Annotated in this window: 83 protein-coding genes, 5 tRNA genes and 2 pseudogenes (2 of these 90 only partly in view); 57 read left to right on the top strand and 33 right to left on the bottom strand. The window is 68.0% G+C overall.

What is annotated here, in order from left to right:
* The 4 genes from M5D76_RS06355 to M5D76_RS06340 form a co-directional block, all read right to left on the bottom strand.
* Positions 1-874, bottom strand: the start of a protein-coding gene (locus M5D76_RS06355; RefSeq protein WP_248922548.1) for an InlB B-repeat-containing protein. The gene continues 2,069 nt to the left of window position 1, outside the view; the window shows 874 of its 2,943 coding nt (coding positions 1-874); its start codon is at positions 872-874; its stop codon lies beyond the left edge, outside the window.
* 148 nt (positions 875-1,022) lie between these two features.
* On the bottom strand, positions 1,023-3,911 hold the full coding sequence (locus tag M5D76_RS06350; RefSeq protein WP_248922547.1) for an InlB B-repeat-containing protein: 2,889 nt from the start codon (positions 3,909-3,911) through the stop codon (positions 1,023-1,025).
* Positions 3,912-3,949: 38 nt separating this feature from the next.
* A complete protein-coding gene (locus M5D76_RS06345; RefSeq protein WP_248923064.1) occupies positions 3,950-6,403 on the bottom strand; it encodes a glycine-rich protein in 2,454 nt (817 codons plus the stop codon).
* A 269-nt stretch (positions 6,404-6,672) separates the two neighbouring features.
* On the bottom strand, positions 6,673-9,669 hold the full coding sequence (locus M5D76_RS06340; protein WP_248922546.1) for an InlB B-repeat-containing protein: 2,997 nt from the start codon (positions 9,667-9,669) through the stop codon (positions 6,673-6,675).
* 320 nt (positions 9,670-9,989) lie between these two features.
* Here M5D76_RS06340 and M5D76_RS06335 point away from each other — a divergent pair, with 320 nt between their 5' ends.
* From M5D76_RS06335 to M5D76_RS06305, 7 genes are all read left to right on the top strand, one after another.
* A complete protein-coding gene (locus M5D76_RS06335) occupies positions 9,990-10,970 on the top strand; it encodes a sugar isomerase (RefSeq protein ID WP_248922545.1) in 981 nt (326 codons plus the stop codon).
* Between the two features lie 208 nt (positions 10,971-11,178).
* The gene (locus M5D76_RS06330; protein WP_248922544.1) at positions 11,179-12,093 is read left to right on the top strand and encodes a PTS sugar transporter subunit IIAB; all 915 of its coding nucleotides are present in this window, start codon (positions 11,179-11,181) and stop codon (positions 12,091-12,093) included.
* Positions 12,094-12,165: 72 nt separating this feature from the next.
* Positions 12,166-12,969, top strand: coding sequence for a PTS mannose/fructose/sorbose/N-acetylgalactosamine transporter subunit IIC (locus tag M5D76_RS06325; protein WP_248922543.1), 804 nt, complete (start codon positions 12,166-12,168; stop codon positions 12,967-12,969).
* A 12-nt stretch (positions 12,970-12,981) separates the two neighbouring features.
* Positions 12,982-13,860 (top strand): PTS system mannose/fructose/sorbose family transporter subunit IID, encoded by an 879-nt coding sequence (locus tag M5D76_RS06320; protein ID WP_248922542.1) that lies wholly within the window; start codon positions 12,982-12,984, stop codon positions 13,858-13,860.
* Positions 13,861-13,920: 60 nt separating this feature from the next.
* The gene (locus tag M5D76_RS06315) at positions 13,921-14,904 is read left to right on the top strand and encodes an SIS domain-containing protein (RefSeq protein WP_248922541.1); all 984 of its coding nucleotides are present in this window, start codon (positions 13,921-13,923) and stop codon (positions 14,902-14,904) included.
* A gap of 71 nt (positions 14,905-14,975) precedes the next feature.
* Positions 14,976-15,626, top strand: coding sequence for an HAD family hydrolase (locus M5D76_RS06310; protein ID WP_248922540.1), 651 nt, complete (start codon positions 14,976-14,978; stop codon positions 15,624-15,626).
* A gap of 75 nt (positions 15,627-15,701) precedes the next feature.
* Positions 15,702-16,427, top strand: a complete 726-nt coding sequence (locus M5D76_RS06305) for a GntR family transcriptional regulator (RefSeq protein WP_248922539.1) — start codon at positions 15,702-15,704, stop codon at positions 16,425-16,427.
* 27 nt (positions 16,428-16,454) lie between these two features.
* Here the strand turns inward: M5D76_RS06305 and M5D76_RS06300 are convergent, their stop codons facing one another.
* From M5D76_RS06300 to M5D76_RS06290, 3 genes are all read right to left on the bottom strand, one after another.
* Entirely contained in the window at positions 16,455-16,862 is a 408-nt protein-coding gene (locus tag M5D76_RS06300; protein ID WP_248922538.1) for a TipAS antibiotic-recognition domain-containing protein, read from the bottom strand.
* 55 nt (positions 16,863-16,917) lie between these two features.
* A tRNA-Ala gene (locus M5D76_RS06295) sits at positions 16,918-16,993 on the bottom strand.
* A 6-nt stretch (positions 16,994-16,999) separates the two neighbouring features.
* Positions 17,000-17,074, bottom strand: a tRNA-Val gene (locus tag M5D76_RS06290).
* A gap of 143 nt (positions 17,075-17,217) precedes the next feature.
* Here M5D76_RS06290 and M5D76_RS06285 point away from each other — a divergent pair.
* A complete protein-coding gene (locus M5D76_RS06285) occupies positions 17,218-17,610 on the top strand; it encodes a cytidine deaminase family protein (protein ID WP_248922537.1) in 393 nt (130 codons plus the stop codon).
* A 116-nt stretch (positions 17,611-17,726) separates the two neighbouring features.
* Here the strand turns inward: M5D76_RS06285 and M5D76_RS06280 are convergent, their stop codons facing one another.
* Positions 17,727-18,104 carry a hypothetical protein gene (locus M5D76_RS06280; RefSeq protein WP_248922536.1) on the bottom strand — a complete coding sequence of 126 codons (378 nt, stop codon included), beginning with the start codon at positions 18,102-18,104 and terminating at the stop codon, positions 17,727-17,729.
* A gap of 220 nt (positions 18,105-18,324) precedes the next feature.
* On the opposite strand from M5D76_RS06280, the gene M5D76_RS06275 reads away from it, so the two are divergent.
* From M5D76_RS06275 to M5D76_RS06125, 31 genes and pseudogenes are all read left to right on the top strand, one after another.
* Positions 18,325-18,400, top strand: a tRNA-Ala gene (locus M5D76_RS06275).
* A 47-nt stretch (positions 18,401-18,447) separates the two neighbouring features.
* Positions 18,448-18,523 (top strand) — tRNA-Ile (locus M5D76_RS06270).
* A 235-nt stretch (positions 18,524-18,758) separates the two neighbouring features.
* Entirely contained in the window at positions 18,759-19,607 is an 849-nt protein-coding gene (locus M5D76_RS06265; protein WP_248922535.1) for a DUF45 domain-containing protein, read from the top strand.
* Positions 19,608-20,096: 489 nt separating this feature from the next.
* The gene (locus M5D76_RS06260) at positions 20,097-22,136 is read left to right on the top strand and encodes an ABC-F family ATP-binding cassette domain-containing protein (protein ID WP_248922534.1); all 2,040 of its coding nucleotides are present in this window, start codon (positions 20,097-20,099) and stop codon (positions 22,134-22,136) included.
* Entirely contained in the window at positions 22,129-23,007 is an 879-nt protein-coding gene (locus M5D76_RS06255) for a hypothetical protein (RefSeq protein ID WP_248922533.1), read from the top strand. The genes M5D76_RS06260 and M5D76_RS06255 overlap by 8 nt, the downstream gene beginning before the upstream one ends.
* A gap of 6 nt (positions 23,008-23,013) precedes the next feature.
* Positions 23,014-23,676: a site-2 protease family protein gene (locus tag M5D76_RS06250; RefSeq protein ID WP_248922532.1), complete on the top strand. Its 663-nt coding sequence runs from the start codon at positions 23,014-23,016 to the stop codon at positions 23,674-23,676.
* Complete coding sequence (locus tag M5D76_RS06245) at positions 23,677-24,492, top strand: segregation and condensation protein A (protein WP_248922531.1); 816 nt, start codon at positions 23,677-23,679, stop codon at positions 24,490-24,492. It begins immediately after the preceding gene.
* Positions 24,492-25,196 (top strand): annotated as a pseudogene (scpB, locus tag M5D76_RS06240) (SMC-Scp complex subunit ScpB); the annotation flags it as partial. The gene M5D76_RS06245 and the pseudogene scpB, both read left to right, overlap by 1 nt.
* A gap of 196 nt (positions 25,197-25,392) precedes the next feature.
* The gene (locus tag M5D76_RS06235; protein WP_248922530.1) at positions 25,393-26,229 is read left to right on the top strand and encodes a pseudouridine synthase; all 837 of its coding nucleotides are present in this window, start codon (positions 25,393-25,395) and stop codon (positions 26,227-26,229) included.
* Positions 26,222-26,902, top strand: coding sequence for a histidine phosphatase family protein (locus M5D76_RS06230; RefSeq protein ID WP_248922529.1), 681 nt, complete (start codon positions 26,222-26,224; stop codon positions 26,900-26,902). Before M5D76_RS06235 ends, M5D76_RS06230 begins: the two co-directional genes overlap by 8 nt.
* Entirely contained in the window at positions 26,903-28,456 is a 1,554-nt protein-coding gene (gene cmk, locus M5D76_RS09280; protein WP_248922528.1) for a (d)CMP kinase, read from the top strand.
* A 24-nt stretch (positions 28,457-28,480) separates the two neighbouring features.
* Positions 28,481-29,356: a 4-hydroxy-3-methylbut-2-enyl diphosphate reductase gene (gene ispH / locus M5D76_RS06220; RefSeq protein WP_248922527.1), complete on the top strand. Its 876-nt coding sequence runs from the start codon at positions 28,481-28,483 to the stop codon at positions 29,354-29,356.
* Positions 29,356-30,819: a DUF512 domain-containing protein gene (locus M5D76_RS06215; RefSeq protein WP_248922526.1), complete on the top strand. Its 1,464-nt coding sequence runs from the start codon at positions 29,356-29,358 to the stop codon at positions 30,817-30,819. The genes ispH and M5D76_RS06215 overlap by 1 nt, the downstream gene beginning before the upstream one ends.
* Positions 30,820-31,220: 401 nt before the next feature.
* Complete coding sequence (gene der, locus M5D76_RS06210; protein ID WP_248922525.1) at positions 31,221-32,543, top strand: ribosome biogenesis GTPase Der; 1,323 nt, start codon at positions 31,221-31,223, stop codon at positions 32,541-32,543.
* A complete protein-coding gene (locus M5D76_RS06205) occupies positions 32,543-33,283 on the top strand; it encodes a glycerol-3-phosphate acyltransferase (RefSeq protein WP_248922524.1) in 741 nt (246 codons plus the stop codon). Before der ends, M5D76_RS06205 begins: the two co-directional genes overlap by 1 nt.
* On the top strand, positions 33,283-34,329 hold the full coding sequence (locus M5D76_RS06200) for an NAD(P)H-dependent glycerol-3-phosphate dehydrogenase (protein ID WP_248922523.1): 1,047 nt from the start codon (positions 33,283-33,285) through the stop codon (positions 34,327-34,329). Before M5D76_RS06205 ends, M5D76_RS06200 begins: the two co-directional genes overlap by 1 nt.
* 61 nt (positions 34,330-34,390) lie before the next feature.
* Positions 34,391-35,071 (top strand): ribulose-phosphate 3-epimerase, encoded by a 681-nt coding sequence (gene rpe / locus M5D76_RS06195; RefSeq protein ID WP_248922522.1) that lies wholly within the window; start codon positions 34,391-34,393, stop codon positions 35,069-35,071.
* Position 35,072: 1 nt separating this feature from the next.
* The gene (locus M5D76_RS06190) at positions 35,073-36,278 is read left to right on the top strand and encodes a cysteine desulfurase family protein (protein ID WP_248922521.1); all 1,206 of its coding nucleotides are present in this window, start codon (positions 35,073-35,075) and stop codon (positions 36,276-36,278) included.
* Positions 36,279-36,407: 129 nt separating this feature from the next.
* Positions 36,408-37,127, top strand: coding sequence for a zinc ribbon domain-containing protein (locus M5D76_RS06185; RefSeq protein WP_248922520.1), 720 nt, complete (start codon positions 36,408-36,410; stop codon positions 37,125-37,127).
* Positions 37,127-38,326 (top strand): bifunctional phosphopantothenoylcysteine decarboxylase/phosphopantothenate--cysteine ligase CoaBC, encoded by a 1,200-nt coding sequence (gene coaBC / locus M5D76_RS06180; RefSeq protein WP_248922519.1) that lies wholly within the window; start codon positions 37,127-37,129, stop codon positions 38,324-38,326. The genes M5D76_RS06185 and coaBC overlap by 1 nt, the downstream gene beginning before the upstream one ends.
* The gene (locus M5D76_RS06175; RefSeq protein ID WP_248922518.1) at positions 38,319-39,179 is read left to right on the top strand and encodes a deoxyribonuclease IV; all 861 of its coding nucleotides are present in this window, start codon (positions 38,319-38,321) and stop codon (positions 39,177-39,179) included. The genes coaBC and M5D76_RS06175 overlap by 8 nt, the downstream gene beginning before the upstream one ends.
* Position 39,180: 1 nt before the next feature.
* A complete protein-coding gene (locus tag M5D76_RS06170) occupies positions 39,181-41,007 on the top strand; it encodes an ABC-F family ATP-binding cassette domain-containing protein (protein ID WP_248922517.1) in 1,827 nt (608 codons plus the stop codon).
* A gap of 21 nt (positions 41,008-41,028) precedes the next feature.
* The gene (locus M5D76_RS06165; RefSeq protein WP_248922516.1) at positions 41,029-42,816 is read left to right on the top strand and encodes an ABC transporter ATP-binding protein; all 1,788 of its coding nucleotides are present in this window, start codon (positions 41,029-41,031) and stop codon (positions 42,814-42,816) included.
* Positions 42,817-44,676, top strand: a complete 1,860-nt coding sequence (locus M5D76_RS06160; protein ID WP_248922515.1) for an ABC transporter ATP-binding protein — start codon at positions 42,817-42,819, stop codon at positions 44,674-44,676.
* A 202-nt stretch (positions 44,677-44,878) separates the two neighbouring features.
* Positions 44,879-61,906 carry an InlB B-repeat-containing protein gene (locus M5D76_RS06155; protein WP_248922514.1) on the top strand — a complete coding sequence of 5,676 codons (17,028 nt, stop codon included), beginning with the start codon at positions 44,879-44,881 and terminating at the stop codon, positions 61,904-61,906.
* A 156-nt stretch (positions 61,907-62,062) separates the two neighbouring features.
* A complete protein-coding gene (locus tag M5D76_RS06150; protein WP_248922513.1) occupies positions 62,063-63,544 on the top strand; it encodes an NAD(P)/FAD-dependent oxidoreductase in 1,482 nt (493 codons plus the stop codon).
* The gene (locus tag M5D76_RS06145; protein ID WP_248922512.1) at positions 63,537-64,928 is read left to right on the top strand and encodes an NAD(P)/FAD-dependent oxidoreductase; all 1,392 of its coding nucleotides are present in this window, start codon (positions 63,537-63,539) and stop codon (positions 64,926-64,928) included. The genes M5D76_RS06150 and M5D76_RS06145 overlap by 8 nt, the downstream gene beginning before the upstream one ends.
* Positions 64,929-64,930: 2 nt before the next feature.
* Positions 64,931-65,308 carry a DUF1667 domain-containing protein gene (locus M5D76_RS06140; protein WP_248922511.1) on the top strand — a complete coding sequence of 126 codons (378 nt, stop codon included), beginning with the start codon at positions 64,931-64,933 and terminating at the stop codon, positions 65,306-65,308.
* A 109-nt stretch (positions 65,309-65,417) separates the two neighbouring features.
* Positions 65,418-65,494, top strand: a tRNA-Pro gene (locus tag M5D76_RS06135).
* 396 nt (positions 65,495-65,890) lie between these two features.
* A complete protein-coding gene (locus M5D76_RS06130; protein ID WP_248922510.1) occupies positions 65,891-71,944 on the top strand; it encodes an InlB B-repeat-containing protein in 6,054 nt (2,017 codons plus the stop codon).
* A gap of 641 nt (positions 71,945-72,585) precedes the next feature.
* On the top strand, positions 72,586-72,759 hold the full coding sequence (locus M5D76_RS06125; RefSeq protein WP_248922509.1) for an eL43 family ribosomal protein: 174 nt from the start codon (positions 72,586-72,588) through the stop codon (positions 72,757-72,759).
* A 49-nt stretch (positions 72,760-72,808) separates the two neighbouring features.
* On the opposite strand, the gene M5D76_RS06120 is transcribed toward M5D76_RS06125, so the two are convergent.
* Positions 72,809-73,315: an acyl-CoA thioesterase gene (locus tag M5D76_RS06120; RefSeq protein ID WP_248922508.1), complete on the bottom strand. Its 507-nt coding sequence runs from the start codon at positions 73,313-73,315 to the stop codon at positions 72,809-72,811.
* A gap of 161 nt (positions 73,316-73,476) precedes the next feature.
* Here M5D76_RS06120 and M5D76_RS06115 point away from each other — a divergent pair, with 161 nt between their 5' ends.
* From M5D76_RS06115 to M5D76_RS06055, 13 genes and pseudogenes are all read left to right on the top strand, one after another.
* Positions 73,477-73,818, top strand: a complete 342-nt coding sequence (locus M5D76_RS06115) for an MGMT family protein (protein ID WP_248922507.1) — start codon at positions 73,477-73,479, stop codon at positions 73,816-73,818.
* Positions 73,819-74,012: 194 nt separating this feature from the next.
* Positions 74,013-75,101 (top strand): tartrate dehydrogenase, encoded by a 1,089-nt coding sequence (locus tag M5D76_RS06110; RefSeq protein ID WP_248922506.1) that lies wholly within the window; start codon positions 74,013-74,015, stop codon positions 75,099-75,101.
* Positions 75,102-75,137: 36 nt separating this feature from the next.
* On the top strand, positions 75,138-75,875 hold the full coding sequence (locus tag M5D76_RS06105; protein WP_248922505.1) for a CDP-alcohol phosphatidyltransferase family protein: 738 nt from the start codon (positions 75,138-75,140) through the stop codon (positions 75,873-75,875).
* An 18-nt stretch (positions 75,876-75,893) separates the two neighbouring features.
* Complete coding sequence (locus M5D76_RS06100; RefSeq protein ID WP_248922504.1) at positions 75,894-77,057, top strand: D-alanyl-D-alanine carboxypeptidase family protein; 1,164 nt, start codon at positions 75,894-75,896, stop codon at positions 77,055-77,057.
* A complete protein-coding gene (locus M5D76_RS06095) occupies positions 77,054-77,884 on the top strand; it encodes a hypothetical protein (protein ID WP_248922503.1) in 831 nt (276 codons plus the stop codon). The genes M5D76_RS06100 and M5D76_RS06095 overlap by 4 nt, the downstream gene beginning before the upstream one ends.
* Before the next feature lie 205 nt (positions 77,885-78,089).
* Positions 78,090-78,242, top strand: a pseudogene (locus M5D76_RS09165) (DUF2442 domain-containing protein); the annotation flags it as partial.
* Between the two features lie 42 nt (positions 78,243-78,284).
* Positions 78,285-78,455 (top strand): helix-turn-helix domain-containing protein, encoded by a 171-nt coding sequence (locus M5D76_RS06085; protein ID WP_248922502.1) that lies wholly within the window; start codon positions 78,285-78,287, stop codon positions 78,453-78,455.
* A gap of 503 nt (positions 78,456-78,958) precedes the next feature.
* Positions 78,959-80,191 carry a MalY/PatB family protein gene (locus M5D76_RS06080; RefSeq protein ID WP_248922501.1) on the top strand — a complete coding sequence of 411 codons (1,233 nt, stop codon included), beginning with the start codon at positions 78,959-78,961 and terminating at the stop codon, positions 80,189-80,191.
* Positions 80,188-80,568, top strand: coding sequence for a RidA family protein (locus M5D76_RS06075; protein ID WP_248922500.1), 381 nt, complete (start codon positions 80,188-80,190; stop codon positions 80,566-80,568). The genes M5D76_RS06080 and M5D76_RS06075 overlap by 4 nt, the downstream gene beginning before the upstream one ends.
* A gap of 45 nt (positions 80,569-80,613) precedes the next feature.
* Entirely contained in the window at positions 80,614-81,048 is a 435-nt protein-coding gene (locus tag M5D76_RS06070) for an FHA domain-containing protein (RefSeq protein ID WP_248922499.1), read from the top strand.
* Between the two features lie 3 nt (positions 81,049-81,051).
* Complete coding sequence (gene ftsR, locus M5D76_RS06065; RefSeq protein ID WP_248922498.1) at positions 81,052-81,774, top strand: transcriptional regulator FtsR; 723 nt, start codon at positions 81,052-81,054, stop codon at positions 81,772-81,774.
* 134 nt (positions 81,775-81,908) lie between these two features.
* Positions 81,909-82,442: an adenine phosphoribosyltransferase gene (locus M5D76_RS06060; RefSeq protein ID WP_248922497.1), complete on the top strand. Its 534-nt coding sequence runs from the start codon at positions 81,909-81,911 to the stop codon at positions 82,440-82,442.
* 81 nt (positions 82,443-82,523) lie between these two features.
* Entirely contained in the window at positions 82,524-84,278 is a 1,755-nt protein-coding gene (locus M5D76_RS06055) for a ClC family H(+)/Cl(-) exchange transporter (protein ID WP_248922496.1), read from the top strand.
* Positions 84,279-85,499: 1,221 nt separating this feature from the next.
* On the opposite strand, the gene trxB is transcribed toward M5D76_RS06055, so the two are convergent.
* A complete protein-coding gene (gene trxB / locus M5D76_RS06050) occupies positions 85,500-86,450 on the bottom strand; it encodes a thioredoxin-disulfide reductase (RefSeq protein ID WP_248922495.1) in 951 nt (316 codons plus the stop codon).
* 214 nt (positions 86,451-86,664) lie between these two features.
* Here trxB and M5D76_RS06045 point away from each other — a divergent pair, with 214 nt between their 5' ends.
* Complete coding sequence (locus M5D76_RS06045; protein WP_248922494.1) at positions 86,665-86,880, top strand: PF20097 family protein; 216 nt, start codon at positions 86,665-86,667, stop codon at positions 86,878-86,880.
* A gap of 45 nt (positions 86,881-86,925) precedes the next feature.
* Complete coding sequence (locus M5D76_RS06040; protein WP_248922493.1) at positions 86,926-89,985, top strand: MFS transporter; 3,060 nt, start codon at positions 86,926-86,928, stop codon at positions 89,983-89,985.
* Between the two features lie 24 nt (positions 89,986-90,009).
* Here the strand turns inward: M5D76_RS06040 and M5D76_RS06035 are convergent, their stop codons facing one another.
* The 4 genes from M5D76_RS06035 to argJ all read right to left on the bottom strand — a co-directional run bounded on the left by M5D76_RS06035 (position 90,010) and on the right by argJ (position 94,245).
* Complete coding sequence (locus tag M5D76_RS06035) at positions 90,010-90,645, bottom strand: GyrI-like domain-containing protein (protein WP_248922492.1); 636 nt, start codon at positions 90,643-90,645, stop codon at positions 90,010-90,012.
* Between the two features lie 141 nt (positions 90,646-90,786).
* Positions 90,787-92,028: an aminotransferase class III-fold pyridoxal phosphate-dependent enzyme gene (locus M5D76_RS06030; RefSeq protein ID WP_248922491.1), complete on the bottom strand. Its 1,242-nt coding sequence runs from the start codon at positions 92,026-92,028 to the stop codon at positions 90,787-90,789.
* 2 nt (positions 92,029-92,030) lie between these two features.
* The gene (gene argB / locus M5D76_RS06025; RefSeq protein ID WP_248922490.1) at positions 92,031-92,912 is read right to left on the bottom strand and encodes an acetylglutamate kinase; all 882 of its coding nucleotides are present in this window, start codon (positions 92,910-92,912) and stop codon (positions 92,031-92,033) included.
* Between the two features lie 46 nt (positions 92,913-92,958).
* A complete protein-coding gene (gene argJ / locus M5D76_RS06020) occupies positions 92,959-94,245 on the bottom strand; it encodes a bifunctional glutamate N-acetyltransferase/amino-acid acetyltransferase ArgJ (protein ID WP_248922489.1) in 1,287 nt (428 codons plus the stop codon).
* 222 nt (positions 94,246-94,467) lie between these two features.
* Between argJ and argC the strand changes: the two genes are divergently transcribed.
* Positions 94,468-95,412, top strand: coding sequence for an N-acetyl-gamma-glutamyl-phosphate reductase (argC, locus tag M5D76_RS06015; protein ID WP_248922488.1), 945 nt, complete (start codon positions 94,468-94,470; stop codon positions 95,410-95,412).
* A gap of 117 nt (positions 95,413-95,529) precedes the next feature.
* Here the strand turns inward: argC and M5D76_RS06010 are convergent, their stop codons facing one another.
* From M5D76_RS06010 to M5D76_RS05990, 5 genes are all read right to left on the bottom strand, one after another.
* Entirely contained in the window at positions 95,530-96,807 is a 1,278-nt protein-coding gene (locus tag M5D76_RS06010) for a uracil-xanthine permease family protein (protein ID WP_248922487.1), read from the bottom strand.
* A 69-nt stretch (positions 96,808-96,876) separates the two neighbouring features.
* Positions 96,877-98,190, bottom strand: coding sequence for an NCS2 family permease (locus M5D76_RS06005; RefSeq protein WP_248922486.1), 1,314 nt, complete (start codon positions 98,188-98,190; stop codon positions 96,877-96,879).
* 77 nt (positions 98,191-98,267) lie between these two features.
* Positions 98,268-98,714 carry a dUTP diphosphatase gene (gene dut / locus M5D76_RS06000; RefSeq protein WP_248922485.1) on the bottom strand — a complete coding sequence of 149 codons (447 nt, stop codon included), beginning with the start codon at positions 98,712-98,714 and terminating at the stop codon, positions 98,268-98,270.
* A complete protein-coding gene (nrdR, locus tag M5D76_RS05995; RefSeq protein ID WP_248922484.1) occupies positions 98,704-99,159 on the bottom strand; it encodes a transcriptional regulator NrdR in 456 nt (151 codons plus the stop codon). Before nrdR ends, dut begins: the two co-directional genes overlap by 11 nt.
* Positions 99,160-99,297: 138 nt before the next feature.
* Positions 99,298-99,756 carry a LysM peptidoglycan-binding domain-containing protein gene (locus M5D76_RS05990; RefSeq protein ID WP_248922483.1) on the bottom strand — a complete coding sequence of 153 codons (459 nt, stop codon included), beginning with the start codon at positions 99,754-99,756 and terminating at the stop codon, positions 99,298-99,300.
* A 190-nt stretch (positions 99,757-99,946) separates the two neighbouring features.
* Between M5D76_RS05990 and lexA the strand changes: the two genes are divergently transcribed.
* Positions 99,947-100,591: a transcriptional repressor LexA gene (gene lexA / locus M5D76_RS05985; protein ID WP_248922482.1), complete on the top strand. Its 645-nt coding sequence runs from the start codon at positions 99,947-99,949 to the stop codon at positions 100,589-100,591.
* A 1-nt stretch (position 100,592) separates the two neighbouring features.
* Positions 100,593-101,396, top strand: a complete 804-nt coding sequence (locus M5D76_RS05980; protein ID WP_248922481.1) for a heparan-alpha-glucosaminide N-acetyltransferase — start codon at positions 100,593-100,595, stop codon at positions 101,394-101,396.
* A 36-nt stretch (positions 101,397-101,432) separates the two neighbouring features.
* Here M5D76_RS05980 and hflX read toward each other — a convergent pair whose 3' ends face one another.
* From hflX to M5D76_RS05910, 14 genes are all read right to left on the bottom strand, one after another.
* Positions 101,433-102,755 carry a GTPase HflX gene (gene hflX, locus M5D76_RS05975; RefSeq protein ID WP_248922480.1) on the bottom strand — a complete coding sequence of 441 codons (1,323 nt, stop codon included), beginning with the start codon at positions 102,753-102,755 and terminating at the stop codon, positions 101,433-101,435.
* Between the two features lie 6 nt (positions 102,756-102,761).
* On the bottom strand, positions 102,762-103,697 hold the full coding sequence (gene miaA, locus M5D76_RS05970; protein ID WP_248922479.1) for a tRNA (adenosine(37)-N6)-dimethylallyltransferase MiaA: 936 nt from the start codon (positions 103,695-103,697) through the stop codon (positions 102,762-102,764).
* Positions 103,694-105,061 carry a tRNA (N6-isopentenyl adenosine(37)-C2)-methylthiotransferase MiaB gene (gene miaB / locus M5D76_RS05965; RefSeq protein ID WP_248922478.1) on the bottom strand — a complete coding sequence of 456 codons (1,368 nt, stop codon included), beginning with the start codon at positions 105,059-105,061 and terminating at the stop codon, positions 103,694-103,696. Before miaB ends, miaA begins: the two co-directional genes overlap by 4 nt.
* A complete protein-coding gene (locus tag M5D76_RS05960) occupies positions 105,061-105,378 on the bottom strand; it encodes a stage V sporulation protein S (RefSeq protein WP_248922477.1) in 318 nt (105 codons plus the stop codon). The genes miaB and M5D76_RS05960 overlap by 1 nt, the downstream gene beginning before the upstream one ends.
* 113 nt (positions 105,379-105,491) lie before the next feature.
* A complete protein-coding gene (locus M5D76_RS05955) occupies positions 105,492-106,577 on the bottom strand; it encodes an ATP-binding protein (RefSeq protein ID WP_248922476.1) in 1,086 nt (361 codons plus the stop codon).
* Between the two features lie 3 nt (positions 106,578-106,580).
* Positions 106,581-108,131, bottom strand: a complete 1,551-nt coding sequence (gene rny, locus M5D76_RS05950) for a ribonuclease Y (protein WP_248922475.1) — start codon at positions 108,129-108,131, stop codon at positions 106,581-106,583.
* Between the two features lie 279 nt (positions 108,132-108,410).
* Positions 108,411-109,082, bottom strand: a complete 672-nt coding sequence (locus M5D76_RS05945) for a regulatory protein RecX (protein ID WP_248922474.1) — start codon at positions 109,080-109,082, stop codon at positions 108,411-108,413.
* 5 nt (positions 109,083-109,087) lie between these two features.
* Positions 109,088-110,173, bottom strand: a complete 1,086-nt coding sequence (gene recA / locus M5D76_RS05940; RefSeq protein ID WP_248922473.1) for a recombinase RecA — start codon at positions 110,171-110,173, stop codon at positions 109,088-109,090.
* Positions 110,174-110,337: 164 nt separating this feature from the next.
* Positions 110,338-110,883, bottom strand: a complete 546-nt coding sequence (locus M5D76_RS05935; protein WP_248922472.1) for a CinA family protein — start codon at positions 110,881-110,883, stop codon at positions 110,338-110,340.
* 1 nt (position 110,884) lies between these two features.
* A complete protein-coding gene (pgsA, locus tag M5D76_RS05930) occupies positions 110,885-111,478 on the bottom strand; it encodes a CDP-diacylglycerol--glycerol-3-phosphate 3-phosphatidyltransferase (protein ID WP_248922471.1) in 594 nt (197 codons plus the stop codon).
* On the bottom strand, positions 111,478-112,884 hold the full coding sequence (gene rimO, locus M5D76_RS05925) for a 30S ribosomal protein S12 methylthiotransferase RimO (RefSeq protein WP_248922470.1): 1,407 nt from the start codon (positions 112,882-112,884) through the stop codon (positions 111,478-111,480). The genes pgsA and rimO overlap by 1 nt, the downstream gene beginning before the upstream one ends.
* Positions 112,850-113,347 (bottom strand): YajQ family cyclic di-GMP-binding protein, encoded by a 498-nt coding sequence (locus M5D76_RS05920; protein WP_248922469.1) that lies wholly within the window; start codon positions 113,345-113,347, stop codon positions 112,850-112,852. Before M5D76_RS05920 ends, rimO begins: the two co-directional genes overlap by 35 nt.
* Positions 113,348-113,408: 61 nt before the next feature.
* Positions 113,409-115,031 carry a helix-turn-helix domain-containing protein gene (locus M5D76_RS05915; RefSeq protein WP_248922468.1) on the bottom strand — a complete coding sequence of 541 codons (1,623 nt, stop codon included), beginning with the start codon at positions 115,029-115,031 and terminating at the stop codon, positions 113,409-113,411.
* A 2-nt stretch (positions 115,032-115,033) separates the two neighbouring features.
* Positions 115,034-115,343: the 3' end of a DNA translocase FtsK gene (locus M5D76_RS05910; RefSeq protein ID WP_248922467.1), read on the bottom strand. It continues 2,294 nt past the right edge of the window; the window shows 310 of its 2,604 coding nt (coding positions 2,295-2,604); its start codon lies beyond the right edge, outside the window — the gene reads right to left on this strand; the stop codon is at positions 115,034-115,036.

Below are 115,343 nucleotides of genomic sequence, written 5' to 3'. Positions count from 1 at the left end.
CGCCTCCGCCGGCGACGAGGAGCACCGAGGAGTCCACTCCCTCGGTCGAGCCGAAGCTCGCGAGTGTTCCGTCTGTGGTTGCGATGTGGCTGGCGCCGCCGCCAGACCCACCGCCGCCGAAGTAGCTGTTGAACTTTGCTCCTGCGCCGCCGTCTCCACCGCCGTTGGCGCCACCCGGAGTCCTGGTGTAGTGGGGGTATTCGCTCTTGCCGGCACCGCCCGTGACGACGCTGAGGTCGGTTGGGTCAAGTGGTGTGACTGCAATGGAGCTGCCGCCCATGCCGCCGGACCCGTTGCAGCCGTCGCCCGCCTGGCCACCCTTGGCGCCCTTTACCTTGAGCTCATAGAGGCCCGTGTCGGCGAGCGTGGCCGTGTTCTGCGCGCCGGCGACGTTGAAGGCAGCCGTGGTCGAGGAGCGCGAGACGGTCTTGGTCTCGCCCGGGGCGAGGTCGTCGGTTTGCGGCGCGAGGTTGCCGGATTGCGCCTGGAGGTCGGGGTCGTCGCCCTCGGTGGTCGCCTCGGCCTGCTGGGTTGTGGCGCCAGGTGCCGGGGTCACGGGATTCGTCTGCTGGGTTGCGGGCTCGGCCGCCGAGGCCATGGGGTCGGCCTGCTGGGCGCCGTTTGCCGCACCTTGCCCGAGCATTGCAGTCGTCTGGGCCGAGGGCGTCTCGTCGTCGGTCGACGCGGGTGTGGCCGTCGCAGCCTCGTCGGCGGGGGCTGCGGTAGTAGTTTCTTGCGATGGCTCAGCCGCGGCAGACGTGGGTTCGCTCTTCTCGGCCGCGGACGTGCCGCGCGCGGGAGCGGGGCAGAGCCCGATGACGAGCGTGAGCGAGAAGAGCACGCACAGTGCCTTGCGCGTCGTCGTGTGTCTCATGGCGCACACCTCTGCTTTGCATACGTCGCTGTCGACAGTGTATCTTTCAAAGTATAGGCGAGGGTGCCGTGCGAGGAGAATGCCTGCTCAGTGGTGCGGCGGACAAATGAGACGTTTTGACCCGTATTCGGTTGCGCGCGGCGCGTGCCTAGCCGTTGCGGCGGGTGCGTCGCGCGATGCCGAGGGCGATGGCGGCGGTCGCTAGCGCAAGCGCGAGGGGCGCGGGCCACGTGGGGCCGTCTCCCGTGGCGGGGGAGGGCGAGCGGCGGTCGGGTGCCTGGACGTGGTCCTGGGGTTGTGCTGCGGGATCGTCGTCCCAAAGCGCCGCCGCCGTGAACGACGAGCTCTCCGCGGCTGTGGGGGAGAGCGTCACGGCGTCGCCAGGGTCGCCGAGGTCCCAGGCGCGGAAGCTGTGGCCCTCGCGCTCGAAGCCGTTCTTGGGGAGCGTGAAGGTGACGCTCGTGATCTGGCCCGAGGCGTTCATGCGCTGGAGGTCGACGAGGTCGTCCATCGTACCCGACGTGGCCCCGTTGCCGTCGAAAGCGAGGCGCAGCTCGCGGTGGTAGAGGCCGAAGTACTCGGTCGCCATGGGCATGAAGGCCTCTCCCGCGGCGACGTCTGCCGCTGAGGCGGCGACCTCGCTCGCCACCCAGCCGACGCCCTGCCAGGCGCCCGTTGCGGGAATAGTCGGGGCCGTGACGGAGGAGAGGGTCTCTCCATCGGTCAGCTGGGTGAGCGTCTGGTCGGATGATGACTGGGGCGCGAGCGACGCCGCCGTCTCGAGGTCCGTCACAAGGGCGGGGATGCTGGCAGCATGGAACTCGATCGTGCGCTGCCACACGGCGTGGAACTCGATCTTTCCCGTCTCGGTCGAGAGGTTTCTGATCGGCTGGCCGTCGGTGTAGTCGACCTGGAGCGCGTCGCCGCGGCGCCAGCCGGCGAAGGTCCAGCCCTCGCGCGAGAGGCCCAGTTCCTCGGACGTGAGGAGGCTCTTCTCGGCGGAGTCGTAGACGAAGTCCTCCGTGCCGATCACCGTCTTGTCGTCGATGAATTCGATGGCGTACTCGTTGGCGGACCATTTTGCGAAGAGCTTCGTGATGGCCGTGACCGGCTCATCGAAGTCGTAGGCGTACTCGTCCGCGCAGGAGGCGTCGGTGTACCAGCCGCCGAAGGTGTAGCCGGGCTCGGTGGGGTCTGCGGGACGCGTCGCCGTCTGGCTGCTTTCGCCCTTTTGGAGGAACTGGGCGGGGATGGGCGAGCCGTGGCCCTGGAGGTCGAACTCGACGCGCGGCGACCAGAACGCGTAGAGGGTGGTCGTGGCGTTGCCCGTGAGTGTCGTTGCGAAGTCGAACTCCTGGTAGGTGTTCTTGTCGGTCGACCAGCCCTTGAAGTCGCTCGTGCTCGAGGCTGGGTCGTCCGGCTTCGTTGCGGTGTCGCCGTCGTCGACGAGCTGGCTCTCGGGGAAGGACGTCGTCTCGACCCCGTTGGCGTCGAAGTCCACCTTGTGGCCCCAGCGGGCGTGGAGCGTGGTGGAGCCGCGGTCGAAGAGGCCTGACTTGATGGCGCCCGTGTCGTCGACGTAGCAGGTGCCGTCGCCCGCGGGCTCGGTGTGGTAGCCGAGGAACTGGGCATCGGAGCGCGTGGGAACGGCGATCTTGGTCACCTGGTCGCTGAGGCCCGTGACGGAGTAGGAGAGGGAGTACTCGTCTGCGGCGGGGGCGGCGTAGATGTAGGCACTGCCCGCGGTTGTCGCGGACTCGCCCGCGTCGAGCGTGACGACGCTGGCGAGGTACTCGATCGAGGCGGAGCCAGCGCCCGGGTTGGCGCCTGCGGTCGTACGTGCGACCGTGGCCCCGTCGAGGCTCATAGAGCCGCCATCCGCGCTCTTCTCGCCCGCCATGAGGGAGTCGTTGAGGAAGGCCGACCCGCCGCCGGCGGAGGACTTGGTCCACTTGGCGGACTCTTCGACCGCCGCGCCTCCCCAGTAGCCGCCTCCGCCCCCGCCGTGTCCCTCGGCGCCGCCGCTCGTGTTGTCGAGGCCGCCGCCGCCGGGAGCTCCCTGACCAATGGCTGCGGAGCCGGAGTTGTTGGCCTGTGAGCCGCCGGGCACGGCAACGGTCGAGGTCTTGCTGGTGAAGCGAAGGCCGCTCCCTGCGATGGCACCGCCGCCGTCGCCGCCGGACATGGTGGAGCCACCGCCGCCGCCTCCTCCTGCGACGAGGAGCACCGAGGCCTCTACGCCCGCGACCGACCTGAAGCTTGCGAGGGTGCCGGCATTCGTCGCGATGTGGGTCGCGCCGCCGCCGGACCCACCGCCGCCGTAGTAGATGCTGCCTGACACTGCGCCGGACCCGCCGACGCCGCCGCCGTTGGCGCCACCTGACGCCCCTTGCCTTTGCTCCGCCTCCTGTTTGCCTTCGCCGCCCGTGACGACGCTGAGGCTGACGGGGTCGAGTGGCGTGACCGCGACGGCGCTGCCGCCGCTACCGCCTGGCCCCTCGCAGCCCTCGCCGGCCATGCCGCCCCTGGCGCCGAGCGCGCTGAGCCGGTAGAGGCCCGTGTCGGCGAGCGTGGCCGTGTTCTGCGCGCCGGGGACGTCGAAGGCGGCCGTGGTCGAGGCGCGCGAGACGGTCTTGGTCTCGCCCGGGGCGAGGACGTCGGTTTGCGGCGCGAGGTCGCCGGATTGCGCCTGGAGGTCGGGGGCTTCGTCTTCGGCGGTCGTGTTGGCTTGATGGGTTGCGTTGCCAACGGACGTGCTCACGGGATCGGCCTGCTGGGTGTCGTCTGCCGGGCGTTGGTCGAGCGACGCAGGCGTCTGGGCCGGGGGCGTCTCGTCGTCGGTCGGAGCCGTCGTGGGCGCCCCGTCGCTGTCGGCGGGGGTCGCAGTCTCCTGACCTGGTGACGGCTCGGACGCGGACGGTGTGGGTTCGCTCTTCTCGGCCGCGGACGTGCCGCGCGCGGGAGCGGGGCAGAGCCCGATGACGAGCGTGAGCGAGAAGAGCACGCACAGTGCCTTGCGCGTCGTCGTGTGTCTCATGGCCCACCTCGGTTTCGCGTCGCTAGGTTGTTTCTGCTCTAGTGCTCGCGCCGTGCACGGCGGGAAAGCCCAAGCGTCAGCGCAGCTGCTGCGAGCATTGCGGCGAGCGCCGCGGGCCACGCGGGCGCGTCTCCCGTGGCGGGCGAGGGCGAGCGGCGATCCTGCGGCTGGGCGGTGTTCGCGGGGTCGCCGGGTGCCTCCGGCGTGGGAAGCTCGTCCCAGAGCGCACGGGCGGTCGTGGTCGCGGCTTCGGTCGCGGCGGGGGAGAGCGTCACGGCGTCGCCGGGGTCGCCGAGGTCCCAGGTGCGGAAGGTGTGGCCATCGCGCTCGAAGGCGTTTTCGGGCAGCTTGAACATCACGCTCGTGATCTGGCCCGAGGCGTTCATGCGCTGGAGGTCGACGAGGTCGTCCATCGTACCCGACGTGGCGCCGTTGCCGTCGAAGGCGAGGTGCAGCTCGCGGTGGTAGAGGCCGAAGTACTCGGTCGCCATGGGCATGAAGGACTCGCCCGCGGCCACGTCTGCGGCCGATGCCGCCACGTCGCTCGCGACCCAGCCGATTCCCTCCCAGGTTCCGGCTGCGGGCAGGATTGGTGCCGTGATCGAGGAGTAGGCCTCGCCATCGGTGAGCTGGGAGACGTACAGATCAGAATTCGAGAGGGGGGTTGAGTCTGCGCTCTCTCTGAGGGCTGCGGCTTCATCCTGGATCGCGTGGAAGTTGATCTGACGCTTCCATACCGCGTAGAGGCTGACGTGTCCCTCGCTCGCCGGGAGGTCTTTCACGATCTCGCCGTCAGTTAGGTCCACACGCAGCGTGGGTCCCATGCGCCAGCCCGCGAACGTCATGCCCTCCTCTGCAAGACCAAGGTCCTCGGCCGTCCTGAGGGCCTTGCTGCCCTCGCTGTAGCGGAACTCCTGCGAGCCGACGGGCTTGTTGAAGCTGTAGAAGTCGACCTGATAGCTAATGGGCGCCCAGTTTGCGTAGAGCGTGGTGGTGCCGAGTGAGGAGAGCCCAGCCTCGATGGTGCCGGTGTCGTTGATGTAGCGGGTGCCGCCGCCGTTGGGCTCGGTGTAGTACCCGAGGAACACGGCGTCGTCGCGCGTGGGGACGGTTATGGAATCGACTTGATCGCCAAGACCCGACAGGGAGTAGTTGAGGTGATACTCGTCTGCGCTGGGGGCGGTGTACACGTAGGGGCTGCCCGCGGTTGTCGCGGCCTTGCCCGCATCGAGCGTCACGATGTTCGCAAGGTACTCGATCGATGCCGTGCCGCCGCCCTCGTTCCTTCCTGCGGAGGTCTGGGCGACCATGGCCCCGTCGTTGGTCATCGAGCCGCCGTCCGCGCTCTTCTCGCCCGCAAGTTTCAATTCGTTGAGGTAGCCCGAGCCGCCTGCGCCCGAGGCCTTCGTCCATGCACCGCTCTCGCTAATGGCTGCGCCGCCCCAATATCCGCCGCCTCCTCCTCCGTGACCTTCGGATGCGCCCTTGAGGTCCACGTTGCCTTCCACGCCGTCTCCACCCGTGGTGCCCTGGCCGATGACGTGCGATCCAGATGGGGCTTGCGAACCAGGCTCAACGTCTCCGGTTGTTGTCGTGTCGCCGTTGTTGATAAAGCGCGTTCCGGTGCCGCCAGAGGCGCCTCCTCCGGCACCTCCAACTTTTTTGGCGCCACCTCCGCCGCCTCCGCCAGCCACGAGCAGTACTGATGCGGAGACGCCTGTGGTGGAGCCGAAGTCCGAGAGGGCTCCCGGGGCGGTCGCGATGTGCGTGGCGCCACCACCTGATCCGCCGCCGCCATAGTATTCCTCGTTCGGCAACCCCACGTTGTACCGATTTCCGTGGCCGCCATTGCCGCCTCCGTTTGCCCCGCCAGGGGAAGTTGCGAAGCGTTCGGTTTCGGTCTTGCCCATTCCGCCAGTGACTACGTACAGAGTGCCGGCGTCGAGTGGCGTCACCGCGACCGTGGAGCCACCGTTTCCGCCCTCGGCCTCCGCATTCTCTCCCGATGCCCCTCCCTTTGCGCCGCTGGCGCCAAGGTGGTAGAGACCCGCATCCGCCAGCGTGGCGATGTACTGTGTACCGGGGGTCGTGAAAGAGGCATTTGTGGACGTGCGCGAGACGGTCTTATTCTCTCCCGGGGTGATCTCCTCGGATTGTAGGTAAAGGGGCTCGTGCTCCACGGAAAGCCTTCCCACGGGGAGTCCGCTCTGCTGAACGGGGGGCTCGGTTGGATTCAGGTCGCGGATGAGCGGCGATTCGGTGCGAGTGTCGATTGTGTCATCGAGCGCCGTTGGCAACGAGCCTTGCTGGATGCGCTCTTTTTGAAGTGGATCGCGCTGCGCGTCGGTATCGGCTCCACCGTCGGCTTCTTTCTGCGATTGACCTGTGGCCTCGTCCTTGCGTTCGTCGCCGCGAGGCTCACTGGTAGCGTCAGCAGGTTCTTCGAGTGCGACTGATGGGTCTTGCGCCTGGTCCGCAACTTGGTCTGACATCTGGTCGGACGTCTGGTCTGTCACTTGAGGAGTGTTTGCGCCCTCGCCCTGTGCGCGAATCGGCGTGAGTCCCAGCACGAGGGCGAGGGAAAAGAGCACGCAGAGTGCCTTGCGTGTCGTGGTCTGACTCATGGCCAACTCCTGTTCCGATGCATCTTGGTCGTTTGGACGAGATTATATAAGCGCTTTGGGGGCGGGTTGAAGCCTTGTGGTGCAGTGTTGCAGGTAGGTGCACCGTTTTGGCCTGTCATCGGCTGTGCGCGGCGGCGCTAGCGGTCCTTCCGGGTGCGACGGGAGATGCCGAGGGCGAGCGTTGCTGCCGCGAGCATGGCGGCGAGCGCCGCGGGCCACGTGGGACCGTCTCCCGTGGCGGGGGAGGGCGAGCGGCGATCCTGCGGCTGGGCGGGGTCCGCGGGGCCTGTCGGGTCCACGGGGTCGCCGGATCCCTCCGGCGTGGGAAGCGCGTCCCAGAGGGCGTGCGCGGTCGTGGTCGCGCCTTCGCTCGCGGTGGGCTTGAGCGTCACTGCGTCGCCGGGGTCGCCGAGGTCCCAGGCGCGGAAGCTGTGGCCCTCGCGCTCGAAGGCGCTTGCGGGCAGCTTGAAGGTCGCGCTCGTGATCTGTCCCGAGGCGTTCATGCGCTGGAGGTCGACGAGGTCGTCCATGGTGCCGGAGGTGGCCCCGTTGCCGTCGAAGGCGAGGTGCAGCTCGCGGTGGTAGAGGCCGAAGTACTCGGTCGCCATCGGCATGAAGGCCTCTCCCGCGGCGACGTCGGCGGCCGATGCCGCAACGTCGCTCGCGACCCAGCCGACGCCGCGCCACGTGCCGAGGGCCGGAAGGATCGGCGCGGTCACGGCTGAGTAGACCGTTCCATCGGTGAGCTGGGGGAGCGACGTGTCGGCGGTCGCCTGCGGCACGAGGCCGCTTGCCGTCGCGAGCGCCGGCGCGAGCCCTCCCGTGTCCGCCGCGTGGAAGTCGATGTCGCGCTGCCAGACGGCATGGAACTCCAGCACGCCGGTCTCGGTCGAGATGTTGCGCACCTCCTGGCCGTCCTCGAAGTCGACCTGAAGCTCTTCTCCCGCGCGCCACCCGGCGAAGTCCCAGCCCTCGCGCTCGATCTTGAGCTCTGAGGCCGTGGTCAGCGGCTTGGCGGCGGTGTCGTAGACGAAGTCCTCGCTGCCGACGACGTTGCCGTCGTCCACGAACTCGACCGTGTACTCGTTTGCCGACCACTTGGCGTAGAGCGTCGTGTCGGTGGTGATCTCGGTGTCGAAGTCGAACTCGGTGCCCTCCGCGAAGGTCTCGTCGGTGTACCAGCCGCCGAAGGTGTAGCCGTCCTCGGTGGGGTCCTCGGGGCGCTGCGCCCTCTGGCCCGACGCGCCCTTCTGCAGGAACTGCGGCTCGATCTCGTCGCCGTGGCCGTGCAGGTCGAACTCGACGTGCGGCGACCAGAACGCGAAGAGCGCCGTGGGCTCGGTGACGGGCTTGGCGAAGTCGAACTTGCGGTAGAGGGTGTCGTCGGTCGACCAGCCCTTGAAGCCGTGGCCGTCCGCCTCGGGGTCGGCCGGGCTCGCCGCGGGCTCGCCCGGGCGCACGGCCATGGTCTCCGGGACGCCCCGGGCCACCACGCCGTTGGCGTCGAAGGTGACGGTCGGCCACCACCAGGCGTGCAGGGTCACGGTGCCCTGCGAGAAGAGCCCGGCCTCGATCGTCCCGTCTTCGGCTACGTAGCGCTCTCCGCCGCCGTCGGGCTGGGTGTAGTAGCCCTTGAAGGCCCAGCCGTCGCGGGCGGGGGTCTCGATCGTCTCGACGGGCGAGGCCAGGCCGTCGATCGAGTAGGCGGTGTAGTACGCGTTGTCCTGCGGAGCGGCGTAGAGGGTCTGGGTGCCCTCATGGTCGGCGTCGTGATCGTCGAGGGTGACGATGCTCGCGAGGTACTCGACCGAGGCTGTGCCGCCGGCCGCCCCCACGCCTGCCGTGGTCGACGCGACCCTCAGGCCGCCCCACTCGACGCTACCGCCGTCCGAGGCCTTGGACCCCTGGAGCAGGGTGCCGTTGAGGTAGCCCGAGCCGCCGGCGCCGCTGGCCTTGGTGCTCTTTCCGGTTGTGGTCTTCGCGGCGCCGCCCCAGTAGCCGCCACCGCCTCCGCCGTGGCCCTCGGCGCCGTGGTCCTTGTTGCTTCCCGCGCCGCCGTTCGTGCCCTGGCCGATCGCCTTGGACCCTGAGCCTTCCGCCTGCGAGCCTCCGGCCATGGAGTTTCCGCTCCAGACGCCGCCGTTGCCGCCCTTGACGCCGCCGCCGGCACCTCCCGTGTAGTTCTTGCCGGTCTCGTTGCCGCCGCCGCATCCGCCCCCGCCGCCGGCGACGAGCAGCACGGACGCCTCGACGCCTGCGGCCGTGCCGAACTCGGGAAGCGAGCCCGGCTGGGTGGCGATGTGCGAGGCGCCGCCGCCGGAGCCGCCGCCGTGGTAGTTCACGTTGTCGCGCTTGGCGCCCTTGCCGCCGTTGCCGCCGCCGTTGGCGCCGCCCGGGTGCTCGCTCATGTCCGTGGCGTCGACGCCGCGCCCACCGCAGACGACGTAGAGGTTGGGGGTGGCGCCGGCGTCGATGGGCGTCACGGCGGTCGTGGATCCGCCGGAGCCGCCGTAGGTGGTCTTACTGCCCCACACCCAGTTGCCGCCGTGGGCGCCCACGGTCACGAGCCGGTAGAGGGCCGTGGTCTCGAGCTGGGCGACGTTCCGGGTTCCGCCCGTGGTGAACGACGCCATGGTGCTCGTGCGCGATACGCTTGCGGTCGTGCCGTCGACGAGGGGGCTCGCCTGCACCTCGAGTCCCTCGAGCGGGTCGAGGTCCTCGATGTCGTCTTCGGCCTCCGTCGCGTCCGCGGCGACGCCGAGTGCGGCGGCGAGGTCGGCGCCCGTGGCGTCAGCCGCGCTGGGACCCTCGCTCGAGGGCTCCTCAGTGGGCGAAGGCGCCTGGCTCTTCTCGGCAGGGTCCTCGCGAGGGTTGGTCGAGGGGTCCGTTGTGGCGGAAGGCTCGCATGCGGTGGGCGTGGCTTGATCCTCCGCGGTCGCGGCCTCGGCGGGGGACGCGGCGTCGCTCGCGGCGGTGCCATTGGCCTCGGCGGGCTCGTTCGTGGCGTCGGCTGCCGCAGGCGCGGGGTCCACAGCGGGGTCTGTCGCGCCGGCGCGCACGGGGGAGAGGCCCAGCGTGAGCGCGAGGGAAAGGGCGGCGCAGGCCACCGTCTTCATGCGCGGGTTGCGTGCCATGGCGTACCTCACGGGTTCGGGCGTGGTCCATTCCTGCGCAAAGTATACGCGACGCGTGCGGTGGCGATTGCTCTTGGATGAAACGATATAGGCGGACAGCCTGCGATTGTCCCCTGACTGGAATGGCTCATGTCCCTCGATGCGCCGAGGCGTGCGGGTAAACGGGGGCGACAAATTAATTTTAGAAATGTCTAGAACGTCTATAACGAGTGTGATACCATCCGTCTCAACACGGAGGGCGAGGCCCTCGCGTTGGAGCGTTTCTGCATGAGGTTCCACACGAGTTTCTGCACGAGGTTCTGCGAGAGGAGTTGCGTTTCATGAGCATCCAGTCCGAGGTCGAGGGTATCGTCGAGAGCGTCCTTGCAACGTCCGAGGTCCACCGCGTGGTGTGGGTCGCCGCGGGTGGGTCGTTCGGCGGGTTCCATGCCGCAAACTACTTCATGGAGCGAGAGTCGCGCACGATCGGCTCGGCCATGCACACGAGCAACGAGTTCGTGCTCGCGCCGCCGGCCTACGTCGACGAGCACACGCTCTGCGTCATCTGCTCGATGCGCGGCACCAAGGAGACCTGCGTCGCCGCGCACGTCGCCAAGGACCTGGGCGCGCAGACCATCGCCCTCTACGTCGAGGAGTCCGACCTCACGGCCACCTGCGACTACGCGATCGCCTACGAGTCCATCGCGCTGGACGAGTCGCGCACCGAGCGCGTGAACTCCAGCGTCGCGCTGCAGATCGCGATGGCGCTCGTCGAGCGCGTTGAGGGCTTTGAGCACTACGAGGCCGCGATGGGCGCCTTCGACGTCGTCGACGCCATCTACCGCAAGGCCGTCGCCTACGCGACGCCCCTCGCCGAGCGCTGGGCGGCGCAGGTGGCGGGGGAGAAGACCATCTACGTCATGGGCTCCGGGCCCGCCTATGGCTCTGCCTACATCTTCTCGATCTGCAACATCGAGGAGATGCTCCAGATTGACTCGCCCACGATCAACTGCTGCGAGTTCTTCCACGGGCCCTTCGAGGTTCTCGATAAGGCCAAGCCGGTGTTCCTGCTCATGGGCGTCGGGCGCTGCCGCGCGGCCGACGAGCGCGCGCTTGACTTCCTCAAGCGCTACGGCGGCGAGAAGGTCTACGTCCTTGACGGCAAGGAGATCGGGCTGAACGACCTTCCCGACTGCGTCTCGGAGTACTTCAACCACGTGCTCTTCTCGCCCGTGCTCAACAACGTCTACATGAGGGCGCTCTCCAGGGCGACCTCGAAGGACTACATGACCCGCCGCTACATGTGGAAGGTCGCCTACTAGTTATCTGATTCCTCCTCGGGCACGGCGCGCCCGCTCCCCCTTGCATCCAGCCTTCGGCGCGCCGTGCCCGCCTCATCCCCACCTCGCGCCCGGCCGGCCGGCTCGCGAGGCCCCGCGAGGTCCGTCCCGTGCGACAGCCATGCCGATTCGAAGTCGTATAGGACGTCTCATATATTTGCCAACGTTCGGAAAGGGAGGTCAGCGTTTCATGAACCAGGTCATTCTTGCGTCCCATGGCGAGCTTGCGCTGGGCGCGCTCGACACGATCCGCATGATCGTGGGCGAGGTCCCCAACGTGCATGCCGTCATCCTCAGGCGCGACGACACCGAGCCGATCACGGGCAAGGTCGAGGCCCTGATCGACGGGTTTGCCGACGAGGACGACGTCTTCGTCCTCACCGACATGCTCGGCTCGAGCGTCAACAACGCCATGGTCGAGCTGATGGCGCGCAGGCCGCGCGTGCGCGTCGTCTCGGGCATGAACATGCCGCTCGTGCTCACCCTCGTGCTTGGCGACGCCAAGGTCACGCCCAGCGAGCTGCGCTCGGTGATCGGTGAGGCCCGCGCGGGCATCGTCGACTGCGCGAACCCCGACGTCTCCCAGGCCGTCACGGCGCCCGCTCCCGCGGCCGTCTCCGGCAAGCCGTCCACCATCGAGCTCGCGCGCCTCGACTACCGCCTCCTGCACGGCCAGGTCGTCTTCTCCTGGGTCGGCAAGACCGGCGTGGGCCGCATCATCGTCGTCGACGACGCGGCCGCCTCCGACGAGGTGAAGAAGAGCGCCCTCAAGCTCGCCAAGCCGTCCAACGTGCGCCTCAACGTCTTCACGGTCGAGCGCGCCCTCTCCAAGATGGACAAGCTCAACACCCTGGGCGAGAAGGTCATGTTCGTCTTCGGCAACACCCACGAGCTGCTCGAGTTCTGCCGCTCCTATCCGCTGTCCGAGGTCAACTACGGCGCCACCGCAAACAAGGACGGCGCCGTGCAGTTCGGCGGCAAGGACGGCTCGGTCTTCCTCGACGAGGCCGAGCGGGCCGATACCCGGGCTCTTCTCGACCTCGGCACCAGGATCTACGTGCAGCAGACCCCCTCGTACAAGAGGGTCGACCTCGAGAGCGTGTAGCACGTCTTGCCAGGCACCACGGCCCGGCGACGTCCGAGCCTCGCAATTCAAACCCGTCGAAAGGAGAGTTACATGAACTCGCTCGTCAGTGCGATCCTGGTCGGCCTTGTCGCAGTCTTCTGCATGCTCGACTCGCGCCTCCTCGGTCGCTTGAACTTCGAGCAGCCGCTCGTGGGCGCGACCCTCGTCGGCCTCGTCCTGGGCGACCCCGCCACCGGCCTCGCCGTCGGCGCCGCCACCGAGCTCGTCAGCATGGGCCTCGTCGCGGTCGGCGCAGCCGTCCCGCCCGACATGGTACTCGGCGGCATCGTCGCTGCGGCCTTCGCCTGCCTCACCGACGCGAGCGTCGAGACCGCGATGACCATCGCGATCCCCATCGCCGTGCTCGGCCAGCTCCTCGGCATCGTGTTCCGCTCGGTCATCGCCGTCCTCACGCACCGCGCGGACGCCGCCATCGAGCAGGGCCGCTTCAAGACGGCCACCCGCATGCACATCGTGGTCGGCACCATCCTGTACTCCCTCATGTACTTCCTGCCCGTCTTCTTCGCGGTGCTGCTCGGCACCGACGCGGTCCAGGGCTTCGTGAGCCTCATCCCCGAGTGGCTCTCCAAGGGCCTCGGCGTCTCGGCCATGCTGCTGACCGCCTACGGCCTCGCCCTTCTCCTCAGCCTCATGCTCGACAAGAAGATGGCCGCCTTCCTGTTCCTCGGCTTCCTCCTGTCCGCCTACCTCGAGCTTACCGTCACGGCCGTCTCGCTCATCGCCGTCTGCGTCGCCGTCATCCTGCTCGGCGTGAAGTACTACCGCTCCGCTGACTCCGGCAAGGCGAGCATGGCCGCAAGCGCGGACTACGATCCGCTCGAAGACGACGAGTAGGGAGGACCACCCATGACTGACACCATCACGAACCAGCAGGCGGCTTCCGAGAGGCCTGCCGAGAAGAGCGTGGCCCCCGTCACGGAGGGCAAGAAGCTGAGCCAGTTCTTCTGGCGCTCCTGGGCCATCCAGGACTCCTGGAACTACGAGCGACAGATGAACATGGGCTTCCTCTACGGCATCGCGCCGACGCTCGACCGCGCCTACCCCGACGCGGACACCGACCCCGTCCAGATGGAGCGCAAGAAGCAGGCCTACCAGCGCCACATGGCCTTCTACAACTGCACGCCCCAGACCAGCGCCTTTGTCCTCGGCCTCTCCGCCTCGATGGAGGAGGAGTACGCCCGCGACCCCGAGTCGCTCGACCCCGACAGCATCAACGCCATGAAGACCGCCCTCATGGGTCCGCTCTCCGGAATCGGCGACTCGTTCTTCCAGGGCACCATCCGCGTCATCGCGTTCGGACTCGGCGTGTCGCTCGCCCAGCAGGGCTCCTTCCTCGGGCCCGTGATCGCCATGGTCCTCTCGATCATCCCCTCGGTCCTCGTCACGTTCTTCGCCGCGAAGCTCGGCTACGAGGGCGGCACCAAGTACCTCGACAGGCTCCAGGGCGGCGCCATGGAGAAGGTCATGTACGTCTGCGGCATCGTCGGCCTCATGGCCGTCGGCGCCATGATCGCGACCCTCATCGGCGCGACGACGCCTGCGACCTTCGCCGACGGGACCCTCGTCCTGCAGGACGTCCTCGACAGCATCATGCCGCAGATGATCCCGCTCGCGCTGACCGCCTTCTTCTACTTCCTGATCAAGAAGGACCTCAAGAGCGCCCCGCTGCTCGTCATCGCCATCGTCGGCGGCGTCGCCCTCTACGCGCTCGGCGTTCTCGCGTAGCGCACCCTGCCTCAAGCGGGCCCAGGCCCGAGAACCGTTTCCGCAAAGGAGAAGCACACCATGTACGAGATCGACCTCAGCAAGCCCAAGCAGATCGTCGCCGACGTGCTCGCCGGCCACGACATCGACTCCGTCGCCTTCGTCGGCTGCGGCGCCTCGATGAGCGAGCTCTACCCCGCCAAGTACTTCCTGGCCAACAACACCAAGACCCTGAACGTCCAGCTCTTCACCGCCAACGAGTTCAACTACGACACGCCTGCCTGGGTGGGTCCCAACACCTTCGTGATCACCTGCTCGCTCGGCGGCGGCACCCCCGAGACCGTCGCGGCCAACAAGTGCGCCAAGGCCCTCGGCGCCCCCGTCACCGCGATCACCCACGTCGCCGGCTCCGCCCTCACCGAGGGCGTCGACCACGTGATCGTCCACGGCTTCGAGGCCAACTACGCGGCCAAGGTCGAGAAGATGGGCTACGCGATGGCGCTCGCCCTCGAGGTCCTGCAGCAGGTCGAGGGCAGCGACCTCTGCGACGACATGGTCGCCGGCCTCACCAAGGTCTACGACCTCTGCGAGGAGGCCGCGCAGCATTCCGGCAGGGCCGCAGCGGAATTCGCCCAGGCCTTCAAGGACGACCAGGGGATCTACGTCATGGGCTCGGGTGCCAGCGCCAAGGTAGCCTACTCCACGTCCATGTTCCTCTTCTCCGAGATGCAGTGGCTCGACTCCGCCGCCTACAACACCGGCGAGTACTTCCACGGCCCCTTCGAGCTGACCGAGCGCGACAAGCCCTACCTGCTCTTCATGGCTGACGGCGCGACGCGCGCCATGGACGCCCGCGCCCTCACCTTCATGCAGCGCTTCGACGCCAAGGTCGCCGTCATCGACGCGAAGGACTTCGGCCTCTCCGGCGTCGTGGGCGCCAAGGCCGCGACCTACCTCAGCCCCTTCGTCCACACCGCGGTCATGCGCGTCTTCGCCGAGCAGATCGCCGAGGCGCGCCAGCACCCGCTGACCGTCCGTCGCTACATGTGGAAGCTCGAGTACTAGGGTCCCGCACACGCATCGACTGGGGCGGGTCGCGCGTCTTTGCGGCCCGCCCCTTCTGTTTGGAGGCACACATGGCTAGAGCGGTCCTGTTCGACATGGACGGCGTCCTGGCGTTCACGGAGCAGTTCTACAACGAGCGCAGGGCCAACTACCTGCGCAAGCACGGCTTCTCGTTCGACGAGGCACCCGACTTCTCGGGCTCGAACGACGCCGCCATCTGGGAGGCGCTCGTGCCGGGCGACCCGCGCCGGCGCGCGGCCCTGCACGCGGGCTACGCCACCTACTCGCTCGAGCACCCCACTCCCTGGGTCGAGGTCGCCAACCCGCTCGTCCGCTGCACCCTCTGGCGCTTGAGGCGCCACGGCATCCGAACCGCCATCTGCTCATCGTCGGACGCCCCTCTCATCCGGGAGTTCCTCGACGCCCTCGACCTCGCTGACGACGTCGACCTCACGATCAGCGGCCACGACTGCTCCGCATTCAAGCCGTCGCCCGAGATCTACCAGCGCGCCATGAGGTACCTGGGGGTCACGCCCGAGGAGTCCATCGTCGTCGAGGACTCGCCCATCGGCATCGAGGCGGGCCGTCGCTCGGGCGCGCTCGTCTGCGCGCTGCGGCCGCCGGAGGGGGTCCGTCTCGATCAGTCCGCCGCGGACGTCGTGATAGACGAGCTGATCGACGTCGTCGGGCTCGCCAAGCGCCTTCCGGCCGTCCGATGCTAACGTGTAATATGTTTATGATGACATCCGAGAAGAGCGTACCGCCCGGGGCCCAGGGCCCCTCCCAGGGAGATGGATATGAGCGCATCGTCGACAACCCCTCTGTACCAGCAGATCTATGACGACCTGAAGGACGCCATCCGAGATGGCGTATACGCCCCCGGCGACAAGGTCCCCTCCGAGTCGGAGCTCAGCGAGCGCTACCAGGTCAGCCGCATCACGGTGCGTCGCGCCATCGAGGACCTCTGCTCGGAGGGCATCCTCACCAAGATGCAGGGGAGGGGCACCTTCGTCGAGACGCGCCGCCTCAGCAGCCGGCTCTTCCGCACCAACGAGACGAGCAGCTTCACGACCCTCTGCGCGGAGTCCGACGTGACGCCCGGCGCCCACATCGTCGAGAGGCAGATCGTTCCCGCCCGCCCTGACGAGCTGGAGTTCTTCTCGCTCGAGGAAGGCGCGCTCATGGTCATGGTGAGGCGCACGCGCACCGCCGACGGCCTCCCCGTCGCCGACGAGACCGTCATCGTCCCGTACTCCTGGGGTGCCCCGCTGCTCAAGGAGAACCTCGAGGACGCGTCGATCTTCGAGGCGATCGAGCGCATTCACGGTGCGAGCCCGGCGGAGACCGTGCGCTGGACCGTCAACGCCGTGCGAACCACGTCCCCGCAGGCGTCTCTTCTCGGCCTCTCCGCCGGCGACCCCATGCTCTACAGCGAGACGTACTACGCCGACCAGGCCGGCAACCCCATCTCCGTGAGCCGTGACTACTTCGTCGGCGGCCGCTACGAGCTGAGCCTGGCCTAGCCGGCCGCTGGCCCTATCTCAAACTTTTTAGTTCTTCTCGCAATAGACCCTGACGGCCGCAGAGGCGAACTCGGCTGCGCCGGGGCCTGCCGCCGCGTCGATGTTTCGCGTGAAGTCGCCTCCGGCTCCGTATGCCTGGCCCAGGCCGGCCAGGACCTCTCTCGTGCACGTGTAATAGTGCTCGTCGATGAACGACTGGATCTTCTCCACCTGCCGTTGGGCCTCGTCGCAGCCAGGGTCCGCGCCCTCGGCTCGCATCCTTGCGAAGGGCGAGAAGAGCGCCATCAGGCGAGACCCCGCATCCTCTTTCTCGGCGTCGGTCCTGCCGGCCCAGCGCGCCTCGTACTCGGCCCACTGCCCGGTCTCGCCCCAGTGCTCCTTGGCACGGGCCTCGTAGTCACGGGGCATGCTCTTCTCGGCGTCCTTGTCGTCCATGGCGGCGAATCTCTCTTCTAAAAAGAAAAGCCGCCCCGAAGGGCGGCGTTGCGTTTGGTGGAGATAAGGGGGTTCGAACCCCTGACCTCATGACTGCCAGTCATGCGCTCTCCCAACTGAGCTATATCCCCAAAATCTGGTGGGCGATGCTGGATTCGAACCAGCGACCCCTTCCGTGTGAAGGAAGTGCTCTACCCCTGAGCCAATCGCCCGCGAGAAAGAATAGTAGCAGAACTGCGCGGCGCGCGGCGGAGAAATTTCGCGCTTCCAGAAATTGTCGCGACGGCGCCGGGGCGGGGAGTGCGGCGACGGTGCCTATACTGTCTGGGACCAGCAGCGACGGAGGGGAGATCGCGTGAGCGACATTTGGAACGAGATGCTCGAGGCGGCCAGGAGGGTGCAGGGGCCACGGGAGATTTCCGAGCGGGTGTATGCCGGTGGGGTCGCAGCCGCGATCGAGTCGGCGTCGGGCAGGATCTACACGGGGGTGTGCGTGGACACCTCGTGCACGCTCGGCATCTGCGCAGAGCGCAACGCCATCTTCAACATGATCACGAACGGGGAGGGCGAGATCAGGCGGGTGCTCGCGCTCATGCCCGACGGGACGACTGCCGCGCCGTGCGGGGCCTGCCGAGAGCTCATGGCCCAGCTCATGCCGGGTCGCTACCAGGGCGTCGAGGTCATGGTGGATTACGCCGAGGGCAAGGTCATGACACTTGGCGAGCTGACGCCCGAGTGGTGGCTGTAGCCACTGATTCTGGAGGGCGCCTGGGTCGCGGCCCTTGCGCCTGAACGCATGTATGGAAGAGGGGCGGCCCCTTGCGGGACCGCCCCTCCTGCGTTTGCGACCGATGTCGGCTGTGTCTACTGCGCCTTCTGGATGTTGGTGATCTTGCGGGCGATCACGAAGCAGATGAGCGAGAGCACGAGCCCGAGGCTGCCGATGATCACCTGCATGATGAGCTTCGCGTGGTTGAGCATCAGGAATGCCGCGCACACGAAGGCGATCAGCACGACGATTGAGCACATGTTGCGGATCGCCGGGGCGTTGGACGGCACGTTGATGCGGCGGGCCGCCGTGAAGCCCATGTAGGTGAGGGCGGCTCCGTCGATCGCGCAGACGTAGGACTGGGTGACGGTGGGGGAGGTGATGATGTAGAAGATTCCCACGCCGAAGGTGATGAGCCCGAAGATGAGCGAGGCGATGGCGGCCATCTTGAGGTTCCTGCAATCTGAAGTCACGGTGCATCTCTCCTTGGTGCTTGTTGCAGGCACGCGCCTGCGCTGCGTCTCTTATGCGGTCTAGCTGCGGCTGCGGCGAATCTCGTCGCGGCTGCGCGGACTCAAGTGTACCGTCTTTTGTGAAGAATGTTCACACGGGGAGGCCTCATTTGGACGAATTGGAATTTTTCGCTTGCACGCCGATTCGTCTTTGGTATAGTAACTCCCGCACCAAGCGATTGGGGATATAGCTCAGTTGGGAGAGCGCATGACTGGCAGTCATGAGGTCAGGGGTTCGAACCCCCTTATCTCCACCATGTAATTGCAGGCGGCGGGATTCGTTCCGCCGCTTTTTTATAATCTCGGGCCTATAGTGCAGCGGTTAACACAGGGGACTCATAATCCCTTCATCCCAGGTTCGAATCCTGGTGGGCCCACCACAAAAGATGCAGGTCGGAGCATGTGTTCCGACCTGCTTTTGTTTTGCATAAATGCCGTATAAGCGTTATCGACTGTTACGTAGAAAACTCGGTATTCACTCGGTCTTGGATTTTATGCACCCCGAGCCGTCGCGCTCGCCCCTGGGGCGGCCCAATTTATGCCGATATGACGCAGTCCCATGGCGGGACAGCTCGCCTTGCTGTGCTACGTTCTTCACAACAGGAGGGAGCGCGCATGAGTGACGAGACTTCTCAACCGCAGGGCCCCGAGGGCGGCGACCCCGGCGCCGGGCGCGTCATCAGTAGCATCAGCTTCGACGGTATCGAGTGCCCCGTCGTTAGGACGCAGGTGCACGAGACCTACTTCGCGTTCGAGCCGCCGACGGGCCAGCCCACGATCTACACCGACGACCTCCTCACCAACGACCAGCTCATAGCCTTCGTCGACCAGTGGCTGCCCAAGGCCAAGCTCGTCATGGCTGACGTGCAGCGGCGCTTTCGCAAGAGCACCTCGCCCAACTGCCGCTACCAGACCGGCGACGTTGCCTACGTGTTCGGCCGCCCGTTCCTGCTTCGCGTCAGCCCGCAGTCGCGCGGCAGCATGCGGCATGCGGCGCGTGGCCGGGCGAACCTCGGCGTGCGCCTCGTGCCCGAGGTCAGCCTCATCGAGCTGTCCGTCATGCAGACTGGCAGCTACGACCAGCGCCGCCAGGCGTTCATGAGCTGGGCCGACGGCGTGCTCGCCCGCAACGGCGCGGGGCTCTTCGCGCAGGCGGCCGAGCGAGCGGGCGCGAGCTTCGCGCGCAAGAACTTCACGGTGCGCGTGCGCGAGATGCGCGACCGCCTCGCGCATATCGACGAGAAGACCGGCGTAGTCTGGCTGTCGCGCGACCTGATCGCCTTTCCGCCCATGTGCTGCGCCTACGCCTGCGCGCGAGAGATCGCCCAGCACGGCGTCTCGCCCTCGCTTTCGGGCGACGAGCGCGAGGCGGCCCTCGCCAAGATGGTCCACGCGGGCTGCCCCGACTGGGAGCTCGCGCACGCCACGCTCTTCGACCCCGACTCCGTCTTCCGCCGCCAGTGAATAACGTTCGATTTGTCCTGCAGCGCAAACTGGCCTCGAGGGCGCGATTCTTTGATGCCTTGCAGCGCAGATGTTGGTTGAGGGCGCGACCGTCAGCGCAGAATGGCCTCGAGGGCGTGAGTGGAGTCGCGCCCTCGAGCGGGTTTTGCGCTGCAGCTCACGCCCTCAACGGCATTCTGCGCTGACCCCTCACGCCCTCGAGGCCACATTGCGCACAGATTCACGCCCTCGACGGCTTTTTACGCTGAGCGGTCGCGCCCTCGGCTGGGTTTTGCGCTGCAGCCGATTTTGAGTCGCGCCCTCGAGGCTGTTTTGCGCTGCAGATTCACTGCCCTCGGGGCCGGGGTTTTGCGCTGCGGGAGGTGGCGGCGGGGCTCGTGGTGCGTGGTGGGCGTGGGGCTTATGGGTAGAAGGGCAGGTACGTCCAATCTTGCCGTCGTCTCCCGTATAATCTTGGGGAATTGCAGACCAACCGGGGAGGGCGCGCGCTTGATAGCTCTCGCAGACAAGATCACCAAGTCATTCGGCGGCCGTGTCCTGTACACGGCCGCTACCTTGCAGCTCAACGCCGGCGAGCGCTGGGGCCTCGTGGGTCCCAACGGCGCCGGCAAGACGACGCTGCTCAAGATCCTCATGGGCCAGGAGTCTGCCGACGAGGGCACGGTGTCGTTCGCCAAGGACGCGAGCATCGGCTACCTCGAGCAGGAGGCCAAGCTCGCGGGCGAGAAGAGCGCGCTTGCCGAGGTCGTGGACTCGCAGACCGAGATCAAGCGTCTCGAGGCCGACATCCGTTCCATGGAGGAGCGCATCGCCGCCGAGGGCGGGAGCGCCTACGACACCGAGGAGGGTGCCGCCGCGTACGAGGCTCTTCTCGACCGCTACGGCCGCGCGCAGGACCGCTTCGAGCGCCTGGGCGGCTACGGGCTCGAGGCCCGCGCCCGCCAGATCCTGGGCGGCCTGGGCTTTCCCGTCGAGGACTTCGACAAGCCGGCCAAGGAGTTCTCGGGCGGCTGGCAGATGCGCATCGCCCTGTCGAAGCTGCTGCTGCGCCATCCCGACCTGCTGCTGCTCGATGAGCCGACCAACCACCTCGACCTCGAGAGCGTCAAGTGGCTCGAGTCGTTCCTCTCCGCCTACGACGGGGCCGTCCTCCTCGTCAGCCACGACCGCTCGTTCATGGACGCCTGCGTGAGCCACGTCGCGTCGCTCGAGAACAAGCGCCTCGTTACCTACACCGGCAACTACTCGAGCTACCTGCGCCAGCGCGAGGACAACCTCGAGCAGCTGCGCGCCAAGCGCGCCGCCCAGGAGCGCGACATCCAGCACATGGAGACCTTCATCGAGCGCTTCCGCTACAAGCCGACCAAGGCGCGCCAGGTGCAGGAGCGCATCAAGAAGCTCGAGCGCGTGCGCGAGGAGCTCGTCGTGCTGCCCGAGTCGTCCAAGAAGGTGCACTTTAGCTTCCCCGAGCCGCCGCGCACGGGCGACGAGGTCGTGGCCCTCGAGGGTGTCTCGAAGCACTACGAGGACAACGACGTCTACGACGACGTCACGCTTCGCCTCTACCGCGGCGACCACGTGGCGCTCGTGGGCCCCAACGGCGCGGGCAAGTCCACGCTCATGAAGCTCATCAACGGCCACGAGTCGCCCACCGCGGGCACCGTCAGCCTCGGCCAGAACGTCACGCAGAGCTACTACGCCCAGCACCAGCTCGAGACCCTCAACGAGTCCAACACCGTCATGCAGGAGATGGACGCGGCGGCCCCCGGCTGGACCACCTCGGAGGAGCGCCGCCTGCTCGGCGCCTTCCTCTTCCACGGTGACGACGTCGACAAGCCCGTGGGCGTCCTCTCCGGCGGCGAGCGCGCCCGCCTGGCGCTGGCCCGCATGCTCGTGGCGCCCGACCCGCTCATCTGCCTCGACGAGCCGACCAACCACCTCGACATCGACTCGGTCGACGTCCTCGAGGAGGCCCTCGTCAACTTCCCGGGCACGATCGTGCTGATCAGCCACGACGAGCACCTCGTGCGCGCCGTGGCCAACAAGGTCGTCGACGTCCGCGACCACAAGGTCACCCTCTACGACGGCGACTACGAGTACTACCAGTTCAAGCGCGCCGAGCTCGAGGCCGCCGCGACGGGCGCCGCCGAGAAGAGCGCGCCCGCGCCTGCGGCCGCCCCTCAGGCCAAGGCCGCCCCGTCCCCCGCGGAGGCGCCCAAGCAGCAGCGCCAGAGCCGCAACGTCAAGACCAAGGAGCAGCGCCGCGCCGAGGCCGAGGCCCGAAACGCCGCCAACCGCGCCGTGCGCGAGGAGAAGAAGCGCCTCAAGCAGGTCGAGGCCGCCCTCGAGCCCGCCCGCGCACGCTACGAGGAGCTCATGGCGCTCATGGCGTCCGAGGAGCTCTACAACGACTCGGCCAAGTTCGACGAGTGCATGAGGGAGTACAACGCGCTCGCCAAGCAGATCCCGGCGCTCGAGGAGGAGTGGCTCGAGCTCACCGAGAAGATCGAGGAGGGGAGCAATGCCTAACCAGGACCTCGACCCGCGGGAGAAGACGACCTACATCCCGGGTCGCAAGCGCCCGGCCCATGCGTCGGTGCAGCCCGGCCAGCAGCAGGGGAGTGCCAACCCCTACCAGCCGCAGGCCAACCCCTATGTCGACCCGCAGCGGCCCGGCCAGCAGCAGCCGTCCGCGAACCCCTACGAGCCGCAGGTCAATCCCTACGTCGACCCGCAGCGTCCCGCACAGCAGCCTGCCGCCCAGCAGCCCTACGCCGCGCCCCAGCCGGCGGCGCCAGCGCCCGACAAGACCATGGTCGCGCCCGGCGGCACGCCCAAGACGCAGCTCAGGCCCCATGCCACCGGCGTGAGCCCGTACCCCACGCCCGGCGGCGCCCCGTACCAGCAGCCCTACCAGCAGCCGTACCAGCAGCCCTATGGCGCCGACCCGCGCTACGCGCAGGCGCAGCAGCCCTACGGCGCTGACCCGCGCTACGCGCAGGCCGCCCCGTCGCCGTCGCCGGCACCCGTCGAGGCGCCCCGCCGCGAGGGCTTCTCCGACGACCGTCGCCCCATGGCCGAGGCTCACCCCGGCGCCGTGCGCGCCGGCAACACGGCGCTCGCCGTGGTCTGCCGCGTGGGGTCGATCGTCTGCCGCGTGGCGGCTCTTCTCCTCTTCGTGCTCGTCGTGGCGAACGCCATCGTGACGGGTCCCCTGCGCATCCACCTGCTCGAGCTGACCGCGCAGGTCACGGGCTGGATCCCGGGGCTCCTCTCGGGCACGTTCGTCATCGAGACGCCGCTCGGGGGCAACCTCCGCGGCGACTTCGTGATCGCCTCCATCGTCCTGTTCGTCATCGACTGGCTGCTCGCGCGCCAGGCGCGAAGGCTCAGGGGGTAGCGACCGGTGTTCAGAAACGTCATCTTCACCGAGGTCATCTCCGTCGTCCTCGTCATGTTCTCCGTCGTCCTGCACGAGATCGCCCATGGCTGGGCGGCCTACCGCCTGGGCGACCCCACGGCCAAGCAGGCCGGACGCCTCACGCTCAACCCGCTCGTGCACCTCGACCCGTTCGGGTCGGTGCTCTTGCCGCTCATGCTGGCGATCGTGGGCGGGCCGGTCTTCGCGTTCGCGAAGCCCGTGCCCTACAACCCCAGGAACCTGCGCCATCCCGTGCGCGACGAGGTGCTCGTGGCACTCGCCGGCCCCTTCTGCAACCTGCTGCAGGCCCTGGTGGGCGCTCTTCTCTTCCGCGTGCTGTACTCCACGTGGACGGGAGACCTGGGCGTTTCGTACTACGTGCTGAGCGGACTGACCAGCTACATCTACGTGAACCTCACGCTCATGTTCTTCAACCTGATCCCGCTGCCGCCGCTCGACGGCTCGGCGATCGTCTCGCCCCTGCTCAAGGGAGACGCGCGCGTGGCGTACTATAAGGTCCAGCGCTACGCGATGCCCATCCTGCTCATCCTGCTGTGGGTGCTGCCGTACGTGCTTCGCTTCGACCCCCTTGGCGTGTACCTGAACGCCACGGCGGGCAACCTCTACAACGTCCTCCTGGGGGTCTAGGTGTCCTACAAGGTAAGAACACAGGCGTACACGGGTCCGTTCGACCTGCTGCTGCAGCTGGTCAGCCGCCAGAAGGTGGCGATCGGCTCGATCTCGATCGCCGAGGTGGCCGACCAGTACCTCGCCGAGGTCGAGGCCATGGGCGAGCTCGACCTCGACGTGGCGTCCGACTTCGTGCTCGTCGCTTCGACGCTGCTCGACATGAAGGCGGCCTCGCTCGTGCCCGACCACGCCACCAAGCGCGGCGCGGTTGAGGAGGAAGAGGAGGACGACGAGTTCGCCGACCTCTCGCCCGACGAGGCGCGCGAGGTGCTCATCGCCCGCCTGATCGCCTACAAGCAGTTCCGGAACGCCGCTGCGGCGCTCGGCAGCCGCATGGAGGCCGAGAGCCACATGGAGCCGCGCTGCGCCGGCCCCGACCCGGAGTTCCTCAACCTCATGCCCGACTACCTGGAGGGCATCACGCTTCGCTCGCTGGCGGTCATCTGCGCCGACCTCGACAGCAGGCGCGAGAGCTTCCTGCTCGAGGCCGAGCACGTCGCGCCGAAGCGCCTGCCCATCGCCCTCACGGTCGCCTCGGTGGACCGCATCACCCGCAACCACCCGCTCGTGAGCTTCACGGAGCTGCTCGACGGCGACCTCAAGCCCGAGACCGTCGTCGCGACGTTTTTGGCGATCCTCGAGCTGTGCAAGCGCGGCTCGGTCACGCTCAGCCAGGCCGAGACCTTCGGCGAGATCGACATCGCCCGCGTCGAGGGCGCCCCCGCCTTCGAGCTCGACAACTCTGACCTCACTAGCATCGAGGAGGAACTCTAGTGCTTGACCTCGAACACCTTGACTCTGACTCGCTCAAGGCGGCCCTCGAGTCGCTTCTGCTCGTCTCGTCCGACGCCGTGCCCGCCACGGAGTTCGCGAAGGCCCTCGGCGTCGCCCCGGGCGAGGCCGCGGCGGCCCTCGCCGACCTCGCGGCCGAGTACTCCGACGCCAACCGCGGCTTCCAGCTGCGCGAGGTGGCCGGCGGCTGGCGCCTGTTCACGCACCCCGCCCACCACGACCTCGTCGAGCAGTACGTGCTCTCGTGGGACACGCGCCGCCTCTCGCAGGCCGCGCTCGAGACCCTCGCGGTCATCGCGTACCACCAGCCCGTCACGCGCGAGGGCGTGAAGGCCATCCGCGGCGTCAACTCCGACGGCGTCATCTCGAGCCTGCGCGACAAGGGGCTCGTGCGCGAGGTCGGCCACGAGGGCGAACGCAGTCGCGCGATCCTCTACGGCACGACCCAGCGCTTCCTCGAGAACTTCGGCCTCAAGGGCCTGCGCGACCTGCCGCCCCTGGAGGACTTCGCCCCCGACGAGGAGTCCAAGCAGTTCATCCGCGAGCGCCTGTCCGGCCGCGCCATCTCCTCGACGCTCGAGGAGGCCGCGTCCGACATCGACGACGAGCGCGAGCTCATCGACACCGACCTCGACGAGGACGACGCCTCCTTCGACGACGCCGCCATCGACGAGGTCGAGGACGCCGAGAAGAGCACGGCCTCATCCGACGCCGTCTCGGGCATGCTCGCCGACGCGCTCGAGGGCGCCGATGACGAGGACGACGCGGACGACTTCGACGAGGACGCCTTCGCCGGGGACGAGGCCGAGCCCGACGACGCCGATGCCGACGACGAGGCTGACGAGGACGATGACGACGAGATCGACGAGGTGGACTAGGGCCATGTCGCTCGAGCAGGACCAGATCAGCTACACCATGCGCGTCCAGAAGTTCCTCGCGCGCGCCGGCGTCGCGAGCAGGCGCGGGTCTGAGAACCTCATGACGGCGGGGCGCGTCACGGTCAACGGCGAGGTCGTCACCGAGCTTGGCAGCAAGGTCGACCCCGCGCGCGACGTGGTCGCCGTCGACGGGAAGGTGTGCACCCTCCAGGACGAGCACGCCTACGTCATGCTCTACAAGCCTGCCGGCTACATCACCACCATGAGCGACCCGCAGGGACGGCCCTGCGTGGCCTCGCTCGTGCCGACCGAGCGCCACCCCGGGCTCTTCCCGGTGGGGCGCCTCGACAACGACACGACGGGGCTTCTGCTTTTCACCACCAACGGCGAGGTCGGAAACGAGATGCTCCACCCGTCGCACCACGTGTGGAAGCACTACGTCGCGCTCGTGAGGGGCGTGCCCACGCAGGCCGAGCTCGACCGCCTGCGCGAGGGCGTGGAGCTGGGCGACGGCGTGTCGGCCCCTGCCGAGGCCAGGCTCTTCTCGGATGCGGAGGCAGCCTCTGAGCCGGTCGTCGCAGAGGGGATGCCCTATGGGCACTCCGTAGTGGGGCTGTCCATCCACGAGGGGAAGAAGCACCAGGTCAAGCGCATGCTGAAGGCGATCGGTCACGAGGTCGTTCGCCTGCATCGCGACGAGTTCGGCCCGCTTGCGCTCTCCGGGCTCATGCCGGGGGAGTGGCGCGAGCTTTCGGCCGCCGAGCGCGCGGCCGTCGAGGAGATTGCGCAGGGCGCCGGCGGCGCGGCCGCGGCGCCCACGAAGGAGGAGTCACATGGCTAGAGAGCGTCAGCGCATTCTCGTGATGCGCCATCCGCAGACGACCGCAAACGTGGGGCACCTGCTCTCGGGAACCGAGGACGTCGACCTCACGGGCGAGGGGGAGCGCCAGATGTTCCGCGCGATCGACGCGCTCGTCGCGTGGGCGCCCGACCGCATCTGGACGTCTCCGCTGTCGCGCTGCCGCGCGATCGGCGAGGAGGCCGCCGCACGCCTGGGCGTGCCCTGCGAGGTGCACGACAACCTGCACGAGATCGAGTTCGGCTCGGTCCAGGGGCTGACCGTTGCCGAGGTGCGCGAGCGCGGGTACGACTTTCCGTGGGCCCTCGACGCCGAGGGGGCCTCGGTCCCCGCGCCGGGCGCCGAGTCGTTCGAGGAGCTCGTCTCGCGAGGGCGCGCCCTTCTCGACGAGCTGAGGCCGCTCGAGGGGCGCACGGCCTGCGTCACGCACGGCGGCTTCACGCGGGCGCTCCTGGGCGCCGTGTTCGGCACGCCGCTCTCCACGTTCTGGAACGTGTGCCTGCCCAACGTGAGCTCGCAGGTCCTCACCTGCGATGGCGACGCGTTCAGCCTCGCCGCGCTCGCCCTCGCGCCCGAGGAGGTCGTGCGACGCGCCAAGTCGCCCGAGCTCATCGGCACCGACACCACCAAGGACATCGCTGGGAGTGATGAGTAAGTGATAGTTGCAATCGACGGGCCTGCCGGGTCCGGCAAGTCCACGGTCGCGCACGCGGTCGCCGAGAGGCGGCAGCTGACCTACCTCGACACGGGCGCCATGTATCGCTCTGTCACGCTGCGCTGCCTGCGCGAAGGCGTCGACCTCGCCGACGAGAAGGCCGTGGCCGCCGTGGCCGCGGCCGCGCGCATCGAGTTCAGCGCGGGCGAGAAGGGCCAGACGGTCCTGCTCGACGGCCAGGACGTGACCGCCGACATCCGCACCCCCGAGGTCGACCGCAACGTGTCGGTCGTCTCGGCGGTGCCCGCCGTCCGCGAGGTGATGGTCGCCCTGCAGCGCGCCGTGGCCGACTCCGGCGACGTTGTCGCCGAGGGCCGCGACATCGGCACCGTCGTCTTCCCGTCCGCCGAGGTCAAGGTGTTCCTGACGGCCTCCGACGAGGCTCGCGCGCACCGCCGCGCCGTCCAGCGCGAGGGCGGCGACGCCGCCAAGGACGCCTCCGCCACGGCCGACGCCGCCGAGGAGCAGCAGATCCTGGACGACATCCGTCGCAGGGACAAGCTCGACAGCTCGCGCGCCGAGTCGCCGCTGCGCGCCGCCGACGACGCGCACAGGATCGACTCGTCCGATCTCACGCTCGACCAGGTCATTGACCAGGTGCTCGCGCTGGTCGACGCCGCGCGCGAGGGCAAGGCCGCTGAGGCCAAGCCTGAGGCAGAGGCTGTCGCGAAGCCCGCGGACGAGGCTGCGGCCAAGCCTGAGGCCGAGGCTGCGGCCAAGCCCGCCAAGAAGGAGAGGGTCAGCGCCGCCAAGGCGAAGCCCGGCGAGGGGCACATGCGCGCGTTCGCGGGGAACAGCTTCGAGGACTACTACGACCATGGCATGAGGGACTATCCGCTGCCGGCGCGTGCTCTTCTCGCCTGCGTCGTGTGCCTGGTCGGGGCCGTCACCAAGATCCTGTGGCCGTGGAAGTTCGAGCAGGGCGAGCTCATGTGGGAGGAGAGTCGCGGGCGCGTGCTCGTGATGAACCACGTGTCGATGCTCGAGCCGGTCGTCGTGGTGTGCTCGCTGTGGTTCCACGGGCAGCGCGTGAGGCCGATCTACAAGAGCGAGTTCGACAAGGCGGGCATCGTGACCTGGCTGTTCTCGCGCGTGGGAGGCATCCCCATCCAGCGCGGCTCTGCCGACCTGAAGGCCGTGAGGCGTGCGCAGCGCGCGCTGCAGCGCGGCGAGGTCGTGCTGATCTACCCCGAGGGCACGCGCATCAAGACCGACGAGAAGGCGCCGATCCACGGCGGGTTCGCGCTGATCGCGCAGATGGGCAAGGCCCCCGTGCAGCCGTCCGCCGTCGTGGGCGCGCGCGACATCACGCGCCCCGGGCGCTTCTTCAAGAAGCTGGGTCGCGTGTTCCTCAAGGTCGGGCCGTGCATCGAGTTCTCGGAGCTTGGCGTCAAGGGGCGCAAGCAGCAGGCGCAGAAGATGGAGCAGGTCGCGATGGATCGCGTCTGGGAGCTTCGCGACGAGCTGAGGCGCGACCACCCCGGCAAGATGTAGCGGCCGGCGAAGGAGGACGCAACCATGCAGAACACGCCCCAGATCGTGGTCGCCCGCGAGGCCGGCGCCTGCTATGGCGTGAACCGCGCGCTCGACCTCGTGCGCGAGGCCGCCGAGGGCGAGGGCGGGCCGATCCACACGCTCGGGCCGCTGATCCACAACCCGACCGTCGTCGCCGAGCTCGAGTCGAAGGGCGTCGGCGTCGTCGAGTCGCCCGAGGAGGTCTCGGGCGGCACCATCGTGCTCAGGACGCACGGCGTTCCTCCCGCGGAGGAGAAGAGCGCCCGCGAGGCGGCGGACCGCGTGCTTGATGCGACCTGCCCGTTCGTGCTGCGCGCCCACAAGGCGGCCGAGCGCCTGGACGCCGAGGGCTACCAGGTCATCGTGTTCGGCGAGGCGGGGCACCCCGAGGTGCTCGGCACGCTCGGCCACGCCAGGGAGCCGCTCGTGATCGAGGACCCCTCGCAGCTCGAGGGCGTCGAGGTCGGCCGCAAGGTGGGCGTCGTCGTCCAGACCACGCAGTCCCGCGCCAGGCTTCGAGAGCTGGTGTGCGCCCTTCTCGGCCGCGCCGACGAGGTGCGCGTGATCGACACCATCTGCGAGGCGACGTCGCTGAGGCAGGCCGCGGCGGCGGAGCTCGCGGGCCGCGCCGACGTGATGGTCGTCATTGGCGGGCGCAACTCCGCCAACACCTGCCGTCTCGCGCAGATCTGCGGCGAGTCGTGCGCGCGCGTGCACCACATCGAGGTTGCCGGCGAGCTCGAGGCGTCGAACTTCGAGGGCGCTGAGACCATCGGCGTGACCGCGGGCGCCTCGACGCCGCAGGCGCAGATCGACGAGGTGTGCGAGAGGATCTGCGAGCTCTCGGGCGGCGAGCTTGCCCCGGAGGGGGAGAGGTAGTGGACGCCGGCCTGGCATACGACGGCAGCACCCGCTCCGACTATGCCTCGACCAAGCCCCAGGCGGACGCCGCCTGGATCAAGTCGGTCGAGGAGGGGAGTCCCGCCTGGGAGGCGGGACTCGAGCCGGGCATGAGGGTCGATAGCGTGAACGGTCATGCTCTTCTCGACATCATCGACTGGCGCTGGGAGGCGTCTGACGACGTCGCCGAGCTCGAGGTCTTTGTGCCCGAGGGCATCGGCGAGGAGTCGGGCGCGTTTCTGTGCACGCTCGAGCGCGAGGCCGGCCAGGACTGGGGCGTCGAGTTTACCGACGTGCTGTTCGACGGCATCCGCACCTGCGTCAACGCGTGCCAGTTCTGCTTCATGCGCATGCTTCCCGACGACGCGCGCGCCTCGCTGATGCTGCGTGACGACGACTACCGCCTCTCGTTCATGCAGGGCAACTTCGTCACGCTCACCAACGTGAGCGACGAGGACCTGCAGAGGATCATCGACTGCAGGCTCGAGCCCATGAACGTCTCGATCCACGCGGTCTCGCCCGACGTGCGCCGCGGCCTGATCGGCCGTCACGCGCAGCGCGGCATCGACGTGCTCGAGGCGCTCTGCGACGCCGGCCTCGAGGTGCACGGCCAGATCGTGCTCTGCGCCGGCATCAACGACGGCGACGAGCTCACGCGCACGCTCGACTGGGTTGAGGCCAGGCCCAACATCACGTCGCTCGCGATCGTGCCCATGGGCTACACCAAGTACTCGAGGCAGTTCTCGCACTCGTTCTCCGAGGACGTCGAGGCGTCGCGCGAGGTCGTGCGGATCATCGAGCCCTACCAGCGCCGCGCCCGCGAGACCCTGGGCATCACGCGCTTCCAGCTCTCCGACGAGTTCTACGTCGACGCCGAGCTGCCGGTGCCCGCCGCCGAGACCTACGACGGGTACCCGCAGTTCTACGACGGCATCGGCATGCTCAGGAGCTTTTTGGACGAGGCCGCGGACCTCTGCGCCGCCGAAGGCGACCGACTGGTCGCGCTCGCCCGTTGCCTCCAGACAGAGAGCGCTGCCGCCGGCGCGTCCGGCCCCGCCGTGCTCTGCGTCTGCGGCGAGGCCGCGCTCGACGTGTTCGACGCCTACTTCGCCATGTGGGCGCAGGTCTGCGAGAGGGGCGGCGCCGAGCCGTGCGCCGAGGCGCGGGCCATCCGCAACGACTACTACGGCGGCGACGTCAACGTCACGGGCCTGATCGTCTCGTGCGACCTTCTCGCCCAGCTGCCTGAGGACCTCACCGGCCGCGTCGTCGTGCTGCCCGAGGTCATGTTCAACTTCGACAAGATGACGCTGGACGGCGACACGCAGGAGCACATCCTCTCCGAGCTCGCCTCGCGCGGCGCGCGCTGCGTCGTCTGCACGCCGTCGCCGCGCTCGATCGCAGACGCGCTCGAGGGTCGCGACGAGGAGTGCTGCGAGTAGATCGTGCAGCTCAAAATGCCGTTGAGGGCGTGAGCTGCAGTGCAAATGTGAATCGAGGGCGTGAGCTCATCGCGCCCTCGAACCTATTTTGCGCTGACGGTCACGCCCTCAACTCACATCTGCGCTGCAAGGCATCAAAAACTCACGCCCTCGAAGCCATTTTGCGCTGCAGACGCCAAAAAACTCGCGCCCTCAAGGCCATTCTGCGCTGACGGCCTCTGACACTCGCGCCCTCGAGGTCGTTCTGCGCTGCAGATTCACGCCCTCGACGTGGTTTTGCGCTGCAGGCTAGGTGATGGCGCCAGCTTGCGTGCATTTCTTGCGCCTACGGGCTTTTCGCGTGGTAGCAGGCGCCAAATGGCTAGACTAGATTCTGTATGCCTAACAGAGCTGGGAGTCTTATGTCTAAGCCAATCGTCGCCGTGGTCGGTCGCCCCAACGTGGGCAAGTCGACCCTGGTCAACCGCCTTGCGGTCAAGCGAGACGCGATTGTCCACGAGTCCCGTGGCGTCACGCGCGACCGCTCGTACCACGACTGCGACTGGAACGGTCGCGAGTTCGTGCTCATCGACACCGGCGGAATCGAGTCCGCCAAGTCCAAGGACGTCTTCGCCCCGCGCATCCGCGAGCAGGCGCTCGCCGCCGCCGACGAGGCGGACGTCATCATCTTCGTCGTCGACGGCACCGTCGGCGTGACCGACGAGGACGAGGAGGTCGCGCGCGTCATCAGGCGCACCAAGAAGCCCGTCTTCCTGGTCGTGAACAAGATCGACGACCCGAGCGCCGAGCTCGAGAGCTGGGCCTACTACTCGCTCGGCGTGGGCGAGCCCAGGCCGCTCTCCGCCGGGCACGGCCACGGCACGGGAGACCTGCTCGACGACGTGGTGGCCGCGTTCCCCGACGAGGAGGACGAGGTCGTCGAGGTCGACGACGGCTCCCTCAACGTCGCCATCATCGGCCGCCCCAACGTGGGCAAGTCGAGCCTCACCAACCGCCTCGCCAAGCGCGAGCGCTCCATCGTCAGCGACGTCTCCGGCACCACGCGCGACGCCGTCGACACCCTCATCGAGTGGAAGGGCAACCGCATCCGCCTCGTCGACACCGCGGGCATGCGCAAGAAGACCCAGGTTCACGAGGACGTCGAGTACTACAGCCTCGTCCGCGGCCTCGGCGCGATGGACCGCGCTGACGTGTGCCTGCTCGTCGTCGACGCGTCCGTGGGCGTGACCGAGCAGGACCAGAAGATCGCCGGCATGGCGATCGACCGCGGCTGCGCCATCGTCATCGTCCTCAACAAGTGGGACCTCATCGACTCCGCCGAGGAGCGCGACCGCGTCGAGGCCTCGCTCGCGCAGCGCATGACGTTCGCGACCTGGGCCCCCTCCGTCAACGTCAGCGCCCTCACCGGCCGCGCCGTCGACAAGGTCCTCGCCGCCGCCGTCGAGGCGTCGCGCACGCACGCGAGCCACATCAAGACCTCGCAGCTCAACAACCTCATCACGCAGATTCGCGAGGGCGGCCACACCGTCACCGACAAGGGTCGCCGCCTCAAGATCCACTACGTCACGCAGACCGGCGAGCGCCCGCCCGCGTTCACCTTCTGGTGCAACGCGCCCGACCTCGTGGACGACAACTACGAGCGCTTCCTCGAGAACCGCCTGCGCGAGACCTTCGACCTGGTCGGAACCCCGATCAGGCTCAAGTTCCGTCGAAAGGACGACTAGTGAGCCTCCCCATCCTCACCGCCATCTGCGCCCTGGGATGCTTCCTCATCTGCGGCATCCCCTCGGGCCTCATCATCGCCCGTGCCTCCTCCGAGCACGTCGACGTCCGCAAGGTCGGCTCGGGCAACATCGGCATGACCAACGTCGCCCGCTCGGCCGGCGCCTCCGCGGCCGCCCTGACGCTGCTCTGCGACGCGGGCAAGGGCGCCGTCGCGATCCTGCTCGCCCGCCTCGTCATCGCCCAGGTCGCCTTCGGCGGCGACTGGTCGCAGACGCTCCCCCAGGCGCAGGGCGGCCTTGCCTCGGCCACGCTCTACGCGAGCTGCGTGCTCGGCCACATCTTCTCGCCCTACCTGCACTTCAAGGGCGGCAAGGGCATCTCGGTGGGTCTCGGCGCCGGCCTCGGCTTCTGCTGGCCTGTCGCCCTCTCCATGCTCGCCGTCTTCGTCGTCCTGGCCATCCCCACGGGCTTCGTCTCGCTCGGCTCGGTCTTCGCCGCGCTCTCGCTCGTCCCGCTCGCGCTGCTCTTCGGCGTGCGCGGCCTCGCGCTTGTCCCGCTCGCCGTGATCTCGCTCACGGTCGTGTGGGCGCACCGCGAGAACGTCCGCAAGCTCCTGCGCGGAGAGGAGCGCCGCTTCTCCATCCACAAGAAGGGCGACAAGCTCGAGCGTGGCGCCACTGACGCCGACGCCGAGAAGAGCGCGGCCGAGGCTGCCGCCAACGACGGGAAGGACGCCTAGTGCCCTCCGCAGCCACGAACAGCGTCCGCGCGTCGCGCGTTGTCGTCATCGGCTCGGGCTCCTGGGGCACCGCCGCGGCGGGGCTGCTCGCTCGCAACGCCGAGCGCGTCTGCGTCTGGGCCCGCTCGGCCGAGGTCGCGGCCTCCGTCAACGAGCGCCACGTGAACTGCCGCCACCTCAGCGACTACGAGCTGCCCGCCAACGTCGTCGCGACCGACGACCTCGCGCGCGCCTGCGAGGGTGCCGACGCCGTCGTCGTGGCCGTCCCGTCGTCCTACCTGCGCGACACCGTGCGTGCCATGGCGGGCCACGTCGCCGGCGACACGCCGGTCGTCGTGCTCACCAAGGGCATCGAGCCGGGCTCGCACCAGCTCATGGCCGACGTCGTGGCCGACGAGCTCGGCAATCCGGGGCGCGTGGCCGCCCTCAGCGGCCCCAACCACGCCGAGGAGATCTGCCGCGGCATGTTCTCCGCCGCGGTCATCGCGGCGCGCGACATCGACCTCGCCCGCAGGCTGCAGGCGCTCTTCCACAGCGACGACTTCCGCACCTACGCCTCCGACGACCTCGCGGGCGTCGAGGTCTGCGCGGCCGTCAAGAACGTCATCGCCATCGCCTGCGGCATCGCGGCGGGCTTCGGCGCGGGCGACAACGCCCTGGCCGTCATCATGACCCGCGGCCTCGCCGAGATCGGCCGCATCGTCGACGCCACCGGCGGCAACGCCATGACCTGCATGGGCCTCGCCGGCATGGGCGACCTCGTCGCCACCTGCACGAGCGAGCACTCGCGCAACCGCACCTTCGGCGAGTCCTTCGCCGCCGGCGAGTCGCTCGACGCCTACGAGGCCCGCACGGGCATGGTCGTCGAGGGCGCCCGCGCGGCGCTCTCCACCTGGGAGCTCGCGCGCGAGCTCAACATCGAGGCACCCCTCACCGAGGCCGTCCACGCGGTACTCTACGAGGGACGCGCCGTGTCCGACGTCGTGAGCGGCCTCAAGGGCCGCTCGCCGAAGCGGGAGTTCTACGGGCTCTCGTCCGACTGCTAGATAGTTTTGCCTACATGCGCGCGGTCTGCCGACGCGCTGACGAATAGAGAGGACTTTCGCAATGCTCGACCAAGACGTGAAGATCGCACCATCGGTCCTTGCGGCAGATTTCACCAGGCTGGGCGACGAGCTCGAGAGCATCGCCAGCGCCGACCTCGTCCACTTCGACGTGATGGATGGCCACTTCGTGCCCAACCTCAGCTACGGGCCCAAGATCCTCTCTGACGTCAAGCGTGCCACGAGCGTGCCCGTCGACGCCCACCTCATGGTCGCGAACCCCGAGGTCCAGGTGCCCTGGTTCCTCGAGGCCGGCGCCGACATCGTGACCTTCCACATGGAGGCCCAGACCCACGCGCACCGCCTCTGCGGCCTCATCCGCGACGCCGGCGCCAAGGCATCGGTGGCCATCAACCCCGGCACGCCCGTCTCGGCCCTCGACGCCATCATCACCGAGGTCGACATGGTCCTCGTCATGTCGGTCAACCCCGGCTTCGGCGGCCAGTCCTTCATCGACGGCACCCTCGACAAGCTCCGCGAGCTGCGCGCCCTCTGCGAGCGTCGCCACGTCTCGCCGATGGTCGAGGTCGACGGCGGCGTCTCGGCGGCAAACGTCGAGGCCGTGGCCGCCGCCGGCGCGAACGTGATCGTGGCCGGCAGCGGCGTCTTCCGCTGCGACGACCGCGCCGCTGCCATCGACGAGCTGCGCCAGGGCGCCCGCCGCGCGCTCGCAAGGAGGGCCTAGCATGACCTCCCCGAACGCAGCCGCGAACACGAACGCGGGCGAGAAGAGCCTCGTCTACCTCGACTACGCCGCCTCGGCGCCCCTGTCGGAGGCGGCCCTCGAGGCCGAGCGCGCCTACGAGGCGGCGCCCTTTGCGGGCGCCAACCCCAACAGCCTGCACACCCTCGGCCGCCAGGCCGCCCGCGCGCTCGACGGCGCCCGTCGCGACCTCGCGCGCTGCCTGGGCGCGGGATTCCGCCCCTCCGACGTCGTCTTCACCTCGGGCGGCACCGAGTCGAACAACCTCGCGCTCTGGGGCCTCGCCGAGGGCGCGCGCCAGAGGGACCGCAAGCGCACGAGGGTGCTCGTCTCGGCGATCGAGCATGACTCGGCCCTGGACGCCCTGCCCACGCTGCGCGACCGCGGCTTCGACGTCGAGCTCCTGCGTCCCGGCCGCGACGGCGTCGTCTCGCCCGAGACGGTCGAGGCCGCCCTCGACGACACCGTGGCCCTCGTCTCCGTCATGAGCGCCAACAACGAGACCGGCGTCCTGCAGCCCGTCGGCGCCATCGCGCGCCTCGCGCACGCCGCCGGCGCCCTCGTGCACACCGACGCCGCGCAGGCCTTCGCGCGCGTGCCCCTCGAGGTCGACGACTGCGACGCCGTGAGCATCGCGGCGCACAAGATCGGCGGCCCGGTCGGGATCGCCGCGCTCGCCGTGAGGCCGCGCACGCCGCTTCGCCCGCAGAGCTTCGGCGGCGGGCAGGAGCAGGGGAGAAGGGCGGGCACCCAGGACGTCCGCTCGGCCGTGGCCTTCGCGGCCGCCGCGCTCGACGCCTGCGCCCACCTCGAGGAGCGCCGCGAGCGCGTGTCGGCGCTCGCCAACCGCCTCTACGGCCGCCTCTGCGCCGAGGGCACGGGCGTTCTGCCCACCACGACGGCGCGCGTGGACGAGGGGCGCCTGCCGGGCGTCGTGTCGATCATGTGCCCGCGCGTCGACTCCGAGACGCTCGTGCTCGCCCTCGACGCGGCCGGCTTCGAGGTCTCCGCGGCCTCGGCCTGCTCGTCGGGGTCGCTCGACGCGAGCCACGTGCTCACGGCCATGGGCGTCCCTCGCGACCAGGCGCTCGGGTCGCTCAGGGTCTCGTTCGACCACCGCGTCAGCGAGGTTGACCTCGACCGATTCGCCGAGGCTCTTCTCGGCATCGTCGCCGAGAGGGCGCGCTAGCTCGACAGGCGCGCTGGTTCTGAAGGCACACGAGGCGCGCGGGCACGATGCGCGCGCAGACATATGGGTGAGGCGCCCGCGGGCGCAGGATGCAAGAAAGACGTCGGACGACGTTCAGAAAGGTTTGACATGATTGAGTACGAAGCCCTCCTCAGGCTGCAGGACATCGACCTCCAGCTGATGCGTTACAGCCGCCAGCTCAAGGCCATGCCGCAGCAGAAGAAGATCGCCGCCCTCGACGCGGCCAAGCGCAAGCTGGCCGGCCAGCTCACCAAGATCGTGGGCCAGCGCAAGGACGCCGAGATCGACGTGGCCGACTCCGAGGCCGAGCACGCGCACCTGCTCGAGGTGCGCGAGGAGGTCCGCGCGAAGCTGAACGCCAGCGAGACCGGCTACCGCGAGATCTCGAGCTTCGAGGCGCAGCTCACGTCGCTCGCGAAGAAGCTCGAGAAGGTCGAGTTCAGGCACACCGACAAGATGGCCGCGCTCGAGAAGGCCCAGAAGGCCGAGAAGAACGCGCGTGACCTCGAGGCGAAGCTCGACGAGGAGCGCGTGGCCCTCGAGGCGTCCTTCAAGCAGGACTCGGCCGACATCATGGCCGAGGTCAGGAAGCTCGCGGCCGAGCGCAAGCAGGTCGTGGCCGACCTCGACGGGGAGACGCTCGCCGCCTACGAGCGCGCCGCCAAGCGCTTCGACGGCCTGGCCGTGGAGCGCCTGCACGGCAACGTGCCGTCCGTCTGCCGCGTGAAGCTGCAGCCGGGCCTCTACGGCGACCTCAAGAAGGGTCCCTCGATCGCCGAGTGCCCGTACTGCCACCGCATGCTCGTCACCGAGGAGGTCGCCGAGTAATGAACGTCGCCCTCGTCGTCTGCGGCGGGATCGCCGCGTACAAGGCCTGCGAGGTCCTGAGGCTCCTGCAGAAGGCCGGCTGCGACGTGCGCGTCGCCATGACCGAGGACGCCCAGCGCTTCGTCGGCGCCACCACGTTCGAGGCGCTGTCGCACCACGAGGTCGTGACCTCGCTCTACGGCATGCGCGAGTCGAGCGTGCCCCACGTGGACCTGGCCGACTTCGCCGACGCCATCGTCGTCGTGCCCGCCACGGCCAACGTGATCGCCAAGATGCGCGCCGGCATCGCCGACGACGCGGCGAGCACGACGCTCGTGGCGGCGCACTGCCCCGTGCTCGTGGCGCCCGCCATGAACGTGCACATGTGGAAGAGCGCGGCCACGCAGGAGAACGTGCGCACCCTCGCGTCGCGCGGCGTGCGCTTCGTGATGCCCGAGAGCGGCCACCTTGCCTGCGGCTACGTGGGTGAGGGCAAGCTCGCGCAGGTGGAGGACGTCTGCGCGGCGACGCTCGAGGCGCTGGGCGCGGGCGCGCGCGGGCGCGACCTCGAAGGCCGCACCCTCATGGTGACCGCGGGCCCCACGCACGAGGCGATCGACCCCGTGCGCTTCATCGCGAACGCCTCGACCGGCAAGATGGGCTACGCGATCGCCGCGGCGGCGCGGCGCCGCGGGGCGAGGGTGAGGCTCGTCTCGGGCCCCGTCTCGATCGAGGCTCCCGAGGGCGTCGAGCTCGAGCGCGTGGTCTCGGCAGCCGAGATGCATGACGCGGCGATGCGCGCCTTCGAGGGCGCCGACGCCTGCGTGTGCTGCGCGGCCGTCGCCGACTACACGCCGGTCGCGCCCGCCGACCACAAGCTCAAGAAGAGCGCCGAGCACCTCGACTGCATCGAGCTCGTGGAGACCGCCGACATCCTGGCGGACCTCTCCGCCGAGAAGGGCTCGCGCGTCGTGGTCGGGTTCGCGGCGGAGACCGAGGCTCTTCTCGCCCACGCGAAGGCGAAGCTCGAGCGCAAGGGCTGCGACCTGATCGTGGCCAACGACGTGTCGAGGCCGGAGTCGACCTTCGGCGCCGACACCAACCGCGTGGCCCTCGTGAGCGCCGAGGGCGTGGAGCAGCTCGACGTGATGCCGCTCGACGCCGTGGCCGACGAGGTGCTCGACCGCGTGGCCGCGCTGCTTGGGAGTGACGATGAGTAGCGAGACGAGGGGCCTCGCCCTGGGCTGCCACCTGTCGACCGCCAAGGGCTTCGAGGCGATGGGGAGGACCGCGCTCGAGATCGGCGCGACGACCTTCGCGTTCTTCACGCGCAACCCGCGCGGCGGCAACGCCAAGCCGATCGACCCGGACGACGCCGCGGCGCTTCGCGCGCTGACGTCCGAGCACGGCTTCGGAACGCTCGTGGCGCACTCGCCGTACACGATGAACCTCTGCTCGGCCAAGCCCGAGACCGTCGAGTTCGCGCGTCGCGCGTTTGCCGAGGACCTCGAGCGGATGGAGAGCCTGCCGGGCAACTACCTCAACTTCCACCCGGGAAGCCACGTGGGCCAGGGCGCCGACGCCGGCATCGACCTCATCGTCGAGGGGCTCAACCAGGTGCTTCAGCCGGGCCAGTCGACCACGGTGCTGCTCGAGACCATGGCCGGCAAGGGCACCGAGGTCGGCCGCAGCTTCGAGGAGCTCGCGCGTATCATCGACGGCGTCGAGCACGACGAGCTGCTGGGCGTCTGCCTCGACACCTGCCACGTGAGCGACGCCGGCTACGACGTGGCCGCCGACCTCGACGGCGTGCTTGCCGAGTTCGACCGCGTGATCGGCCTCGACCGCCTGAGGGCGCTGCACCTCAACGACTCGAAGAACCCCGTGGGCGCCCACAAGGACCGCCACGAGAGGATCGGCGAGGGCACGCTCGGCGTCGACGCGTTCGCGCGCATCGTGCGCCACCCGCTGCTCTCGACGCTGCCCATGGTGCTCGAGACCCCCAACGAGCTCGACGGCTACGCCCGCGAGATCGCGCTCCTTCGCGAGCTGGCGGAGGGGGAGGCGAGGTAGGGTGGCCATCCTCATCGGCTGCGAGCGCGTCTCGCACGAGTGGCCGGGCAAGCCGGTGCTCGACGACCAGACCATAGGGATCGACGAGGGCGACCGCATCGGCATCGTCGGCACCAACGGCGACGGCAAGTCGACCCTGCTCGAGCTCGTCGCGCACCGCCTGGAGCCCGACTCCGGCAGCGTCACCTGGCGAAACGGCATCCACGTGGGCGTGCTCGCCCAGGAGGACGACCTCGACGACGACGAGACCGTCGCGCACGCCGTGGTGGGCGACGCCCCCGCCTACGAGTGGGCCTCCAACGCGCGTTCGCGCGCCATCGTGGAGGAGCTGCTCGCCGACGTCGACTGGGAGGCCCGCGTGGGCGAGCTCTCCGGCGGGCAGCGCCGCCGCTGCGACCTCGCGCGCGTGCTCATCGGCGACTGGGACGTCCTGCTGATGGACGAGCCGACCAACCACCTCGACATGCACGCCATCTCGTGGCTTGCCGATCACCTCAAGGCTCGCTGGCCGCACGGGACCGGCGCTCTTCTCGTCGTCACCCACGACAGGTGGTTCCTCGACGAGGTGTGCGAGCGGATGTGGGAGGTCCACGACGCGCGCATCGACCCGTTCGAAGGCGGCTACTCCGCCTACGTCCAGCAGCGCGTCGAGCGCGAGCGTCAGGCGGCCGTGATCGAGGAGCGCCGCCAGAACACCCTGCGCAAGGAGCTCAACTGGCTCGCGCACGGCGCCAAGGCCCGCACGTCGAAGCCGAAGTTCCGCGTCGACGCCGCGATGGAACTGCTCGCCGGCGACCCGCCGCTGCGCAACTCGATCGAGCTCAAGCGCATGGCCGTGAGCCGCCTCGGCAAGCAGGTCATCGAGCTCAAGAACGTGAGCTGCGGCTACGACGGCCGCGACGTGCTCTCCGGCGTCGACTGGATCATCGGGCCGGGAGACCGCGTCGGCATCCTCGGCGAGAACGGCGTCGGCAAGTCCACGCTGCTCAAGGTCATGGTCGGCAAGAAGCTCCCCAGCCGCGTCTTCGTCAAGATCGGCAAGTCGGTCAAGTTCGGCATCCTCTCGCAGCACCTGGACCTGCTCTCCGACAAGGACGACTGGCGCGTCTCCGAGCTGCTCGCGACCTTCAAGCGCTACTACGTGATCGACGGGAAGGAGCACACGCCCGAGCAGATGCTCGAGCGGCTCGGCTTCGCCCGCAAGGAGTTCGCGACCTACGTGCGCGACCTCTCGGGCGGCCAGCGCCGTCGCCTGTCGATCCTGTGCGTCCTCATGCAGGAGCCCAACGTGCTCGTGCTCGACGAGCCCGGAAACGACCTCGACACCGACATGCTCGCCGTCCTCGAGGACCTGCTCGACACCTGGCCCGGCACGCTCATCCTCGTGAGCCACGACCGCTACCTCATGGAGCGCGTGACCGACGACCAGTACGCCATCCTGGGCCGCGGCATCCGCCACGTGCCGGGCGGCGTCGACGAGTACCTGCGCCTGCTCTCCCAGGAGGCACACGCCGCCCCCGCCACCGAGAAGAGCGTGGCCGCCGGCCCCAAGGCCGCCTCGGGGGAGCGCGACTCCGCCGACGCCGCGCCCGAGACGCCCGTGCTCACCAACGCCGAGCGCCGCGAGCTCAAGCGCCGCGAGGGCGCCGTCGCCCGAAGGCTCGAACGCCTGCAGGGCCAGCCCGACGAGCTGCGCGCCCAGATGGCCCAGATCGACGCGTCCGACTACGCCGCCCTCATGGAGGCGCAGGAGAAGATCCGCGCCGTGGAGGAGGAGATCGACGCGCTCGAGACCGAGTGGCTCGAGCTGAGCGAGCGCCTGGGCTAGCCGGGCGCACGAGGTGATGTGATGAGAGGGTTTCTCAAGAGGTTCATGGCGCCGTACCGCGTGCGCGTCGCCATCGGCATACTCGCCAAGGGCGTCGAGGTCGTGTTCGACCTGATGACGCCCGTCATCGTCGCGCAGATGATCGACCTCGGCGTCGCCACGCACGACGTCTCGGCCGTGCTCTCGCGTGGCGCCCTGCTCGTCGGCCTCGCCCTCGTGGGCTACGCGTCGACCCTCGTGTGCCAGAAGATGGCCTCCATCGTCGCCCAGGGCGTGGGCACCGACGCCCGCGGCGCCCTCTTCCGCGCGGCGCTCTCGCTTCCGGCCCGCGAGGCCGACCGCTTCGGCGCCCCGACCCTCGTCACGCGCCTCACGAGCGACGTCAACCAGGTGCAGATCGCCGTCGCCCTCACGATCCGCCAGCTCCTGCGCTGGCCGCTCCTGGCCGTGGGCTCGATGGCCGCCGCCTGCCTCATCGACCTCAGGCTCGGCTGCGTCTTCCTCGTCTGCACGCCCGTGATCGCCCTCGTCTTCTGGTTCGTGATGTCGCGCGCCGTGCCGTTCTACCGCGTCGCCCAGTCGCGCCTCGACGACGTCTCCCGCGTCTGCCGCGAGGCCCTCGAGGGCGCCCGCCCCATCCGCGCCTTCGGCCGCGAGCGCCACGAGTCCGAGCGCTTCCGCGCCGCCTCCGACCGGCAGGCCGCCACGACCATCGGCGTCGGCCGCCTCTCGGCCCTGCTCAATCCCGCCACGATCCTCGTCATGAACCTCGGCGCCGTCGCGATACTCTGGTCCGGCGCCGGCGCGGTCGACGCCGGCCGCCTCACGCAGGGCCAGGTCGTCGCCTTCGTCAGCTACATGACCCAGACCCTGCTCTCCATCGTCTACCTCGCGAACCTCGTGGTCGTCTTCACCCGTGGCGCCGCGAGCGCCCAGCGCGTCTGCGAGGTCCTCGACGCCGCTGACGCCGCCAACGCCGCCGAGAAGAGCCTGCGCCTCTCCCGCGCCACCTCCGCCACGCACGAGCCGACCTCGGCCGCACCTCACGCCCCCGCGCCCTCTGCCCTCGCGTCCTGCGCGCTCGCCCTCGACGACGTCACCTTCAGCTTCGGCGGCGAGTCTCCGGCGCTCTCGCACGTCTCGCTCTCGCTCGCGGCCGGCGCCACCCTCGGCGTCATCGGCGGCACGGGCTCGGGCAAGTCCACGCTCGTGCAGCTCGTGAGCCGCCTCTTCGACCCCGACGAGGGCACGGTGTCCGTCCTCGGCCGCGACGTGCGCGACTGGGACCTCTCCGACCTGCGCCGACGCGTCTCGGTCGTGCCGCAGCAGGCCTCGCTCGCGAGCGGCACCATCCGCTCCAACCTCCTCTGGCGCGACGCCGACGCCACGGACGACGAGCTCTGGCACGCCCTCGAGCTCGCCCAGGCCGCCGACTTCGTGCGCGCCAGGCCCGCCGGCCTCGACGAGCCGGTCGCCGCCGGCGGCAGGAACTTCTCCGGCGGCCAGCGCCAGCGCCTCACCATCGCCCGCGCCCTCGTGGGCGACCCCGAGCTGCTCCTGCTCGACGACAGCGCCTCCGCCCTCGACTTCGCCACGGACGCCGCGCTGCGCCGCGCCCTCGGCTCGCTCGCGAACACCACCTGCGTCATTGTCTCCCAACGCGTCTCGGCCGTCCGCGCCGCCGACCTCGTCCTCGTGCTCGACCACGGGCGCATGGCCGGCCTCGGCACCCACGACGAGCTTCTGCGCGACTGCGGGCTCTACCGCGAGATCTGCGACTCCCAGCTCGCGCGAGGGGAGGTGGCCTAGGTGGCGAACCCCTACGCAGGCGGCGGCACTGCCGGGGCCGCCCTCGCGAGTGCCCGTGGCGACATGGGCGACGGCAACGGCGCCCCCCGCGCCGCCGACCTCGACGCCTCCTCCATCACGCTCGGCCGCGTCGTCCGCAGCCTCTGGCGCTACGTACGCCCGCACGCCGTCTCGCTCGTCGCGTCCTTCGTCTGCTCGGCCGCGTCCGTGCTGCTGCAGCTCTACGTGCCGATCCTCATCGGCCAGGCCATCGACTGCATGGTCGCGGCGGGCCGCGTCGACCTCGTCGCGCTCCTGCCCGTCCTGCACCGCCTCGCCGCGGCCGTCGCCGTCGCGGCGGCCTCCCAGTGGGTCGCCGGCTACTGCACCAACCGACTCTCGAGCGAGGCCGTCCGCGACCTGCGCGACGACGCCTTCGACAAGCTCGAGACGCTCCCGCTCTCCTTCGTCGACGCCCACTCCCACGGCGACCTCCTCGCGCGCGTCGTCAGCGACGCCGACCTGGTCGGCGACGGCCTCCTCCAGGGCATGACCCAGCTCTTCGGTGGCGTCGTCCAGATCGCGGGCACCCTCGCCTTCATGGTCTCCCTCTCGCTTCCCGTGGCCCTCGTCGTCGTCGCGCTCACGCCGCTCTCGGCGCTCGCGGCCACGGCCATCGCCCGCAAGGGCGCGAGCTCCTTCGCCGCCCAGCAGGAGATCCAGGGCGAGCTCGCGGGCTTCGCCGAGGAGGTCGTCTCCAACCACCGCCTCGTCGCTCTCTTCGACCACGCCTCGGCAGACGTCGCTGCCTTCGACGAGAAGAACGAGCGCCTCTACGCCAAGGGCGAGCGGGCCCAGTTCATCAGCTCGCTCACCAACCCCTCCACGCGCCTCGTCAACAACTTCGTCTACGCCGCGGTCGCCGTCGTCGGCTGCGCCTGCGTCATCGGCGGCTGGCCCTCCGCGCTCACGGTCGGCCAGGTCCAGAGCTTCCTCTCGTACTCCAACCAGTACATGAAGCCCTTCAACGAGGTCTCGGCCGTCGCAACCCAGCTCTCCGGCGCGCTCGCCTCCGCACGACGCCTGCTGGCCCTGCTCGACGCCGACGACGAGGAGCCCGACGCCGCGGACGCCGTCTCCCTCGACGATCCCGCCGGCGCCCTCGAGCTCGACCATGTCTCCTTCTCCTATGACCCCGCCAAGCCGCTCCTCCGGGACATCTGCCTCTCCATCCGGCCCGGCCAGCGCTTCGCCCTCGTCGGACCCACGGGCTGCGGCAAGACCACCCTCATCAACCTGCTCCTGCGCTTCTACGACGCCGACGCGGGCACCATCTCCGTCGACGGCCACGACGTCCGCGACCTCACGCGCGCGTCCCTGCGCTCGGCCTTCGGCATGGTCCTCCAGGACAGCTGGCTCTTCCGCGGCACCGTGCGCGACAACATCGCCTACGGATCTCCCGGCGCCACCGCAGGCGACGTCGTACGCGCCGCCCGCGAGGCCCGCGCCCACGAGTTCATCACGCAGCTGCCCGACGGCTACGACACCGTGGTGGGGGAGGGCGGCCTCGCGCTCAGCCAGGGCCAGCGCCAGCTCCTCTGCATCGCCCGCGTCATGCTCTGCGACCCCGCGGTGCTCCTCCTCGACGAGGCCACGAGCTCCATCGACACCCGCACCGAGCTCCGCGTCCAGCAGGCCTTCGACCGCATGATGCGCGGCCGCACCTCGCTCGTCGTGGCGCATCGCCTCTCCACCGTGCGCGAGGCCGACTGCATCGTCGTCATGGACGCCGGCCGCGTGGTCGAGAAGGGCACGCACGACGAGCTCCTCGCAAAGGGCGGGGCCTACGCCCGCCTCTACGAGAGCCAGTTCGCCAACTAGACCACAGGCAGGCCCCGATGCCTGCCGCCTTGCCCTGGCGACGCACGACGCCGACCGTGTCCACGCCGCCAGCCGAACATGGGCGTACCGGGCGCGGTGCTGTGTCATCGCTATGGTAGGATTTGATGATATACATGCCTTTACGCTGCATAAACGCGACTTAATCGTGACATCAACCTTCCCGCATCCCGATGGGGGTCTCATGTCTCGACTGTCACGCATCGCTTGCGCCTTCGGCCTCGTGGCCGCAATCATCGCCGGGAACCCGGTCTCCGCCCAGGCGTCTCCCGCCTCGGCCATCGCCGACGCCCTTGGCGGCTCCCTGTTGGCGCAGGCAACGCAGCTCAGCACCCAGGTCAGCCAGCCTGACCTTACGCCCCAGGCCACGGCCACCACCTTCTACGCCTACCTCACGGACACCGACTCCGACGAGCAGTTCGACCGCGTGACCTTCACCACGGACCCCAACGCCGTGATCGGCTTCAAGAACCGCAGCACGGCCACGGTCAAGAACGACGCCGACCTCGCCCCCAAGAACGCCGGCGTCGACTACTTCCAGTACAGCACCTCCCTCATCTTCGGCGAGAACGTGCGCCCCGGCTGGCTCGCGTACCGCTCGACCCTCACCTCCGCCGTGTTCGACGCGTCGTTCAAGGACGCCCAGCTCCAATCCATGCACTCCTGGTTCCGCGGCTGCACCCGCCTGTCCAGCATCCGCAACCTCAACTACGTCGACGCCTCCAAGGTCATGTACATGGACTGGGCCTTCTCGCAGATCAACGAGAGCGAGATGGACATGTCCACCTGGAAGACCGACTCGCTCAGGTCGCTGGGCGCCACCTTCCAGAACTCGACCGCACTCAAGCGGCTCGACATCTCGGGCTGGAACCTCAACGGCGTGACCTCGCTCCAGCAGACCTTCTTCGGCTGCACGTCCCTCTCCGATCTCAACATGACCGGCGCGGTCGCAGACAACCTCCAGCTCGTGCTCTATGCATTCGACTCCTGCAAGAGCCTGCCCTACATCGACATCTCGGGCCTGAACCTCAGCAAGGTCACCAACGCCCAGTCCATGTTCGGCTCCGACTCGAGCCTCAAGACCATCGTCTGCGCCCCGGGCGCGCAGATCCCCACGTCCGCCAACAGGACCAACATGTTCTCCGGCTGCTCGAGCCTCGTCGGCCGCTTCTACGGCGCCACGGGCCCCGTACGCTCCTCTGCGCTCTCCAGCCTCGGCAAGGTCGACGGCACCTACGCCCGCGCCTGCTCCGCCTCGGCCGACGGCTACTTCACGCCCCTCAACGAGTACGCGTCCTACACGGTCGTCTACCATTCCAACGTCCCCGGCGCCGACGCGACCTCCTCGGTCCTCACGCCCATCCACGACGTCATCCAGAAGTACCCCTACATGGCCAATTCCCTGTGGCCGCGCGACGGCTATGCGCCGGTCGCGTGGAACACCGCCCCTGACGGCGGCGGCACCACCTACGACCTCGGAGCGGCGGTCACCTCCGCAAGCGAGCCGGCCGCAGGCTCCACCCTCGACCTCTACCTGCAGTGGCGCCCCAGCACCTACGACGTCGAGTACGATGCCAACGGCGGCTCGGGTTCCATCGCGGGCGAGAAGAGCCTGCCCTGCGCCGGAGGCGCGAACTTGAGTGACGGCTCGGGCTTTGCCCGCCCGGGCTACACGCTCTCGGGCTGGTCGCTCACGCCCACCGGCAACGTCGCCTATGGCCTCGGCGCCACCACCACCTCCGGCCTGTCGTCCCTGGACGGCGACACCGTCGTGCTCTACGCCAGGTGGACGCGCAACTCGGGCACGATCACGTACGACTCCAACACCGCCCACGGCGGCACCGCCTACACGTCCGCGCCCTCGGGCTACACGCGCGTCGGCGGCAACCTCACCGCAAGCGCCGCGACGGGCGATGCGCTCAAGCTCCCCGATGGCCCCACGCCGGCGAGCGGCTACTACTTCAGCGGCTGGTATACGGAGCCCACTGGCGGCAGGCGCGTCACCGCGGGAGACCCGGTGGCCTATGACGCCGGCATGACCCTCTATGCCCAGTTTGGCGAGGACGTCACCTACTACGCCATCTGCTCTGACACCGATGGCGACGGCAAGAAGGACAAGCTCACCTTCACCACCGACTCCACGCTTGCCACGGGCCTGGGCAGCAACGCCACGAACGGGGGAGGCTCAGGCACCTCGATCGGCGGCACGTATCCCGACTACTTCTACTACAAGGCGAGCAAGCAGTTCTATACCAACACCGAGAACAAGCCCGGCTGGACGATCTACCGCGACACGCTCAAGAAGGTCGAGGTGGACCAGAGCTTCAAGAGCGTCCAGCCCCTCCACATGCACTCGTACTTCTACAACCTCCACGCGGTGGACGAGTACATCAACCTCAACTACATCGACACCACCCGCGCGCAGGAGATGGACTGGATCTTCGCCTACTCCAATGCCGAGACGATCGACCTCTCGCAGTGGAACGTCGAGGCCGTGCGCGGCCTCGGCGCTGCCTTCCGTAACTCGGCTGGCGTCAAGACGATCGATCTGACAGGTTGGAACTTTGCCAACTGCGAGACCTTCTCAGTCTGCTTTGATGGCTGCACCAACCTGAGGACGCTGCGCATGACCGGCGCTACGTCCACGCGCTCCAGGATCTTTAACCTGATGTTCGGGAACTGCAAGAATCTGACATACCTCGACATGACCGGCTTCAAGTTCGACAACGTGAGTGGTGCGTCAACCCTTGTGGACATGTTCAAGGGATGCTCCTCGCTCAAGACGATCCTCGTCTCTCCCGGGACGTCGATTCCGAGCGCATTTTCCAGCACGTCCATCTTCAGCGGCTGCAACGCCCTCTCCGGCAAGTACATCTACGCGGACGGGACTGCGCGCGAGGCAAAGTTCTCTCAGATCGCGTCAAGCGACTCTTCCAACTACACGAAGGCCCTCTATGGCCGCTGCCAGACTGCGGTGACCAACGGCTACTTCACGCCGGCCACCATCAACAACACCTACACCATCAGGTACCACATGAACGACGGTGGGGAGGACGTCTATAAGGACGTTGCCACGCCAACCAAGTCGTCGGGCGTCACGTCCGCGTACCCCGAGCTTGCCGGAGCCCTCTGGTCGCGCACGGGGTTCGCCGCACTGAGCTGGAACACGGCCGCCGACGGCTCTGGCACGAAGGTGGACCTTGGCTCCCAGATGACCGCCTCCCTCGAGCCTGCCGCAGGCTCGACGCTCGACCTCTACCTCCAGTGGCAGGAGAGCACCTTCAAGATCGCCTACGACGCGAATGGCGGACTGGGCAGCGTCGCCACCCAGGAGGGCGTGCCCTATGCGGCGGGCACGAACCTGTCCGACGGGGCCGGCTTCACCCGCATGGGCTACACGCTCGCCGGCTGGGGTCTCACGCCCACGGCGCCCTCTGCCGCCTATGACAAGGGGCAGGCCGTGAGCGGCCTCGACTTCAAGGCGGCGGACGGCGAGACGGTGACGCTCTACGCCGTCTGGACGCCCAACACCTATCGCGTGACCTTTGATGCCACCACCAACGCCACCTTCTCGGGGGCAGGATACTCCGGCCCCCAGTCCGGCTTCGACTACGCCGACGGGAAGCTCTCGACATCCTTGTCCACGGGTTCGTCGTACCGCCTTCCCACGGACCCGCCGGTTCCTCCCGACACGACGACCTACGTGAACCCCAAGTCATCCGGGGGCACGAGCGCGACCGTTGCCGACTACGCCTTCATGGGCTGGTATACCAAGCCCGAGGGAGGCGCGCGCGTGCTCGCCTCCGACATCGTGGCGCTTTCGGATAACATCACGCTGTACGCCCAGTACGATCACAAGCAGCAGTTCTGGGCGCTTCAGACCGATGACGACGGTGACGGCACCCTGGAGCACATGACGTTCATGGGCACCGAGCCCGTGGGTTACGACGGCAAGCTCTGGACCGACTACTCGACCAACACGATGCCGCCCGTGTGGAGTGCGGACACCAATGCCACGACGGGCACGAAGGCCATCACCAAGGCCACCTTCGACCCGTCGTTCACCACCATCAAGGCGATGAGCATCCGCGACTGGTTCTGCGACTTCCAGAACATGACCGAGATCGAGAACATCGAGTACTTTGACGCCTCCTGCGTCCTGTACATGGAGGCCCCGTTCGCCCGCTGCTACTCGCTCAAGTCCCTCGACCTCTCCAGCTGGAACACGCCATGCGTGACATCGATGACGAACTTCATCCTCTCGGACAGGCCAGACATCTCTGCGCTCGAGAGCCTCAACATGAGTGGCTGGGACATGCGCCAGGTGACCAAGATGGACACCGCTTTCAAGGGCAATGCGAAGCTCACCAACCTCGATCTCTCAGGAGCCAAGACAAGCGCCAACCTCACGTCGGCCTTGAATACCTTCGAGGGCTGCAAAAAACTCACGCAGCTTGACCTCTCTGGTTTTGTTTGGTCTGGCCTCACGAATGCCGGTGGAATGTTCGGAAACGATGAGGCACTTAAGACCATTTACAGCTCGATGACTGCCGATGCCACGGGGAGCGCGCTCACGAACTCGGACTACATGTTCTGGCACTGCTACTCGCTCAAGGGCTGCTACTACAGCGCCAATTCCCTGGTCGGCTCCACGCCCTATGACGCAGAGAAGACCAACAAGACGCTTGCCCGCGCCCAGCTCTACAACACCCAGTCGGGTTACCTCACGCCGGTGAGCTCCTACAACAGCGCCACCGTGAACTACCACTACAATGCCCCGGATGGCTCGGACGTCGTCAGCACCGTCATGGTCATCCCCAAGAAGATCAGCGGAAACTACGGCTCCTCGGCGCCTGCCCTGTGGACCTACAACGGCTACAAGGCGGTGTCGTGGAACACCGCTGCCGACGGGTCGGGCACGACCTGTCCGCTCTCGACGACCTTCAACGCGTCGACCGAGCCGGCCGCCGGCACCTCGACCGAGCTCTACCTCCAGTGGGAGCCCATCAAGTACAGCCTGTCCTTTGACGCGAACGGCGGCGAGGGGCAGCGCGCCAAGGCGACGCTCGGCTATGACGAGGTCTACTCGCTGCCTCAGGCGGCGCCCGAGTTCTCGCGCTATGGCTACCACCAGGTCGGCTGGGCGCTCTCCTCGAGCGCGCAGTCCGCGCTCTATGCGGGCGCCGGCGACCAGGACGTCAGCAAGATCGTGAACATCGACGGCGCCGACATCACCCTCTATGCCATCTGGGAGGGCAACTCGCGCGAGATCACCTTCGATCCCAACACGAGCATGGGCGGCACCGCCTACACCAGCGCCCAGTCGGGCTACACCCTGCGTGACGGAACCTTGGTGGGTCAGCTCAAGACGGACGACTCCTACACGTTCCCGAACGATCCCGCACCTTCGGGCTCCGAGTACACGTTCTGCGGCTGGTACACCAAGCCCGAGGGCGGCGTGCGCATGACGAAGTACGACAAGGCGCTCATGTCCGGTGAGGAGTCCGTGTCCTACACCTACTACGCCCAGTACGCCAAGGCCGCCGACTTCTACGCGGTACGCTCGGACTCGGACGGCGACGGCACAGCCGAGACGCTCACCTTCACCTCCCTCAAGCCCGAGGAGGAGGGGACCTACTACACGCTCAACACTGCCAACTGCGGCTACGCGGTCGATGACTCGGCGAGCCCAGCTGCCCCCTGGCACCTTGACGGCTTTGCCTCCAACCTCACGAAGGTCGACTTCGACGTCTCGTTCCTGATGGTGCAGCCGCAGTCCCTTGCCGGCTGGTTCTGGAACTGCGACAAGCTCACGGAGATCTCTCACGTCGCGTACCTCGACACGTCGCGCTGCACGAGCATGGTCCGTACCTTCCAGGGCGCCAAGGCCCTGACAACGCTCGACCTCTCCACCTTCAACACGCCGTGTCTCACGAACATGCGCAACCTCTGCAACGCCTGCACGGGCCTCACGTCCGTCAGCCTTTCGGGCTGGGACCTCTCGAGCGTCGACAACATGCGCTCGACCTTCAACAGCTGCTCCAACCTCCAGAGTCTCGGCCTGAGCGGCGTCAAGGCTCCGGCGATGACCAACCTGCGCGGCGCCTTCAAGGGCTGCGCCAAGCTCACGGCACTCGACCTCTCCGGGTTTGACCTTACCCGCGTCACTGATGCGAGCATCTGCTTCGCCGGCTGCACGAACCTTGCGACCGTGCTGGTGTCCGAGGGCACGAACATGAGTGCTCTCACGACCTACGACGGCATGTTCGGCACTGGTGCAGCGAACGAGGGCTACACCACCAAGATCGTCGGTCGCTACTTCACCCATGCGGGTCTCTTTAGCTCAAGTCCCTGGGCGACGTCCAACAACTTCAAGGCCTACGCGCGTGCCCAGAGCGCGACGGACAACGGTTACTTCACGGCCGTGAACCGCTACAACTCCTACACGGTCAACTACCACTACAACGCGCCCGACGGGACCGACGTCATCTCTCAGGTGCGTTCCATCCATTCGTCGCTCCTCGGCTCCTACGCCACCATTCCCCAGCCGCTCTGGCAGTACAACGGCTACAAGGGCGTGTCCTGGAACACCCAGCCCGACGGGTCGGGCGACGCCTTCCGCCTGGGCGCGTCGTTCGCCTCCGGCACCGAGCCCGCCATCGGCGAGTCCCTTGACCTCTACCTGCAATGGGACAAGATCGTCTACACCGTGCGCTACAACGCCAACGGCGGCGTGGGAACCATCTTTAGCGAGAAGAAGTACCTCTACGACGACATCGTCACCATGCCCACGATCGAGAACAGCGGCATCACGCGCGACGGCTACACGCTCACCGGCTGGTCGTTCGGCAGCAACGCCCCCGTGGCCTTCGCCCTCGGCGCCACCACCAACAGGCTGACCACCGTCGACGGCGACGTCGTGACCATGTACGCCGTGTGGGACAAGAACTCCTACCCGCTCTCGTTCGACCTCAACGCGAACGGTGCTGCGGCGTGGACCCAGACGGGCGTGACCGCAGATCCCACCAACCATGATCTCTACGAGAAGAGCGAGCATCTCGACTTCGAGGGGGAGATCACCCTGGCGGAGCCCACGCGCGAGGGCTACAAATTCGCCGGCTGGACGGTCAGCGCCGTCGATCCGACCGCGTCGGGCACCTCCACGACCGTGACCAAGGGCACCGGCGGAACGTGGACCCTGAAGCAGGGCTCGATCGCCTCGAAGGTGACCGCCCAGTGGACGGTCGACGTTCCCGAGGCGGCAAGCCTCACCTTCAACGGCAGCGAGCAGAAGGCCGTCGAGGCGGGAGCGGCCTACACGCTCTCCAACATGGTCGTCAACGGCCCGATCGTGACCGACGCGGGCTACGGCGTGCGAGGGGAGGGGACGGCCGATGCCGGCTCCGCCTTCGTGACCAACGCCGGCACCTATGCGGTCACCGCAACCCTCGTCCACCCCGACACGAGCACCTGGGCCGACGGAACGACCGCCCCGCGCCAGATCGAGGTCAACGTCGCACGTCTCTCCATGGACAAGGTCGAGCTCACCGTCGCAGGCGGCAGCACCTACACCGGCTTCGACGTCGAGCCCGCCGTGAGCGCCAGGTACAAGGACGCCGCCGCCAGCCTCGACCTGGCCCTGACGCAGGGCGTCGACTACGAGGTCACCTTCGCCAACAACGTGAACGCGTCTGCGGCGACGGGCGCCTCCGCTCCGCGCGTCACGGCGAAGGCCGTGGCGAACGGCAACTACGAGGACGCGGCGACCCCGCTCGAGCAGGGCTTCGAGATCGCCGCGCGCGCCCTCGACGACTCGGCCGTGAGCGTCAGCGCCATCGCCGACCAGACCTATACCGGCCTTCCGCTCGAGCCCGCCTTCACGGTGAGCCTCGTGACGGACAGCGGCACGTACCAGCTCACCGCCGACGACTTCACCGCCGGCTGGACGGACAACACCAACGTGGGCACCGCGCACGCCGTCGCCACGGCCAAGGCGGGCGGCTCCAACAACTTCACGGGGTCGACCACCCGCGACTTCAACATCGTGGCCGCGACCATCGAGGGCGCCGACGTCACGCTCAACGAAGCCGACGCGACCTACGACTTCGAGGGGGCAGACCTCGCGCCCGAGGTCAAGGTCGCCAGCGCGACCAAGGACCTCGACGCGGACGGCACGCCCGAGGCGCTCGCCGAGGGCACGCACTACACCGTCCAGTTCGCGAACGCGAGCAAGGAGACCATCACCGCGATCACGCAGACCGGCTCGTACTACGTCGTCCTCACGGGCGCGAACAACCTCTCGGGCACGGTCTACGTCCCCTTCACGGTGCAGAACAAGACCTACCAGGTCTCCTTCGACGCCAACGGCGGGTCCTTCGGCGCCTCCACCGCGCCTGCGGAGGTCCAGCAGACCTACTCGCTCGCGCACGTCCTTCCCGCCGCCCCGACGAGGGACGGCTTCGCCTTCGCCGGCTGGTTCACGGCGCGCGGGACCGAGGGCGGCTCCGACTGGGGCGACCAGGTCACGGCAGCCACGCCCGTGGGCGCGCTCGCCGAGGGCACGACCTACTACGCCAAGTGGGACCGCGACGCCTATGCGGTCAAGTTCCAGGCCGACCACGGCGTGAGCGTCTCCGGCGGGGGCGTGCTCGACCCCACGGGCTCGGTGAGCGTCACCTACGACGCCACGGTGCCCGCGGGCATCACCTGCGACTACGACGACGAAAAGTACACCTTCCTCGGCTGGACCTACTCGATGGCGCGCCCTGACGGCACGACCGCGACCGGCACGGTCGACGACTACACCGGCGTGCACGTGACCGGCGCCGCGACCTTCACGGCCAAGCTCGTCGAGACCACCTTCGTCGCGGCCACGGCGACCAACGGCCTGGTGGGCGTCGGTGCCCCCGCCACGGCCGCCTCCGCGACGGTCGACAGCCAGAGCACCAGCGAGGGCCAGGTCGTGAGCTTCGCTCCGGTCAACGAGAACTATGAGCTCGACAGCGTCAAGGTCCGCGACCTCGCCGCCACGAGCGCCTCGGCGCACGAGACCACGATCGACGCCGCCGAGAAGAGCTTCACGCTCGGCCCCAATACCTACCAGTACCAGTGGGTCACCTCCGCCTCCGACGCGAATGCGGGATCCATCACGATCGGGACCTCGACCGATCCGACCATGTCGCTCACGTTCGAGGTCACCTATCGCGTCAAGAAGGCGACCTACCGCGTCGACGTCCTTCGCCAGGACGTGACCGGCGACGGCTACACCACCTCCGAGGGCGAGTCGTACACGAGCGCCGCCGTCGACGCGGGCTCCGCCATCGCGATCGAGCCGACCCCGGGCGAGGGCTTCGCGCTCGCCGACATCGCCTACGCGTCCACGAGCCCCGTCTGCGAGGGTGCGTGCGTGCGCGCCGACGGGACGACGGTCGTCACCGTTCGCTACAGCCGCCAGGACTGCGCCTACCAGGTCACCTACGTGGACGGCGCCACACCGCCCAACGTTCTTCTCGCCCCGGTCAACGCCTCGGCACGCTATGGCGCGAAGGTCGGCATCACCGAGGACTGCGACGTCATCGTCGACGCGCCCGAGGTTGCCGGCTACGCCTCGCGCAGCGCCGAGCCCGTCACGCTCTCGACGAGCGCGGCCGCAAACCAGGTCAAGGTCGTCTACGCGAACGACGCGTTCGCGCTCACGGTCAACCCCACGGGTGGCGACTGGTCGCAGGACGGCTTTGCCAAGGCGGCCGACGACACCTTCGCGACCGACGAGGACCATGCCATCGCCTATCGCGGCAGGCTCGACATCGCCGAGCCCACGCGCGAGGGCTACGAGTTCGCCGGCTGGAACGTCTCCGGCGCCGGCAGCTCCGTGAGCGGCTCGACGTTCGTCCAGGGCACCGCGGCGGCAACGCTCACGGCCACCTGGACCGTCAAGGCGCCCACGGCGACGGAGCTCACCTATGACGGAACCCAGCAGGTCGGCGTCGCGGCAGGCGCCGGCTACACGCTGGCCATCGCGCCCGACGCCTCCGTGTCCGGCAACACCGCGTCCGCCGAGGGCATGGGCGTCTCCGGCGACGGCGCGTTCGCGACGCATGCGGGAACGTATGCCGTGACCGTCTCGCTCGCCGACGCCTCGGCCAACGTGACGTGGGCTGATGGCGGAAGTGCCGCGCGCACGGTCGCCATGCTCGTCTCGCCTGCGACGAACACCTGGACGACGGCGCCGTCGGTGCTGAACGTCACGTTCGGCGAGGCCGTCCAGCCCGTGGGCGAGCCGCGCTTCGTGGGCGAGGGCCAGCAGGTCGCGTGGGCCTATGCGACCGAGCCGGACGGAACCTTCACCGATGCGGCTCCCACGGAGGCCGGCGTCTACTACGCCCGCGCGACCGTGGCCGGAACCGACGACTTCACGGACCTCGCGACCACGACGAGCTTCACCATCGCGCAGCGCGCGGTAACCACCGACATGGTGAGCACCGCCACGAGCATGGAGTACACCGGCGGCGCCCTCACGCCCGTCGTCACCGTGCGCAACGGCTCGGTGACCCTCGTCGAGGGAGTCGACTACACGCTATCCTTTGCCGACAACACCTCCGCCGGAACGGCCCGCGCCATCGTCACGGGCATGGGCAACTACGCGGGCGTCGCCGAGCGCACCTTCGAGATCCTGCCGACCTCGGCCGTGGTCCCGCAGGCACGTCCCGTTGTCTACAACGGAGGCGAGCAGGTCGTGGTCCAGTCCGGCGAGGGCTTCGAGCTGTCCATCACGCCCAAGGTCGAGGGTGTGGACGGATGCGGCGTGTACGAGTACGAGACCAACTACGGCTGCGCCTACGCCACGCACGCGGGCGCCTACACCGTGACCGCCACCCTCGACGGCAACCACACGTGGCGTGGCAGGACCGGCGACGCCGCCACGGCGCCCATCGAGCTCGAGGTGACGGTCGCGCCCTTCGACCTGTCCGTCGCCACGGTGACCGGCGTGGTCGACCGCACCTACGACGCCAGCCCCCAGACCCAGCGCGTGCGCGCCCAGGCCGACCTCGACGGCGACCTGAAGCTCGACGACCTCAACGAGGACCAGCACTTCGTCGTGAGCTACCAGAACAACGTGAACGCCGCCCCGGCCACCTCGAGCGCGGCGCCGACCGTCATCGTCACGGGCACCGGCGACTGCACGGGCGAGGTGCGCACGACCTTCGCCATCGAGCCCGCCGAGGCCACCATCCAGGTGAGCCCCGAGGATGTTCGAGTGACCTCGAAGGTCTACGACAACGACCCCGCGACCGACCCGGCCTTCGTGGTCGGCGTGAGCGGCATGTGCGGCTCCGACGACCTCGCCGCGACGCCCGCGCGCTCGAACACGAGCCAGGACGTCGGCACCTACGAGGTCGGCGCGGCCTACACGGACAACCCCAACTACGTCGTGACGGTCGTCCCCTCCGAGATGGGGATCGAGGCGCGCCCCGTGACCATCACGGTCGCCAACAAGAGCAAGACCTACGGTGACGCCGACCCGGCCGGGTCCTACACGATCTCCACCGAGAGCGCCTACGGCGTCGTCGCCGGCGACGACCTCGGCCTCGTCTACGAGCGCCTCGACACCGACGAGGACGTCCTGTACAGCGGGACCACCGTCGTCGCGCACGCAGGCGCGCTCGGCGCGCGTGCCACCAACCCCAACTACGAGGTCACGGTCACCCCGGGCGACCTGACGATCCAGCCGCGCTCCATCTCCACCGCGCGCGTCGTCCTCGACGGCACGTGGGACGCCGGCGCGAGCGCGTACGCCTACGTCCTGGGAGCGGAGGGGTGCGCCCCGTACCCGACGACGGTCGCGGTCGCGCTCGCGAGCGGCACCGAGAACGTCTCCGGCAGCAACTACGCCATCGAGTACTACAACTCCTCCAACGTCAAGGTGAACCAAATCACCCAGGCGGGCAGCTACGTCGTGCGCCTCGTCGGCCAGGGCAACTACAAGGACAGCGTCTCGGTCCCCGCGCGCGTCACCATGGCGACGCCGACGGTCACCTTCAACGCCAACGGCGGGTCCTTCTCGACCGGCGAGGGCACACAGGCCATCCAGCAGACGTTCGGCTCCACCTATCGCCTGCCCGCCGCGCCCACGCGCCCCGGCTATGACTTAGCCGGCTACTTCGACAACGCGGAGGGGGAGGGCACGGCGGTCGTACCGGCGGGCTCCACCACCACGACCGTGGGCGTGAGCTCCGACACGGTGCTCTACGCCAAGTGGAACGCCAAGACCTACACCGTCGACTTCGTGAACGACGAGGCCACCGGAACCATCACCGGTCCCACGAGCACGAGCGTCGCCTATGGCGAGAAGATCTCGGGTGGCCCCACCGCGGTGTCTGCCACCGGCGTCGAGTTCGTCGGCTGGAGCTACTCCTACACCGACGTCGCGGGCAAGACGCAGTCCGGCATGGTGTCGGGCGTCGATGGCTACAAGGACCTGACGGTCCTGGGCACGGCTGACGGCTCGCACATCGTCCTGACCACGGTGTTCGCCGGCCACACCTACATGTCGGGCGCGGCCACCAACGGCTACGTCGACATGGGCTACGGCTCCGATCGCGCCAGCGTCGATCAGGCGACGGCGAGCAGCGCCCAGGAGATCAAGATGGACCAGGATCCGGTGAGGTTCCCCGACGGCGTGAAGACCACCTCCTTCGCCTTCAAGCCCCAGAACGACAACTACGAGCTCTCGACCCTCGCGGTCACGGACCAGGAGGGTCAGGCGACCACGCTGGACGCCTCCACCCAGAGCTTCCAGCTGAGCGACGTCACCTACTCCGTGGATCTCGCGTTCAACGACGACGGAACGGCGACCCTGTACCTCAGAGACGTGAGCGGAACGGCAAAGTCGCTCTCCTTCGTGGCCGACTACGAGCTCATCCAGACGTCGTACGTGGTCGAGCACTGGAAGCAGACCGTCGCCACCGACGGCTCGCTCGGCTACGTGCGCGCCAATGCCGACGTCGTGGCCTGCGAGGCCGGCACGACGGTGAGCTACGAGCTGAGGACCTACGACCACTTCCACTTCGGCGACGTCTCCGTCCTGGAGGCGACGCCCGATGGCGATCAGCCCGCCGCCGACTCCACGGCACGGCCCACGGGCACCACGGTCGTGCGCGTCAACTACGACCTGGACAGCTACACCGCAGGCTGGTACGACGAGGACGGCGCCACGCTCATCGCCACGGGCACGGCCTACTACGGCTACGCCCCGGTGTTTCCGGGCGAGAACGAGCCCACCAAGGCGAAAGACGCCGAGCACACCTACGCCTTTGCCAGCTGGACGGATGCCAGCGGCAACAGGATCTCGGGCAGGGACGCCAACGAGGCGCTCAAGGCAACGGGCGACATCAAGCTCTCCGCCGTGTACGAGCCCAGCCCGCGCGTCTACTCCGCGACGGTCGACGCCAACGGCGGCTCGCTCGCGGGCGACCGCATCGACGAGGCTGCCTACGGCGTCGTTTCGCGCGTCTCTGACGACAGCCCGACCGCGCCCGCCGGCGCCGACTGGACCTTCGAGGGCTGGGCGGCACGCAAGGCCGACGCATCGGCGACCGGCGAGCCCGGCGTCGTGGAGCTCGGCGACGACGGTGCGTGGACCTACTCGGGCGGCACCTGCGACGTCACGCTCTACGCGCGTTGGACCGTTGCCGTGCCCGACGCCGACGATGCCGCCTACACCGGCTCCGAGGTCGCGGCCATCGCCAAGGCCCCGGGCTTCGAGGTCACGGCCATCTCGGCGACAGACCCCGCCGACGCCGAGGGTGCTTCCGTCCGCGATGGCTCCGCTTGGGCGCTCCACGCGGGCACCTACCGGGTGACCGCCCAGATCGCCGCCACGGACTTCGCCGATGCGGCAAGCGTCGCGTGGGCCGACGGCGCAAGCGCCTCGCGCGTGATCGACGCCACCGTCGCAAAGGCGACCAACTCCTGGACGGTCCAGCCCTCGATCCAGAGCATCGTGTACGGTGAGCCGCTCGCGCCCACCGGCCAGGCAGCCTTCCAGGGCGAGGGCGGTCCGACCTTCTCGTACGCGCGCACCGTCGACGGACCCTTCGTCACCGCGCGCCCTGCGGCGGTCGGCAACTACTACATGAGGGCGAGCGTGGCCGAGTCCGACGACTGGCTCGCCGTCACGAGCGAGCCCATGGCCTTCACCATCGGCGCCGCGAGCCTGACCGACTACACGCTCACGTGCTCGAGCGCCACCTACACGTCGCTCACGCAGACGCCCGACTGCACGCTCACGCGCACGGGCGGAACCCTGACGCTCGTCCAGGGAACCGACTACGCCGTCAGCTACTTCGCGGACGCCCAGTGCACCGAGCCCATCTCCTCCAACGCCCTCGTGGATGCGGGCACCTACTGGGTGCGCGCCGACGGCCTGGGCAACTACGCCGGCTCGAGCTCCGCGCCCGCGCGCTACGAGATCCTTCCCGCGCCGCTCACCTTGGCCGGGTCCGACATCGCCGTCGAAACGCGCGCCTACGACGGCACGACGACGTGCGCCAACAGCCTCATCGACGGCACGGCCGCGACGTTTACCGGCGCCGTGGGCGGGGAGGTTCCCACCCTCGACTTCGCCGCCGCGACCGGCACGTACGCCTCGAAGGACGCGGCCGCCGGCATCGACGTCGCCATCCGCGGCGTGCGCCTCGCCGACGACACGGGTGCGGCCAACGTGAACCGCAACTACGCGATCGCCGCTGCGGACGATGGCGTCCAGGCACACGCCACGGGCACCATCGAGGCCGCCAAGCTCGAGGTCACGGGCCTCTCGGCGACCAACCGCGCCTACGACGGCACGACGACCGTCGCCGTGAGCGGCGAGCCCGCCCTCACGGGCGCCGTCACGGGCGAGACGCCCACGCTGGCGGCGGCCGCGCTCGCGGCGGAGGTCGAGGAGGCCGGCGTCGGCACGGCAAAGCCCGCGCGCGTCACCGGCCTGGCCCTCGACGCCACCAACCCCGTCAACGCCAACTACACGATCGCCGAGTGCACGCTGACCGTCGACGTCACGCGCAGGCCCATCACGGTCTCGGGCATCGGCGCGCAGGACAAGACCTACGACGGCACGACCGCGGCCACGATCGATGCGAGCGGCGTGACCTTCCACGACGTTGTCGGCGCCGAGGTCGTGGCCCTCAAGACGGATCAGCTGGCTGCCGACTTCACCGCGTCTGGTGCCGGCGACGCCGTTCCCGTCACCGTCACGGGCCTGGCGCTCGACGAGACGGTTCCCGCCTGCGCCAACTACGAGCTCACGACCACCTCCGTCACCTCCACCGCACGCATCGACAAGGCCACGCTCACGGTCACGCCGGTCGAGAAGAGCTTCGCCTACGGCGCCGAGCACGCCCTCTCCGAGGTCACCTACACCGGCTTCGTGAACGGCGAGACGCTGGCCGACGCCAACATCACCGGCACCCCGCTCGTCTCGTGCACCTGCTCTGCCACCTCGAACGTGGGCGACTACGAGTCGAGCGTGGACGTGAGTGCGCTGAGCGCCCCCAACTACGCGTTCGTCGCCGCAACCGGCGTCGTGCACGTGACGAAGGCCACCGTGACGTGGAATCCCGCCGTGGGCGTGAGCCCCGCCGCTCCGGTGTTCGGCCAGAGCTACGAGCCCGTGGGCACCCCGTCGCTCGGCACCCCGACGTACGCCTACGCCACGACCGCCGACTTTGCCGAGGGAACCGTGCTGGCCGACAAGCCCACCGAGGTCGGAACCTACTGGGTGAGGGCGACCGTCGCCGGTACGGACAACTGGGAGGCCGGAGAGTCCACGGCGTCCTTCGAGATCCGTCCGGCCACCCTCGAGAACGCCACGGTCAACGTCGGCCCGCTGACGTTCACGGGCATGGCCCTGGAGCCTGCGGTCGAGGTGATGCTGGGCGACGACCCGCTTGCGGTCGGAACCGACTACACCCTCGTGTACTTCGCCGACGAGGCCTGCACGAATCCCGTTGACCAGATCACGGACGCCGGCACGTACTGGGTCCGCGCCACGGGTGCGGGCAACTACGCCGGCTCCTCGGTCGTCGCGTCGCTCTCCGTGAGCCCGGCAGACCTCTCTTCCGGGTCGGTGGCCGCCATATCCGACCAGCGGTACGCCGCTAAGCCGCTTGAGCCTCCCGTGACAGTCACCTGGACGGACGGCGCCGGCGTCGAGCGGACGCTCGAGCCTGGTCATGACTACTCTGTCGGATACGAGAACAACGTCAACGCCGGCACCGCAGAGGTGACCATTTCTGGCACGGGGAACTTCCTGGAGACGACCACGCTCCAGACGAGCTTCCGGATCCTGCCGACCGAGGTCACCCTTCCCGTGGGTCGCGCTGGACTCGTCTACGAGGGTAGGGAACAGACGGGCGTGACCTATGACGACGAACTCTGCGAGGCGGCTGGCGCACGGGCCACCGACGCCGGAGAGTACGTTGCCAAGGTGACGCTGCGCGACGCCGCAAACAGCTACTGGGCCGGCGGGGGGACCGACCCCATCGAGGTCACCTACGCCATCGCCCCGGCCGACATCGCGCAGGCGACCATCGCGCCGATCGCCGACCAGGTCGAGACCGGCGAGCCCCTCGAGCCCGCCCTCGACGTCACGGTCCTCGGCCGCGCGCTCGTCTCCGGCGTCGACTACGAGGCCGCCTACGAGTCCAACGTCGGCGTCGGCACGGCTACGGTCACGATCTCCGGCACCGGCAACTGGACGGGCGCGGCGCAGGCCACCTTCCAGATCGTGCCCGACAGGCCCGACGCGATCCCGATGTTCCGCCTCTACAACCCCTACTCGGGCGAGCACTTCTACACCGCCTCTCCCGGCGAGCGCGAGTTCCTGAGCCGCGTGGGCTGGAACTACGAGGGCGTCGGCTGGTGGGCGCCCATCGAGGGCGGAGAGCCCGTCTACCGCCTCTACAACCCCTACGCCGGAGACCACCACTACACGCCGTCGCCCGGCGAGCGCGACGCGCTCGTGGCGGCGGGCTGGAACTACGAGGGCGTGGGCTGGAACTCCGGCGGCTCCGTGCCGGTGCTCCGCCAGTACAACCCCTACGCCACCGTCGGCACCCACAACTTCACGACCTCCGAGGCCGAGAACGACGCGCTCGTGAGGGCCGGCTGGCACTTCGAGGGCGTGGGCTGGATGGCCGTCATGGCCGGCTAGCGCCATCGATAGACATGACGGGGGAGGGTCGCACGACGTGGCGACCCTCCCCACGCCGCCGACCGAGCCCGTCGGTCCCGCGCCGCCACGTGGTGCTAGCCTGACCATTGGTCACGGCAGTGGCCGCATTCACACACCTGCGACCAGGGAGCACGCGTGCAAGACATCATCTACGACGTCATCGTCATCGGCGCGGGCGTGAGCGGCTGCGCCACGGCCCGCGAACTCGCCCGCCACGAGGGCCGCTTCCTCGTGCTCGAGGCCGCCGACGACGTCTGCTGCGGCACCTCCAAGGCCAACTCCGCCATCGTCCACGCCGGCTTCGACGCGCGGCCCGGCACGCTCATGGCCCGCCTCAACGTCGAGGGAAACGCCCTCTTCGACGACCTCGAGCGCGACCTCGAGTTCGCCTTCATGCGCATCGGATCGCTCGTCGTCTGCACTTCCGACGACGCCCGCCCCGGCCTCGAGACCCTCCTCGAGCGCGGTCGCCAAAACGGCGTCGAGGGCCTTCGCATCGTCGAGCGAGAAGAGCTTCTCCGCATGGAGCCAAACATCTCGGACGAGGCCGTCGCCGCGCTCTGGGCGCCCACGGCCGGCATCTGCGACCCCTTCGGCCTCACGATCGCCCTCTTCGAGAACGCCCGTGCCAACGGCGTCGAGTTCGCCTTCAACGCCCCGGTGACCGCACTCTCCCGCGACGGCGACACCTGGACCGTTACGACCGACCGCGGCACTTTCCGCGCCCGCTGCGTCGTCAACGCCGCCGGCGTCGACGCCGACACGATCCACAACATGGCGTCGGCAGAGACCCTCACCATCCAGCCCCGCCGCGGCGAGTACGAGCTGCTCGACACGACGGCCGGCACCCACGTCGCGCACACCGTCTTCATGCTGCCCGGTCCCATGGGCAAGGGCGTCCTCGTCACGCCCACGGTCCACGGCAACCTCCTCGTCGGCCCCACGGCCGACGACGTCGACGGCAAGCGCGCCACCCAGACCACGGCCGCCGGCCTCGCGACCGTGCGCGAGCGCGCCGCCCTCACGGTCCGCGACATCCCCTTCCGCGAGACGATCACGTCCTTCTCGGGACTTCGCGCCCACCGAGCCGAGCACGACTTCTTCATCGGCGAGGCCGCCGACGCCCCCGGCTTCGTGGACTGCGCGGCCATCGAGAGCCCCGGCCTTACGGCGAGCCCAGCCATCGGCCGCATGGTGGCCTCCATCTGCGGCGACGTCCTCACGCGCAACGACCCCGCGGCCTTCGCCGAGCGTGCCGACTTCGACCCGCACCGCAAGGGCTACGTCAACCTCCATATCGTCTCAGAGGACGAGTGGAGCGCGCTCATCCAGGCGGACCCCGCCTACGGGACCCTGGTCTGCCGCTGCTGCGTCGTGTCCGAGGGGCAGATCCGCGAGGCCTGCCGGCGCGGCGCCCGTTCCGTCGACGCGATCAAGCGCCGCCTCGGCGTGACCATGGGCCGCTGCCAGGGCGGCTTCTGCACCCCGCGCGTCCTGCAGATCCTCTGCGAGGAGCACCCCGACCTCGACCTGCTCTCCGTCACCAAGTCAGGCCCGGGCTCCGAGTACTGCGTCGCGCCCGTCAAGGCGCCGAGGGGAGGTGGTCTCGATGCCTAGCCCCGCCATCACGTCCACCGCGCTCGCCACCTACGACGTCGTCATCGTCGGCGGCGGCTCTGCGGGCCTCGCCGCGGCCATCGCCGCCCGCGACGCCGGAAGCGACTCCGTCGTCATGGTCGAGCGAGACGACCGCCTCGGCGGCATCCTCAACCAGTGCATCCACAACGGCTTCGGCCTCCACACGTTCAAGGAGGAGCTCACCGGCCCCGAGTACGCCGCGCGCTTCATCGCCCAGGCCGACGAGCGCCACATCGAGCGCCTCCTCAAGACCACCGTCCTCGACATCCGCCGAACCGACGCCGACTCCAACCCGTCGACGCCCGCCGACTCCACGACCCCCGCGGACCCAACGCACCCCATCGACGTCTGCTGCGTCAACGCCGAGCGCGGCGTCTTCCACCTGCGCGCCGCCTCCGTCGTCCTCGCCATGGGCTGCCGCGAGCGCGCCCGCGGGGCCCTCGACATCCCCGGCACGCGCCCCGCCGGCGTCTACACGGCCGGCTGCGCCCAGCACCTCGTCAACATCGAGGGTCAGCTCCCGGGCCGCCGCGTCGTGATCCTCGGCTCCGGCGACATCGGCCTCATCATGGCCCGCCGCCTCACGCTCGAGGGCGCGACGGTCGCCTGCGTCGCCGAGGTCATGCCCTACTCGGGCGGCCTCAAGCGCAACATCGTCCAGTGTCTTGACGACTTCGACATACCGCTGCTCCTCTCACACACCGTCGTCAACGTCGAGGGCGAGCGCCGCGTCGAGGCCGTCACGATCGCCCAGGTGGACGAGAAGAGCCTACGTCCCATCCCCGGGACCGAGCGCCGGATCGAGTGCGACACGCTGCTGCTCTCCGTCGGCCTTCTTCCCGAGAACGAGCTCTCCAGTGCCGCCGGCGTGAGCATCAGCCCGACCACGCGCGGCCCGCTCGTCAACGAGAGCCTCCAGACCAGCGTGCCCGGCGTCTTCGCCTGCGGCAACGTCCTCCACGTCCACGACCTCGTCGACTACGTGAGCGAGGAGGCCGCCCACGCCGGCGCGAGCGCCGCCGCCCACGCCCAGGCACTCCGCGACGCCAACGCCAATCCGCCTGCCGCAACGCCTGCCACGCCCGACCTCGAGCTCCCAATCGAGTGCGCGAACGGCGTCCGCTACACCGTGCCCACCACGGTCGCGCCTACGCGCATGGGACGCTCCCTCAAGGTCCGCTTCCGCGTCTCGGGCGTCTTCGAGAACCGCCACGTCTCGGTCTACGTGGGGGAGAGGCGCATCTACCACAAGCTGCGCCCCATGCTCGCGCCCGGCGAGATGCAAGAGGTCATTCTCGTGTCCAAGCAGCTCGAGGGCGCCCGCCCGGGCGAGAAGATCCGCGTCCTTCTCGAGGAGGAGTAGTCATGGCGCACGACACCGCGGCCGACGTCCGCACGCTCACCTGCATCCGCTGCCCCAAGGGCTGCGCCATCACGGTCACGCTCGAGGACGGCGAGGTGACCTCGGTCACGGGCAACACCTGCCCCAGGGGAGATGAGTACGCCCGCAAGGAGGTCACCAACCCCACGCGCACGGTCACCTCGGTCGTGCCCGTGCACGGCTCGGCCACCTGCTCGATGGTCTCGGTAAAGACCGCCGAAGACGTCCCGCGCGATTGCGTCCGAGGCGTGATCGATGCGCTTCGCGTGGTTTCTGTGGAGGCCCCCGTGCGCATCGGAGACGTGATTGTGCCCAACGTGTGCGGCACGGGCGTAAATGTGGTCGCAACCAAGAACTGCTAGGCTCCTAACCTGCCCAAACCACAAACTTTCAAAATGGCGCAAATTTCTCCTTGCCTGTGGCGGGGTCGGGTGTTAATGTATTCAACCGCAGGCGCAAGCCTGACATCTTCGGGTGGTGGCGCAGTTTGGTAGCGCACTTGACTGGGGGTCAAGGGGTCGCTGGTTCGAATCCAGTCCACCCGACCAGAAAAACACGAGGTCAGAGGGTAAATCCTCTGGCCTCTTTTTTATACAAAATCGGCCTTTGGGTGACAGTGGGTGACATTTTGTAGGTTGTTTAGATTCACCTGTACGCCGATTCTATGCAAGCTGCATCTCAATGCCTAATATCGCATCAGTCTGGTGACGGCATCGTCATTGGTGATCGCGAGACGGCAATTGACTGCGCACTGCCTAGCGAGCAGACGAGTTTTCGTAAGAGCAGCCTCAAATGCTGTCGCCTGGAGCGCGTTTCTGCATGTCAGCCGATGCACCGTCTCATCCACTTGACCTACTGGAATACACTAGGCATATCTATCGGCATTCAAGCGCGCCGCGGGCCATCGCACCGCGCACCCAGCGCCGTCGACGGGAGAGTGCAGCATGAGGCCAGGTCGAGACAACGTCCTGACGCGCATCCTCTGCGCCGTGACCTCGCTCGCCCTCGCGGTGAGCCTCGTCCCAACGCCCGCATGGTCCATCCCAGACGCCCAGCCTCCGTCGCTTGACGCAAGCGCAGGCGGGGGAGAGGAGCCTGCCACCCAGTCCGACTCCGACACAGGCTCCCTGTCGCCCATGGCCCAGGGCTCCTCGCTCTACCCGGTGACGGGAGACGACGCCGAGGTTCGCGTGCAAGTCACCTTCGAGAGCGAGGGCGTCACACTTCTCACGAGGGTCGTGCGCGCCGGTGACGTGCTGGAGCCCCCGCAATCGCCTGCCTCCTCGCGCCCCGGCAAGGCCTTTGCCCATTGGGAGGTCGCCGGATCGGACATCTCCGCCCGTCTCGGACGGACGCTCACCCCGGAAGACATTACCGCGCTCTCGGGTGGCACAACCGCCGACGCGGAGAGCCTGCACCACGTCACTGCCGATGCCTCCTTCGTCGACGGCCATGCCGTTCGCTTCCATCAGTACTCGCGCCAGCAGTGTAGGGAGGACTCGTCCCTCACTGAGGTCATGTCGTATGTCTGCCTGGCCTCCGGATCGATCGACCTCTTGCTTGCGTCTCGCATCTTCACTCCTCTCGTGGAAGGTGTGGAAGCCCAACTCGTCGGCTGGGAGGCCTATGCGACGCCAGAGGCCGAGACGCCCTCGGCCACGTACACAACGGACGCGACCATAGACGACCTGGCGGCAGACTTCGACCTCTATCCGACGCTTTCCACCGGCTTTTGGGTCAAGCTCGACACGGGCGAGGGCTCGCCGCTCATCGAGAACCTTTTTGTCCGGGACGCGGGCTCGGGCTTGGGCACGCTGCCGTTTGCGTCCCTTCCCACCGAGGAGACGCTCGCCGGAGACTCCTATGACCCCGAAACGCATGAGTTCGATCCCGCCTATCGCGGCTGGAGGCAGGGCTGGACCCTCGAAGGTTGGTACTCGGACGCCGAACTCGAGCATCGCATCGACGCAGACGTCACCATCACTGACGACACCACCGTCTTCGCAAAGTGGCTGCCCCGCACCGATACCACCTACAATATCGTCAACCTCATGGAGGGCGACGACGGCGGCCCTGGCGAGGGAACCTTCGGCATGCTCAGCGCCGTCGAGCAGACCGGTACGACTGGCGAGCTCACCGACACGCAGGACGCCTCGAGCCCGTTGTCGTTCTACCACCGTGCCACCCCCGAGGAGCTTGCCTCGCGAACCGACCTCACGGGATGGGAGGAGCAGACGATCTCTGGCGATGGCCTCACGTCCGTCAACGTCTACTGGTTCCGCAATCGCTACAACCTCAGGCTGACAACACGTGGGGGCGCCGTCGTGTTCGGACCAAAGCTCGTAAAGTATGGCGAGCTTGAGGAGTCCTATGACCCCTCGCGCGGAATTGAGCGCTACATCTACTGGAACCTGCAGACCCGCGCGTTCGGCGAGGGCGAGTCTACGTCCACTCCGCACACCTACTGGAACAGGCCGCAATCAATCCCCGGCATGCTCGGTGTCGCCGACGGCTCTGCGGTCAACATGGTCCTTTCGGAGGGAACCTGCAGGTACGCCAAGGTAACCAACAGATACATGGATCTCCTTGACGGAGAAGAGCCTTCGCCAGAGGCCAAGACGCTCAACCTCTCGGCTGGCACATTCACGTTCGAGCTTGACAAGACTGTTAACGACATGCGTGCCCAGACTCATGGCATTAACTACTACAAGGTCATTGGCTCCGGCGGCGGCACCGGTCAGGTCGCCATCACCAACGGGTCGCCCACGCCTCTCGACCGCTCCGGGCGCACGGCGGACTGGCAGGAGGACGTGTACGGCTACACCCTGGGTGGCGACGCATACACGCTCTACTACGATACCTACCATGTCCGCAACCGCTATCACCTCAGCTTCGGCAACTGCGCCGGTTCCCCAATCGACGCCGAGCACCTTGCGGGCTACGACATCCAGTACGGCCAGTACCTCCGGAAGTACGCTCCCGATTTCGACGCCTCCACCAAGCGCAACCAAGGTGGCGTGACCTACGCCTTCAGGGGTTGGTACTCCGACGCGTTCGCGGCGGACAACTGGCAGCTCCCGACGTCTGACGCCTTCGCGATCGATCTCTCCTCCTCCACCATGATCGACTCCGACTACACCCTCTACGCCGCCTGGGAGCCCGAGACCTATGACGTGACGTTCGATGCTAACGGCGGCACCCTCGAGCCTTCCGAGGGTGCGACCCTCTCGCCGGATGCGACCAGCCTCACCTACGCCGACGTCGAGAGCGGCTCGCTCCTCACGCGACCCGCGAATCCCACCCGCATCGAGGGTGGCCTCGAGTACACCTTCGCCGGCTGGTTCCGCGACCCAGGCCTCACCGACCCCTGGAACTTCGCCTCCTCCACGGTCCAGGGCACAACCACCCTATATGCCAAGTGGGTCCGCGGCCGCACCTGCAAGGTCTCCTTCCACACGGCCGTCGGCTCGGCGATACCCGGCATGGACGACTTCACCTACACCTACGGCGCGCGCGTCGCGGTCGCGCCCGCACCCACGGACCCCACCCAGACCGAGCCCTTCATGGGTTGGTCCACCGTACGAGGCAACACCGCCCGGCTCGTTGGTCCCTCGTTTGCGATCACGTCAAATACCGACCTGTTCGCCGTATACGGCACGGCTCTGCCGAACGCTCGCCCCGAGGACACCGAGGAGGGTGCACCCGCCCTCACGCTCGTCTCCAACTTCCCGCCAGGTGCCGGGGGAGAGGAGCTTACCTCCACGCTCCAAGCCACGCGCGCCAACGCCTCCGTCACGTTGCCTGTCACAGTCGCAGGTGACAAGGTCGTCGGCTACCACGTCGTCGGCTGGAGCGAGAACCGCGATGGCACGGGCGCGACCTTCCTTCCCGGCGAGGCCGTGGCGGTCGCCGCCCCCTCAACCCTGTACGCCCAGTGGGAGGCCAACCAGCTCTCGGCGACCCTCGACGCCTCCTTCACCTACGACGGCAGTGCCCACGAGCCCGCACCCTCCGTCGTCGGATGGGACGGCACCTCCCTTGCGCCTGACGCAGACTACACTCTTGCCTACGAGGGCAACGTCGACGCGGGCACGGCGCGCGTCACCGTCACGGGCTCGGGGGACTACGCCCTCTCCGATCCCGTCACGCTCGAGTTCGCCATCGCGCCCAGGCCCACCACCATTACGCTTTCCGACAAGGCAAGTAAGATGGGGCAGGACGTCGCCGACCTCACCTACGATGTGTCGCCGCCCCGCGTCGCGGCCGACCACCTCGGCATCATCGCGCCCTACACCGCAAACGCCACGGGAGATCGCGTCGCGATCGATACCAACGCCACGGGCACCTATCAGATCCTCGCGGACTACGAGCCAAACGCGAACTACGCCGTCACCGTGGTCGCGGGCACCTACACCGTCAGTGCTGCCACGCTGCTCGTCACGGCCAGTGGCTTCTCCGGCACCTACGACGGCCAGCCTCACCAAGCCACGGTCACGCTCTCGCCTCCCGAGTCGACTGCTGCTGGCGCGCGGGTCTATTACGCCACCGTCCCGCTCACTGCCGAGAATTACGAGGCCCTGGGCCAGACTACGTCTCCCCAGCTCACGGATGCCGGCACCACGACTGTGTACTACTACGTGAGGGGCACCGACGAATACCAGCCTGATGCCGACGCCGTCACCGGCAGCCGCGAGGTCGCAATCGCACCCGCGCCTCTCACCGTTACGGCTAATCCCGCGCAGGTGTCCTATGGCGATGTCCCGGACAACAAAGCCGTCTCTTTCTCGGGCTTCGTTGTTGGTGACGACGAGGACGACCTCGGGGGCCTCGCTCCCACTTATACCTACAACACCCGCCCCGACGGGTCAGGCGACGCCTACGAGCCCGGTCGCCCCGTGGGTACCTACTACATCCGGCCGTCCGGCCTCGCCCAGGCCGGAAACTACGCCCTGACATACCGCGCGGGAACCCTCTCCGTCGTGCGCCGCGTGGCCAGTCTCTCCTGGTCCGACGCCGACCGACTGCCTTACACGGGCGAGACCCGCACCTATGTCGGTGCGACCGTAACCAATCTGCTCGCGGGTGACGTCGTCACCGTCGACGCCATGGGCACCTCGGAGATTCACGCCGGCTCGTACACGGCCATCGCCACGGGCCTCGCCGGAATCGCGGCGTCCAACTATACGCTGCCAGCGGAGGGCCTTTCCCACGAATGGCACGTGACCAAGGCCTCCAACGCCGCCACCGTCTCGGTCGACGACTGGACCTATGGCGAGGCGCACGCCCTTCCGACCGTCACGGCCGGCTTCGGTGTCGAGGGCGCCATGGTCGAGTACTCCACCACCGAGGGTGGTTCCTACTCGCCAGATTCACCCACGTCCGCAGGCACGTACTGGGCGCGTGCCCGTATCGAGGGCACCTCCGACTACGAGGGCACCACAAGCCCGGCGGTCTCACTCACGGTCTCCCCACGACCCGTGCGGATCGAGGGAATGTCCGCGATGGACAAGGTGTATGACGGAACCGCTGCGGCGATTCCCTTGGGTTCCCCTGCACTTGCGGCGGTCCCAGGCGTCGCAGAGTCGGGTCCGCTTCCCACGGACGACCTCATCGTCGCTTCCGGCAATGCGACGTTTGCAAGCGCAGCGGCTGGCGAGGGTCTCCAAGTCAGCTTCGACGGCTTCTCGCTTGCAGGCGCAAGTGCCTCAAATTACGTTCTCGAGGGGCAGCCGCCCGCAACTACCGCAGCCATCACCCCGCGGCCGCTTCGCATCTCCGCCAACGATGCCCGCGTCACTTACCAGGACGACGCGCCCACCTACACGGCGACTTTCGACTCATTCGCCCCCGGCGAGGACGCCTCGATCCTCACCGGCGCGCTTTCGCTCGCCTGCACCTACCTTCGCGGCAGCTCGGCCGGCACCTACCAGATTCGCCCCTCGGGCCTCACCACCAACGGAAACTACGACATCACCTACCAGGACGGTACGCTCATCGTCGACCGCGCGACTAACGAGTGGACCGTCGCACCTGCCATCGCGAGCTGGATCCTCGGCCAGGAGGTCCCCACTCCTGTCGCACGGTCCCGCTTCGGCGAGCCCTACCTCGCCTTCGCTCACGCGAGCGCACTTGACACCCAGTCAAGGGGTCCTCAGCCGGTCGGTCCGCTCGATGCCCAGGCGGAAGACCCCTGGTCGCCCGACCTGCCCACCACGCCCGGCTCCTACGTCATGCGCGCCACCGTTGACGAGGCCACCAACTGGACCGGTCTCACGGCGCTCGTGCCCTTTACGGTCAGCGCCGACACGCTCACCTACCTTCCCAATTCCAAGATCGCCAGCGGCGACACACCAACCTTCGAGGGCGCCACGGGAGACGTCGCCACAGTCGAGAAGAGCGGGTACGACTGGCCAGACCACCGCTTTGTGGGATGGAACACCAAGCCTGACGGCACGGGCGATGCTTATGCGCCCGGCGACGAATACCGCCTGGGCCCCGGAGAAGACGTCCTCTATGCCCAGTGGGACCCCGTGGGCGAGCTCGCCTATGATGGCAACGGCGCCGACGACGGATCCATGTCCGCCCGTCCTGGACGACAGGGCGAGTCCGTCACGGTAGCAGCGTGCGTCTTCACACGTGAGGGATTTGTCTTCGCGAGCTGGAACACCGAGCCAGACGGATCGGGGCAGACCTATGCGCCTGGCGACACGATTACTCTCTCGCTTGGTGGAGACATCCTCTATGCCCAGTGGGAGGTCGTCCCAGATCCCACACCTGACCCCCTATCCCCGGATGAGACGACAACGGATCCGGCGCCACCGGATGTCGTGGCCACTCTTGAGGATGGCTCTACCACCGCAGGGTATCGTAAGACCGGTGCGGCCCTCACGCCCGCCACAGGTGACCCCCTTGGGTCCGTAGCACCCGCAATCGCCATGCTCGGGGTTGCTTCCCTTGCTGCCACCATTGCCCTGCGAATTCGTCGCGTTCGCCGCTAGCCTTTGCGAGACGGCTTTCAACAACATCTATCCATCATTGCCACCTGCGGTCGAAGAGTGGCGATATTCGAAGGTTGCGTGCTGCTGACGCTCGTCGACAAGAAGGACCTCATCTTCTGAGGCTGCAGCGAGGCGTCGCTTGCTCCGTACGCCGAGATGGGCGTCGAGACGCACGTGACCGGCTTCAACGACCCAGCGGGGCTCGCCGCGAGGCGTTCGCGGGCGCCGACCGCCCCGCTCTTATCAGCATGCCCTTCGTGGGGGAGAAGCGCCAGCGTGCGCACAAGAAGGCCGTCGACGACCAGATCACGGTGCACTACATGTTCGAGCACGTGGACGACTACCAGATTGGCGAGCATCACTCCAAGGACGCGTAGCGAGCGAATTCTCGGTTGGATGTTGGCGGGGCGTGCGACGACGTGCGTCCGGCCTTCTTTCTTCGCTGTGGAACGGGCCTCGTGCCGCCCGCGAGTGTGAGGAGCCATTCGACGGCTGTGGCGGCCGCACGCAGCCTTGGGCCGAAGTCTGCCCGCCTGGGCGCAGTATCATCTTCGCAAACCACTACATGCCGTCTCGGCGGATTGTGACTGCGAGCTTGTGCTTTAAGGCGGAGGGCGCAGACGGCAGAGGGGAGTCGCGTGATGGCTGAGGAGATCTCGGGAGAGGCGCTCGACGCATACCTGGCGCAGCCCGACTGCCCGCAGTGCGGCAGCGACGACGTGGTCTGCACCAAGGAGATGCCCGACGGCATGGGCGGGACGCTCAGGGTCTGGTACTGCAGGAAGTGCGGTCACACCTGGACCGAGCGGGCCTAGCGGCCCTGCGGCAGTGGGGTCCCTTGCGCACGCGGGCGGCTTTGCGGCCCTATGCCTCGTCGCGGTCCTGCGCGCGACGGCGGCGGCGCTGCTCGGCCGCGCGCCACTCGTCCTGCTCGGCGTCGTTGGAGAACGTGAGCGAGAAGGGCACGGGAGTGGGGCGGCCGGCTTCGCCGACATAGACCTCGGTGAGGTAGGCGCGGTTCAGGAGCTCGCGGCGGGAGGTTGCGATGTCCTCGACGTAGGAGTCGACGCGCACCTCGACGGAGGTACGGCCCACGTGCGTGACGCTTGCGACGATGACGACGACGTCGTTTCTGAAGGCCGGCCGGTGAAAGACGAGCTGGTCGACGGCGGCGGTGGTGACGTTGCCGCCGCAGTGGCGGCGCGCGGCGATGCCGGCGGCCTCGTCGATCCACTCCATGAGGCGTCCGCCGAAGAGGCGGCCCTGGCCGTTCATGTCGCTTTCGGTGACGTTGCGCGTCACGATGGTGCGCGAGTCTGCCACGCGCTTCGCGGGGCGAGAGGCGTCGGGTCCGAGCGTCTGGTCAGCCATGGGGTCCTGCCTTCCGTACGTGGTGTGCGCTACCACTATAGGGCGTGCGACGCGGTCGCGCACGGGGCAGGCGGCGTCGGGGCCGTGCCGGGTTGGCGCATGGCCTTGCGAGCGGAGCTGCGCCATACTGTTCGCAAGCAGCGAGGGCGAAGGGAGAGGCCATGGGCGCGAATGGCGGCTGCGAGGGCGAGGGGTTCTTCGAGAGCGTGTACGACGTGGTGCGCCAGGTGCCGCGCGGCCGCGTGGTGACCTACGGCCAGGTAGCCGCTCTTCTCGGCATGCCGCAACGCGCCCGCTACGTGGGATTTGCCATGCACGCGAGTCCCGGCATGGCAGGAGGCGTCCCGTGCCACAGGGTCGTGTTCGCCGACGGGCGGCTTGCCGCGGGGTTCGCCTTCGGGGGAGAGGACGAGCAGCGTCGAATGCTCGCGGAGGAGGGCGTGGCCTTTCTGCCCTCGGGCAAGGTCGACCTCGCGCGCTGCCGCTGGGAGGTCGGTGCGTGAGGCTGCACCGGCACGGGCGAGGCCGCGGGCGTGAAACGTAACGTGGTCGTTGCGGGTCGGCGCGCGGCGCGGGCTCGGGTCGGCGCGTGGTGTATATAAAGCATGAGCCCTTTTGGCGGGGCTCGCCAGCACGACGAGCACAGTCAGATGGGGCGCGGCCCTGCGGGCGGCGCCGGCTACCGGTTGGAGTGAGCATGCAGACCTTCCAGATCGCGACCATTCCCGGCGACGGCATCGGCCCCGAGGTGGTGGCCGAGGGCGTCAAGGTCCTCGACGCGGTGAGCGCGCTGGACGGCTCGTTCGCCTTCGACTACACGGAGTTCCCCTGGGGCTGCGAGTACTACCTGCGCGAGGGCGAGATGATGCCCGCCGACGGCATCGAGCGGCTCTCGGGCTTCGACGCGATCTTCCTGGGTGCGGTGGGCTACCCCGGCGTGCCCGACCACGTGAGCCTGCGCGACCTGCTGCTGCGCATCCGCCACGACTTCGACCAGTACGTGAACGTGCGCCCGGTGCGCCTGCTCAAGGGTGCGCCGTGCCCGCTTGCGGGCGTGGACGCCGCCGACATCGACATGACGTTCATCCGCGAGAACAGCGAGGGCGAGTACGCCGGGTCGGGGGCATGGCTGTATCGCGGCACCCCGCGAGAGGTCGTGATCCAGGACGGCGTCTTTTCTCGGCATGGTACCGAGAGGATCATTCGCTACGCGTTCGAGCTCGCGCGGCGCGAGGGCAAGAGCGTCACGTCTATCTCGAAGGGAAATGCCCTGAACTACTCGATGGTCTTCTGGGACCAGGTGTTCGAGGAGGTAGCGAGCGAGTACCCGGACGTCGAGACCCACAGCTACCTGGTCGATGCGGCGTCGATGCTCATGGTGAGGGACCCCGGCCGCTTCGAGGTCGTGGTCACGTCGAACCTGTTTGGCGACATCCTGACCGACCTGGGCGCCGCGATCGCCGGCGGCATGGGGCTCGCCGCGGGCGCGAACCTCAACCCCGAGCGCGCGTTCCCCTCGATGTTCGAGCCGATTCACGGGTCGGCGCCCGACATCGCGGGGCGCGGCATCGCGAACCCGCTTGCCATGGTCTGGAGCGCGAGCCAGCTGCTCGACCACGTGGGGCAGGGCGCGTGGGCGCGGCTCGTGCTGGGCGCCATCGAGCGCGTGCTGGTGGACGGGACGTGCCTCACGCCCGACCTGGGCGGCTCCGCCTCGACGGCCGAGGTGGGAGATGCCGTGGTGAAGGCGATTCAAGCCATGCATGCCGAGGGCGAAATCGGGTAGCATGGTGAGAGTTGTCAAACCATACAGGGGGCATTCGTGCCAAAGACCAAAGACGAGCTCAAGCAGAGCGTAAAGAACCAGCTCGACCCCGACGCGCTCGAGGCCCAGAGGCGCGGCACCACCGACCCGGTGGGCACGCCCAACAACCCCTCTCATGAGATCCTCACCGTGGCCAACCTGGTCACGTTCTGCCGCTTTTTGCTTACGATCGCGTTCCTGGTGCTGTTCGTGCGCCACGAGAACCGCTACCTCGCGCTCGCGCTCTACGCGATCGCGGCCGTGACCGACTTCCTGGACGGGCAGATCGCGCGTCGCACGCAGACCGTCAGCTGGCTCGGCAAGATGATGGACCCCGTGATGGACCGCGTCCTGCTGTTCACGGGCGTGCTGGGACTGATTCTCACGGGCGAGCTGCCGGTGTGGGTCGCCGTCTTCGTGATCGGGCGAGACGCGTACCTGTTCTTGGGCGGCGTCATCCTCCAAAAGTACCGCGGGCGCCCCATCGACGTGTCCTACGTGGGCAAGATCGCAACGGCCCTGCTCATGACGGGCTTCTCGCTCATGCTGTTGGGGATGCCGCGCGTCGAGGGGCTCGGGCTCGTCAACGCGTCGTGGCTGCCGGGTCTCAACGGGACGCCGTCCTGCCTGGGAATATTCGTGGTGTACCTAGGCGTGCTCTTCTCGGCGGCGACCGCGGTCATCTACACCGGGGAGTTCTTCAAGTTCAGGCGCGAGGCCATCAAGGCCGGGCACCGCATCGATAGCGAGTTCTAGAGCATGGGAAACACTGCAATGGACAAATTGACGCGTCCTGTCGCCCTCGCCCTGTGCACGGTTGCGTGCGCAGGGGCGCTTGCGTGCGCGCCCGTTCGCGCGATGGCGAAAGCGACGAGCGAGCCGCAGGTCAGCGAGGCGCAGGCGTACGAGATCCAGGACCAGAACGGGACCGTCCTGGCGGCCAAGAACGCCGACCAGGAGATGGCCATGGCGTCGATCACGAAGGTCATGACCGCGATGGTGGCGCTCGACTCGGGCAAGTCGCTCGACGATACGGTCACGATCGACCGCGATCTGAGCTACCAGGCCGACGCGCAGCTCATCGGCCTCAAGACTGGTGACACGCTGACGTTTCGCCAGCTGATGCTCGCGATGCTGGTCTACTCCGGAAACGACGCGGCCTCATACGTCGCGATCGCCTCGGCCGGCAGCGAGGAGGCCTTCGTCCAGAAGATGAACCAGAAGGCCGCCGACCTTGGCATGACGCACACGCACTTCAAGAACCCGCACGGCCTCGAGGACGACGGGCACTACTCGAGCGCGCACGACCTCGTGGTCATGGGGCGCCACGCCCTGCGCGAGTACCCGTTCATCGCGCAGGCGGTCACCACGCCCTCGGTCACGATCCCCGTGGGCGGCACCGAGCGCACGTACAACTCGACCGACGACCTCATGGGCACCTACGGTGGCCTGTGCGGCATCAAGACCGGCGCCGTCTCCACGGGCACGACGTTTCTGGGCTCCTCCAAGCAGTACGGCCTGCAGACCTTCAGCTGCGTGCTGGGCTGCGAGACCACGTCCGGGCGCTTCGACGACACCGCGATCCTGATGGACTGGGCCTACGACGAGTACTTCGACCACGTCTCGTTCGGCCGTCGCATCCAGCCGGTTCGCGTCTCCACCTACGACCTGGGCTTCTGGGGCAAGGTGCTGACCTATCCCGACTGGAACGTGTCGGGGCGCAGCTACACGGGCCGCCCCATCAGCTACCAGCGCTCGATGCAGCGCGCGTCGATGCTCGAGCCCCACACAGCCGTGGGGTCAGGCGTCTGGACGCAGGACGGCCGCCCCGTGGCGCACGTCGTCTACAGCACGAGCCGCCCGGTCGTGGGCGTGCCCGACATCAACCTCTTTGCACTGCCCCTGTTTGTCAACATGACGGAGATGGTTGCCGCATGAGCAAGTCCGAACTGCACGAAGAGCACCTGGTACTTGGCGCCCGCATGGGCGTCTGGAACGGCGTGGAGGCGCCGCTCGCGTATCCCGCAGGTGACTCGCGCGCTGCCCTACGCGAGGGTGCCGCCCTGGTGGACCTTTCGGGCGCGACCATGCTCTTCTCGTCAGGAGAACCTGCCGAGGCCTTTGCCGGCGCCGTGTTCGCCGGAGATGCGCTGGCGGTGGGGGAGTGCTCGATCCAGGCCGCCCTCGTGGGCGACGGGTCGCTTGCCGCGGCGCCGCTCGTTGCGCGCACGGGCGAGCACGAGTACCTGGCCTTCGACGTGTCCGAGCGCGGCGAGACGCTCTCTGCGTGGCTGTCGTTCGTGTCAAAGATCGAGCAGAAGGGCTTCGCGCCGTACGCGGGCCTCGACTGCGACGACGTGTCGGGCAAGCTCGTGCCGCTCGCGCTCTGGGGCGCCGGCGCGAACGCGGTCCTCTCCGACTATGCGCAGGAGGGCGAGCTTCCCGGACTCGGGCAGGTTGCCAACCCCGCGCTCGACGGGCGGATCCCCACGATCGTCTCGTGCCTGGAGCTTCTGGGTGCGACCTGCTACCTGCTGCTCGTCCCTCCCGCGATGGCGCGCGTTATGTGGCGCAGCCTGCTTTCGTTCGAGAGCGTGACGCCGCTGGGCGTCGATGGTGCCCGTGAGCTGCTGCGCGAGGCGCTGCCGTGGGCGAGCAGGCTTTCTGCGGGCGAGCGCGTGGAGCTCACGCGTGCCGAGCTTTCCGGAGCGGGCCTCATGCGCGACGGTGGCGGCTTCATCGGAGAGCGCGGCCTGGCGGAGTAGGAGAAGTTCACTCTCGTTCGTCGCCTCATAGCTGACGGAAAACGATTTGTGCCGAGGTGTGTCACGTCATCGTGATACACCTCGTTTTGTTACCGGAACTCGTGAGTCATCGGATGCTCGGCTAGGGGGCAACATGATGTTCCACAAGGTGAAGGACGCGTTTGCACTTCCAGAGCAGCAGCTCAGCGTGTAGTTCGTCAACGGGACGACGAAGCTTTACGACACATCGTCCCTGTCGACGCGTCTTCCGGCCTTCAAGCAGCTGAGTGACGAGGCACTCTTCTGCTCGGTCGAGGTCGCCAGGGGAGGATATGGGGTCATCTGGAACGACGACCTCGACCTCTCGTGCGACGAGCTGTGGGAGAACGGGGTCGCGATCGAGACGCCCTTCGACGACCTCATGTCCTTTGCCGACGCGAGCGAGCTCTGGGGCCTGAGCGAATCGACCCTGCGCAAGGCAGTCTCCTACGGCAAGATCGTCTCGGGTGTAGATGCGCGCAAGTTTGGAAAGCAGTGGCTCGTCACGCGAGCCGCAATGGAGCGCGAGTATGGCGAGCCGATTTTGGGTTGATGGGTCGGGTGGCTTCTCCAGTTCGTTAAGACAGCATTGGAGGATACGTACATAAATAGTGCTGCTTGTGTAACCAACGACTGGAGCCACCTGAGACGCCCCGATTACTCAGATTTCAGAATCGACGCAGATTATTACTGAGATTACGGAAAGGACGCAATTGATTACTCAGATTTCAGATTTGACACCGCCGATTACTGAGATTTCAGAATCGACGCACGGGTAAGGGCCGTCAAAAGTTGGCGCAATGCCCGTACCAGCGGGAACGTGACGACTCGCCTTGCGCAGTCGGTGTCATTTCCGTAATCTCGGTAATTTCGGGTGACTTTTCCGTAAAACGAGTAATCGGCGGGGACAAATTCGTTATTTGAGCAATCGCCACTCCCGGACGGCCGCCTCGTACGTCGCCACCACGCGCATGCCGACGCGACAAATCTTTCGCCGTCGCGCCCAGCCCCCTGGGATATGCTAGCAATAGCGAACAGAGCGAGATGGAGGCCATCATGTCCTACGACTTCACGACCCGCCTCGACAGGCGCCGGTCGGGCTCGTACAAGTGGAACGACATGCTCGACAAGAATCCCAACGTGGCGCGCGGCATCGTGCCGCTCTCCGTCGCGGACATGGAGTTCGTGAACCCGCCCGAGATCATCGAGGCCCTGCACGAGTGGCTCGACGACGCGGTCCTCGGCTACGCCGCCCCGACCGACGAGTTCTTCGACGCCGTGGTCGACTGGCAGCGCAGGCGCCACCTCTGGCCCGCCGACCGGCGCTTCGTCGTCACCACCTCGGGCGTCGTGCCCGCGCTCTACACGGCCGTGCGCTCGCTCACCGACATCAACGACGCCGTCATCTGCCAGACTCCCGTCTACGGCCCCTTCACGAATGCCGTCGAGGTCTCGGGGCGCAAGCTCCTCGCCAACTCGTTGCGTCTCGTCGAGGACGCCGAGAAGAGCGGCTCCCATCGCTTCGAGATGGACTTCGACGACCTGCGCGCCAAGGCCGAGGACCCCTCGACCAAGATGCTGCTCCTCTGCAACCCGCACAACCCCGTCGGTCGCGCCTGGAGCGCCGACGAACTCAGGCGCCTGCTCGACATCTGCGTCGAGAACGACGTCATCGTCGTGAGCGACGAGATCCACGGCGACATCGTCATGCCCGGCCAGAAGCACACCTCGATCATGCAGGTGGCCGATGCCGGCGAATACGACCACGTCATGGTGCTCACGGCGCCGTCCAAGACCTTCAACATCGCCGGCTGCCAGGCCTCGGTGGCCTTCGTGCCCGACGACGAGCTGCGCAAGCGGTTCTCGACCGGCCTCAAGATCCAGGGCGTCTTCGGGCTCAACTCGTTCGCGTACCCCGCCACGATCGCGGCCTATACGCGCTGCGACGAGTGGCTCGAGGAGCTCAACCAGGTCGTGTGGGAGAACTACGTCTTCCTGAAGGGCTTCTTCGCCAGCTACATGCCCGAGGTCGAGGTCTTCCCGCTCGAGGCGACGTACCTCGCGTGGCTCGACTTCCGCGCCTGGGGGCTCACGGCCGGCGAACTCGAGCAGTTCATGCAGACCGAGGCCCTGCTCTTCCTCGACGAAGGGTACGTCTTCGGCGAGGAGGGCGCCGGGTTCGAGCGCATCAACCTTGCCTGCCCGCGCGGCGTCCTCGAGGAGGCGCTCGAGCGCCTGGCCTTCGCCGCACGTGAGCGCAAGCTCGGCACCTATGGAGGAAATGCATGAAGTACTCGATCAACGCACCGCACGCACCCGAGCCGGACGGCCCCTACTCGCAGGGGACCACGGCGGGACGCCTCGTCTTCGCCGCAGGCCAGCTCGGTCGTGACCGTGACAACCCACACCGCCTCGTCGAGGGCGGGATCCGCGCGCAGACCGCACGCATCCTCGAGATCGTGGATGCTCTTCTCGCCGAGAGCGACTGCACGCTCACGGACGTCGCGAAGGTGACCATCTACCTGGCCGACCTGGACGACCTCGATGCGGTCGACGAGGTCTACTCGCAGTACTTCGTCACGCCCGCGCCGGCGCGAGCCGTGGTCGAGGTGTCGCGGCTTCCCCTGGGCGCACTCATCCAGATGGACTGCGTCGCGTGCCGCTGAGGGTGTATCATGTTTGCCATACGATGCTAAGAGGGGAGACCACACATGCAGCCCACGAGAAACACCGAGCCTGACAACGGCGCAACGCGAATCTTCCGCATGCCGCCCTCAGACGCGACCTCGCCCGACCTCATGCGCGACGCGGGTCCCAAGAACCCCTCGCTGACGATCGTCAAGGGGCCGCAGATGGGCTCGAACTTCGAGCTGACCGACCCTGACGTCACCATCGGGCGCGACCCGAGCAACGCCGTGTTCCTGAACGACATGACGGTCTCGCGCCGCCACGCCAAGATCGACCTCTCGGGCATCGACTCCGGCTTCGCCACGGTGGAGGACCTGGGCTCGCTCAACGGCACGTGGGTCGACGGCGCCATCGTCAACAAGGCGATGCTGAAGGACGGCTCCACGATCCAGATCGGCACGTTCCGCATGGTGTTCCACACCAACCGTCGCCCGCAGAGGATCGAGACCGGAAACTAACGCATGGCTGACGCCGGATACCTCACAATCGGCAAGGTGGTGAAGAGGCTCAGGCCGCAGTACCCGGACCTCTCCATCTCCAAGGTGCGCTACCTCGAGGACGAGGGGCTGCTCACGCCGTCGCGCACGCCCTCGGGGTACCGCCTGTACTCCCAGGGCGACGTGCACCGCCTCGAGACCATCCTCTACCTGCAGAAGAACAGGTTCCTACCGCTCTCCGTCATCAAGGAGCAGCTCGATGGGGGAGAGGGCGAGGCCGCCGACCTCGATGGCGCCATGAGCTACGCCCTGCCCGAGGAGAGCGAGGAGGTCACCTCCAAGCTCCATCCCATCGAGCGCATGCCCGAGGTGGCCGGCTGCTCCGTCAGCTTCGCGCGCCAGCTCGCCGAGGCCGGCGTCATCACGCTCAAGCGCTCGCCGCACGGCCGCGACCTTGTGGACGGCCGCGACATCGCGCTCATCCGCGTCTGCGACGAGCTGCAGCACTTCGGCCTGGGACCGAAGAACCTCCGCCAGTACGTGACGGCCGCCAACCGCGAGACCACGATCTTCGAGCAGGCGCTTATGGTGTACGCGAGGCGCGCTGGCGGCGTCGAGATGGAGCTCACCGACGAGAGCCGCAAGCAGTTCGGCCAGGCACTTACCCGCATGCTCGTGCTCACGGGCCAGGTGCGCGAGGCGCTCATCCGCAAGCGCGTGGGCTCGGCCTTCAGCGAGATGGAGTAGATGGGGGATTGAGGGCCGCCGGCCAGCGCGGCCGCAGGCTCTTCTCGTAAGCGGTATACTTTCAAGGTAACTGTCTGAATGCGGGGCGCTCCGGCGCACCCGCGACAGCCGATCGCGGCACGAAAGGACCAACCGTGACCACTCACGAGTACGAGGATCTCATCTTCGACGTTCCCGACTATCCTGAGCCTGGCGTCATCTTCAAGGACATCACGCCGCTCGTGGCGGATTCCGAGGGCTTCACCAGCCTCATCAACGACATCGCCGACCACTACCGCGACGCGGGCGTGACCAAGGTCGTGGGCGCCGAGGCGCGCGGCTTTCTGGTGGGCGCGCCCGTGGCGTACGCGCTGGGCGTCGGCTTCGTGCCCGCGCGCAAGCCGGGCAAGCTCCCACGCGAGGTGTACACCGAGGGCTACGACCTCGAGTACGGCACCGACGAGCTGCAGATCCACAAGGACGCGCTCAAGCCGGGCGACCGTGTGATCATCGTCGACGACCTGGTGGCCACGGGCGGCACCGCGGTTGCGGCCGCCAAGCTGATCGAGACCGCCGGCGCTGAGCTCGTGGGCTTCGCATTCGCGCTCGAGCTGGCGTTCCTCAAGCCGCGCGAGATCATCGGCAAGGAGTTCTCGCAGGAGATCTTCACCCTCATCAAGGTCGACTAGCGACCGAGAAATGCACGGACCCGGCGGCGGCCCCAGGGCTGCCGCCTTTCTTTTGGCAGAACGACAAGCAGGTGGCGAGCAATGCAGGAAGGCACGGACACGGACGCGGACACGGGCACCGAGCCAGGCAAGAACAAGGGCGAGGCCAGGGCGAGAGGAGCCTCCGCCTCGGCCCGGGCGACGGTCGAGACGCGGCTCTCGCGCAGGTTCCAGGTGTACATGGTGGTCGAGGGCCTGCTCGTGGGCCTCGCGGGCGGCGCCGTCGTCACGCTCTACCGCATGGCGCTCTCCGGCGCCGAGGGCGCCCTGCGCCTTGCAACCGAGGCCGTCCGCCAGACCCCGGCGCTCGTCGCGATCTGGGTTCTGGCCGCTCTTCTCGTCTGCGCCATCGTCTCGCGCCTCATGCTCTGGGAGCCCAACACCCAAGGCTCGGGCATCCCGCAGGTGGACGCCGAGGTCATGGGCTCGCTCGACATGCCGTGGCATCGCGTGATCGCCGGCAAGTTCGTCGAGGGCACCCTGTGCTGCCTGGGCGGGCTCTCGCTCGGGCGCGAGGGTCCCAGCGTGCAGCTCGGCGCCATGGCCGGCAAGGCCGTCTCGCGCGCGATCGGCCGCGGCAGGGGAGAGGAGCGCCTGCTCGTCACCTGCGGCGCCGCCTCCGGCATGTCGGCCGCGTTCAACGCTCCCCTCACGGGCGTCCTGTTCGCCCTCGAAGAGATTCACCGCGAGTTCAGCGCGCCCCTGCTCATCAGCGTCATGGCGGCGGCTGTCTCGTCCGACTTCCTGGTGTCGCAGGTCCTCGGCGTCCAGCCGGTCCTGCAGTTCGTGTTCGCAAAGGATCTGCCGCACGGCTTCTACCCCTACGTGATCGCGCTCGGCCTCTTCTGCGGCCTGGCCGGCGTCGCGCATAACCGCGGCATGTTCGCGTGCTCGGAGCGGCTCTTCTCGCGCATCTCGCGCCACGTGCCCTTCGCGCGCCTCGCGATTCCGTTCGCGCTCGCCTCGGTGGCCGCGTTCGCCTGGCCCGAGCTCACCTGCGGCGGCGACGAGATCGTACGCGCCATCATGCGCCCCGGCGTCATGCCCATCGCCACGGTGGCGGCCCTTCTCGTCGGAAAGTACGTCCTGACCACGATATCCTTCGGCTCGGGCGCGCCTGGCGGCACGCTCTTCCCGCTCTGCGTCATGGGCGCGCTCGTGGGCTACCTCTTCGCCGACGGCGCCACGCTCGCGACGGGCCTGCCCACCGAGTTCATCCCCAACTTCCTCGTCCTGGGCATCGCGGGCCTCTTCGCGTCGGTCGTTCGCGCGCCGGTCACGGCCGTCGTGCTTGCCTTCGAGCTCACGGGCAGCCTTGACGCGCTCCTCTCGGTCTCAATCGTCTCGATCATCTCGTACGTCACGGCGAACCTCACGCAGACCGACCCGTTCTACGAGCACCTCGTCGGCAACCTTCTCGACAGCATCCGCAAGACCAAGGTCTTCAACGCCGAGAAGAGCGACGCGTCGGGGGAGAAGGCCCTGCACACCGTGACCGTCGGTGCGGACTCCGCGGTCGACGGCCTCACGCTCGCCGACATCGACTGGCCCCGCGGCGTCCGCGTGGTGCTCGTGACCCGCGCCGGCGCCGACATCACGCCCACGGGGGACACGCGGCTCATGGCGCTCGACGAGGTCATCCTCATGACCGATGCCGCCACGGACGACGACGGCTTTCTGCGTGCCCGTCAGATGCTCGCGGGCTCGCTCGACGGCGGCTGGGAGCCGCGCTCGTCACGCATCCGCGCCGCGCTCTCGGTCCTGGCCTCCAAGTCGAAGGGGGGCGACCGCTCCTAGGCCCTTCAGAGGCGCCTTCGGGGATTCTTTCTCTTACTTTACATAAGATATATTATCACGGTTTTATAGGGCTCTCAGGAGCCGAGAAGAGCCTTCCACCTGCGCAGACACACCCCTTTACAGCATGTCTCTCGACGCTGCCACATGCCTTACGTCATGCATGAGTCGCGTGCCCGCACCATCGGCGCGCGCCACAACAACTAACCGTGAAACCCAATTCGCGACGACGCTTCGAGTCCGTCGAGTCCCATGGCGCATCCCACTGATCCCGTTTCAGGTATCCGTGTCCGCCCGAAGCCCCGGATCTGACACGTCTCGTTTTGCCCATCCTCGAAACGGTTCGGCGCCAAGGCTTGGTCATCTTCGGAACCGGATGGCAAGCCGAAGTCGACCTTAGGCCGACGCGAGACATGAACTCAATCCAGATGGCCCAAGAATTCGGACCCACCTGGCGCGACGCGGCCCAAATACCCCTCATTTCTTCCAAAATGAGCCGTTTCAAGCAATACTGAGCGAAAACACCCCTATCTACCTGCGCAAATACAAACGAGGCTCTGAGAGCCCGTATTTCGCGTTGGAATTCAAAAGATGAGTATTTACCCATGGAATTTCAGGCTTTTCAGCGGCTATCGTGCACCAGAGACAAGAATTGAACAAGTTTGTGTCCGAAGACGCACGGTCGTCCAGCCGAACCCGTCCCTCGCAACGCCATGGAGCGATCCGATGGCTCGCGAGTCAGATCCAGCCCTCATCCGACATCCGCGATAGCCGTCAGCCCCACAACTCTCAGAACCAAATCGCCAGATTCAAATGGACATCCTCGCATAGCGGCTTGCTCGGCTCCATCCAAGTCCGCATGCCAGACGGAAGACATAACCGGCCGGTATGAAATCCAATTCGCTGAAATCGATGGCTCGCGAGATCAAATAGTCTGACGAGCTTCCGACCGCCGATGCCAGGCATTCGCGCATGGTCCCATGAACCGTCAGTCTTGCCAGAAAGCGCACCCATCACTGCGCACCAACGCTCTGGATGCCTCGGCAGAATCCGACGCCAGGGGATTCAGGTCGATTCGGCACCTCCGACCACCAACAATCCCCTCCTGCACCTCGATACAACCCTAACCCTGTGCCTTACCTTGAGGGTTTGACACTGAAAGAGAGACCTCGCCCGCGGTACTTCCGCAAGACGAGGTATCCCCGAGTTGGATCTTGGGGTGCCCTATCCCTCGATGGGCTGGCCCAGATACGCCGAGGCGCTCGTTGCGGCGATGGCGCCGTCGGAGGCCGCGGTGATGATCTGTCGCAGCGGCTTCTGGCGGATGTCCCCCGCCGCGAACAGGCCGGGCGTCTTGGTCTCCATGCGGTCGTTGGTGATGATGAAGCCACGCTCGTCGAGTTCGACCAGGTCACCCAGCAGCTCGGACGCAGGCACGCGGCCGACGAACACGAAGATGCCGAACGACCCCTCGTCGAAGTTCTCGGTGGTGGCACGGCCGGTCAGCGTGTCCTCGAACGTGACGCTGCTCATGAGCTCGCCGCCGTCGACGGACGCGATCTTGGTGTTGAAGCGGATGTCGACCTTCTCGTTGTCCTCCACCTGCTTGGCGACTGCCGCCTGGGCGCGTAGGTGGTCCTTGCGGACGACCATGGTGACGCGGTCGGCGAACTTGGTGAGGAACAGGGCCTCCTCGGCGGCCGAGTTGCCGCCGCCGATGACGAAGACGCGCTTGCCACGGTAGAACATGCCGTCACAGGTGGCGCAGTACGAGACGCCGTGGCCGCCGAAGCGCTCCTCGCCCTCGAAGCCGGCGTGGCGCGCCGTGGCGCCGCCGCTCACGATGACGGTCTTCGTCTGGTAGCTGGCCTCGGGCGTGCGCACCAGGAAGGTGCCCGTAGCCTCGTCACGCTCGATCTTCTCGACGTTCTCGAGCTGGATCGTGGCGCCGAGGTCCTCGGCCTGGCGCTGCATGGCGTCAGTCAGCGTGAAGCCGTCGGTGTGCGGGACGCCGGGATAGTTGTCGACCTCGCTGGTCAGGATGACCTGGCCGCCGATGGACTGCTGCTCGAGCACGACGTTGTCGAGCAGCGCGCGCTGCGCGTAGATGGCCGCGGATAGGCCCGCGGGACCCGCACCAATGATGACCAGATCCTTCTCGACGGTGTTGCTCATGAGGCACTCCCCTCGCTTGTGTTTGTTCGAACTCAGCATACCCACTCGGGATATTATGTCGTGCGCGATATAGTAGTTCACACACTTTGTGCACGAAAGCGTCGGGCGCCGCAGGGAGCCGTTCGGCCCATAGGGTCGCTGCGGCAGGGTAGTCGCAGGTCACAGACGTATACCATGGACGTATCGGCACGGTCCCCCAACGTTAGGAGCAACCATGAAATGCCCGAACTGCGGTCAGGAGATGCGTCCGGGATTCCTCTTCTCGACGAAGGACGGAGCGCTCAGCTTTGCCGACGAGGTGCCCAGCTGGCTTCGCAACGCCAAGCACGCCGAGGGCTTCGTCAAGGTTACCGAGGTGCGGCCGAACCACCGCGCCTCGATCGACGCGCAGTGCTGCGAGGCCTGCAGGACCATCGTCATCAACTACTAGCGGGCCCGCAGGCTCAGGACTCGACCGCACGAAGGGAGGCCTGCCGTGGGCAAGAGCGGCAAAAGGGGTTCCGGCAGGGCGGCAAAGGCAGCCAAGGCAGGCCTCTTCACGCTGGCGATCGCGGCGTTCGTGGTCGTGTGCACCGGCATCGGCAAGCTCCACGCGAGCCCGTTCGCCCCGCTTGCCATCGAGGGCGCGAGCCTGGCGTCGAGCGACGACGCGGGTACGGTCGTGGTGGATCAGGGCGGCACGCGCCTCCTGTTCGCGAGCCCGGCAGGCGAGCTCAGGGGCCTCTATGGCATGGCGGGGCGCGAGACCCCCATCGACGAGGTCTCGCTCGTCCACCAGGTTGGAAATGACGTGCTGGTCGCCGGCGTCAAGCGCGCGGAGGACGGCGAGCGGATCAAGACCGAGGCGGTGATCCGCTTTGACATGTCGGGAACCTACAAGGGCGTCGTCTGGAGGCGCGACTACCAGGACAACGAGGTCCGCGTGACGCGCAGCATCGCGGACGTCGAATGTGACTCGGACGGCAACGTCCTGCTCGTCACCTTTGCGGACCAGCAGATGCACGCGCTGCAGTTCGACGCAGCCGTGACCAGGCTTGGCCGCGACGGCGCCGAAGACACGGTGCTGCGCGAGGCGGTCCACCCCGCCGACTCCTGCCCCTATGACGTGCGCCTAGACGCCACGTCGGGCCGGCTGGCCATGAGCGACATCTTCGGCATCATGCACATCGAGCGGGGCCAGGACCCCGAGGCGACGCCCGTCTCGCCGGGAGGCCGCGACCTTGCGGTGCAGTCGTTCGACCTCGAGGGCGACACCGCCGTCTTATATGACGAGAAGAGCCTCTCGCTCATTCGCGTGGACGACCTCTTCGGCGAGGCGCGTCCCAGCGAGATCGTGCACGACACGAGGAGCTGCGACAGCATCAGCGTGTGCGGGACCCACGTCGCGACGGTCGACAGCGACGGCGTCGTGAGGCTGCTCGAGACGTCCGGGGAGGGCGCGCGCACGATTGGCGACCTTCCGCTCTCGACGTCGCTCCGGCTGGGCGAGCTCGCCCTCTATGCGAGCTACAGCTACCTGTCGCTGCTGACGCTCGCGCTCGTCATCAGGTGGGTCGTGCGGGCCGTGAGCTCCGGCGAGCGCGCGAAGGTGCGCAACGTCGTGGTGGCGGTCTCGGTCACGCTCATCTGCGGCGTGGCGCTCGTCGTCCACCTGGCCGACCTCACCGCGACCACGGTCAAGTCCAGGCAGTCCGCCATGGCGCAGATCGCCTCGCAGGCGAGCGTCACGTCTCCCGCCGAGTTCGGGGAGGCTGCGACCAAGGTGGCACAGCGCCTGTCGGATGGCGAGGGCGTTGACGGGGACGCCGACGCCCTCGGCGAGGTCATCCTGAACGTCGAGGGCATTCTGGCAAGCTCGTTTGCCAACACCAACGGCGTCCAGTGCAGCGTCTACGCGCTCGACGGCGAGGGCACGGTCCGCGTCCTGCTCGACAACCAGCGAGACTCGATCGTGGTCAGCCAGGCTCGCGGCGACGAGCTGTCATCGGCCTGCCGCGACGTCGTGCAGAAGGTCAGGGGCTACGAGGGCGACGGCGTGAAGCGCGCGTATCGATTCGCGCACGAGGAGCGCGCCCGGGTCGCCATTCGCGACGACCGTGGGGGCCACGAGGTCATCTCGTGCGTGGCTCCCCTGATCGCGCGGGACGGGTCGTGCTGCTGCGCGATCGAGGTCACCTGCCACGCGGAGTCGCTCATCAAGAACATACTGGAGAACATGGGCGGTATCGTCCTGCTGTTCGCGATGATCGCGGCCTCGATCTACGTCGTAAGCGACGAGCTCTTGCGCTCGGGCAGCGCCTACCTGCGCTTCCGCGAGCTGCAGAAGGAGGGCGTCGAGTGGGCCGAGACCCTCCTGGGACGGCCGCTCGCCTTCGTCGTCAACCTCGCCTACGGGATGGACGCGGCCTTTGCGGTGGTCATCGCGAAGGACATGCTCGCGGGCAGCGACATCGCGAAGACGTCGATGGTCTGGGGGATCCCGGCGCTCGCGATCGCCGTCGGCACCACCCTCGGCACGCTGGTTCACGCGACCATGAGCTCGCGCGTCGCCGGGCGAACCTACGCGCTCACGCTGACGCTCGTCGGCGGCGCGTCGATGGCCGTCGCGGGCGTGGCGGCCGCCCGTGGATGGTTCGTCGCCTTCGTCGCATGCAAGCTCTTCTCGTCCGCGAGCCTCGCCGGGCTCAGCCTCGTCTACCAGAACCTGGCGGGCACCTGCCAGAAGAAGGACCTGGGTGACGCGCGCCTGCAGGTGCTGCTGAGCCGCTCGTCCGTCAACATCGCCGCGAAGGGAGCGGGCGTCGTCGCGAGCGTCGTCGGCGGCGCGCTGGCCATCTTCGGCAACCAGTGGGTGTACGCCGGGGGCGCCGTCGCGACCCTTGCGGTCGTGCCGATCGTGCTGATCGCCCTGCCGCGCGGGCGCGTCATCTCGAGCCGGGACGAGCGCGTCAACCTCGCGAGCGTCTTCGAGTTTCTGCGCTCCCCCGTCATGCTCGCGACGCTTGCGTTCGCGATCTTCCCCACCGTGCTCGCGAGCGGCTACAAGTCCTACATCCTGCCGCTGTTCCTGGATGCCGCCGGCATCAGCAAGACCGACATCTCGAGCCTGTTCGCCCTGGGCAACGTGCTGCTCTTTGCGTTCACCGAGCCGCTCATCAACAGGCGCGACGCGACGGGCCGCTGGAAGCTGACCTGGGTCGCGCTGATCGGCCTGGGCGCGCTCTTCTCGCTCTTCGCGTTCAACCAGACGCCCACCTGGGCGGTCGTGGCCGTGGTCGCGATCACGGTGCTGCTGTGGCTCGCCGGCGACTGGAAGCACACGGCGCGCGGCTGGGCCCGCGAGGACTTTGGCTTCGCCTTCGACCAGTCGCAGTCAATGCTGAACCTCGAGAACGCGCTGGTCTCGAACGCGCAGGCGCCCGTGCTGAGCGCGCTCGTCACCATGGGCGCGACGCCGTGCTGCCTCGTGCTCGGCGCCTTCCTGGCGCTGTGCGGCGTGGGCTACTGGCTGCCCACGCGCTCGCGCGAGGGGTAGCGGACGTGCGGCGCGCCACGCGGTCTAGGCGTCGGCCGCTATGGGGTGTCGCACCACCGTCCTCGTCTTGGCCGGGTCGCACTTGCGCGGGTCCGAGAGGTATATCTCGTGGTGGCGGCGCGTGTCCGAGAAGTCGGGCGCGTATCCCTGTGACTGGGCGTACTCGTGCATGGCGGAGACGGTAGCGGGCTCGTCGTCATACGGCCCCACGTGCATGCACTGGACGCAGAGGCCCTCGTCGAGCTCGATCAGGCGGACCGACGAGAGGTCGAGCCCCTTCTTGGCGGTCGCGCTCTCGATGGCCCAGGCAAAGTCGGCCTCTCCCACGAAATCGGGCACCCGGATCGCCGAGACCCACCGAAACGACGACTTGTCGGCGTAGTCGACGCCGCGCACCCCCGGCTGCCACCAGAAGCCCTCGAGCGGCGGCACCACATACGGGAAGAACCCGTCTATGGCGTAATCGGTCTTGTAGCTCATCTTGAGCGTGTACGCCACGGCGTAGAGCCGCTGGATCGCGTGCTGGTACGCGCCGTCGGCCTCGTTGGGGTCACCCGCGCCCTCGATGGCAAGAAAGCGCATGCGAGGCACCTCGACGATGGATGGCGTGGTCTTGGGCTGGTAGAGGTCGCGGTACTCCCTCTTGAAGTCGAAGGCCATGTGGCTCCCCTCCCTGGATTGTTCCTACCGTAGACTCTACTCCCCCACATCCTCTGCAGATGCGCTCGCGCGAGGGGTAGCGGACGTGCGGCGCGCCACGAGGGGTGCCGAGAAGAGCATGCGCTCTTCTCCCCTGCCTCCTCAGCATGGCCCCGCGACGTCCTCGATGCAGCGGGCCAGCCGGCCAATCACCTCGTCCACCTGCTCGTTCGTTATGACGAGGGGCGGGAGGAACCTCAGGATCGAGTCGCCGATGTGGTTGAGGACGAGGCCCGCCGCAAGGCCGCGCTCGACGAGCTCGCAGGCGATCGGCAGGTCGAGCTGGGCGCCGCGCATGAGGCCGCGGCCGCGGACCTCGCTGACGTTCGGCAGGGTGGCAAGTCCTGCCGCCAGGCGCTCGCCGGCCTCTATGACGTGGTCGCCGAGGTTCAGACGGACCATCTCCTCGACCGCGGCGCGCCCCGCGGCCGCCGCGAGGGCGTTTCCGCCGAAGGTCGAGCCGTGGTCGCCGGGGCCGAGCAGGTCACCGTACTCCCCGCGTGCGGCGACGGCGCCCATGGGGAAACCGTCCGCGATGCCCTTTGCCATGGTCACGACGTCCGCCTCGATGCCGGCGAGCTGGAAGGCGAAGGGCGCGCCGCAGCGGAAGAAGCCGGTCTGGACCTCGTCGACGACCAGCAGGGCCCCGTGCGCGTCGCAGAGGCGTCGCACGGCGCGCAGGTAGTCCGCGTCGGCGGGCCAGACGCCGCCCTCACCCTGGACGCACTCGAGCATCACGGCACAGCAGTCCATGCTCGCCAGGGCCTCCTCGAGGGCGGCCTCGTCGTTCAGGGGCACGTAGGAGAAGCCCTCCGGGAAGGGGCCGAAGCTCTCGTGGAAGACGTCCTGGCCGGTTGCGGCCAGGGTCGCCAGGGTGCGGCCGTGGAAGCCCCTGCGCGCGGAGACGATCTTCGAGGCGCCGCCGAGGCTCTTCTCGCCCCAGCGCCGCGCGACCTTTATCGCGCCCTCGTTCGCCTCGGCGCCCGAGTTCGAGAAGAAGGTCTTCCATGTGGACCCGGTCGAGCCGGTGACGTGGCCCGACGCGTCGGTCGTCGCGGAGAGCAGGCGCGAGAGGGCGCGTGCGAGCTCGCCGCGGTTCTCCACGTGGTAGTAGTTGCCGACCTGCCAGACCCGGTTCAGCTGGCGCCTGAGCGCCTGGGCGACCGCGGGGTTGGCGTGGCCGAGGCTCGCGCAGCCGATGCCCGCGAGGCAGTCGAGGTAGACCCTGCCGGCATCGTCGACGAGCTCGGCGCCGCGCCCCGAGACGAAGGCCACCGGGAGGCGGCCGTAGGTGTGCATGACGTAGGCGTCGTCCAGCTCGCGCGTGGTGGTTGCTTCGATCACGGTCAGTCCCCTTCCCGTACGAACATCGTGCCGATGCCCTCGTCGGTGAATATGTCGAGCAGAATCGAGTGCGGGAACGTCCCGTTGAGGATGCGGACGTCGCCCACGCCGGCGTCGAGCGCGTCGACGATCGAGCGCATCTTGGGGATCATGCCGGCGTCGAGCGTGCCTGACTCGAGGATGCGCCTCGCCTCGCCATGTCCCATCGTGACCGCAAGCGAGTCCTCGTCGTCGCGCACGCGGTAGAAGCCGTCGACGTCGGTCAGGTAGACCAGGGTGTCCGCGCCCAGCGCTTGTGCGACCTCGCCCGCCGCGACGTCGGCGTTGACGTTGTAGAAGCCGTCGTCTCCCGCGGCCACGCTCGCGACCACGGGCACGTAGCCGTCGTCGAGGAGCGACTTGAGCAGGCTCGTGTCGACGCGCTCCACGGCGCCCACGCGGCCGAGCGCGGGGTCGGCCTGCCGCGCGACAAGCGTCGAGGCGTCCGCGCCCGAGACGCCAACGGCGCGCGCCCCGACGTGGTCGAGCTCCCACACGAGCCGCTGGTTCACCTTGCCGACGAGCGCCATCTGCACGGCCTCCATCGCCGCGTCGTCGGTCACGCGCAGGCCATCCTTGAACGCGACCTCGCGGCCAAGCTCGCCGAGCAGGGCGTTTATGGCCTTGCCGCCGCCGTGCACGAGCACCACGCGGATGCCCATGAGCACGAGCAGCGCGATGTCGCCGACGACCTGGCGCATGAGGCCCGCGTCCTCCATGGCCGACCCGCCGTACTTCACGACGACGGTCTGGCCGCTGTGCCTGCTGATCCACGGCAGGGCCTCGACGAGGACCTCCGCCTTCCCGAGCGCGAGCTCGCGCGCCCGCGCCAATCCGCTTCGCATCGTTTGTCCTTTCGCTTGCGCCTGTGCGACCGAGAAGAGCCTCGGCCTACGTCCGGTAGTCTCCGTTGATCGTCACGTAGTCGTGGGAGAGGTCGCACGTCCAGACGCGGGCCGACGCCTCGCCCGCGCCGAGGTCGATCGCGATGCTCACCTCTGGCGACTCGAACCTGCGCAGCATGTCCTCCTCGTCCATCGGGACCGAGAGGCCTCCGCGGCAGACGGGCACGCCGAGGAAGTCGATGTCGACGTCGCCCTGGTCGAAGGGCACGCCGCACTTGCCCGCGGCGCCGGCGATCCTGCCCCAGTTGGCGTCGTGGCCGAAGACGGCGGTCTTGACGAGGGGCGAGTTCGCGATGGCGCGCGCGACGTCGTCGGCGGCGGTCTCGCTCGGCGCGCCCACCACGTCGACGGTCACGAGCCTGGTGGCACCCTCGCCGTCGCTCGCGATCTTGCGGGCGAGCTGCTCGCAGCAGCAGCGGATCGCCCGGGCCACGCGCTCGTAGGCCGCACTCCCGACCTCGATGGGCTCTCCGCCGGCGCGCCCGGTCGCGAACAGGAAGCACGAGTCGTTCGTCGAGGTGTCGGAGTCGACGGTGACCTTGTTGAAGGTCGCGTCGACGGCCGACCTGAGGGCCGCGCGGGCCGCTTCTACGGTGAGCGCGGCGTCGGTCGAGAGCACGCAGAGCATGGTCGCCATGTTGGGCTGGATCATGCCCGAACCCTTCGTGAAGCCGCCGACGTGCACCGTGACCTCGGACCCGTCCGCCCCCGCAGGGACGGGCCCCTCAATCGAGACCTCCTTGGGGACGGTGTCGGTCGTCATGACGGCGCAGGCCGCGTCGTGGGCGGACGCCGCGTCGCGCGCGAGTGCCGCGGCCGCGGCGGGCACGCCCGTCTCGAAGCGATCGATCCCCAACGGCACTCCGATGACCCCGGTCGACGCGACGAGCACGTCCTCGGCGTCGCAGCCGAGCTCGCGCGCGACGATGCGCGCCGACTCGCGTGCGACCTCGAGGCCCCGCTTGCCGGTGGCTGCGTTGGCGTTGCCGGAATTGAGCACGACGGCCCGGGCCCTGCCTGACGCCGCATGCCCGCGCGAGACGAGCACGGGCGCCGCGCAGAAGCGGTTCCGCGTGAAGGCCGCCGCGCAGACGCACGTCTCGTCCGCGGCGACGAGCGCAAGGTCCTTTCGGTTGGGGTTGCGGCGAAACCCCGCGGAGATGCCGGCGGCGCGCATGCCCTCGGCCGCGCAGACGCCGCCCTCGCAGGCAGAGAACCCTATGCTCTCGGGGTCGGTGGTGCCCCTGGGCACGTCAATCGGTTGGTAGGTCATCGCTTCTCTCCTCCCTCGCCCGCGTCCGCGGGCCCCTTCGCGACGCGCTGTGTTTGCCGCGTATGTATGGGAGGTTACAAGTTATCCTCTAAATATTTCGTTCGCATGTCCGAATATGCAACTCTATGTGTATTGCGAGGTCGAGAAGAGCATCAGGGCGCCGAGAAGAGCGAGCATGCGGGTACCAGACAAAGCCATGCCGACAAGGGAACGGGGAGCCAGATGCCGAGAACGAGGGTGTACATCGACGGTCAGAGCGGGACGTGCGGCCTCGAGATCGCCGATCGCATAGCCGCGCGCGACGATTTGGAGCTGCTTCGCATAGAGGACTCGCTTCGACGCGACGAGGGCGAGCGCAGGCGCCTCATGAACGAGGCCGACGTCGTGTTCTTGTGCCTGCCGGACGACGCCGCGCGGCGTGCCGTCCTTCTCGTCGAGAACCCCGCCACGCGCGTCATCGACGCCTCCACGGCGCACCGCGTAGACGCGGTCTGGACCTACGGCCTCCCCGAGCTCTCAAAGGCCCAACGAGCGGCCATCAGGTCCTCGCGGCGCATCGCCAACCCCGGCTGCCACGCCACGGGTTTCGTCGCCTGCGTCGCCCCGCTCGTCTCCGCGGGCATCGTACGAGCGGACCGCGCGCTCCCCTGCTTCTCGATCACGGGCTACACGGGAGGAGGCAAGCAGATGATCGCCGACTACGAGTCCGAGGGGCGCGACCGCGCCCTCGACGCGCCCGGCATCTACTGCCTCACGCTCACCCATAAGCACCTGCCCGAGATGCGCGCGGCCTGCGGGCTGACGCGCGACCCAAGCTTCCTGCCGGTGGTCGCGGACTTCCCGCGCGGCATGGCCACGACGGTCATGCTCTCGGACGACCTCCTCCCAGGGCACGCGGACGCGACCGAGATCCGCGCGTGCCTTGCCGACCACTATGCCGGCCAGCCCCTCGTGACGGTCGCCCCGGGGGCGCCCGAGGGCCCGCGAATCCACGCGAACGCACTCGCGGGCACGGACTCACTGCGACTCTACGCATACGGCTCTGGCGGGCGCACGTGCGTCACGGCGCTTTTCGACAACCTGGGAAAGGGCGCCTCGGGCGCGGCCGTGCAGAACATGAACGTCGCGCTCGGCATCGAGGAGACGCGCGGCCTCAGGCTGGCCTGACCACGTGCCGTGGGCAAATAACAGCGTCCACGTTCGGCATGCGAGACAAAGAGAACGGGGTGCCCCGACCTGGGACACCCCGCATCTCCTGGCTATGTGACGAGAAGAGCCTGTGCTCTACTCCCCTGCCTCCTCGCTCTCCTGCGCCTTCTTGGGCTGCGGGAGGATGAGGTTGAGCAGGATGCCGACGAGGGCGGAGGTCGCCATGCCGGGCAACGAGTAGTTGCCCAGGGGAATCGAAAGCGACGCGGTCTCCATGCCGACGCCGAGGATGATGACGACCGACGCGATCATGAGGTTGCGGTTCTCGTCGAAGTTGACCTTGTTGGTGACCAGCATGCGAAGGCCGTTGGAGGCGATCAGGCCGAAGAGCAGGAGGCTGACGCCGCCCATGACGGGCACGGGGATCGAGCTAATGAAGGCCGCGAGCTTCGGGCAGAAGCCGCCGACGAGCAGGGCGAAGCCGGCCGCGAACCAGAACACCTGCGTGGAGTAGACGCGGGTGACGCTCATGACGCCGATGTTCTCGGCGTAGGTCGTGGTCGGGGGGCCGCCGAGGAAGCCGGAGATGGTCGTCGAGAGGCCGTCGCCCATGAGGGAGCGCGGGAGCATGTCGCGGTAGTCCTTGCCGACGATCTCGCCGACCGCGAGCAGGTGGCCGATGTGCTCGATGACGCAGACGAGGGCCACGGGCGCGATCAGGGCGATGGCGCCGGGATCGAAGGTCGGCGTCTGGATGGGCGGCAGGCCGATCCAGGGGGCGTCGATGACGCCCTGGAAGTCGACGAGGCCCATGAAGGCCGAGACGATGTAGCCGACGATGATCGAGAGCAGGATGGGAACGGTGCCGACGAAGCCCCCGAGGGACGAGAACACGACGGCCGCCGTAAGGGTGATGGCGGCGACGATCGCGCCGTTGGCGACGAAGGCGTCAGTCGAGGAGTTGAGCGCCATGCCCGCGGCGGTGGCGGAGAGGCCGACGCCGATGACGATCATGACCGAGGCCACGAGGACGGGCGGAAGCAGCCTGTCGAGCCAGCCGGTGCCCGCGAGCTTGATGATGCCCGCCACCACGAAGTAGACGAGGCCCGCGACCACCACGCCCGAGAGCGCGGTCTGCAGCGACCCCGTGGCCGCGGTCGCGGCGAGGATCGGGCTGATGAACGCGAAGGAGCTGCCCAGGTAGCTGGGGATGCGGTTCTTCGTGAGCAGCAGGTAGATGATGGTGCCGATGCCGGAGCACATGATGGCGACGTTGGGGTTGAGGCCCGTGAGCGCCGGGACGAGCACGGTCGAGCCGAACATGCTCATCATGTGCTGGATGCCGAGAGGAATGGCCCTTCCGACGGAGACGCGGTCGTCGACGCCGATGACCTCACGCTCTTTTCTGGCCATGTCTTCTCCTTTCTGTTGAAGCGCATGAAAAAGGGCCCGCCGAGGCGGGCCCCAGTGGGACCTTGGCCGCTACGAGAAGATGAAGTAGAGGACGAAGGCGATGGAGGCGAGCCACATGAGCGGCTTGACGGTCTTGGCCTTGCCGGTGGCAATGGCAACGACAACGTAGCCGATGAAGCCGAGGCCGATGCCGGAGGAGATCGAGTAGGTCATGGGGATGCCGGCGACGGTGAGGAAGGCAGGAAGGCCCTCGAGCATGTCGTGCCAGTCGATCTCGGTGACCTCGGAGATCATGAGGTAGCCGACGTAGACGAGGGCACCGCAGGTGGCGGCGCCGGGGACGACGGCGATCACCGGCGCGAAGAACGCGCAGACGATGAAGAAGAGGCCGCAGAAGATCGAGGAGAGGCCCGTGCGGCCGCCGTCGGCAGCGCCGGAGGTGGACTCGACGAACGTGGTGATCGAGGAGGCGCCGAGCAGGCCGCCGACCCAGGCGGCGCAGGAGTCGACGATCAGGATCTCGCGCATGTTCTCGACGTTGCCCTCGTTGTCGACGAACTCGCCCTCCTTGGCGACGGCGAGCGCCGTGCCCATGGTGTCGAAGAAGTCAGACATCATGAGGGAGAACGCGAGGACGAGCAGGGCCGGGGTGGTCACGACCTTGACGATGCCCATGGTGCCCGCGGCGTCAGCCTGGAAGGGGGCGCCGAAGCTGGAGAAGTCGGGGATCGAGAGGACGCCGGCGGGAGCCTGGGTGACGCCCAGGGGGATGCCGCAGACGACGGCGACGAGGATGCCGAGGAGCAGCGAGCCCTTGATGTCGAAGGCCGCGAAGACGATCGTGGCGACGATCGAGATGGCACCGACGATGAAGGTGGGCTGGGTGACCTCGCCGAGGGCGACCAGGGTGCCGCCGTCGCCGGTGATGATGCCCGCGTTGGCGAGGCCGATCATGGCGACGAAGAGGCCGAGGCCGACGGAGATGGCGTGGCGCAGCGACAGCGGGATGGCGTCCATGATCGCCTGACGCAGGCCGCAGAGGACGAGCAGCAGGATGACGACGCCCTCGAGGAAGATGACGCCCATGGCGGCGCGCCAGTCGCCACCGCAGTAGGCGGAGGTGGCGACGACAATCATCGAGTTGATGCCAAGGCCGGAGGCAAGTGCGAGAGGACGGTTGGCGAAGAGGCCCATGAGGATGGTCATGATGCCCGCACCGAAGCAGGTGCTCGTGATGGTTGCGGAGATGGGTACCCCCGCATCAGACAGAATCAGGGGGTTGAGCGCGATGATGTAGGACATCGCGAGGAACGTCGTGAGGCCGGCGCGGAGCTCCTGGGCGACCGACGAACCCCTCTCTGCTGTCTTGAAGAACTTGTCCATTAGTGCATTTCCTTCCGACGCGATCGAGTGACAAAAAACATGTCCCGGACCTTGCGGTCGGGACATGTATTCCACGGCTAGACGCCGCTAGAACCGAATCCTCCGGTTCCCCTGTCGGTCTCGTCGAGCTCTTCGACCTCGACGAGGGAGACGACGGGGACCTGCTGAATGACAAGCTGGGCGATGCGGTCGCCTCGCTTGATGGAGATGGGCTCCCTGGGATCGAGGTTGATGGCGATGACCTTGAGCTCGCCTCGATAGTGGGAGTCGATGAGACCGGGGGTGTTGGCCATGGAGAGGCCGTGCTTGAGGGCCATGCCACTGCGGGGCTGGACGAAGCCGGCATAGCCCTCGGGAATGGCAATGGCGAGACCGGTGGAGATGAGGCGCCTCTCGAACGGCTCGAGAGTCACGTCCTCGCTGGACCTGAGGTCCAGTCCGGCGTCGCCTGCGTAGGCATATGAGGGGAGCTCTATCGTGGGGTCGAGACGCTTGATGGGAAGTCGTACGGGATTAGTGCTCACCGGCAAGGCTCCTCAGCTCCTCGTTGAACTCGTCCACATCCTTGAAGTCGCGATACACCGACGCGAAGCGCACGTAGGCAACCTTGTCCACGGACACGAGGCGCTGCAGGACGAGCTTGCCAATCTCCTGCGACGCGATCTCGATCTGGCCGTTGTCGCGAAGGTACGACTCGATGCTGTCGATGATCTCGTTAAGGGTGTCCAGGGTGACGTTGCGCTTGACCGTGGCGGCAACGAGGCCGCGCATGAGCTTCTGCCTGTCGAAGGTCTCCTTCGTGCCATCCTTCTTGATGACGAGGATGGGCATCTCCTCGCGACGCTCGTATGTCGTGAAGCGAGTGCCGCACTCGATGCACTGGCGACGACGCCTGATGGCGTCATTGCTTTCAGACGGGCGCGAGTCAACTACCTTGGACTCGACGCATCCGCACTTCGGACAACGCATGTTCCTCCCCTAGTGGAATTTCCACAGGAAACGTTATCACAGATGCGGCATAAGTCCCATCACGACAACACTTGTTAACACAACGGAGAGGAGCCTGCCCCATTGCCGGCACTACATGTGGGCCCAAAGCGCCACGTACTAGCCGCGCGCGGGAACGACGAGCGCCTGGCCGCTGGCGACGGAACTGTTGGGGAGGTTGTTCGCCTCGACGATCCAGGAGACGACCTCGGGGGTGCTGACGCCCTCGACCGGGTGCGCCTCGGCAATCGACCAGAGCGAGTCGCCCGTCGAGACCTCCACGCTCTGTGTGGCGCAGTTCGAGAGCGCGTCCGCGACACGTCCCGCATGTGCCGCGTCGAGGGCGCCCCAGGAGCCGAGCACGACCGCCACGGCGACGGTTGCGACCGCGGCGGAGAGACGCAGCGAACGCCCAGAGAGCCGAGCCGAGTCGGCGTGCGACGCGGTCGCGGCCGTGGGCGAGCCGGGCTTGGCCCCCTCGATCACGTGAAGCACGGGTGCGGCCTGGGCCTGCACCTCCTGGGCCTTGAGCGCGAGGCTTCCGTTGCACGCACAAACGACTTCCGAGCGATACGCCATGCTGTTCTCCCTTCGAATCTGTTGTCACGTACGTTGTATCAAGTCGGTCGGACAACAATTCGAACCGTGTATCGAACACGTGTACTACCCTATCGCCGAACAGGTGTACGGTCAAGCCAAAAGCGAACATTTGTTTGATTTTTCGGGGTGGGTGGGCTATAGTTTTTGACAACTAAAGGAGGGAGCGCGTATGTCCAAGGGCGAGCTCAACAGGCGACAGAACCAGATCTACCAGTTCATCTGCGACTACACCGGCGAGCACGGCTATCCGCCCTCGGTGCGCGAGATCGGCAAGGCCGTGGGCCTGGCCTCCCCCTCCACGGTCCACGCGCACCTCAAGACGCTGCAGGAGCGCGGCTACATCAAGCGCGACTCGAAGAAGCCCCGCACGATCGAGGTGACCGAGGCCTCATCGGAGGACGATGGCCTGGCCAAGGTCGTCGACAACGCGAATGACGGCACCATCTCGCTGCCGCTGGTGGGCCGCGTGGCCGCCGGCGTTCCCATCCTGGCCGAGCAGAACGTGGAGGACACGCTCCGCCTGCCCAAGAGCATTGTGGGCGACGCAGGCTCGTTCGTCCTCAGGGTCAAGGGCACGTCCATGGTCAACGTCGGCATCAACGACGGCGACTACATCGTGGTCAAGGAGCAGCACGATGCCCGCAACGGCGAGATCGTGGTCGCCATGATCGACGACTCGGCAACGGTGAAGACCTTCTACCGCGAGGACGGCCGCATCCGCCTCCAGCCGGAGAACGACGCGATGGAGCCCATCTACGCAACCAACCCCGCAATCCTGGGCAAGGTCACCGGCCTCTTCAGGTCCATCTCCTAGCGTGGGCCAGCCGCAGAACAGCACAGCCGAGAAGAGCGAGGCGCCCTCGTCCCATGCCGCCGGCCAGGCGCGCAGGATCTCGGGCTTCGACGTCGTCAGGGGGTTCTCGGTCGTCTCGATGGTGCTCTTCCACCTCTGCTACGACCTCGTCTACCTCGCCGGAATCGACCTCGCGTTCTTCTCGGGCGCCTTCCAGGACGTCTGGCGCTGCTCCATCTCGTGGGCGTTCGTCTTCGTTGCGGGATGCATGAGCGCCCACTCACGCAACAACCTGCGTCGCGCGGGCAAGTACCTTGCCGTCGCGCTCGCGATCTTCGTCGCGACCACCGTCGTCGCCGTGGACACGCCCATCAACTTCGGCGTCATCTACTGCATGGGCGCCTGCACCCTGGTGGTCGCCCTGCTTGAGCGCCTGGGCATCGCACCGCGCGGCCGCGTGGCCTGCGCCCTTCTCGCGATCGTATTCATCCTCCTGCTCGGGCTTCCGGAGGGCAAGGTTGGCCTTCCTGGCATGTACCTCACGGTTCCCGCGCAGGCCTACGCCACGCCGTGGCTCTCCTGGCTGGGGCTTCCCGGGCCCGGCTTCGCGTCGGGGGACTACTATCCCCTGCTCCCCTACCTGATGCTCTACCTGGCGGGACGCGCGGCTGCCGAGCGTGGTCGCGCCTGCGGCTACCCCACATGGTTCGCAAGCCTCACCTGTCCCCCGCTCGAGCTGGTGGGACGGCATTCGCTCCTGGTATACGTGCTTCACCAGCCCGTCCTGCTGGGCATCACGTGGCTCGTCTCGGGCGGCAAGATCTAGCGGCCGCCGCCGCGCACGCCAAGCGACCGATGCAGCCTACTGCGCGTCGCCCTCCGGCTCCTGGCCGTCGTCCTCGCAGACGTAGGGTGCGAGCGTCTCGGCCATGCGCGCGGACGCCATGACCGTCGCCATGAGGCCTCCCTGCACGTAGCGCTCGCTGAGGACCTGGCACCTCTCATGCACCATCTTCATCAGCAGGCCCTTGTCGTAGGGCACGAGCACCGTGAGCAGCGTGTCGCCACGCGACGCCTCCTGCGCGATGCGGTAGAGCAGCCCTCGCACGCCCGTCCCCTCGAGCGCCGAGATCTGCTGGCTGTCGGGCTGGGCCGCGGCGAGGTGCGCCCGCTGCTCCTCGTCGATCAGGTCGCACTTGTTGTACACGACGACGGAGGGGATCTTCTCGGCGCCGATCTCCGAGAGGATCGAGCGGACCGCCACGATCTCGCGCTCGGCATTGGGGTCGTGCGCGTCGACGACGAGAAGGACGAGGTCGGCCGCCCGCACCTCGGCCAGGGTCGACTTGAACGACTCGATGAGCGTCGTGGGTAGCTTCTGGATGAACCCGACCGTGTCGGTGATCGTGATCTTGCGCCCCTCCTCTAGCTCGAGCGAGCGCGTCGTGGGGTCGAGCGTCGCGAACAGCTCGTCCTTCGCGTAGACGTCGGCGTTCGTGAACTGGTTGAGCAGCGTGGACTTGCCGGCGTTCGTGTAGCCCACGAGCGCCACGCGGTAGACGCCGGAGTCCCAGCGCGCCTTGCTCTGCACGCTCCGGCGCAGCTCGAGCTGCTTGAGCTCGCGCCTCAGCCACGAGATGCGGCGCCTCACGAGGCGGCGGTCGACCTCGAGCTGGCTCTCGCCCTGGCCGAACCTGCCGCCGATGCCGCCACGCGTCTGCTCGCCCACGAGGTGGCTCCACATGCCGCGCAGGCGCGGCAGCACGTACTGCAGCTGCGCGAGCTGGACCTGCAGGCGGCCCTCGTGCGTGCGCGCGTGCTCGCCGAAGATGTCCAGAATGAGCGCCGTGCGGTCGATCACCTTGGTCGGCTCGCCCACGATCCTCTCGAGGTTGGACTGCTGCGAGGGCGTGAGCTCGTCGTCGAAGATCACCACGTCGGCCTCGAGGGCGCCCACCAGGCGCACGAGCTCCTGTGCCTTGCCGCTGCCGATGAACGTGCGGGGCACGGGCGCGTCGAGGCGCTGCACCATCGTGTGGACGACCTCGGCGCCGTCGGTCTCGGCGAGGCGCGCGAGCTCCGCGAGCGACTCCTCGATCGGCCAGTCGCCGCGCCCCAGGTCGACACCCACGAGAATGGCACGCTCCGGCACGGGAGCGGTCGACAGCGGCTTGAACCTGCCCATGTGAACCTACACCTCCTGCCCGTCGAGGGCGGCCAGCACGATGCGCGCGGCCTCGTCCTCGTCGAGCCTGTCATAGTCGAGCCAGCGGACGCGCCCGTCGCGACGCAGCCACGAGAGCTGCCGCTTCGCGTAGCGCCTTGACCTGCGCTTCACCTCGTCGATCGCCTCGTCGAGGGTAAGCGCGCCGTCGAGGTAGGCGACGACCTCCTTGTAGCCGATGGCCTGCATCGCGGTGAGCGTCTCAGCGAGCCCGCCCTCCGCAAGGGCGCGCACCTCGTCGACGAGCCCCGCCTCGACCATGGCGTCCACGCGCACGTTGATCCTCTTGTACAGGCGCTCGCGGTCCATCGTGATGCCGAACAGCAGCGCGTCGTAGTGCGGCCGACGGGCACGCAGCCCCTCGTGCTTGGCCGCGTACGAGACGCCCTCGTCGAGCATCTCGAGCGCGCGCACGACGCGCCTCACGTTGTTGGGGTGGATCAGCTCCGCGCTCTTAGGGTCGCGGCCGCGCAGCAGCTCGTGCAGGGCGATCGCCCCCTCGTCGCGCGCGATGGCCTCGTAGCGCTCGCGCGCCTCGGAGCCCGTCTGGCCCGCGGGAAAGTCCATCTCGTCGATCACGGCGTCCAGGTAGAGCCCCGTGCCCCCGCAGAGCACCGGCGTCCTTTCGCTGGCGAGAAGAGCGTCCACGCAGGCCCGCGCGTCACGCTGGAAGAGGCGCACCGAGTAGTCGTCGCCAACGTCGCAGACGTCAACCATCATGAGCTCGCAGGCACGCTCGTCAACGGGCGTCTTCGCCGTGCCGATGTCCATGCCGCGATACACCTGCATCGCGTCGACGGACACGACGGCGCTGCCAAGCGTGACCGCAAGCCTCTCGGCAAGCGAGCTCTTGCCCGACGCAGTCGGCCCGACTATGCAGACGACGTGGCCGGCCTTGCTCATCGGGGCTCGCCGACCAGGCTGCCGCGCAGGTACCAGGTCTTGGCTTGCTCGACGTGGACGTCGCACATCTTGCCCACGAAGTCCTCCGCACGCGCGCCCTCGGGCAGCGAGAAGAGCACGGTCTGGTTCTTGGGGCTGTGCCCCACCATGACCGTCGCGTCCTTCTTCGAGGTGCCCTCGACAAGCGACGTGACGACGCTGTCTGCGTCGACCTGATTCGCCTCGAAGGCGAGCTCGTCCACGAGCGAGGCCAGGCGGTCGAAGCGGTCCTGGATGACCTCGCGGGGCGTGTCGTCGACGATCTCGGCCGCGGGCGTGCCCGGGCGCTTCGAGTAGATGAAGGTGTAGGCGGACGAGAAGCCCACCTCGCGCACGAGCGACAGCGTGTCCTGGAAGTCCTCCTCGGTCTCGCCGGGGAAGCCCACGATGATATCGGTCGAGAGGAAGATCCCGGGGATGGCCGCCTTGATGTCGGAGGCGAGCCTCAGGTACTCCTCGCGGGTGTAGCTGCGATTCATCGCCCTGAGGACGCGCGTCGAGCCCGACTGCACGGCAAGGTGCAGGTGCGGCATCACGCCCGGCGTCTCGGCCATGGCCCGTATCGTCTCGGCCGAGAGGTCCTTGGGGTTCGAGGAGGTGAAGCGGATGCGCTCCACGCCCGTCTCGCCCACGGCGCGCAGCAGGTCGGCGAAGCGCGGCTCTCCGTAGAGGTCACGCCCGTAGGAGTTGACGTTCTGCCCGAGCAGCGTGATCTCGCGGACGCCCTCGCCCACGAGCCTCTCGCACTCGGCGACGATGCGCTCGAACACGCGGCTCTTCTCGCGGCCGCGCACGTACGGAACGATGCAGTAGGAGCAGAAGTTGTTGCAGCCGACCATGATGGGCACCCATGCGTGGAAGGACTGCGCGCGATGGCTCGGCAGGTCGGCCGAGAACCCGCGGCCCTCCTCGACGGTGTCGACCGCGACCGAGGACCCGTCGCCGGCGATCGCGTCCTCGAGCAGGCGCGGCAGCTCGGCCAGGGCGCTCGTGCCGAACACGACGTCGACGTTGGGGATGTGCTTGCGCAGGGCCTCGCCGTCGCGCTGGGCGATGCAGCCGCCCACGGCCAGGATCCTCCTGCCGGAGGGCGCGGCCGGAAGGCGCACGAGGTTCGAGGCCTCGCCGTACAGGTGGGTGTCGGCCTTCTCCCTCACCGAGCACGTCATGAACACGACGATGTCGGCCTCCTCGGGCCCCATCACCTGGATGCAGCCGCAGTCGTCCAGAAGCCCCGCCACGCGCTCGGAGTCGTGGAGGTTCATCTGGCAGCCGAAGGTCCTCACATGGTAGGTCTTGCCGACGAGACTATCGAAACGCGCCACTACAACATCATCTCCGAGGAGTCGTCGGTGCTCGTCGCATCCGTCGGCGGGGTGAGGCGATGCACGTAGACGGCGATGCGGATGGCCGTGCGGTTGTCGCCGTTGATGCTGATGTCGGCGAACGTGGGCGCGCACGAGATGTCGATTCCCGTTGGGATGAGGAAGCCTCGCGCGATGGCGACGGCCTTGATGGCCTGGTTGACGGCTCCGGCGCCGACGGACTGGAGGTTGACGGGGACGCCGTCCTTCACCATGCCGGCAATCGCGCCGGCGACCGACGCGGGAGAAGACTTGCTGGAGACCTTGAGAAACTCCATCTGAGACTCCTGGGAAACGGGTGTTGGGATACTGCGATTCAACTACCTGGGTAGTTCGACCATCATAGCCGATTATCTGCCGCGACGTGCGGCGAATCGGACGGGCGGCGGCCCTACTCGCCCTCTTCGTCGATGTCGAAGGTGACGGTGACCTTGCCGCGCGTCACGCGCACCTTCGGGTCGCTCGCGAGCGTGAGGTAGTAACGGTCCGAGAGGAACGAGAAGCCGCGCTCCATGATCCTCGAGAACTCGTCGACGTCGTCGGCCGAGACCTGCAGGCCGCGGCGGTCCTTGGCGAGGTCGACCTCGCGCCCCTCACCACCGGACTTGTGCAGCAGCCTCGAGAGGACCGACCTCACGGGCTTGACCTGGCCGCTCACGATGCGATGCGCGGTGCGCTCGGACATGTCGAGCCCCAGGGACGTCGCCTGCGAGAAGAGCTCGGACGCGTCGGCCGCGGCACGGAGCCTCTCGAGCACGGGCAGCTCCTCGAGGCTGTCGATGAACAGCAGCGCCGACCCCTCGACCGTGGGCGTGACGCGCCTGCGGGCAGTCGCGCAGATCTCGGCCGGCGAGCCCACGAACACCTCGCAGCGACCGCGCTCCTCGAGCGCGAACTCGCAGCAGGTCCTCACGATGTTGTGGGGCCCGCGCGTGACGGCCTGGTTGCCGTCCTCGTCGACGCCGACGCTCGGCCAGGTGGACTGGTCGGCGCGCTCGCGAAGCTTCGTGGCGTCGGTCACGACCTGGATCGACGCGCCCTTCTCGGGAGCGGAGCTCACGACGCGCGCCTCCTGGGCGTTCTCCTTCACGGAAAAGAGCGCCATGCCTCGCCCGTGCACGCCCCAGCGGTCCATGTGGACGCTCTCGAGCTTGGACGTGACGCGCGCATCGAAGACGCGGTCCTGCATGCTCTCGGGGATGCCGGAGCCGTCGTCGAGCATCGTGAGGTAGCGCGTGTCGCCGTCGCGGTAGGTCGCGACGTAGATGTGGCGCGCCCCCGCGTCGCGGGAGTTGCGCAGCATCTCGACGACGACGTCCTCTATGCAGCGGATGTCATGCTGCGCCTGGCGCCTCTCGGCCTCCGAGACGCGCAGCTTGACGAAGCCGTCGCCGAAGTTCTCCTCGACCCTGAGCGACTTCTCGCCTCCCATGGAGACGACGAAGTCGACCAGGTTGCTCCCCTCTTCGGACGCCATGGGCTACTTCGCGACGTCGACGGCGCGCGACTCGCGGATGACCACGACGCGGACCTGACCGGGGTACTCCATCTCGTCCTCGATCTGCTTGGCGATGTCGTGCGCGAGCACGGTCGCCTCGGCATCCGAGATCTTCTCGGGCTGGACCATGACGTGCAGCTCGCGACCGGCCTGCATGGCGTAGGTACGCTCGACGCCGTCGTGGGCGTTGGAGATGTCCTCGAGCTTCTCGAGGCGCTTGATGTAGTTCTCGGCAGACTCGCGCCTCGCGCCGGGGCGCGCGGCGGAGATGGCGTCAGCGGCCTGGACGAGCACGTCGAGCACGGTGTTGGGCTCGACGTCGGCGTGGTGCGCCTCGACGGCGTGCACGATGTCCGGGCGCTCGCCGTAGCGGCGGCAGAGGTCGGCGCCGATCACGGCGTGCGGGCCCTCGACCTCGTGGTCGATGGCCTTGCCGAGGTCGTGCAGGAGGCCGGCGCGCTTGGCCAGGTTCACGTCGAAGCCGAGCTCGGCGGCCATGGTGCCGCAGAGGGCCGAGACCTGGGCGGAGTGCTGGAGCACGTTCTGGCCGAACGAGGTGCGGTAGCGCAGGGCGCCGAGCGTCTTGATGAGCTCGGGGTGCAGGTCGTGGATGCCGGCGTCGAAGGCGGCCTGCTCGCCGGCCTCCTGGACGCGCTCGCCCACGAGCTTCTCGGCCTTCTTGTACATCTCCTCGATGCGAGCGGGGTGGATGCGGCCGTCGGCGATCAGGTTCTCGAGCGCGACGCGGGCGGTCTCTCGGCGAACCGGGTTGAAGCTCGAGAGGATGACGGTCTCGGGCGTGTCGTCGATCACGAGGGAGACGCCGCTGACCTGCTCGAAGGTGCGGATGTTGCGACCCTCGCGGCCGATGATGCGACCCTTGAGGTCGTCGGAGGGGATGTGGACGGAGGTGACGGTGATCTCGCCGGCCTGGTCGGAGGCGCAGCGCTGGATGGCGGTGCTCACGATCTTGCGGGCGAACTTGTCGGCATGGGCGCGGATGCGCTGCTCGGAGTCGCGGATGATCTGCGCCTCATCGCGGACGACCTCGCCCTTGACGCGCTCGAGCAGCTCCTTGTGGGCGTCCTCGCGCGAGAGGTCAGCAATGCGCTCGAGCTCGCTGGTCTGCTTCTGCAGGAGCGCGCTCACCTCGTTCTGGCGCTTGTCGAGGGCGCTCTGCTGGCTGGAGAGCTGGTGCTCCTTGCGGTCGAGCGCGTCGTTGCGGCGGTCGAGGGACTCCTCGCGCTGCATGATGCGGCTCTCGAGGCCCTGAAGCTCCTGACGACGCTTGTTGTTCTCGGCCTCGTTCTGGTTCTTGAGCTGGAGGATCTCCTCGCGTGCCTCGACGAGCGCCGACTTCTTGGCGCTCTCGGCGTCGCGCCTCGCGCTGTCCTGGATGCGGGCGGCCTCGTCACGCGCGTCCTCGAGGGCCTTGTTGGCCTCCTGGACCTTCGAGTTCGAACCGTTGGATGCGATGAGATAGGCGGCGACTGCGCCCACGACGAGGCACACGACCCCAATTACGATTTCCATGATGACTCCTCAGGTGTTTAGAGAGCATTTCTAATTCGTTCAGGAAATCGCTGACTACACAGCGAAACCCACCACCCGGGGCCACTACTCGCCGATCATGTATGAAATCGCACGTATTGAATCAAATGAACGTCCGCTGGTACAGCCGACGAGAAGATACCCAAATGGCATATAAACTGTAGGTTGAAACAAGAAAACTGTCAATCAGCGTCAGTTTACAAACGTCCGCGAACGGCTGTTCTACCGAAAAAATATGCAATACGGGCGTCCGAGAAGAGCCTACTGCTCGCTCGTGAGTCGCTCGGCCACGCGGCGGGCAACGTCAAAGGAGAATCCCCTTCCCGCGAGGAGCCTCACGATGCTCGCGTACGGGTCGCGGCCGGAGAAGGTGCGCCTTCCGGCAATCGCGAGTGCGCGCTCGAAGTCGGAGTCCTCGTCGAAGTAGGCGTCGGGCCAGCCCGGAAGCGAGCGGGCCTCCACTCCCCTGCGCGCGAGCTCGGCCTCGACCTTGCGCCGTCCCCAGCCAGAGGCGATCTTCGAGCGCACGAACAGGTCGGCGTAGCGCGCGTCGCTCACGAGACCGACCTCCTCGAGTCGGTCGAGCACGTTGCACGCCAGCTCGTCGGGATATCCGTCGGCACGAAGCTTGTCTGCGAGCTCGCGCCTCGAGTAGTCCCTGCGGTTGATGAGGGCCTCGAGCCTCGAGCGGCAGCACCGCTCCTCGAGGCGTCCCACGAGGTCATGAAGGGAGTCGAGGTCGCAAGGTGCCACCTCGCCTGCCTCGAGCTTGGCGTCAAGCGACTTGCCAGCGGCGAGCGGAACCTCGATGCGCTCGAGCTCCTCGCCCGACTCGCGCGCGACGACGGTCGCGCGGGGCCTGCGGGCGCCGATCGCGCTCGATCGCGCACGGCGCCTCGGGAGCAGGACCTCGACGGAGAAGCCCTCGTCCACCTCGGCTACTCCTTGTCGTCCTTGACGACGGGCTCGCCGACCGGCTCGTCGTCGAACTCGAGGCCGAGCGCGACGCGGACCTTCTTGTCGATCTCCTCGCGCAGGTCGGGGTTGGTCGCCAGGAACTCCTTGGCGGCCTCGCGACCCTGGCCGAGGCGCTCGGTCTCGTAGGTGAACCAGGCACCGCTCTTGCTGACGACGCCGTTGTCGACGGCGGCGTCGAGGATCGAACCCTCCTTGGAGATGCCGGTGCCGTACATGATGTCGAACTCCGCCTGCTTGAAAGGAGGGGCGACCTTGTTCTTGACGACCTTGACGCGGACGCGGTTGCCGATGTTCTCGCCGTCCTTCTTGATGGAGTCGATGCGGCGGATGTCCATGCGCACCGACGAGAAGAACTTGAGGGCGCGCCCACCCGGCGTCGTCTCGGGGTTGCCGAACATGATGCCGATCTTCTCGCGCAGCTGGTTGATGAAGATGCAGGTGGTCTTGGACTTGGAGAGCGACCCGGCGAGCTTGCGCAGGGCCTGGCTCATGAGGCGGGCCTGCAGGCCGACCGTCGTGTCGCCGATCTCGCCCTCGATCTCGGCGCGCGGCACGAGCGCGGCGACGGAGTCGACGACGACCACGTCGATGGCGCCGGAGCGGACGAGCATGTCGCAGATCTCGAGCGCCTGCTCGCCGGTGTCTGGCTGCGAGATGAGCACCTCGTCGATGTCGACGCCGATGCGCGCGGCGTAGCCGGGGTCGAGCGCGTGCTCCGCGTCGATGAACGCGACGACGCCGCCCATGGCCTGGGCTTCAGCGAGGATCTCGAGGGAGAGCGTGGTCTTGCCCGAGGACTCGGGGCCGTAGATCTCGACGATGCGGCCGCGGGGCACGCCGCCGATGCCGAGCGCCGCGTCGAGCGAGAGGGCTCCCGTGGGGATGGCCTCGACCTCGAGGTCAACGCCGCTCTCGCCGTACTTCATGATGGCGCCCTTGCCGAACTTCTTGACGATCTCGGAGGTGGTGGCGTCGAGCATCTTCTCGCGCTCCTCGCCGAAGGTCTTCTCGTGAATCTCGCGGGACGCATTCTTGGACTTAGCCATGTCTTCTCCCTTGTCGTGGTCAAACGAGATGGTAGCCGAACAGCTGTTCGGTGTCAAACCGCCTCACGATCGTACCCACGCTGACTGGCAGCCAACTATCATGGTTCGGCACGCAACTGACCGAATGCGTCAAATCGCGCGTTTGTCGAGGTAGAGGACGTGGACTAGCGGTTCTCTCCCGCCAGGCGGTCGTGGAGAAGCTGTAGAGCGACGCCACAGGCGCGCATTCTGACGCCGTCGCGGTCGCCGGCGAGGTGGTGGCAGACGGTAGCGGTGCCGCCCGCCGACGTGATGCCGAACCAGACGGTGCCGACCGGCTTTCCGGGCTCGGCGCCCGTGGGGCCGGCGATGCCGGTGACGGAGACGGCCACGTCGCAGCCGAGCACGCGGCGGGCGCCCTCGCACATCTGGGCCGCGCACTCGCTGGAGACCGCACCGAGGGAGGGCTCGTCCAGGATGTCGTTCGACACGCCGAGGACCTCGTGCTTCACAGGGATGGCGTAGCTCACGACGCCGCCGCGCACGACGGCGGACGAGCCGGGGATCGCGGTGAGGGTCGCGCTGACGAGGCCGCCCGTGCAGGACTCGGCGCAGCCGACGGTAAGGCCAAGCTCTTCTCCGCGTGCTATGACGCGGGAGGCGAGGTCACGCAGGGACGCCTCGTCGGGAAGGTCGATGTCGTCGAACTCGTCGAGGTTAGCGACGGCCATGCTAGTCAGCCTCCGCGATCGCGGGCCAGGACTTGACGAAGTAGTCGACGCCCGACCATGCGGTGATAACGAGGGCGGCGGCGAGCGTGACGTAGCCGACCCACCAGAGCGCCTGGGCGGCCGGGCCCGCCGGGAGCGCGCGCAGGACGAGCAGGACCGACAGGGACACCATGGTGGTGGCCGTCTTCCACTTGCCCAGCGAGCTCGCCGCGATGACCGTGCCCTTGGCGGCGACAACCATGCGCAGGCCCGACACGAGGAACTCGCGCGCGACCACGAGCAGCAGCACCCACGAGTTCACGAGGCCGTGCTCGAGCAGGAAGCAGAGGGCGACGATGACCACGAGCTTGTCGGCGATGGGATCGAGGAACTTGCCGAAGGTGGTCACCTCTCCCCTGCTGCGCGCGAGGTAGCCGTCGAGCTTGTCGGTGAGGGCGAGCAGGACGAAGAGGGCGGCCGAGAGGAGCGCGCCCACGGAGATCGCGGCGCCGTCCGTGGGAGGCTGGGTCTCGGCGAGCGCGAGCCATGCGGGAACGAGCGCGACGCGCAGGATGGTGACGACGTTTGCCGGCGTCCAGATGGTGCTCTTCTCCATTACTCGCCATCCCCCCGGACGATCTCGCCGACGAGCTCGTAGCAGAAGGAGTCGACGAGGCGGACGCGGACGACGTCGCCGACGGATGCCTCGCCCTCGGCGATGTGCACGGCGCCGTCGCTGTCGGGCGCCTGGAACCAGGCGTGGCCGATGAGCTCGAGGCCGTCGTCGGTCTCCTCGACGCCGTCGACGATCACGTCGGTGACCTCGCCGACGTGGCGGGCGGTCGCCGCGAAGCCGAGGTCCTCGGCGAGGTCGAGCAGGCGCTGGGCGCGCTCGAGCTTGACGTCCTCGTCTACCTGGCCCTCGGCGCGGGCCGCGGCGGTTCCCTCCTCGCGCGAGTACGCGAAGACGGAGGTGTAGTCGAACTCCTGCTCGCGGACGAAGTCCACGAGCTCCTCGAACTGGTCGTCGGTCTCGCCGGGGAAGCCCACGAGGCCGGTGGTGCGAAGCACCATGCCGGGGATCTCCGTGCGCAGGCGGTCGAACACGGCGGCGATCTCCGTGGCGGAGCCCGTGCGGTTCATGGAGCGCAGCACCTCGGCGTTGCAGTGCTGGATGGGCATGTCGATGTAGTTCAGGACCTCGGGCGTGTCGCGGATCGCGGCGACGAGGTCGTCGGTCATGCCCTCGGGCTGCAGGTAGAGGACCCTGACCCAGCCGTGGTAGGGCCTCACGACGTCGGCAACGCGTCGCAGCAGCCATGGCAGGCTCCTCTCGCCCTCGAGGTCGGAGCCCCAGATGCCGGTGTCCTGGCCGATGAGCACGATCTCGCGCACGCCGCCCTCCATGAGCTCGCGGACCTCGGCGAGGATCTCGTCCTCTCCGCGCGAGTGGTAGCGCCCGCGGATGTAGGGGATCGCGCAGAAGGCGCAGAAGCGGTCGCAGCCGTCTGAGATCTTGACGTAGGCGCTGGCGCCCTCGATGGTGCGCAGCACGTGGCCGGCAAGGGCCGGCTCGCCGGTCGCGGGCGCGTCGGCGTCCTCGAGGCCGAGCACCGAGCGGACGACCTCGACGATGCCGTCCTCCTCGTCGGCGCGCACGAACGCGGAGACCTCGGGGAGCTGCTCGTTGAGGGCCTCTCCGTAGCGCGAGGGGACGCAGCCGCACATGACGATGGGGCGCTTGCGGACGCCGTCGGCCGCCGCCTCGGCGAGGTCGAGCGTGGCCTCGATCGACTCGGAGGTGGCAGAAGCGAGGAACGAGCAGGTGTTGACGATCGCGACGTCGCAGTCGTCGGCGTCTGCGGCCTCCTCGAAGCCAGCCGAGAGGAGCAGTGCCCTCATGCGGTCGGTGTCGACCTCGTTCTTGGCGCAGCCCAGGGTGACGAAGAGGACCCGGGAGGGTGCGCTCTTCTCGCCCGCGGCGGCGTTAGCGGTAGTTGACGAACTGGAGAGGCTGGCCATAATCACGTTCCTTCAGGTGTGCGATGACTTGCTGCAGGGTGTCACGGGAGGCGGAGCTCACGCGGAGCTTGTCGCCCTCGACCGTGGCCTTGCACTTGAGCTTGAGGTCGCGGATGTCCTTCGCGATCTTCTTGGCGGTGTCCTTGTCGATGCCCTGGATGAGCCTGCCGGAGCGGCGGACGCTGGCGCCCGTGGCGGGCTGGATGTCGCCCCAGCTGAGCGCCGTGAGGTCGATGCCGCGCTTGGCGAGCTTGGAGTTGAGGACGTCGATGACCTGGCCGCAGACGAACTCGGAGGGGGCGCTGACCGAGAAGGTCTCGTCCCTCTTCGAGAAGTCGATCGTGGAGCCGGTCTGCTTGAGGTCGTAGCGCTGCGTCAGCTCGCGCGCGGCCTGCTGGTATGCGTTGTCGACCTCCTGGAGGTCGACGTTGGAGACGACGTCGAAGCTGGATTCCTTGGCCATGGGTGCTCCTCTCGTGGTGGGTGGACGTGCTACATGGTGGGCGCGGGGCGCCGGGAAGGGCCTAGCGACCCTTCGAGAAGTACGAGTACGACGCCGAGGACGCGGACGGGGCCGTGCGCGACGAGTCGGTCGAGCTCGTGGTGGCAGACGCCTGGTCGGACTGCGTCGACGTGGTCGAGGTCGTGGTCGTGGTCGAGGTGCCGTCGGACTGGGTCGACGTCGCATTCGAGTCGGTCGTTCCGGTCGCGCTCGTGCCATTGGCGCTCGTCGACGTGGTGGCCTTGGTGCCCTCGATCGTGATCGTTCCGATGCCCGAGGTCTTGCTCTCGAACTTCTGGGTCTCGCCGTTCTTGGTGACCGTGACGGCGGCCGTGTCGCTCACCTGGATCGTGAACTTGCTCGTGACCGTGAAGGACTGGCTCCACGGGCCCGTGATCTGCTCGGCGACGACGCTCTTGCCGTCGTTCTCGATCTCGACCCAGGAGACCTCGCCGTCGTCGACCTTGACCTCGACCTTCGTCTCGGTCTTGGTGTTGGCCTCCTCCTTCGACTTCTTGGCGGCGAGCGCGTCGGCGGCGGCCTTCTCGGCCTCGGCGGACGTGGTGGTGGAGCTCGAGTTGGAGCTCGAGCTCGAGCCGGAGTTGTCGCTCGTCGAGGAGACGGAGACCGTCCTGCCCGAGGAGGTGTCCTTGTTCACGCACGAGCCGATGGACGAGATGATCACCATCGTGAGGATGACGCCGGCGACCACGAGCACGAAGGCCAGGGTGCGGCGCGGGTCCGAGAAGAACGCCTGCACGACGCCGAGGACGCCGCCGCGCTCGGGCTGCCGCTGGGGCGCACGGCCGCGCTGGGGCTGCCTGCGGGGCACGTTGGGCCTCCCGACGTTGGCGATGTTCCTCGACGACTGCCTGCCAGAGCGCGTCGACGCGGCCTCGTAGGGGCGTGCGTCATCGTAGCGCAGGTCGTCGGTGTACTCCGAGGGCGTCACCCTGCGGACGCTCACGCGGTCGCGGCCCATCTGGTCGGCCGCGCCCTCGGATCCGCGATAACGCGACGCGTAGCCGCTGCGGTCGGCCTGTGCGCGATAGCGCGCAGACCTCTGGGCGTCGCGCCCGCTGGAGTAGGTGGAGAGGTCGCGACCCGAGTAGCGACGCTCTTCTCCCCTGCCCCTGCCGCGTCCGTCCTGCGCGCGGCCCTCGCGGATGCCGCGGCCGCTCCTGCGGTCGTCGACGCGCGAGGCCGGTCGGTGGTTCCTGGAGTAGGCGGACGAGGTCGTGGTGTAGCCGTAGACGTCGCCCGCGTAGCCGCCCGAGGTGGGAAGCAGGCCGCGGGTGCCCTGGTAGCGGCTGCGACCGGGAAGCTCGTAGGTCGGCTCCTCGCCGCGGCGCCTGCGAGACCCACCGCGCCCGGCGATGCTCCTGCCCGATCCGCCGTGCTCCCAGTCGGAGAGGTCGGCGGCGAACTGGTTGGTGACCTGGCGGGGGTTGAGGCCGAGGTAGCGCGCGTACGAGGAGAGCATGCCCTGGGCGTAACCGCTCTTGGGCATCGAGTCGAAGTCGCCTTCCTCGAAGGCGCGCAGCACGTCCTCCTTGAAGCGCAGGACGCGGGCGGCCTGGCCGGTGGAGAGGCCGAGCTGGCGCCTCCTGTTAACGAGCATCTCGCTGAAGCGAGGTCGCGCCATCTCTACACCTCCCGGTACTTGGCTTCCTGCGTCCTGAGGTCCTCAAGGCCCTCCTTGTCGAGAAGGACCTCGCGCGGCTTGGAGCCCTCGGGGGGACCCACGACGCCCTTGGCCTCGAGCATGTCCATAATCCTGCCAGCCCTAGCGTAGCCTACCTTGAGCCTGCGCTGCAGGCCGGAGGTCGAACCGAGTTGAGAGTCCACAACTATCTGGGCGGCCTCCCACACGAGGGGGTCGTCCTCCTCGCCCAGGTCGTCGTGGGACGTGCCGGCCTGGCCGGGCACCACCTGCGAGAGGATCTCCTCGTGGTAC

Source organism: Olsenella intestinalis (genome assembly GCF_023276655.1).
GTDB classification, from domain to species: Bacteria; Actinomycetota; Coriobacteriia; order Coriobacteriales; family Atopobiaceae; genus Olsenella_J; species Olsenella_J intestinalis.
Note: the sequence above shows the minus strand (reverse complement) of the source record. Positions and strands in the feature narration are given on the sequence as shown.

Coding starts and splice junctions, on each gene's coding strand:
- rpe (WP_248922522.1), top strand. CDS start 34,391: ATGCTCGACCAAGACGTGAAGATCGCACCATCGGTCCTTGCGGCAGAT.
- trxB (WP_248922495.1), bottom strand. CDS start 86,450: ATGAGCAACACCGTCGAGAAGGATCTGGTCATCATTGGTGCGGGTCCC.
- M5D76_RS06120 (WP_248922508.1), bottom strand. CDS start 73,315: ATGGCTGACCAGACGCTCGGACCCGACGCCTCTCGCCCCGCGAAGCGC.
- M5D76_RS06145 (WP_248922512.1), top strand. CDS start 63,537: ATGCCTAGCCCCGCCATCACGTCCACCGCGCTCGCCACCTACGACGTC.
- rimO (WP_248922470.1), bottom strand. CDS start 112,884: ATGGCCAGCCTCTCCAGTTCGTCAACTACCGCTAACGCCGCCGCGGGC.
- ispH (WP_248922527.1), top strand. CDS start 28,481: ATGCAGAACACGCCCCAGATCGTGGTCGCCCGCGAGGCCGGCGCCTGC.
- argB (WP_248922490.1), bottom strand. CDS start 92,912: ATGCGAAGCGGATTGGCGCGGGCGCGCGAGCTCGCGCTCGGGAAGGCG.
- M5D76_RS06190 (WP_248922521.1), top strand. CDS start 35,073: ATGACCTCCCCGAACGCAGCCGCGAACACGAACGCGGGCGAGAAGAGC.
- M5D76_RS06310 (WP_248922540.1), top strand. CDS start 14,976: ATGGCTAGAGCGGTCCTGTTCGACATGGACGGCGTCCTGGCGTTCACG.
- M5D76_RS06045 (WP_248922494.1), top strand. CDS start 86,665: ATGAAATGCCCGAACTGCGGTCAGGAGATGCGTCCGGGATTCCTCTTC.
- coaBC (WP_248922519.1), top strand. CDS start 37,127: ATGAACGTCGCCCTCGTCGTCTGCGGCGGGATCGCCGCGTACAAGGCC.
- M5D76_RS05960 (WP_248922477.1), bottom strand. CDS start 105,378: ATGGAGTTTCTCAAGGTCTCCAGCAAGTCTTCTCCCGCGTCGGTCGCC.
- M5D76_RS05915 (WP_248922468.1), bottom strand. CDS start 115,031: ATGGCGCGACCTCGCTTCAGCGAGATGCTCGTTAACAGGAGGCGCCAG.
- M5D76_RS06315 (WP_248922541.1), top strand. CDS start 13,921: ATGTACGAGATCGACCTCAGCAAGCCCAAGCAGATCGTCGCCGACGTG.
- M5D76_RS06340 (WP_248922546.1), bottom strand. CDS start 9,669: ATGGCACGCAACCCGCGCATGAAGACGGTGGCCTGCGCCGCCCTTTCC.
- M5D76_RS06335 (WP_248922545.1), top strand. CDS start 9,990: ATGAGCATCCAGTCCGAGGTCGAGGGTATCGTCGAGAGCGTCCTTGCA.
- M5D76_RS06350 (WP_248922547.1), bottom strand. CDS start 3,911: ATGAGACACACGACGACGCGCAAGGCACTGTGCGTGCTCTTCTCGCTC.
- M5D76_RS06320 (WP_248922542.1), top strand. CDS start 12,982: ATGACTGACACCATCACGAACCAGCAGGCGGCTTCCGAGAGGCCTGCC.
- M5D76_RS06130 (WP_248922510.1), top strand. CDS start 65,891: ATGAGGCCAGGTCGAGACAACGTCCTGACGCGCATCCTCTGCGCCGTG.
- M5D76_RS06070 (WP_248922499.1), top strand. CDS start 80,614: ATGCAGCCCACGAGAAACACCGAGCCTGACAACGGCGCAACGCGAATC.
- M5D76_RS06155 (WP_248922514.1), top strand. CDS start 44,879: ATGTCTCGACTGTCACGCATCGCTTGCGCCTTCGGCCTCGTGGCCGCA.
- M5D76_RS06230 (WP_248922529.1), top strand. CDS start 26,222: ATGGCTAGAGAGCGTCAGCGCATTCTCGTGATGCGCCATCCGCAGACG.
- rny (WP_248922475.1), bottom strand. CDS start 108,131: ATGGAAATCGTAATTGGGGTCGTGTGCCTCGTCGTGGGCGCAGTCGCC.
- argJ (WP_248922489.1), bottom strand. CDS start 94,245: ATGACCTACCAACCGATTGACGTGCCCAGGGGCACCACCGACCCCGAG.
- der (WP_248922525.1), top strand. CDS start 31,221: ATGTCTAAGCCAATCGTCGCCGTGGTCGGTCGCCCCAACGTGGGCAAG.
- pgsA (WP_248922471.1), bottom strand. CDS start 111,478: ATGGAGAAGAGCACCATCTGGACGCCGGCAAACGTCGTCACCATCCTG.
- M5D76_RS06100 (WP_248922504.1), top strand. CDS start 75,894: ATGGACAAATTGACGCGTCCTGTCGCCCTCGCCCTGTGCACGGTTGCG.
- M5D76_RS05955 (WP_248922476.1), bottom strand. CDS start 106,577: ATGGCGTCCGAAGAGGGGAGCAACCTGGTCGACTTCGTCGTCTCCATG.
- M5D76_RS06300 (WP_248922538.1), bottom strand. CDS start 16,862: ATGGACGACAAGGACGCCGAGAAGAGCATGCCCCGTGACTACGAGGCC.
- M5D76_RS06010 (WP_248922487.1), bottom strand. CDS start 96,807: ATGGCCAGAAAAGAGCGTGAGGTCATCGGCGTCGACGACCGCGTCTCC.
- M5D76_RS06255 (WP_248922533.1), top strand. CDS start 22,129: ATGCCTAACCAGGACCTCGACCCGCGGGAGAAGACGACCTACATCCCG.
- M5D76_RS06095 (WP_248922503.1), top strand. CDS start 77,054: ATGAGCAAGTCCGAACTGCACGAAGAGCACCTGGTACTTGGCGCCCGC.
- M5D76_RS06345 (WP_248923064.1), bottom strand. CDS start 6,403: ATGTCAGACCAAGTTGCGGACCAGGCGCAAGACCCATCAGTCGCACTC.
- M5D76_RS05920 (WP_248922469.1), bottom strand. CDS start 113,347: ATGGCCAAGGAATCCAGCTTCGACGTCGTCTCCAACGTCGACCTCCAG.
- nrdR (WP_248922484.1), bottom strand. CDS start 99,159: ATGCGTTGTCCGAAGTGCGGATGCGTCGAGTCCAAGGTAGTTGACTCG.
- M5D76_RS06125 (WP_248922509.1), top strand. CDS start 72,586: ATGGCTGAGGAGATCTCGGGAGAGGCGCTCGACGCATACCTGGCGCAG.
- M5D76_RS06235 (WP_248922530.1), top strand. CDS start 25,393: ATGTCGCTCGAGCAGGACCAGATCAGCTACACCATGCGCGTCCAGAAG.
- lexA (WP_248922482.1), top strand. CDS start 99,947: ATGTCCAAGGGCGAGCTCAACAGGCGACAGAACCAGATCTACCAGTTC.
- hflX (WP_248922480.1), bottom strand. CDS start 102,755: ATGGGCAGGTTCAAGCCGCTGTCGACCGCTCCCGTGCCGGAGCGTGCC.
- M5D76_RS06035 (WP_248922492.1), bottom strand. CDS start 90,645: ATGGCCTTCGACTTCAAGAGGGAGTACCGCGACCTCTACCAGCCCAAG.
- M5D76_RS06005 (WP_248922486.1), bottom strand. CDS start 98,190: ATGGACAAGTTCTTCAAGACAGCAGAGAGGGGTTCGTCGGTCGCCCAG.
- M5D76_RS06140 (WP_248922511.1), top strand. CDS start 64,931: ATGGCGCACGACACCGCGGCCGACGTCCGCACGCTCACCTGCATCCGC.
- M5D76_RS06075 (WP_248922500.1), top strand. CDS start 80,188: ATGAAGTACTCGATCAACGCACCGCACGCACCCGAGCCGGACGGCCCC.
- M5D76_RS05990 (WP_248922483.1), bottom strand. CDS start 99,756: ATGGCGTATCGCTCGGAAGTCGTTTGTGCGTGCAACGGAAGCCTCGCG.
- M5D76_RS05935 (WP_248922472.1), bottom strand. CDS start 110,883: ATGGCCGTCGCTAACCTCGACGAGTTCGACGACATCGACCTTCCCGAC.
- argC (WP_248922488.1), top strand. CDS start 94,468: ATGCCGAGAACGAGGGTGTACATCGACGGTCAGAGCGGGACGTGCGGC.
- recA (WP_248922473.1), bottom strand. CDS start 110,173: ATGGCTAAGTCCAAGAATGCGTCCCGCGAGATTCACGAGAAGACCTTC.
- M5D76_RS06185 (WP_248922520.1), top strand. CDS start 36,408: ATGATTGAGTACGAAGCCCTCCTCAGGCTGCAGGACATCGACCTCCAG.
- M5D76_RS06055 (WP_248922496.1), top strand. CDS start 82,524: ATGCAGGAAGGCACGGACACGGACGCGGACACGGGCACCGAGCCAGGC.
- M5D76_RS06085 (WP_248922502.1), top strand. CDS start 78,285: ATGTCCTTTGCCGACGCGAGCGAGCTCTGGGGCCTGAGCGAATCGACC.
- M5D76_RS06175 (WP_248922518.1), top strand. CDS start 38,319: ATGAGTAGCGAGACGAGGGGCCTCGCCCTGGGCTGCCACCTGTCGACC.
- M5D76_RS06305 (WP_248922539.1), top strand. CDS start 15,702: ATGAGCGCATCGTCGACAACCCCTCTGTACCAGCAGATCTATGACGAC.
- M5D76_RS06330 (WP_248922544.1), top strand. CDS start 11,179: ATGAACCAGGTCATTCTTGCGTCCCATGGCGAGCTTGCGCTGGGCGCG.
- miaA (WP_248922479.1), bottom strand. CDS start 103,697: ATGAGCAAGGCCGGCCACGTCGTCTGCATAGTCGGGCCGACTGCGTCG.
- M5D76_RS06080 (WP_248922501.1), top strand. CDS start 78,959: ATGTCCTACGACTTCACGACCCGCCTCGACAGGCGCCGGTCGGGCTCG.
- M5D76_RS06115 (WP_248922507.1), top strand. CDS start 73,477: ATGGGCGCGAATGGCGGCTGCGAGGGCGAGGGGTTCTTCGAGAGCGTG.
- M5D76_RS06325 (WP_248922543.1), top strand. CDS start 12,166: ATGAACTCGCTCGTCAGTGCGATCCTGGTCGGCCTTGTCGCAGTCTTC.
- M5D76_RS06110 (WP_248922506.1), top strand. CDS start 74,013: ATGCAGACCTTCCAGATCGCGACCATTCCCGGCGACGGCATCGGCCCC.
- ftsR (WP_248922498.1), top strand. CDS start 81,052: ATGGCTGACGCCGGATACCTCACAATCGGCAAGGTGGTGAAGAGGCTC.
- M5D76_RS06265 (WP_248922535.1), top strand. CDS start 18,759: ATGAGTGACGAGACTTCTCAACCGCAGGGCCCCGAGGGCGGCGACCCC.
- M5D76_RS06165 (WP_248922516.1), top strand. CDS start 41,029: ATGAGAGGGTTTCTCAAGAGGTTCATGGCGCCGTACCGCGTGCGCGTC.